General features: G+C 53.0%; 97 protein-coding genes, 6 tRNA genes and 2 pseudogenes (1 of these 105 running past the window's edge). 79 read left to right on the top strand and 26 right to left on the bottom strand.

Annotated features, from left to right (window positions below; all coding sequences use genetic code 11):
- From tolB to nadA, 6 genes are all read left to right on the top strand, one after another.
- Nucleotides 1-1,152, top strand: the 3' portion of a protein-coding gene (gene tolB / locus Q8W24_RS00525) for a Tol-Pal system beta propeller repeat protein TolB (protein ID WP_303433767.1). It extends 108 nt beyond the left edge of the window; 1,152 of the gene's 1,260 nt are visible here — the last part of the coding sequence; the start codon falls outside the window, past its left edge; it ends in the stop codon at nt 1,150-1,152.
- 28 nt (nt 1,153-1,180) lie between these two features.
- The gene (gene pal, locus Q8W24_RS00520) at nt 1,181-1,744 is read left to right on the top strand and encodes a peptidoglycan-associated lipoprotein Pal (RefSeq protein ID WP_303433765.1); all 564 of its coding nucleotides are present in this window, start codon (nt 1,181-1,183) and stop codon (nt 1,742-1,744) included.
- 8 nt (nt 1,745-1,752) lie between these two features.
- Nucleotides 1,753-2,520: a tol-pal system protein YbgF gene (gene ybgF / locus Q8W24_RS00515; protein WP_303433763.1), complete on the top strand. Its 768-nt coding sequence runs from the start codon at nt 1,753-1,755 to the stop codon at nt 2,518-2,520.
- A gap of 59 nt (nt 2,521-2,579) precedes the next feature.
- A tRNA-Lys gene (locus Q8W24_RS00510) sits at nt 2,580-2,655 on the top strand.
- A 154-nt stretch (nt 2,656-2,809) separates the two neighbouring features.
- Nucleotides 2,810-2,885: transfer RNA gene (locus Q8W24_RS00505), tRNA-Lys, on the top strand.
- 135 nt (nt 2,886-3,020) lie between these two features.
- Nucleotides 3,021-4,055, top strand: coding sequence for a quinolinate synthase NadA (nadA, locus tag Q8W24_RS00500; protein ID WP_305451380.1), 1,035 nt, complete (start codon nt 3,021-3,023; stop codon nt 4,053-4,055).
- A 13-nt stretch (nt 4,056-4,068) separates the two neighbouring features.
- Here the strand turns inward: nadA and Q8W24_RS00495 are convergent, their stop codons facing one another.
- Nucleotides 4,069-5,517: a M48 family metalloprotease gene (locus Q8W24_RS00495; protein WP_305413806.1), complete on the bottom strand. Its 1,449-nt coding sequence runs from the start codon at nt 5,515-5,517 to the stop codon at nt 4,069-4,071.
- A 157-nt stretch (nt 5,518-5,674) separates the two neighbouring features.
- Between Q8W24_RS00495 and Q8W24_RS00490 the strand changes: the two genes are divergently transcribed.
- The 7 genes from Q8W24_RS00490 to Q8W24_RS00460 all read left to right on the top strand — a co-directional run bounded on the left by Q8W24_RS00490 (nt 5,675) and on the right by Q8W24_RS00460 (nt 11,318).
- Nucleotides 5,675-5,923, top strand: a complete 249-nt coding sequence (locus tag Q8W24_RS00490; RefSeq protein WP_303433758.1) for a sulfurtransferase TusA family protein — start codon at nt 5,675-5,677, stop codon at nt 5,921-5,923.
- Complete coding sequence (locus Q8W24_RS00485; protein WP_303433756.1) at nt 5,920-6,978, top strand: AI-2E family transporter; 1,059 nt, start codon at nt 5,920-5,922, stop codon at nt 6,976-6,978. Before Q8W24_RS00490 ends, Q8W24_RS00485 begins: the two co-directional genes overlap by 4 nt.
- A gap of 228 nt (nt 6,979-7,206) precedes the next feature.
- The gene (dapA, locus tag Q8W24_RS00480; RefSeq protein WP_305474055.1) at nt 7,207-8,082 is read left to right on the top strand and encodes a 4-hydroxy-tetrahydrodipicolinate synthase; all 876 of its coding nucleotides are present in this window, start codon (nt 7,207-7,209) and stop codon (nt 8,080-8,082) included.
- A 4-nt stretch (nt 8,083-8,086) separates the two neighbouring features.
- Complete coding sequence (bamC, locus tag Q8W24_RS00475; RefSeq protein ID WP_305474053.1) at nt 8,087-8,746, top strand: outer membrane protein assembly factor BamC; 660 nt, start codon at nt 8,087-8,089, stop codon at nt 8,744-8,746.
- Entirely contained in the window at nt 8,743-9,501 is a 759-nt protein-coding gene (locus Q8W24_RS00470; RefSeq protein ID WP_305474051.1) for an MBL fold metallo-hydrolase, read from the top strand. The genes bamC and Q8W24_RS00470 overlap by 4 nt, the downstream gene beginning before the upstream one ends.
- 111 nt (nt 9,502-9,612) lie before the next feature.
- On the top strand, nt 9,613-10,323 hold the full coding sequence (gene purC / locus Q8W24_RS00465; RefSeq protein ID WP_303433749.1) for a phosphoribosylaminoimidazolesuccinocarboxamide synthase: 711 nt from the start codon (nt 9,613-9,615) through the stop codon (nt 10,321-10,323).
- A gap of 248 nt (nt 10,324-10,571) precedes the next feature.
- Entirely contained in the window at nt 10,572-11,318 is a 747-nt protein-coding gene (locus tag Q8W24_RS00460) for a TIGR04219 family outer membrane beta-barrel protein (RefSeq protein WP_305474049.1), read from the top strand.
- Between the two features lie 155 nt (nt 11,319-11,473).
- On the opposite strand, the gene cysN is transcribed toward Q8W24_RS00460, so the two are convergent.
- Nucleotides 11,474-13,081: a sulfate adenylyltransferase subunit CysN gene (cysN, locus tag Q8W24_RS00455; RefSeq protein WP_303433745.1), complete on the bottom strand. Its 1,608-nt coding sequence runs from the start codon at nt 13,079-13,081 to the stop codon at nt 11,474-11,476.
- On the bottom strand, nt 13,082-14,020 hold the full coding sequence (gene cysD, locus Q8W24_RS00450; RefSeq protein WP_303433847.1) for a sulfate adenylyltransferase subunit CysD: 939 nt from the start codon (nt 14,018-14,020) through the stop codon (nt 13,082-13,084).
- 239 nt (nt 14,021-14,259) lie between these two features.
- Here cysD and Q8W24_RS00445 point away from each other — a divergent pair, with 239 nt between their 5' ends.
- The gene (locus Q8W24_RS00445; protein ID WP_305451374.1) at nt 14,260-14,889 is read left to right on the top strand and encodes an alpha/beta hydrolase; all 630 of its coding nucleotides are present in this window, start codon (nt 14,260-14,262) and stop codon (nt 14,887-14,889) included.
- A gap of 138 nt (nt 14,890-15,027) precedes the next feature.
- A complete protein-coding gene (gene zapE / locus Q8W24_RS00440) occupies nt 15,028-16,143 on the top strand; it encodes a cell division protein ZapE (protein ID WP_303433741.1) in 1,116 nt (371 codons plus the stop codon).
- 97 nt (nt 16,144-16,240) lie between these two features.
- On the opposite strand, the gene Q8W24_RS00435 is transcribed toward zapE, so the two are convergent.
- Nucleotides 16,241-16,750: a TlpA disulfide reductase family protein gene (locus Q8W24_RS00435; protein ID WP_303433739.1), complete on the bottom strand. Its 510-nt coding sequence runs from the start codon at nt 16,748-16,750 to the stop codon at nt 16,241-16,243.
- 309 nt (nt 16,751-17,059) lie between these two features.
- Here Q8W24_RS00435 and Q8W24_RS00430 point away from each other — a divergent pair, with 309 nt between their 5' ends.
- Nucleotides 17,060-19,321: an OsmC domain/YcaO domain-containing protein gene (locus Q8W24_RS00430; protein ID WP_305474048.1), complete on the top strand. Its 2,262-nt coding sequence runs from the start codon at nt 17,060-17,062 to the stop codon at nt 19,319-19,321.
- Nucleotides 19,322-19,502: 181 nt separating this feature from the next.
- On the opposite strand, the gene Q8W24_RS00425 is transcribed toward Q8W24_RS00430, so the two are convergent.
- Nucleotides 19,503-20,315, bottom strand: coding sequence for a response regulator transcription factor (locus tag Q8W24_RS00425; protein ID WP_305413794.1), 813 nt, complete (start codon nt 20,313-20,315; stop codon nt 19,503-19,505).
- A 331-nt stretch (nt 20,316-20,646) separates the two neighbouring features.
- On the opposite strand from Q8W24_RS00425, the gene Q8W24_RS00420 reads away from it, so the two are divergent.
- Genes Q8W24_RS00420 through Q8W24_RS00410 form a run of 3 tightly spaced genes read left to right on the top strand, consistent with a single transcriptional unit; the run spans nt 20,647 to nt 25,042 of the window.
- A complete protein-coding gene (locus Q8W24_RS00420) occupies nt 20,647-23,037 on the top strand; it encodes a TonB-dependent receptor (RefSeq protein ID WP_303433733.1) in 2,391 nt (796 codons plus the stop codon).
- 57 nt (nt 23,038-23,094) lie between these two features.
- On the top strand, nt 23,095-24,366 hold the full coding sequence (locus Q8W24_RS00415) for a sensor histidine kinase (RefSeq protein ID WP_305474046.1): 1,272 nt from the start codon (nt 23,095-23,097) through the stop codon (nt 24,364-24,366).
- A 16-nt stretch (nt 24,367-24,382) separates the two neighbouring features.
- Entirely contained in the window at nt 24,383-25,042 is a 660-nt protein-coding gene (locus tag Q8W24_RS00410) for a response regulator transcription factor (RefSeq protein WP_305474045.1), read from the top strand.
- A gap of 88 nt (nt 25,043-25,130) precedes the next feature.
- Here Q8W24_RS00410 and Q8W24_RS00405 read toward each other — a convergent pair whose 3' ends face one another.
- On the bottom strand, nt 25,131-25,694 hold the full coding sequence (locus Q8W24_RS00405) for a DJ-1 family glyoxalase III (protein ID WP_303433728.1): 564 nt from the start codon (nt 25,692-25,694) through the stop codon (nt 25,131-25,133).
- Between the two features lie 207 nt (nt 25,695-25,901).
- On the opposite strand from Q8W24_RS00405, the gene Q8W24_RS00400 reads away from it, so the two are divergent.
- Nucleotides 25,902-27,914: a primary-amine oxidase gene (locus Q8W24_RS00400; RefSeq protein WP_305413785.1), complete on the top strand. Its 2,013-nt coding sequence runs from the start codon at nt 25,902-25,904 to the stop codon at nt 27,912-27,914.
- Nucleotides 27,915-28,025: 111 nt separating this feature from the next.
- Nucleotides 28,026-28,832 carry a cytochrome c oxidase assembly protein gene (locus tag Q8W24_RS00395; RefSeq protein WP_303433724.1) on the top strand — a complete coding sequence of 269 codons (807 nt, stop codon included), beginning with the start codon at nt 28,026-28,028 and terminating at the stop codon, nt 28,830-28,832.
- Here the strand turns inward: Q8W24_RS00395 and Q8W24_RS00390 are convergent.
- Nucleotides 28,810-29,832, bottom strand: a complete 1,023-nt coding sequence (locus Q8W24_RS00390; RefSeq protein WP_305474044.1) for a helix-turn-helix domain-containing protein — start codon at nt 29,830-29,832, stop codon at nt 28,810-28,812. The genes Q8W24_RS00395 and Q8W24_RS00390 overlap by 23 nt on opposite strands.
- Nucleotides 29,833-30,295: 463 nt before the next feature.
- Between Q8W24_RS00390 and thrS the strand changes: the two genes are divergently transcribed.
- From thrS to Q8W24_RS00310, 16 genes are all read left to right on the top strand, one after another.
- Nucleotides 30,296-32,227 (top strand): threonine--tRNA ligase, encoded by a 1,932-nt coding sequence (thrS, locus tag Q8W24_RS00385; protein WP_303433720.1) that lies wholly within the window; start codon nt 30,296-30,298, stop codon nt 32,225-32,227.
- Between the two features lie 2 nt (nt 32,228-32,229).
- Nucleotides 32,230-32,772: a translation initiation factor IF-3 gene (infC, locus tag Q8W24_RS00380; protein WP_303433845.1), complete on the top strand. Its 543-nt coding sequence runs from the start codon at nt 32,230-32,232 to the stop codon at nt 32,770-32,772.
- A gap of 168 nt (nt 32,773-32,940) precedes the next feature.
- Complete coding sequence (rpmI, locus tag Q8W24_RS00375; RefSeq protein ID WP_303433719.1) at nt 32,941-33,135, top strand: 50S ribosomal protein L35; 195 nt, start codon at nt 32,941-32,943, stop codon at nt 33,133-33,135.
- A gap of 16 nt (nt 33,136-33,151) precedes the next feature.
- A complete protein-coding gene (gene rplT / locus Q8W24_RS00370; RefSeq protein WP_303433717.1) occupies nt 33,152-33,505 on the top strand; it encodes a 50S ribosomal protein L20 in 354 nt (117 codons plus the stop codon).
- Between the two features lie 168 nt (nt 33,506-33,673).
- Nucleotides 33,674-34,678, top strand: coding sequence for a phenylalanine--tRNA ligase subunit alpha (pheS, locus tag Q8W24_RS00365; protein ID WP_303433715.1), 1,005 nt, complete (start codon nt 33,674-33,676; stop codon nt 34,676-34,678).
- A gap of 27 nt (nt 34,679-34,705) precedes the next feature.
- Nucleotides 34,706-37,093, top strand: coding sequence for a phenylalanine--tRNA ligase subunit beta (pheT, locus tag Q8W24_RS00360; RefSeq protein ID WP_305474042.1), 2,388 nt, complete (start codon nt 34,706-34,708; stop codon nt 37,091-37,093).
- Nucleotide 37,094: 1 nt separating this feature from the next.
- Nucleotides 37,095-37,400 (top strand): integration host factor subunit alpha, encoded by a 306-nt coding sequence (gene ihfA, locus Q8W24_RS00355; RefSeq protein WP_303433711.1) that lies wholly within the window; start codon nt 37,095-37,097, stop codon nt 37,398-37,400.
- Entirely contained in the window at nt 37,378-37,737 is a 360-nt protein-coding gene (locus Q8W24_RS00350) for a MerR family transcriptional regulator (RefSeq protein WP_303433709.1), read from the top strand. The genes ihfA and Q8W24_RS00350 overlap by 23 nt, the downstream gene beginning before the upstream one ends.
- Nucleotides 37,738-37,805: 68 nt before the next feature.
- A tRNA-Pro gene (locus Q8W24_RS00345) sits at nt 37,806-37,882 on the top strand.
- A 370-nt stretch (nt 37,883-38,252) separates the two neighbouring features.
- Nucleotides 38,253-38,867, top strand: a complete 615-nt coding sequence (locus Q8W24_RS00340; RefSeq protein ID WP_303433707.1) for a hypothetical protein — start codon at nt 38,253-38,255, stop codon at nt 38,865-38,867.
- A gap of 474 nt (nt 38,868-39,341) precedes the next feature.
- The gene (locus Q8W24_RS00335) at nt 39,342-41,117 is read left to right on the top strand and encodes a hypothetical protein (protein ID WP_305474040.1); all 1,776 of its coding nucleotides are present in this window, start codon (nt 39,342-39,344) and stop codon (nt 41,115-41,117) included.
- Between the two features lie 55 nt (nt 41,118-41,172).
- Nucleotides 41,173-47,007 (top strand): DUF5017 domain-containing protein, encoded by a 5,835-nt coding sequence (locus tag Q8W24_RS00330; RefSeq protein ID WP_305474038.1) that lies wholly within the window; start codon nt 41,173-41,175, stop codon nt 47,005-47,007.
- An 82-nt stretch (nt 47,008-47,089) separates the two neighbouring features.
- Nucleotides 47,090-47,503 carry a transposase gene (locus Q8W24_RS00325; protein ID WP_305474036.1) on the top strand — a complete coding sequence of 138 codons (414 nt, stop codon included), beginning with the start codon at nt 47,090-47,092 and terminating at the stop codon, nt 47,501-47,503.
- Between the two features lie 369 nt (nt 47,504-47,872).
- On the top strand, nt 47,873-48,355 hold the full coding sequence (locus Q8W24_RS00320) for a cupin domain-containing protein (RefSeq protein WP_305451365.1): 483 nt from the start codon (nt 47,873-47,875) through the stop codon (nt 48,353-48,355).
- Between the two features lie 91 nt (nt 48,356-48,446).
- The gene (locus Q8W24_RS00315) at nt 48,447-50,117 is read left to right on the top strand and encodes an ATP-dependent endonuclease (protein ID WP_305451364.1); all 1,671 of its coding nucleotides are present in this window, start codon (nt 48,447-48,449) and stop codon (nt 50,115-50,117) included.
- Nucleotides 50,118-50,203: 86 nt separating this feature from the next.
- Nucleotides 50,204-50,695: a hypothetical protein gene (locus tag Q8W24_RS00310; protein WP_305451363.1), complete on the top strand. Its 492-nt coding sequence runs from the start codon at nt 50,204-50,206 to the stop codon at nt 50,693-50,695.
- A gap of 78 nt (nt 50,696-50,773) precedes the next feature.
- On the opposite strand, the pseudogene Q8W24_RS00305 reads toward Q8W24_RS00310, so the two are convergent.
- Nucleotides 50,774-50,944, bottom strand: a pseudogene (locus tag Q8W24_RS00305) (IS256 family transposase); the annotation flags it as partial.
- Between the two features lie 5 nt (nt 50,945-50,949).
- Nucleotides 50,950-51,228, bottom strand: a pseudogene (locus Q8W24_RS00300) (integrase core domain-containing protein); the annotation flags it as partial.
- 161 nt (nt 51,229-51,389) lie between these two features.
- Here Q8W24_RS00300 and Q8W24_RS00295 point away from each other — a divergent pair.
- Entirely contained in the window at nt 51,390-51,893 is a 504-nt protein-coding gene (locus Q8W24_RS00295) for a GNAT family N-acetyltransferase (RefSeq protein ID WP_303434949.1), read from the top strand.
- A 100-nt stretch (nt 51,894-51,993) separates the two neighbouring features.
- Here the strand turns inward: Q8W24_RS00295 and Q8W24_RS00290 are convergent, their stop codons facing one another.
- Genes Q8W24_RS00290 through Q8W24_RS00280 form a run of 3 tightly spaced genes read right to left on the bottom strand, consistent with a single transcriptional unit; the run spans nt 51,994 to nt 56,756 of the window.
- The gene (locus tag Q8W24_RS00290; protein WP_305451362.1) at nt 51,994-54,483 is read right to left on the bottom strand and encodes a transglutaminase domain-containing protein; all 2,490 of its coding nucleotides are present in this window, start codon (nt 54,481-54,483) and stop codon (nt 51,994-51,996) included.
- Nucleotides 54,470-55,681, bottom strand: coding sequence for a DUF58 domain-containing protein (locus Q8W24_RS00285; protein WP_305474034.1), 1,212 nt, complete (start codon nt 55,679-55,681; stop codon nt 54,470-54,472). The genes Q8W24_RS00290 and Q8W24_RS00285 overlap by 14 nt, the downstream gene beginning before the upstream one ends.
- 1 nt (nt 55,682) lies before the next feature.
- Nucleotides 55,683-56,756 carry a MoxR family ATPase gene (locus tag Q8W24_RS00280; protein ID WP_305474033.1) on the bottom strand — a complete coding sequence of 358 codons (1,074 nt, stop codon included), beginning with the start codon at nt 56,754-56,756 and terminating at the stop codon, nt 55,683-55,685.
- Nucleotides 56,757-57,197: 441 nt separating this feature from the next.
- Here Q8W24_RS00280 and Q8W24_RS00275 point away from each other — a divergent pair, with 441 nt between their 5' ends.
- The 9 genes from Q8W24_RS00275 (at nt 57,198) to Q8W24_RS00235 (ending at nt 69,752) form a co-directional block, all read left to right on the top strand.
- Entirely contained in the window at nt 57,198-59,573 is a 2,376-nt protein-coding gene (locus Q8W24_RS00275; protein WP_305474032.1) for an ABC transporter substrate-binding protein, read from the top strand.
- Nucleotides 59,573-60,550: an ABC transporter permease gene (locus tag Q8W24_RS00270; RefSeq protein WP_303434663.1), complete on the top strand. Its 978-nt coding sequence runs from the start codon at nt 59,573-59,575 to the stop codon at nt 60,548-60,550. Before Q8W24_RS00275 ends, Q8W24_RS00270 begins: the two co-directional genes overlap by 1 nt.
- Complete coding sequence (locus Q8W24_RS00265) at nt 60,550-61,989, top strand: ABC transporter permease (protein ID WP_305474030.1); 1,440 nt, start codon at nt 60,550-60,552, stop codon at nt 61,987-61,989. The genes Q8W24_RS00270 and Q8W24_RS00265 overlap by 1 nt, the downstream gene beginning before the upstream one ends.
- A 5-nt stretch (nt 61,990-61,994) precedes the next feature.
- The gene (locus tag Q8W24_RS00260; RefSeq protein WP_305474028.1) at nt 61,995-63,623 is read left to right on the top strand and encodes an ABC transporter ATP-binding protein; all 1,629 of its coding nucleotides are present in this window, start codon (nt 61,995-61,997) and stop codon (nt 63,621-63,623) included.
- A gap of 102 nt (nt 63,624-63,725) precedes the next feature.
- Nucleotides 63,726-64,820, top strand: a complete 1,095-nt coding sequence (apbC, locus tag Q8W24_RS00255) for an iron-sulfur cluster carrier protein ApbC (RefSeq protein ID WP_303434660.1) — start codon at nt 63,726-63,728, stop codon at nt 64,818-64,820.
- A gap of 634 nt (nt 64,821-65,454) precedes the next feature.
- Nucleotides 65,455-66,615, top strand: coding sequence for a DUF2726 domain-containing protein (locus Q8W24_RS00250; RefSeq protein WP_305474025.1), 1,161 nt, complete (start codon nt 65,455-65,457; stop codon nt 66,613-66,615).
- 264 nt (nt 66,616-66,879) lie between these two features.
- The gene (locus Q8W24_RS00245) at nt 66,880-68,241 is read left to right on the top strand and encodes a DUF2726 domain-containing protein (RefSeq protein WP_303434658.1); all 1,362 of its coding nucleotides are present in this window, start codon (nt 66,880-66,882) and stop codon (nt 68,239-68,241) included.
- 280 nt (nt 68,242-68,521) lie between these two features.
- On the top strand, nt 68,522-68,980 hold the full coding sequence (locus Q8W24_RS00240) for a YbaN family protein (protein ID WP_305413754.1): 459 nt from the start codon (nt 68,522-68,524) through the stop codon (nt 68,978-68,980).
- A gap of 82 nt (nt 68,981-69,062) precedes the next feature.
- Complete coding sequence (locus tag Q8W24_RS00235; RefSeq protein ID WP_305474023.1) at nt 69,063-69,752, top strand: phosphatase PAP2 family protein; 690 nt, start codon at nt 69,063-69,065, stop codon at nt 69,750-69,752.
- A 28-nt stretch (nt 69,753-69,780) separates the two neighbouring features.
- On the opposite strand, the gene Q8W24_RS00230 is transcribed toward Q8W24_RS00235, so the two are convergent.
- Both Q8W24_RS00230 and topA read right to left on the bottom strand, forming a co-directional pair.
- Nucleotides 69,781-70,248: a ComEA family DNA-binding protein gene (locus Q8W24_RS00230; RefSeq protein WP_370693288.1), complete on the bottom strand. Its 468-nt coding sequence runs from the start codon at nt 70,246-70,248 to the stop codon at nt 69,781-69,783.
- A 115-nt stretch (nt 70,249-70,363) separates the two neighbouring features.
- Nucleotides 70,364-73,027 carry a type I DNA topoisomerase gene (gene topA / locus Q8W24_RS00225; RefSeq protein WP_303434655.1) on the bottom strand — a complete coding sequence of 888 codons (2,664 nt, stop codon included), beginning with the start codon at nt 73,025-73,027 and terminating at the stop codon, nt 70,364-70,366.
- Nucleotides 73,028-73,497: 470 nt separating this feature from the next.
- On the opposite strand from topA, the gene Q8W24_RS00220 reads away from it, so the two are divergent.
- Nucleotides 73,498-74,499: a hypothetical protein gene (locus Q8W24_RS00220; RefSeq protein WP_305451353.1), complete on the top strand. Its 1,002-nt coding sequence runs from the start codon at nt 73,498-73,500 to the stop codon at nt 74,497-74,499.
- Here the strand turns inward: Q8W24_RS00220 and Q8W24_RS00215 are convergent.
- Nucleotides 74,475-75,335, bottom strand: a complete 861-nt coding sequence (locus Q8W24_RS00215; protein WP_305474021.1) for a DUF1853 family protein — start codon at nt 75,333-75,335, stop codon at nt 74,475-74,477. The genes Q8W24_RS00220 and Q8W24_RS00215 overlap by 25 nt on opposite strands.
- 149 nt (nt 75,336-75,484) lie before the next feature.
- On the opposite strand from Q8W24_RS00215, the gene Q8W24_RS00210 reads away from it, so the two are divergent.
- The 10 genes from Q8W24_RS00210 to Q8W24_RS00165 all read left to right on the top strand — a co-directional run bounded on the left by Q8W24_RS00210 (nt 75,485) and on the right by Q8W24_RS00165 (nt 87,946).
- Entirely contained in the window at nt 75,485-76,369 is an 885-nt protein-coding gene (locus tag Q8W24_RS00210; protein ID WP_303434652.1) for an NAD(+) kinase, read from the top strand.
- Nucleotides 76,370-76,371: 2 nt separating this feature from the next.
- The gene (locus Q8W24_RS00205; protein ID WP_303434651.1) at nt 76,372-77,328 is read left to right on the top strand and encodes a metallophosphoesterase; all 957 of its coding nucleotides are present in this window, start codon (nt 76,372-76,374) and stop codon (nt 77,326-77,328) included.
- Nucleotides 77,328-78,173, top strand: coding sequence for a rhomboid family intramembrane serine protease (locus Q8W24_RS00200; protein WP_305474020.1), 846 nt, complete (start codon nt 77,328-77,330; stop codon nt 78,171-78,173). Before Q8W24_RS00205 ends, Q8W24_RS00200 begins: the two co-directional genes overlap by 1 nt.
- A 19-nt stretch (nt 78,174-78,192) precedes the next feature.
- A complete protein-coding gene (locus Q8W24_RS00195; protein ID WP_303434649.1) occupies nt 78,193-78,456 on the top strand; it encodes a YeaC family protein in 264 nt (87 codons plus the stop codon).
- Nucleotides 78,457-78,460: 4 nt separating this feature from the next.
- Nucleotides 78,461-79,312, top strand: coding sequence for a DUF2797 domain-containing protein (locus tag Q8W24_RS00190; RefSeq protein ID WP_305413747.1), 852 nt, complete (start codon nt 78,461-78,463; stop codon nt 79,310-79,312).
- Nucleotides 79,313-79,397: 85 nt separating this feature from the next.
- Complete coding sequence (gene pepN / locus Q8W24_RS00185; RefSeq protein ID WP_305474019.1) at nt 79,398-82,043, top strand: aminopeptidase N; 2,646 nt, start codon at nt 79,398-79,400, stop codon at nt 82,041-82,043.
- 49 nt (nt 82,044-82,092) lie between these two features.
- A complete protein-coding gene (locus Q8W24_RS00180; RefSeq protein WP_305474018.1) occupies nt 82,093-83,472 on the top strand; it encodes a DUF1329 domain-containing protein in 1,380 nt (459 codons plus the stop codon).
- 253 nt (nt 83,473-83,725) lie between these two features.
- Complete coding sequence (locus tag Q8W24_RS00175; protein WP_303434645.1) at nt 83,726-84,886, top strand: YCF48-related protein; 1,161 nt, start codon at nt 83,726-83,728, stop codon at nt 84,884-84,886.
- A gap of 2 nt (nt 84,887-84,888) precedes the next feature.
- Nucleotides 84,889-87,369, top strand: coding sequence for an RND family transporter (locus Q8W24_RS00170; RefSeq protein WP_305474016.1), 2,481 nt, complete (start codon nt 84,889-84,891; stop codon nt 87,367-87,369).
- A 190-nt stretch (nt 87,370-87,559) separates the two neighbouring features.
- A complete protein-coding gene (locus Q8W24_RS00165; protein ID WP_305474013.1) occupies nt 87,560-87,946 on the top strand; it encodes a carboxymuconolactone decarboxylase family protein in 387 nt (128 codons plus the stop codon).
- Between the two features lie 126 nt (nt 87,947-88,072).
- Here the strand turns inward: Q8W24_RS00165 and Q8W24_RS00160 are convergent, their stop codons facing one another.
- Together Q8W24_RS00160 and Q8W24_RS00155 are read right to left on the bottom strand one after the other, a co-directional pair.
- Nucleotides 88,073-88,297: a hypothetical protein gene (locus Q8W24_RS00160; protein ID WP_303434642.1), complete on the bottom strand. Its 225-nt coding sequence runs from the start codon at nt 88,295-88,297 to the stop codon at nt 88,073-88,075.
- A gap of 22 nt (nt 88,298-88,319) precedes the next feature.
- A complete protein-coding gene (locus Q8W24_RS00155) occupies nt 88,320-89,501 on the bottom strand; it encodes a Na/Pi symporter (RefSeq protein WP_303434641.1) in 1,182 nt (393 codons plus the stop codon).
- Between the two features lie 330 nt (nt 89,502-89,831).
- On the opposite strand from Q8W24_RS00155, the gene Q8W24_RS00150 reads away from it, so the two are divergent.
- Both Q8W24_RS00150 and Q8W24_RS00145 read left to right on the top strand, forming a co-directional pair.
- Nucleotides 89,832-90,704: a MoxR family ATPase gene (locus tag Q8W24_RS00150; RefSeq protein ID WP_303434640.1), complete on the top strand. Its 873-nt coding sequence runs from the start codon at nt 89,832-89,834 to the stop codon at nt 90,702-90,704.
- Between the two features lie 2 nt (nt 90,705-90,706).
- Entirely contained in the window at nt 90,707-91,885 is a 1,179-nt protein-coding gene (locus Q8W24_RS00145; RefSeq protein ID WP_303434639.1) for a VWA domain-containing protein, read from the top strand.
- Between the two features lie 169 nt (nt 91,886-92,054).
- Here Q8W24_RS00145 and Q8W24_RS00140 read toward each other — a convergent pair.
- The 3 genes from Q8W24_RS00140 to Q8W24_RS00130 form a co-directional block, all read right to left on the bottom strand.
- A tRNA-Leu gene (locus Q8W24_RS00140) sits at nt 92,055-92,140 on the bottom strand.
- A gap of 115 nt (nt 92,141-92,255) precedes the next feature.
- Nucleotides 92,256-92,341: transfer RNA gene (locus Q8W24_RS00135), tRNA-Leu, on the bottom strand.
- A gap of 36 nt (nt 92,342-92,377) precedes the next feature.
- Nucleotides 92,378-92,464 (bottom strand) — tRNA-Leu (locus tag Q8W24_RS00130).
- A 181-nt stretch (nt 92,465-92,645) separates the two neighbouring features.
- On the opposite strand from Q8W24_RS00130, the gene queA reads away from it, so the two are divergent.
- The 6 genes from queA (at nt 92,646) to Q8W24_RS00100 (ending at nt 99,249) form a co-directional block, all read left to right on the top strand.
- Nucleotides 92,646-93,749: a tRNA preQ1(34) S-adenosylmethionine ribosyltransferase-isomerase QueA gene (gene queA / locus Q8W24_RS00125; protein ID WP_303434635.1), complete on the top strand. Its 1,104-nt coding sequence runs from the start codon at nt 92,646-92,648 to the stop codon at nt 93,747-93,749.
- A gap of 29 nt (nt 93,750-93,778) precedes the next feature.
- A complete protein-coding gene (gene tgt / locus Q8W24_RS00120; protein WP_303434638.1) occupies nt 93,779-94,903 on the top strand; it encodes a tRNA guanosine(34) transglycosylase Tgt in 1,125 nt (374 codons plus the stop codon).
- 186 nt (nt 94,904-95,089) lie between these two features.
- Nucleotides 95,090-95,446 (top strand): preprotein translocase subunit YajC, encoded by a 357-nt coding sequence (yajC, locus tag Q8W24_RS00115; protein WP_303434634.1) that lies wholly within the window; start codon nt 95,090-95,092, stop codon nt 95,444-95,446.
- Between the two features lie 73 nt (nt 95,447-95,519).
- Nucleotides 95,520-97,379, top strand: a complete 1,860-nt coding sequence (gene secD / locus Q8W24_RS00110) for a protein translocase subunit SecD (RefSeq protein ID WP_303434633.1) — start codon at nt 95,520-95,522, stop codon at nt 97,377-97,379.
- The gene (gene secF, locus Q8W24_RS00105) at nt 97,379-98,293 is read left to right on the top strand and encodes a protein translocase subunit SecF (protein WP_305474011.1); all 915 of its coding nucleotides are present in this window, start codon (nt 97,379-97,381) and stop codon (nt 98,291-98,293) included. Before secD ends, secF begins: the two co-directional genes overlap by 1 nt.
- Before the next feature lie 122 nt (nt 98,294-98,415).
- Nucleotides 98,416-99,249 carry a 23S rRNA (adenine(2030)-N(6))-methyltransferase RlmJ gene (locus Q8W24_RS00100; RefSeq protein ID WP_305413733.1) on the top strand — a complete coding sequence of 278 codons (834 nt, stop codon included), beginning with the start codon at nt 98,416-98,418 and terminating at the stop codon, nt 99,247-99,249.
- A gap of 21 nt (nt 99,250-99,270) precedes the next feature.
- Here Q8W24_RS00100 and nhaR read toward each other — a convergent pair whose 3' ends face one another.
- Nucleotides 99,271-100,179, bottom strand: a complete 909-nt coding sequence (gene nhaR / locus Q8W24_RS00095; protein WP_303434630.1) for a transcriptional activator NhaR — start codon at nt 100,177-100,179, stop codon at nt 99,271-99,273.
- A 187-nt stretch (nt 100,180-100,366) separates the two neighbouring features.
- Here nhaR and Q8W24_RS00090 point away from each other — a divergent pair, with 187 nt between their 5' ends.
- Both Q8W24_RS00090 and pap read left to right on the top strand, forming a co-directional pair.
- Nucleotides 100,367-101,011, top strand: a complete 645-nt coding sequence (locus tag Q8W24_RS00090) for a Bax inhibitor-1/YccA family protein (protein ID WP_305474166.1) — start codon at nt 100,367-100,369, stop codon at nt 101,009-101,011.
- Nucleotides 101,012-101,297: 286 nt separating this feature from the next.
- Nucleotides 101,298-102,806 (top strand): polyphosphate:AMP phosphotransferase, encoded by a 1,509-nt coding sequence (pap, locus tag Q8W24_RS00085; protein ID WP_303434629.1) that lies wholly within the window; start codon nt 101,298-101,300, stop codon nt 102,804-102,806.
- A 24-nt stretch (nt 102,807-102,830) separates the two neighbouring features.
- On the opposite strand, the gene Q8W24_RS00080 is transcribed toward pap, so the two are convergent.
- A complete protein-coding gene (locus tag Q8W24_RS00080) occupies nt 102,831-102,983 on the bottom strand; it encodes a cell developmental protein SirA (protein WP_303434628.1) in 153 nt (50 codons plus the stop codon).
- Between the two features lie 56 nt (nt 102,984-103,039).
- Nucleotides 103,040-103,609 carry a hypothetical protein gene (locus Q8W24_RS00075; protein ID WP_305451345.1) on the bottom strand — a complete coding sequence of 190 codons (570 nt, stop codon included), beginning with the start codon at nt 103,607-103,609 and terminating at the stop codon, nt 103,040-103,042.
- A gap of 275 nt (nt 103,610-103,884) precedes the next feature.
- On the opposite strand from Q8W24_RS00075, the gene Q8W24_RS00070 reads away from it, so the two are divergent.
- The gene (locus Q8W24_RS00070) at nt 103,885-104,139 is read left to right on the top strand and encodes a YkgJ family cysteine cluster protein (protein WP_305413731.1); all 255 of its coding nucleotides are present in this window, start codon (nt 103,885-103,887) and stop codon (nt 104,137-104,139) included.
- Between the two features lie 23 nt (nt 104,140-104,162).
- On the top strand, nt 104,163-104,486 hold the full coding sequence (locus Q8W24_RS00065; protein ID WP_303434625.1) for an NGG1p interacting factor NIF3: 324 nt from the start codon (nt 104,163-104,165) through the stop codon (nt 104,484-104,486).
- 21 nt (nt 104,487-104,507) lie between these two features.
- On the opposite strand, the gene Q8W24_RS00060 is transcribed toward Q8W24_RS00065, so the two are convergent.
- Nucleotides 104,508-105,056, bottom strand: a complete 549-nt coding sequence (locus Q8W24_RS00060; RefSeq protein ID WP_303434624.1) for an NUDIX hydrolase — start codon at nt 105,054-105,056, stop codon at nt 104,508-104,510.
- Between the two features lie 355 nt (nt 105,057-105,411).
- On the opposite strand from Q8W24_RS00060, the gene Q8W24_RS00055 reads away from it, so the two are divergent.
- From Q8W24_RS00055 to purT, 3 genes are all read left to right on the top strand, one after another.
- Nucleotides 105,412-106,023: a CoA pyrophosphatase gene (locus tag Q8W24_RS00055; RefSeq protein WP_303434623.1), complete on the top strand. Its 612-nt coding sequence runs from the start codon at nt 105,412-105,414 to the stop codon at nt 106,021-106,023.
- A gap of 72 nt (nt 106,024-106,095) precedes the next feature.
- A complete protein-coding gene (locus Q8W24_RS00050) occupies nt 106,096-106,326 on the top strand; it encodes a DUF1289 domain-containing protein (RefSeq protein ID WP_305474009.1) in 231 nt (76 codons plus the stop codon).
- A 136-nt stretch (nt 106,327-106,462) separates the two neighbouring features.
- On the top strand, nt 106,463-107,686 hold the full coding sequence (purT, locus tag Q8W24_RS00045) for a formate-dependent phosphoribosylglycinamide formyltransferase (RefSeq protein WP_305474008.1): 1,224 nt from the start codon (nt 106,463-106,465) through the stop codon (nt 107,684-107,686).
- Between the two features lie 6 nt (nt 107,687-107,692).
- Here purT and Q8W24_RS00040 read toward each other — a convergent pair whose 3' ends face one another.
- A complete protein-coding gene (locus tag Q8W24_RS00040; RefSeq protein WP_305474007.1) occupies nt 107,693-107,923 on the bottom strand; it encodes a hypothetical protein in 231 nt (76 codons plus the stop codon).
- Nucleotides 107,924-107,936: 13 nt separating this feature from the next.
- On the opposite strand from Q8W24_RS00040, the gene Q8W24_RS00035 reads away from it, so the two are divergent.
- Complete coding sequence (locus Q8W24_RS00035) at nt 107,937-109,193, top strand: permease (RefSeq protein ID WP_305474006.1); 1,257 nt, start codon at nt 107,937-107,939, stop codon at nt 109,191-109,193.
- A gap of 33 nt (nt 109,194-109,226) precedes the next feature.
- On the opposite strand, the gene Q8W24_RS00030 is transcribed toward Q8W24_RS00035, so the two are convergent.
- The gene (locus Q8W24_RS00030; RefSeq protein ID WP_305413723.1) at nt 109,227-109,775 is read right to left on the bottom strand and encodes a YaeQ family protein; all 549 of its coding nucleotides are present in this window, start codon (nt 109,773-109,775) and stop codon (nt 109,227-109,229) included.
- A gap of 262 nt (nt 109,776-110,037) precedes the next feature.
- Here Q8W24_RS00030 and Q8W24_RS00025 point away from each other — a divergent pair, with 262 nt between their 5' ends.
- The 5 genes from Q8W24_RS00025 (at nt 110,038) to Q8W24_RS00005 (ending at nt 115,200) form a co-directional block, all read left to right on the top strand.
- A complete protein-coding gene (locus tag Q8W24_RS00025) occupies nt 110,038-110,295 on the top strand; it encodes a helix-turn-helix domain-containing protein (RefSeq protein ID WP_305474005.1) in 258 nt (85 codons plus the stop codon).
- 250 nt (nt 110,296-110,545) lie between these two features.
- A complete protein-coding gene (locus Q8W24_RS00020) occupies nt 110,546-111,154 on the top strand; it encodes a TMEM165/GDT1 family protein (protein ID WP_303434617.1) in 609 nt (202 codons plus the stop codon).
- A 215-nt stretch (nt 111,155-111,369) separates the two neighbouring features.
- Entirely contained in the window at nt 111,370-111,504 is a 135-nt protein-coding gene (locus Q8W24_RS00015) for a hypothetical protein (protein WP_370693287.1), read from the top strand.
- Nucleotides 111,505-111,820: 316 nt separating this feature from the next.
- Entirely contained in the window at nt 111,821-113,866 is a 2,046-nt protein-coding gene (locus Q8W24_RS00010; RefSeq protein ID WP_305474004.1) for an NADPH-dependent 2,4-dienoyl-CoA reductase, read from the top strand.
- 677 nt (nt 113,867-114,543) lie between these two features.
- Nucleotides 114,544-115,200 carry an MHYT domain-containing protein gene (locus tag Q8W24_RS00005; RefSeq protein WP_305413719.1) on the top strand — a complete coding sequence of 219 codons (657 nt, stop codon included), beginning with the start codon at nt 114,544-114,546 and terminating at the stop codon, nt 115,198-115,200.
- Nucleotides 115,201-115,343 lie beyond the last annotated feature (143 nt).

Here is a 115,343-nt window from a genome sequence, read left to right as displayed (position 1 = left end):
GAAGGTCAGCTGCCTGAAGATATCAGCGGTATTATTGCCAACGATTTGGGCAGCAGTGGTTATTTCAAGGTATTGCCGGTTGCGAATATGATCAGTCAGCCAACGGCCCTTGAAGCGGTTACTTATAGTGATTGGCGCAATTTGCGCCAGGATTTTGTCGTAATTGGCCGTATTTCGATCGATGATAGCGGATATGCTATGGAATTCCATGTTCTGGATGTTCATCAGAAAGTAGAGTTACTACGGCACCGGGTTAAAGGCAAAGCCAGTCAATTACGGGATATCGCCCATTACATCAGTGATTATGTTTTTGAAAAACTGACGGGTATTCCTGGAGTATTTTCAACCCGGCTTATTTATGTAACGACCAATCGTGAACGTACGCGCTTTAATTTGAATTATGCCGATGCCGATGGTGCCAGGGAACAGCTTGTATTTACTTCCAAGGACCCGATTATTTCCCCTGCCTGGGCACCGGATGGCAAGAAGGTAGCGTATGTGTCATTTGAAAGTGGCCGCAGTGCTATTTATTTTCAGGAGCTGGCGACTGGCAAGCGTGAGCTGGTGTTACAAATGGAAGGATCGACCAGTGCACCGGCATTTTCACCAGACGGTACGCGGTTGGCCTTTGTTCGGTCTTATTTGGGGAATCCGGATATTTATGTAATGGATCTTGCCAGTCGCAAAACTGAACGACTGACAAATCATTACGCTATTGACACTGAGCCACAGTGGATGATGGATAATCGTCATTTGGTATTTACTTCCAGCCGGGCGGGCGGGCCACAGATATATCAGTTGGATGTCAGTAGCAAAGCTGTCAAACGAATAACATATGAGGGTAGCTATAATGCCCGAGCCAGAGTCACGGATGATGGGCGCAAATTGATTTATGTGCACCGGGAAGGCAAGAACTTTCATATTGCCTCTCAGGACCTGCATTCGGGACAAGTTCATATTCTTACAACAGATACCGACCTTGATGAGTCACCGAGTGTTGCACCTAATGGAAGTATGGTAATTTATGCAGCCAGTGAAGCAGATCGCAGCATATTAGCCGCAGTCTCTGTGGATGGTGACGTCAAATTTCGATTGCCATCCAAATATGGCGATGTAAGGGAGCCAGCGTGGTCCCCGATTTTTAAAAACTAAAAACATCAAGTGGAGTGGGAAGACAGTTATGCAAATAAATGCATTGTATAAAGCCTTGGGGTTAACACTGGGAGCACTGCTGGTTGCTGCATGTTCAAGCACTGGTGAAATCAACGAAGGCGAATCTGAGACTGTAACTGAAGTTGAAGAAGTGGTTACCGAAGTTGAAGAAACGGTTGAAGACGCAAGCACGACTGCGGTTGATACCTCTGCAGTCAGTGGCGAGACTCTGGAATCCCGGATGACAGAAGCTGAAGCAGCGTTGCTTGAACAGACTGTCTTCTACTTTGACTTCGATCAGAGCTCAATCAAAAGCAGCAGCCTGGCTGCCCTGAAAGCACACGCCGCTTACCTGGCTGCAAACAGCTCGGCTAGCGTTGTTCTGGAAGGTCATGCCGATGAGCGTGGTACTGTAGAGTACAACCTGGCTTTGGGTGAGCGTCGCGGTATGGCTGTCCGTCGTTTCTTGCTGGCCAATGGTGCCAGTGCCAGTCAGCTGGAAGTTGTCAGCTTTGGTGAAGAACGTCCGGTTGCCATGGGTCACAGCGAATCCAGCTGGTCCAAAAACCGTCGCGTTGAAGTGAAATACTAGAGTCGTTAATGAAATCATTGTACTTCCTTTGTTCGCTGGCATTGTCTGCCAGCCTGCAAGCGGAAGAGTGGGTTTCGGTAGGAGCTGCCCCCGTGGTAACTCCTGCGTCATCGACTGCTTCCGTTAGTCAACCTGCTGTTACTTCTCCCTCTCCCAGTACGACCCAGTCCGGTGCCTCTCCAGAGTTGGTCAACGAGTTGTTGATGCAGGTTGAGCAAATGCAGCAGGAAATTGCTGAACTGCGTGGTCAGATTGAGCGGCAGAGTAACGAATTACGGCAACTCAAGCGGGACGGTGACAATCGCTATCTGGATCTGGATCGGCGTATTGTGTATCTGACGACAGAAGCCGATAAAAAACCGGTTGCTGTTGCTGCATCAGCAGAAGCCTCTGCGCAGGACGTGTATAACCAGGCAATGATGCTGGTGAGAGACAAAAAATTTGAACAGGCCAATCAGGCATTCGGACGCTTTGTTGAGCAATATCCCGAGGATGAGCTGGTGGCCAATGCCTGGTACTGGAACGGTGAAGTGTATCTGGTACGGGGTGAGTATCCGTCAGCATTGGAAAGTTTCCGCACGGTGATTGATGATTTTCCTGATCACAGCAAGGCGGCCGATGCGACTTACAAATATGCAGTGACCCTGCACAAATCCGGTGATACCGCGGCAGCTCAACACTGGTTGGAGACTATCCAGGAACGTTATGCAACGTCTTCTCCTGTAACGGTGCGTCAGGCTGAGGGTTATTTGGAAAAAATAACACCGGCACAATAAATTTTTATTAAAAAAGACTTGTCACTCCCCCAAAATTAAGTATTATATGCGCCTCCTTCGGGTCGTTAGCTCAGCTGGTAGAGCAGTTGGCTTTTAACCAATTGGTCGCTGGTTCGAATCCAGCACGACCCACCATTAAAATCTGGCGTTGGTTTGTAGTTACTCAAGTAATTACAGATCGAAATGAACAAAAATCTTTCGGAGATTTGTTCGGACGCAGATTTAAGGATGGGGTAACTTACTGAAAAGGTTGACAATTTATTCCTTGTCAGTAGAATACGAAGGTATCGGGTCGTTAGCTCAGCTGGTAGAGCAGTTGGCTTTTAACCAATTGGTCGCTGGTTCGAATCCAGCACGACCCACCAATTCCTAAAAAAGGGAGAAAGCATTGCTTTCTCCCTTTTTTATTTGCGATTCGCTTAAACGCAGTGGCCATTGCCTGCTTTTCTACTGTGTTACACTTGGCCCTGTTTGCATTTCGACTGGTATCCGAGAACCCTATGTCCCAGGCCGCTGAACAAGAACAACGACATATCGTCCAGGATTTCTGGGCAACTCCTGAAGCCCCACTGGACGCTGACCAGATTACTCACTACAAGGAACAGATTCGTACGCTGCTGCAGCGCGAAGATGCCGTCCTGGTAGCGCATTATTACACCGATCCTGCTATTCAGGCGCTGGCGGAAGAAACCGGCGGCTGTGTTGCCGATTCTCTTGAAATGGCTCGCTTTGGTGCCAATCATCCAGCCAGTACCCTGGTGGTGGCCGGGGTGCGTTTTATGGGTGAGACCGCCAAGGTACTCAGCCCGGAAAAACGGGTCTTGATGCCGACGCTGGAAGCGACCTGTTCACTGGATCTTGGTTGTCCGGTGGATGAATTTACTGAGTTTTGTGATCAGCACCCGGATCGTACCGTGGTGGTGTACGCCAATACCTCGGCGGCGGTGAAAGCCCGTGCCGATTGGGTGGTGACCTCCAGTATTGCGCTGGATGTGGTGAACTATTTACACGGCAAGGGTGAAAAACTGATCTGGGCACCTGATCGTCATCTTGGGGATTATGTGTGCCGGGAGACCGGTGCGGATATGATTCTCTGGGACAGCGAATGCATCGTCCATGATGAATTCAAGGCCAAGGGCTTGCAGGATTTGCGGCTGGTATATCCGGATGCCGCGATTCTGGTGCACCCGGAATCTCCTCAGTCCGTGGTTGAGCTGGCCGATGCGGTTGGCTCGACCAGTCAGTTGATCAAGGCGGCGGTAGAGTTGCCTAACCCTGTGCTGATTGTGGCTACTGACAAAGCCATTTTTTACAAAATGCAGCAAGCGGTACCCGACAAGTTACTGGTAGAGGCACCAACCTCCGGTAATGGCGCTACTTGCCGCAGTTGTGCCCACTGTCCCTGGATGGCGATGAACGGTCTGCGCAATATTGCCAGTGTGTTGGATAATGGCGATCAGGAAATATTTGTTGCCGAACCCCTGAGGGTCGGTGCGATTCGGAGTCTGCAACGAATGTTGGACTTTAAGATTTGATTGGCTGTTTGTTTTACCCTAATTGTTTTTGACTGGCGGCCATGCCTTTTAGCCGCTCTTTCAGCGCCTCCTGGCGCTGGAAATCTTTCTTTTTGGCCGCTTCTGCGATAGCCAGATCCATTTGCCGGCTGGCTTTGGTGTAATCCCCGTTCAAATACCAGTATTCAGCACTGGCCTGATACGTCAGTACCGTATGGCTCGCCTGGGCCGCCAGCTGGCTCAGTTGAAACCATAGCGCCGGGGTGGTTGGACGTTGCTCGGTCAGTGGTCGCAAACTGTTGACCGCTTCTTCTGCACGTCCGAGTGCGGCAAGCACATTGGCCCGGGTGCTGATCAATAAATAACTGCCGGGATGATAGGTCAGTGCCAGAGTCAGCATCTCCAGCGCTTTGGGGGCCTGGTTGGTGGCGGTTAGCGCCTTGGCCAACAGTGCCAGGGCAGCTGGGGACTGTTGGTAGCTTGCATCCAATTGGTTTAATTGCTGTAGGGCGGTTGCATTGTCCTGATGTTGCAAGGCGTATTCGGCCAGAGAGTAGCGGGCGGCATTCCGGGTCAGCGATGAATTATCGGTGGCTTCGGCTTCCGGAGTAAAAGTAGCCGCTACCTGTTTGTCGCTGAGCTGATAACGGATACGGGCGCGATTTTTCAGAATGGCAAAGTCAAAACTCAGGTGGCGCGGTTGGGAGGAATAACCTTCAGCTCGTGCGGCGGCATCGGATACCCGATTCAGTGTTAACGGGTGAGTCAGCAGAAATTCCGGTGGTTTTTTACCAAGGCGCCCGGCCGCCATCATCTGGTTAAACATGGATGGCATGGCTTGTGGATCGAAGCCGGATTCTGCCAGGGTGTTAATACCAATACGGTCTGCTTCCCGTTCCCAGTCGCGGCTATAGGCCAGTTGTGACTGGATGGATGCAGCCTGACTGGCCATTAATCCGGCAAAACCGGCATCGGCGTTATTGGTTGCAATCAGCAGAATAGAGGCCAGCAGGGTCGCAATGGCCATGGGTTGCTGCTGTTCTGCCCGTTCGACCTGGCGGGCAAAATGACGCTGACTCAAATGAGCCAATTCGTGAGCCAGTACGGCAGCAATTTCATCTTCGTCCCGGGTGTACAGTAATAGCCCCAGATTGATGCCTATTACACCGCCCGGTACTGCAAAGGCATTGAGTTCTTTTTTGTCGATAATGACAAAGTCAAAATCCTGCTGTGGCGCACCGCTGTGAGGAATCATCCGGAACACCAGGTTTTCGATAAACTCGATGGACAGCGGGTCGTCGATGGTGCGGGCATGTGCATGCAGCTGACGTAACCAGGCGCGGCCGAGTTCGTATTCCTCTTGCAGGGAAACAATCGATGAGGCTGCGTCTCCCAGTGCGGGCAAATCGTTGCTGGCGGCATGAATACTGGTGTTGAAAGCAAACAGCAAGGTAGTCGCAAGCAAGGCTTTTCGGAGTTTCAATCGGTGTGTCCCGGATCTTGATGTCAATGAAAAGTACATGGTCTGGCTGACTCACTGTTACAAGGTGCTGTGGTGCGCAAGATTATTGCTTAATGGCCCATGTGTCTGAGATCATCCAGATCTCTTTTGGTTCGCAGTGTGGCAAATGGCGGAATGTGTGTCTAACCCGAATGATTATACTCAACTACTCGATGTAACGGCATTGAGCTGTCCGCTCCCCTTGCTTAAAACCAAGCTGGCATTAAAAAGCCTGGCAGTGGGGGATGTCTTGCTGGTACGTGCCTGTGATGCCGGCTCGTGGCGTGATATACCACGCTATCTGGAATTGTCGGAACACCAACTTATGTCGGCTTCCCGGGAAGGAAATGAATATCACTACTGGATTGTCAAGGGAGTCAAACGATGATCAAGGTTTTCGGGCGCTGGATCGACCGCTATCTCTCTAATGAAGAAGCGTTATTGCTGTTGCTGCTGATCGGCACTTTTTTGCTGGTTATCGGTTTTATGGGCAATGTCCTGGCGCCATTCCTGACCGCGGTGGTGGTGGCCTATCTGTTACAGGGCAGTATGCAGTTCCTCAAACGGCGCGGGGTTGGGCATATGACGGCGACGGTGGCGGTGTTTCTTATGTTTGTCGGGGTGATGTTGACCCTGTTGCTGTTTATTCTGCCTGCCACCTGGGCGCAATTGTCACAGTTTTTTTATGAGCTGCCACGAATGGCCAGTAAAGGTCAGGCGCTGCTGATGTTGTTGCCAGAACAATACCCTGACCTGATTACCACGGTTCAGGTGCAGGAGTGGGTACATCAGGCGCGGGAAGAACTGGCATCGATGGGGCAATGGGCGCTGAGCTTTTCCCTTTCCGGCATTACCGTGCTGATGGCGATGCTGATTTATTGCGTTTTGGTACCTATTCTGGTGTTTTTTCTGTTGAAAGACGGGGACGATATTTTGTCCTGGTGTCTGAATTTTTTGCCACGTCAGCGTGCTTTGTTGAACGAAGTCTGGGTCGAAATGGATCTGCAAATCGCCAATTACATTCGCGGCAAGGTGGTCGAGATTGTTATTGTGGGTGGGGTTACCTACGTAGCCTTTTTGCTGTTAGGAGTAAATTACGCTGCTTTGCTGGCGATTGCGGTCGGATTGTCGGTGCTGGTGCCTTACATAGGTGCAGCGGTAGTCACAATCCCGATCGCTCTGGTGGGCTATATGCAGTGGGGCTGGAATAATGACTTTTTTTACCTGATGACGGTTTACGGCATTATTCAGGCACTGGATGGTAATGTGCTGGTGCCACTGTTGTTTTCAGAGGTGGTAAACCTTCACCCGGTAGCCATTATTGTTGCGGTACTGGTATTCGGGGGAGTGTGGGGGTTCTGGGGCGTGTTTTTTGCGATTCCACTGGCGACCTTGCTCAAGGCGGTGATCCAGTCCTGGCCTGGCCATACCGGTCATGATTGAGCGGTAATTGAGCGGTAATCGAGCGGTAGTTGAACAATGACTGGGTGGCAGTGGCAAAATGGCAGCCCGGGCGCGGATAATCAGCGTTTGCGCGGCGCTAATCACTCGCAAGCGGCTTGACTCTCTTGTCTCGATAACGTCGCACCAGTAGTATTACGCTCTTGTTTTTTGGATCCCTGCTTTTCCATCAAGATGGCAGGGGAAGTTCGTTTTGTGGAGTACAATTTCATGATCACAGGCAGTATTGTGGCACTGGTTACGCCAATGCATCCCGACGGCTCTCTCGATTGGGAAGCTCTTGATGGCCTGGTGGAATTCCACATCAAGCAGGGAACCGATGCGATTTTGCCTGTTGGAACAACAGGAGAATCAGCAACGCTGAGCACGACAGAGCATTGCGCTGTTATTGATCGGGTCGTCAAACTGGTTAACGGACGTCGTCCGGTTATTGCCGGCACCGGTGCCAACAGCACCACCGAAGCAATTGAGTTGACCCAGGAAGCCAAAAACCTCGGTGCCGATGCCTGCTTGCTGGTCACTCCTTATTACAACAAACCACCCCAGCGTGGCCTGATCAAGCACTATGAAACCATCGCGGTGGCGGTGGATGTGCCGCAGTGGCTGTATAACGTTCCTGGTCGTACTGGCTGTGATATGTTGCCGGAAACCGTGGCGGCTCTGGCGGATGTTGAGCAGATTGTGGCGATCAAGGAAGCGACCGGCGATATCGACCGGGCACGCAAGTTGATCGAACTGGTTGGTGATCGTATGGCGGTTTACTCCGGTGATGATCCAACGGCCCATGAGCTGATTCTGGCCGGAGGCAAAGGCAATATCTCAGTCACTGCCAATGTGGCGCCCAAATTGATGCACGACTTGTGCATGCTGGCTCTGGATGGCAAGGCGGAAGAAGCCCGGGCGTTGCAACAAACGCTGATGCCACTGCATGACGCCATGTTTTATGAAGCGAATCCGGTTCCGGTGAAATGGGCTCTGGCTCGCATGGGCCGTATGGAATCCGGTATCCGCTTACCGCTGGTCGAAATGGACCGTCGTTATGCACCCAAGGTTGAGTTGGCGATGACAGCTTTGGGGTTGATCTGATCTCATGAAGTATTTGCTGGTAGTGCTTGTGGTTGCTGTCAGTGGTTGCAGTACCATCTTTGGTGATCGTTTTCGCGATCGCGCTGATGATTATCTGACCACGACAGAGAATGACGAGGCAACAACCCCGGATGGACAGCCACTGGCGCGCCGGAATGCTTTACCTATTCCTGAATTGGCCGTGATTCCTGACCGGCCAAACAGTTTTGAGTTACCCGTACCACAAGCGTTGATAATCGATGACAACGACAGCTCGTCAGAGCAGGCCACGTCGTTGAATGAATATCGCTCGCTGGATCTTAATCCGCGTATCGAAAAAGACGGCTCCGGTAGTCAGATATTACGTCTGGATGGTCAGTTTGCTTACGCCTGGGCTGCGGTAACAGAAGCCATTGCTGCCTCTGATCTGAATATGACCGACCTCAATCGCAGTGTGGGTACTTATTATCTGGAAATCAGCCGCCCGCAACGGGATGACGAGCGTGGCTGGTGGGCAAGACTCTGGGGTTCCGAGCCAGAAGTGATTGCGGGCACCTATTTGTTGAAAATGAACCGGGCACGACACGGTGTGTATCTGTCCTTGTTGGAAGATGTCGATAAGCTGGCGGGAGACGATTACGCTTTATCGGTTCTGAATACGATCAAACAACAGCTGGAGAAGTGAGGTACATTTCTCTCGGCAGCGGTAGCAAGGGCAATGCAACACTGCTGGAACACCAGGGCAGAAGCCTGCTGATCGACTGTGGTTTCAGCCGCAAGACGTTGTTGCAGCGGATCGAATCGGCCCAGGCCGATGCGGGTCAGTTGGAAGCCGTACTGGTGACACACGAGCACGGCGATCATGCCAAAGGCGTGATGGCGGTGTGCGAGTTGCTGGATATTCCCTTGTACTGCTCTCAAGGAACGGCGATTCATATGGGTTGGATCGATCATCCTCGCTGGAAGCCACTCACGGGTGGAGACCTCGCTTCGGTAGCCGGTATGTCCGTTGCGGCGGTGACGGTTCCTCATGATGCCCGGGAGCCACTGCAATTTGTGGTGGAAGCAGCGGGTCTGAAAGTAGGCGTGTTGTCAGATCTTGGTAGTTTGACGCCGCATGTTGTCGCTGCTTATCAGGGATGCCATGGTTTGCAGCTGGAAGCAAATCACGATCCGGATATGCTGCGCAAAGGGCCATACCCACCAAGATTGCAGGCGCGTGTCGCCGGGCCTTACGGACACCTGAGTAACGCCCAGTGTGCGGAATTGATTCAACGTATCGACTGGCCTGGAGTGCAACACCTGACGGCAGGGCATATCAGTGAAAAAAACAATCACCCCGACCTGGTCGGGCAGGCACTGGCAGTTATACCAGGGCTAAGCGACAGGCCGGTGCGCCTGTTAGCGCAAAACCGGGTTGCTGACTGGTGTGAGTTTTAACGTCAGCAGGTTCATTCTATAGCCGTTTAATACGTTCATATTGTGAATTAGGATGCTATCTGCCGATGAGGCGGATACTTCATTATTTATTGTTTAATGGCGGAGATTCCCATGGAAAAACGCGAACTGCTTTACTCAGGTAAAGCCAAATCGGTATACAGCACAGATGATCAGGATCTGATGATACTGGAATTCCGCAACGATACGTCTGCTTTTGACGGCAAAAAAGTCGAGCAGCTGGATCGTAAAGGTATGGTGAACAACAAGTTTAATGCGTTCATTATGGCCAAACTGGAAGAAGCCGGTATTCCTACCCATTTTGAATCCTTGTTGTCGGATACCGACTCACTGGTCAAGCGGCTGGATATGATTCCGCTGGAATGCGTTGTACGCAACGTGTCTTCTGGCAGCCTGTGTCGTCGTTTGGGAGTTGATGAAGGTATCGAACTGGATCCTGTCACCTTCGAATTGTTCCTGAAAAACGATGCGCTGGGCGATCCCATGGTGAATGAATATCACGTTCGCTCTTTTGGCTGGGCCGAAGACGCTCACCTCGATCGTATGAAAGAGCTGACCTTTGCTGTCAACAAGGTCCTCAAAACCCTGTTTGATGACGGTGGCCTGATTCTGGTCGACTACAAACTGGAGTTTGGTTTGTATAAGGGTGAGGTTGTGCTGGGGGATGAGTTCTCGCCGGATGGCTGCCGTTTGTGGGACAAGGCGACGCGGGAAAAACTTGATAAAGACCGTTTTCGCCAGGGGTTGGGTGATGTGGTTGAAGGTTATGAGGAAGTTGGACGCCGTATCGGTATTACGTTTTGATACGTGACAGCATGATTGATTGATCAGAACAGGCCGTAGGGCCTGTTTTTGTATCCGGGTCTGTGACGAGCGGATTGACCAGTTTGGATTGTCGTGACAAAAGATAGCAAGCAATAAATAAATGGTATTGCCGTTTTGTCAGATGGTCGACACATAATATTGGCATTCTGCTGGTTTATGGGCAGACTGGCGTTATCAGGTTTGTTTGCACAATTATATTTTATCGAGATTGAAACGGGATGACACCAATGAAAAAGACCGTAATGGCCGCCGCACTGGTTGCACTGGCTCCCTTGTCAGCGCAGGCTGATCTTCTGTTTACCGTTGGCGCCAAGGCCAGTGTCTGGAATGCCGATCCTACTGGACAGATCGATTCTGACGTATCGGTTGAAGAAGATGGATTAAATATGGAAGAAGAAAATGGTCAACAGCTGACCGTTTTTTTTGAGCATCCAGTACCTTTTATTCCCAACGTTAAAATCAAGAGCACCAGTCTGGAAGTCAGTGGCAATGGTACGGTAGATATTACCTTTGCCGATGAAGCATTTGATGGCGACGTGAATAGCACGATTGATCTGACCCATACCGATCTGACCCTTTACTGGGGCTTGCCATTGCCGATCCCGTTTGTTGATATCAACTTCGGTGTTAGTGGCCGTCAGTTTGATGGTTACGCTGAAGTCAAGAGCGACAGCAATACTGAAACCGTGGATCTGGATCTGGTATTGCCGATGGTGTATGGCGAATTGAAAATTGATACGCCGTTTGGTTTGTACGCCAGTGCCGATATCAATTATGTGGGTTATGGCGATAACAAGCTGTCGGATATCAGTTATGGCGTTGGATACCTCTTGCCAATTCCTGTGGTCGATCTTGGTCTGGAAGCCGGTTACCGTCAAATGACGCTGGAAACCGATCCGGATGACATCGATATTGAAACCGATCTGGATGTGTCAGGTGTGTATTACGGACTGTCCTTGTCTATTGGTTTGTAAATCACGATGACCGTATGAATATGCATAACAGTAGCAGAGTCATTGGCTAGCCAATCGTAGCGCCTGACACAAAAAAAGCGGCTTGAAAGCCGCTTTTTTTGTGTGCCGTCCATTGGCCAACCAGCACCAATAGACAGGGTAGCCCGATCATGACATCAGATAATGCCTTGATCCTGCAGTGCCGCAATCAGAGTGTCGATGTTGTCGCCATCGGCAGCAATACTGATATCAGCACCGTCCGCACCACCGGCGACCAGAGCGACCAGACCAGCATCCTTTAACACCTGAGCGGTTTCGGCAGCGCCAATAGCCGCAAGACGACCCATTTCAAACAGGCGGCGATCAAGGCCATTAACCAGGGTTTCGGCATTGACTGCATTGATGGTGACAATCGCCGGTTTCTGATTAAAACGGCGGGCTTTTTCTTCTGCCGCAACGGCTTCGAAGCTACCTGAGCCGATGGCTTCACCCACAATCATACCGGCACCAATGGTCACATTGGTCAAACGGTCGATCACGATAAAGCAGCCAGTACCATGAACCTTGGCGTAAGCGTCAAAAGGAACGGCTTTGTCGAGGCTGACCTCGACCAGCGCGATTTCGTTGAGTTTTACCTCATCGGCTTCGCGCTTTTCCATGGTATTGATATCGACCAGATTATGGATCTTGCTGATGGTGCCAGCGCTGGCACCGGTAGCAAATTTCAGATCATACGGACGGCCTGGCACCATGGATTGCTCGGTCATCCAGACCAGATCAGCATTAAAGCGATTACCAACGATCGGCTGGTCATTCACCTTGACGATGACATCGCCACGGCTGATATCGATTTCGTCTTCCAGTGTCAGGGTGATGGATTGGCCGACAAAGGCTTTTTCCTGATCACCGTCCCAGGTGACAATACGGTCAACCTTGCTGGTTTTCTGCGAAGGTAATGCCATCACCGTGTCGCCCGGTTTGACCACGCCCGCAGAGATGGTGCCGCAGAAACCACGGAAATCGAGGTTCGGACGGTTGACGTATTGTACTGGCAAGCGGAAATTATCGATGTTTTTGTCAGCGGCAATTTCAACGGTTTCCAGAATTTCCATCAGCGTCTGGCCATCGTACCAGGGTGAACGGCTGGAGCGATCAACGACGTTGTCACCATCGAGGGCAGAAATAGGCACACACTGAATGTCACTGATATTCAGGTCTTTGGCGAAGGCCAGATAGTCGGTACGAATTTGTTCAAAGCGCTCCTGGTCAAAGTCCATCAAATCCATCTTGTTGACGGCAACAATGACGTGTTTGATACCCAGCAAGGAAGCAATAAAGCTGTGACGCCGGGTTTGGGTCTGAACCCCGTAACGGGCGTCGATCAGGATAATCGCCAGATCACAGGTCGATGCCCCTGTGGCCATATTTCGTGTGTACTGCTCGTGTCCGGGAGTATCAGCAATAATGAACTTGCGCTTGGCAGTACTGAAATAGCGGTAGGCAACATCGATGGTAATGCCTTGTTCACGCTCGGCAGCCAGACCATCAACCAGCAGCGCCAGGTCGGGACGGTCGCCCGTGGTACCCACTTTGGCACTGTCTTTGGTGACGGATGCCAGCTGATCTTCGTAGATCATCTTGGAATCGTACAGCAGGCGGCCGATCAGGGTGGATTTGCCATCATCAACGTTACCGCAGGTCAGGAAACGCATCATTTCCTTGTTTTCGTGTTGCTCCAGGTATTCCAGAATGTCGGAAGCAATCAAATCGGACTGGTGAGACATTTAGAAATACCCCTCTTGTTTTTTCTTTTCCATCGATCCGGATGAATCATGGTCAATGGCCCGGCCTTGACGTTCGGATGTCGTGGTCAGCAGCATTTCCTGAATGATTTCAGGCAGCGTGGTGGCTTCAGACTCTACCGCACCGGTCAGTGGGTAGCAGCCCAGCGTACGGAAACGCACGGATTTCATTTCTGGTACCTCGCCATCCTTTAATGGCATACGGTCATCGTCGACCATAATCAGCATACCGTCGCGCTCAACCACCGGACGCTTGGCGGCATAATACAGCGGCACAATGTCGATGTTTTCCAGATAGATGTATTGCCAGATATCCAGCTCGGTCCAGTTGGACAGAGGAAAAACCCGGATGCTTTCGCCTTTGTTGACCTTGCCGTTGTAAATATTCCACAGCTCGGGGCGCTGGTTTTTGGGGTCCCAGCGGTGCTTGCTGTCGCGGAAGGAGTAAACCCGTTCCTTGGCGCGGGATTTTTCTTCATCACGGCGGGCACCACCAAAGGCAGCATCAAAGCCATACTTGTCTAACGCTTGTTTTAGACCGGCGGTTTTCATCACGTCGGTATGCTTGGATGAGCCATGGGTAAAAGGACCAATTCCCTGGTCGACGCCGTCCTGATTAATATGAACCAGCAGATCCATACCAATATCTTTGGCTACCTTGTCCCGAAATTCGATCATTTCACGAAACTTCCAGGTGGTATCGACGTGTAATAGCGGGAAGGGCGGTTTGCCCGGATAAAAGGCTTTGCGAGCGAGGTGCAGCATGACCGCAGAGTCCTTGCCGATGGAATACATCATTACCGGGTTGTCGAACTCCGCCGCAACCTCACGGATAATATGAATGCTCTCCGCCTCCAGTTGCTTGAGGTGGGTGAGATGGTAGTCACTGATCATGGGACAATTATTCTCGGAAGTAGGGATGCTGATTCAGAGGCATCACGACCGCGTTGCAATCGTGTTGTCTAGGCTCTGATTGTTACGATTTGCAGGGACTATAACAAGGCTTGTGGTATATAAAAAGGCAGTATTAAGATCGTTTGGTTCTAATAATATGGTCTTGCTTATGCCCTAAATGCCGTATCAGGCTATGCTATCCTCATGGCCAATTATAGCCTTCCTGCCAGTCCCGGGAAGCGTCAACAAAACCAGCAGGAGCAGACATGGCGCAAGAGCAAGTAGTACAGATCAAAGGGCCAGCCGGGGTACTGGACGGCCGTACGATCCAGCAAGGTAACGTGGGAATGTTGATGTGCCACCCGCATCCGTTGTTTGATGGCACCATGGATAACAAGGTTGTGACCACCACGCTGAGAACGGCGCTGGGCTTGGGGATGTCGACCTTGCGCTTCAACTTCCGGGGTGTTGGTGAGAGTGATGGCGAACACGATCACGGTCGTGGTGAACAACAGGATGTGCTGGCGGCATTGGACTATGCCCGTGATACCTTGGGCTGGGAAACCATTCTGCTGGGTGGTTTCTCATTTGGTGCCGGAATGGCTTGTCTGGCTGCGGTAGACAGGCCGGAGCAAATTGCCGCCCTGTACCTGATGGCACCGGCAGTACATCATTTTGATGCCCCCAATACCTTGCCCCATGAATTTGAAACCTTTGTCTATATGGGAGATGCCGATGAAGTGGTGCCTTTTGATGAGGTAGAACACTGGACCAATCTGGTTGTTCCTGTACCCCATTGGCAGGTTTTTGCCGGTGGTGGCCACTTCTTCCATGGTCGTTTGGGAGAGCTGAAAAAGTCCCTGATTCGGGATATGGCCGCGTTTAAACCCGATTGAGCCGGCACGGAAGCGGTCAATTGGCAAATTTTCTGTCAAACCTACCCATCTTTCCCGGATTGCAGCCATTAGTCGGTTTGATGTTTTCGGCATGGTCGGATACATTTCGCCCCCCGATTCCTACGATGGAGTACGCCCGTGTCGACCCCTTGGGAGCTTTATCAAGCTGACCTTCAGCGAGATGACTTTTCTTATGATGCCGCCCAGGAAATGGCGGTCAAACATTTACAGCGCCTGTTTGACGATCTGGTGGCTGCCGAAGCACGACGGGCCAACAAAGGTTTTGTTGGCAAGCTGGGTAGCAAGTTCAGCCGCAAAAAGCCGGAACCGGTGCAAGGGCTGTACTTCTGGGGAGGCGTTGGTCGAGGGAAAACCTATCTGGTTGATACCTTCTACGAAGCGCTGCCGTTTGAACGCAAGATGCGGACTCACTTCCACCGCTTTATGCAGCGTGTGCATCAGGATCTGACCAAGCTGGCGGGCACCAAAAACCCGTTAACCGTCGTTGCTGATCGTATCGCTGAAGAAGCCGTGGTTATTTGTTTCGACGAATTTTTTGTCTCCGATATTGGTGACGCCATGATTCTGGGCAGCCTGATGCAAGAGCTGTTCGATCGTGGTGTGACGCTGGTATCGACTTCCAATATTGTGCCGGATGGTTTGTATAAAAACGGATTGCAACGCGACCGTTTTATTCCAGCCATCAAACTGCTGAACAAATACACCGATGTGGTCAACGTGGACAGCGGGGTGGATTATCGTTTGCGCACACTGGAGCAGGCCGAGCTATATCATTACCCGTTGGACGACAGCGCTGAAGCCAGCCTTCAGAAAAGTTTTGACAGCCTGGCACCGGATATGAGCCAGGTTGAATTTAACGTTGGCGTTGAGGTGCTTGGGCGGGAAATTCCGGCCAAGGCTGTCTGTAATGATGTTGGCTGGTTTGAATTTGACGCTTTGTGTGACGGCCCTCGTTCACAGAATGATTATATTGAGCTGGGCAAACAGTTCCACGCCTTGTTGATTTCCAATGTGCCGGTGATGAGCGTTAAAAATGACGACCTGGCCCGCCGTTTTATCAACCTGATTGATGAGTTTTACGATCGTGGCGTCAAGGTGATTATGTCTGCGGGTGCAGCGATTCCAGATATTTACGAAGGTGGCAAATTGGAATTTGAATTCCAGCGTACCACCTCCCGGATGCTGGAAATGCAATCCCATGAATACCTGACTCGAGAGTGCAAGATCGACTGAGCCGGTGCAACGGATACGGCGCCGGTTCGGACACGGATGGCGCCGGTTCCGACGGAACAGGGCAGAACCAGACCTGCCTCGGGTTATGGGTTATGGGTTATGGATTTGACTGCAACAGGGCATCAACATGCTGGCGAATCACTGCGATATCACCGTCGGCAAATCCCTGATGTACCCAGCGCACCATACCTTGCTGATCAATCAGATAGGAGGTCGGCATACCCACCAGGCCAAAGGTGTCGTAGCTGCTGCCAGAGGTATCCGAGACATTGGGGAAAGACACACCCAGTTCGTCCAGGAAGCGGCGACCCAATGCCGGGTCATCATCCAGGTTCACCCCCAATACCACAAACGCTTGGTCGCTGAGCTGCTGCTGTAAATGCGCCAGTTGCGGCAAGGACTTACGGCAGGGGCCGCACCAGGAAGCCCAGAAATCCAGATACACCACCTTGCCCCGAAAGTCACTCAGACGCTGATGAGAGCCATCCCGGGATAACGACGGCAGGTTAAAGTCGAACCCCGGTTCCCCGGCCTGTAACGCACTGGCGGACAGTGACCAGCACAGACTCATCAGGCTGGTGAGGCATAAGGCGGTAAAACGATTCATAAAAAAGCCCGTTCGGTTGGGTAGCAAACGGCTACGATACAGGGATTGGCCGGGGTTGGGCAAAACCCAGGCGGTGTCTTGGGTCAGCAGCCTGGCTCGATACGCAAGGCCAGGGCTTCAGGCAGGGGTTCTTACCGCTGCAGGGAATGACCATCTGTTGACAGGGTTGTTCACTTGCGGAATCGACACGGCCCAAGACGCCAGCTTCAAAATCTGGATAATACCTTCCCTTACATAGCTCTCGGCTTTGCTTGCACTGTTGCGCTTAACGCCGCCGCGTCACTCTCCAATTTTTAATCCGGTATCCCCATGGAAATCAAGGTCAACTTTCTCGATAACCTTCGCCTCGAAGGCAAGTTCGATGATTTTAACGTTATCTCGGATCAGCCCATTCGTTATAAAGGCGATGGTTCCGCACCGGGGCCGTTTGATTATTTTCTGGCGTCGTCGGCCATGTGTGCCGCGTATTTTGCCAAGATGTACTGTATTGCCCGGGATATACCGACCGAAAACCTGCGGCTGGTGCAAAACAATATTGTTGATCCGGAGAACCGCTATAAACAACTGCTGAAAATCCAGCTGGAATTACCGGAAGGTATTGCCGAAAAAGACCGCCAGGGAATATTGCGCTCCATGGAACGTTGCACCGTCAAACGGGCGATTCAGACCGGGATCGAGTTTGATATTGAAGTGGTCGATAACCTGGATGACGATACCCAGGCGCTGTTGCTGGCAGGCTCGGCGGTAGCGGGAGAAGACACACCGGCAGCCACCTATATTGCCGGTAAAGATCTGCCGCTGGAACAAACCATCGCCAAAATGACCGGCCTGCTGGCGGATCTGGGGATGAAAATCGAGATCGCCTCCTGGCGTAATATCGTGCCGAATGTCTGGTCGTTACATATTCGGGATGCGGCCTCACCGATGTGTTTTACCAATGGTAAAGGCGCCACCAAAGAGAGTGCCTTGGCATCGGCGTTGGGGGAATTTCTGGAGCGGCTGAACTGTAATTTTTTCTACAATGACCAGTTCTTTGGTACTGATATTGCTGACGCTGATTTTGTATTTTACCCCAATGAGCGCTGGTTCCAGCCTGGCCCTGATGATGCGCTGCCGCCTGAAATCCTGGATGAGCATTGCCTGTCAATTTATAACGCCGACGGCGAGTTATGCGCCTCGCACCTGTTCGATACCAATTCGCGGCTGGTGAACCATGGCGGCAACATTGACCGTGGTATTGTTTCCTTGCCTTTTACACGCCAGTCCGATGGTGAGACGGTGTATTTCCCTTCCAACCTGATCGAAAACCTGTTTCTCAGTAATGGCATGAGCGCCGGTAATACCCTGGCGGAAGCGCAGGTACAGTGTTTGTCGGAAATTTTCGAACGGGCAGTCAAACGTCAGATTCTGGAGCAAGAGCTGGCGTTGCCCGATGTGCCGGATGCGGTACTGGCACGTTACCCGGGTATTGTTGCAGGGATTAAAGGGCTGGAAGAGCAGGGCTTCCCTGTGCTGGTGAAGGATGCGTCTCTGGGGGGGTTGTATCCGGTGATGTGCGTCACGCTGATGAATCCACGGACCGGTGGTGTTTTTGCCTCATTCGGAGCGCATCCCAGTTTTGAAGTTGCCCTGGAGCGGTCGCTGACCGAGTTGTTGCAAGGGCGCAGCTTCGAAGGCCTGAACGACTTGCCGCAGCCAACCTTTGAAAGCAATGCGCTGACGGAGCCCAATAACTTTGTTGAACACTTTATTGATTCGACCGGGGTAGTGAGCTGGCGCTTCTTCAGTAGCAAAGCGGATGTGGAATTCAGCGAATGGGATTTCCGCGCCCCCTTGTCAGCCAACCCCAGCCCGGAAGAACGCCAGCAGGCCAGTCAGGCAGAAGCCGACAGCCTGTTTGCCATTCTCGCAGAGATGGGGCTGGAGGTTTATTGTGCTGAATACAACGACCTGGGAGTACCGGCTTGCCGAATCCTGGTGCCGGGATATTCCGAAGTGTACCCGGTGGATGATCTGATCTGGGACAACACTAACAAGGCACTGTTTTTCCGCGAAGATATACTCAACCTGCACCGTCTCAGTGAGCAACAGCTGGAGGCGCTGCTGGACGGACTGGAAGACAGCGAGCTGGATGACTACACCGATATCACCACTCTGATTGGCATTGAGTTTGACGATAATACCGTTTGGGGCCAGCTCACCATTCTGGAGCTGAAGTTCATGATTTGTCTGGCGCTTCAGCGTCTGGATGACGCCAAGGAGCAGGTTGAAACCCTGCTGCAATTTAACGACAACACAGTGGAACGTGGCTTGTTCTTTCAAGTCGTCAATGCCGTGCTGGAAGTTACCCTGGACGATGATATGGAACTGGACGATTACCGGCTTAATTTTGGTCGTATGTTTGGAGCTGAACGACTGGCCGCCGCCATCGGCATGGTGGATGGTTCCGTGCGCTTTTATGGCCTGACCCCGACCAGCCTGCAGCTGGACGGTCTCGACAAGCATTTGCGCCTGATCGACAGCTATAAAAAATTGCATAAGGCCCGGGCGGCCAAGGCAGCCTTGTCTTGATACCGGGTGTTAGTGGGCCGGTTTGGTGGGCCGGAATCGTTGAGAGTTGAGCTGTCTGCTCCAGTGATGGATCCGATGGCCTGACAGGGCTGGTCTGTAAAAAGACGATGATCGGGGCAAGCAATAAAAAACCGGGCGCTGCCCGGTTTTTTATTGTCAGTAATCAGGCGCACTCGCGAAGTTAGCGGCGCAGATACTGGTTAAAATCGACATTACTGGCAGCCAATACCGCCTGAATACGATTGTGTACACTGAGTTTACGCAAAATCGCCGAGACGTGCGCTTTGACGGTGGTTTCAGCAATCGACAGATTGTAGGCAATCTGCTTGTTGGATTCGCCACTGGCCATACGTTCCAATACCAGCAATTGGCGACGAGTCAGGCTGTTAAGCATTTCCGGAGGAATCAGGTTTTCATCCTGGATACGGCGCTGACGGGAACGGCCATCATCCGTGGCACGGATGACATCGGATGGCAGATACACCTGTCCAGCTAACACCTGTTCAAGTGCCTGGGTCATTTTTTCCCGTGGCAGTGACTTGATAATAAAGCCCACAGCGCCATAGGTCATGGCTTGCAGCACCACGCTTTTTTCTTCCTCGGCAGAGATGATAACCACCGGGATTGTCGGGGACTCGTTGCGTAACTGAATCAGGCCGTTCAAGCCGTTCATGCCAGGCATGTTCAGATCGAGCAGAATCAGGTCGAGGTCATCCTGGGTACCGGCCATCGCCGCGGCAGACTCAAGATTTTCTGCCTCGAGAATATCGGAATTGGGGTAGCGGTTACGAATGACATCGGCAATGGCTTCCCGGAACAGCGGGTGATCATCCGCAATCAGCAGCTTGTAAACAGGCGTGTCGTTTTCCGTCAGCGGGCTGGTCGGCAATTCTGCCGTAGTGATTGTATCAGTCATATCTGGCTGTGCGCTCTGGCTGGGGGAGTCATCACTGGCGCTTGAGGATGCGCTGTGGCCGGTCTGGAGTGTCAACATGATAGCTACACCTGTTTATTTATTTTTGTAATCTCTGCATTACACCCCGTGTTGCTACTGTCAGGTATCCTACCTTGGCGTTTTGTATGGGGGTCTAAAGTAGTAAAGTTAGTCGAAATCGCCTTCTTTGGCACCGTATTTTTGCTTTCTTTAGCATGGTTCTTGGTAAAAATTGTATATTTTATGAATCCAGGGCATTAATCGGGAAGATTTCCCTATCCTGTTTACCTAGTGCCAAAGCAGACGCGATCAGCAACGGCAGAGGCAGAGTCAGCAGACCGGCGGTCGTCCAGAATAGCTGCATCTAATAATAACGATAAGGCAGATGTGGATGGCATTTCTAAATTCTCCCTCTAACAGTGGTTCGACATGGACTGTCTTTGGCAGTCTGGCGGGGTGTCTGGTACCCCTGGCCGCCTGGGCAGAGGCTAGTCCGGTTACGGACGAAATCGTTGTCATAGCGCCAACTCCTGTAATGGGTACCGGTGTGCGGGAAAACCAACTGGTCAGCCCGGTACAAAGTCTGGGCAGTGATGACCTGGAGCGTATTCAGGCACAAAATATTGCTGAACATCTGCGCTATCAGCTGGGTTCGGTCAGCATTAACGAAGCGGTCAGCAACCCCTATCAACCGGATGTTCAATATCGTGGTTTTACGGCATCGCCGTTGCTGGGATTACCGCAAGGCGTATCCGTGTATATGAACGGTGTGCGTTTTAACGAGCCTTTTGGGGACACGGTAAACTGGGATCTGTTACCAACGGATGCCGTCAGTAATATGACGCTGTATTCTGGCTCCAATCCGCTGTTTGGCCAGAATACCCAGGGCGGCGCCATTGCGATGACCACCAAAAACGGCTTCAACACCGAATACAATGAGCTGGAGCTGGGGGCGGGTCAGTTTGGTTTTCGTCAAGCGCAGTTCCAGAGCGGTGGCAATGGCCAGTTGGGTAATCAAGACGTTGGCTATTACGTATTACTCAATCGTGAAGAAGAAGATGGCTGGCGTGATGCCTCTGGCAGCGATATTCGCCAGGCCATGTCGGTACTGAGCTGGCGCTCGCTGAACAGCTCGTTGAATCTGACAGTCTTGCTGGACGACAACGAAATGATCGGTAATGGTGCCGTGCCCCAGGCATTGATGGATATCGAAGGCCGCAGTGCTATTTATACCAACCCGGATATCACTCGCAACCGACTGAATTATTTTGCCCTGGATGGTGATCACTGGTTCTCGGATACCTTGCAGCTGGCCGGTAATATTTATCTGCGCCGTAACCTCACCACCACAGTAAATGGCGACGACTCGGATTACGAAGAATGCTTGCTTAATGGTGCTGAAACCCTGTGTGAAGAAGACGAAGACGGTGGCGATGAAGAGCCAGTCACCTTTGTGGGTTACGATGACGATGACACACTGGAAGCCATTGCTGCCGAGCTGGGGCTGGATATTGATGCCGACGACGTTGACGGTACTCTGAACACCTCCCGCACCGAACAAAACAGTCAGGGCTTCAGTCTGCAGTTGGCGTCTTCGGCACCAGTTGCCGGTCGGGACAATCTGTTTACCGCTGGTGTGACACTGGATCAGGCTGATATTCACTTTCGCTCACGTACCGGCTTTGCCATTCTCAATAACGATGAGCCAGGGGATGCCCGAGACGTCACAGCCATTGGCCTCTACGACAGTGAGTCTGAAGTCAGCCTGCAAACCGATACCCAGACCATGGGGGTGTTTTTTAGCAACACGCTGGCCGTGGATGACCAGCTCAGTGTGACCGTTGGTGCCCGATACAATCACGTCCATATCAAGATGCAGGATCAATTGGAATCCGGGCCGGGATCGCTGGATGGCGACCACACCTTTACCCGGGTCAATCCAATGCTGGGAGCAGCCTATGTCATGGATAATGGCTTGAACGTATACGCCAGCTACAGCGAATCATCACGAGCACCAAGCCCGGCCGAGCTCAGCTGTGCGGATGAAAATGATCCATGCAAACTGCCCAATGGTTTTGTGTCAGATCCACCGCTGGAGCAAGTGGTTACGCGTTCTGTGGAAGCGGGTCTGAAAGGCACTGCCAGCCGCAATATCCGCTGGACCGCCGGTGTTTTCCGCTCTACCAGCCACGATGATATTCTGTTTCAGCAGGCGGGTGGTTTGCCGTCTGAAGGGTATTTTGCCAATGTCGGGAAAACCCGTCGACTGGGAACCGAGCTGGGGATGACAGGCCACTGGAGCGATGTTCAGGTAGCCGTTTCTTATACCTGGATGCGAGCCACCTTTGAAACGCCGTTTGTATCGTTCAGCCCCAATAATCCGCAAGGTTCTGATCGACAGGTTGAAGCGGGCGACCAGATTCCCGGGCTGCCACAGCACAATCTGAAAATGGCGGCCGACTGGAACCTGTTGCCACAAGTGTCAGTGGGTGGCGATATTCAGTATCGCAGCAGCCAGTACTTCCGTGGTGATGAGGCCAATGAAAATGAGCAACTGGCTGGTTATACCCTGGTGAATGTCCGGGCCAGCTACGCGCCAACCGATGCCATTGAAATCTATGGTCGTGTCGTTAATGTATTCGATCGCGAATACGAAACCTTTGGTGTTTATGGTGAATCGGATGAAGTGCTGGATGAAGCCTATCCCGGATTTGAAGAAGACAGCTTTGTTGGCCCAGGTGCACCACGAACCGTCAAGGCAGGTATCAAAATCGGCTTCTGATCAGCCGATGCGATGGCCATTACGGCCATTGCCCCGGGGCACAACCGGGGCACGTGTATGAACGTCATGACCCGTATCCTGCTGATGGTCAACAGCGCCTTTGCACTGGCGCTGCTGGTCAGCCTGGCCACGTTGCTGGTGCAAGGGCGGGACGATGTGCTGCGCGAGCAGCAGGCGATGAAACCGGTAGTGGAAGCATTGATCCGTTCCGGTCAGCCGCAACAGATACTGGCACTGGTTGGTAGCAGTTTGCGGCATGTACGGGTCGCCGGTACCTATACCGAACGCCCGGACGAACACTCGGTGCCAGCCTGGTTTGAGGCCTTGTTCGATCACCCCGGGCGCGGTTATCAGCTGGCACTGACCGACAGTCACGGCCAAAAAGTGATCCTGATGTCGGATGATCGTGATGAAATCGAAGAAGTCTGGCATTCCTCCAGCTGGCTGTTCTGGTTGTTTTGTGGTTGTGCGCTGGTTTCCAACCTCGCTATTTATCTGGGGGTACGGGCCGGGTTGCGGCCTTTGGCGGATGTGCTGGCCGCTTTTGACCAGGTGCAGCAAGGGCACCTGAACGCCCGGCTCGGGCATTACAGTTTACGCGAAGCCAATAATCTGGCCTGGCATTTCAACGCCATGACAGAATCACTGGAAAGCGCCCGTAACGAAAACCGCTACCTGACCCGCACCCTGATGGAAATTCAGGAGCAAGAGCGCTCGGCGTTAGCCCGGGAATTACACGATGACCTTGGTCAGCAGCTAACGGGTGTTCGAGTGCATTCCTGCGTATTACCTTTCCAGTTGGACAAGCCAGCCCAGTTACTGGAAACCAGTGAGTGTATCCAGGCAGGCTGCGATGCCATCAATCTGGGTTTTCGTCGTATCATCAACAACCTGTATCCCGTGGTGCTGGAGCGGCTGGGTTTGCAGTCCGCCGTCGATGAGTTGTTACGCACGACCGGGCAAACGACAGGGCTGGATTGTGTGTTGTCGGGTGATACCTGGCCAGGCTGGAATGAAGAGGACGCCGCGCAGATCTATCGGCTGGTACAGGAAGCGGTTAACAATGCCGTGCGGCATGCGGCAGCGGATGAGATCCGGGTATCGTTAACCCTGGACAGCCAGAAAACCGTGACGCTGCAGATTCAGGATAACGGTAATGGTGCAACGGAGGCCGTGGCCGGGTTTGGTATGCGCTCCATGGCTGAGCGTGCCCGATTGCTGGGTGGTACCCTGACGGTCGACTTTGCCGCTGAGGGAACGAAGGTCAGCGCGCATCTGCCTTATCCACAAGATGCCGAGGACAAAGACCCTTGCCCGCAGGATACTTAACAAAGGAAGTGGCTGGATGGCTCTGACAATTTTACTGGCAGATGATCACGCCGTGGTACGGCAAGGTTATGGCTCCCTGTTGGCGGCCATGATTGATGAGGTGCAGTTTATCGAGGCGGGTTCGGGGACGGATGCCGCCTTGCTGTTTTTTCAGCATGCCCCCGATATTCTGATTCTGGATGTGAATATGGCAGATATGTCGGGCATCGAAGTGTGTCGCCAGTTGATAGGCGCCAAGCCGGATGCCCGTATTCTTATCTTCAGTATGTATGAAGAAGCAACGGTGATTCGGGAAGCATTAAACGCGGGTGCACTGGGGTACTTATCCAAGTCGAGCCCACCGGCAGTGATGTTGCAGGCGGTTACTCAGGTGGCTGCTGGACAGTCCTTTATGGAACCGAGATTTGAATCATTGTTGGCAGTGGGCTGTCGCTCTACCGAGCGCAAGCGTATGGCCGACCCGGCTAACTGTGGTGCTGCAGTGATTGACCCGCTGGCGTCGCTGGCAACCCGGGAACGTGAAATTGCCGAGCGACTCTTGGAAGGCAAAAACAATCAGGTTATTGCCACCGAGCTTGGCATCAGCGCCAAAACCGTTGCCAATCGCGCTACGGTGATCCGGCAGAAGTTTGGCGTTGGCAGCACCGCCGAGCTGATGCGCAAGATTCTGGGCTGACGGATCATTGCTGGGTGACGACAGATTGCCCCGCGTTAGCAAGAAAAGTCATCAGCCAGCAGGGCACAAGGTAACAGGACGTGAGGTATCAGCCTTGATACAGCATGGCAGCAGCGACATCGTCGCGCACCAGCTTGCCACACAATAACTCCACCAGAGTCAGTGCCAGGGGCAGGGCGGTTGCTGGCCCGCGGCTGGTGATCAGATTGCCATCCACGACCACGTCATCATCATGATTGATGCAGGCTCCTGCCTGGGTCAGCAGCGGATCAAAGCTGGGATAACCGGTCATAACCCGGCCTGCGGTAATACCGGCAGCACCCAATACCACCGCCGGTGCGGCACAAATCGCAGCGATCCACTTTCCGGCCCGGTTTTGTTGCTGCAAACGGTGTAACAACCCCAGCGACGTAGCCAGATTGGCAGCCCCCGGCATACCGCCCGGTATGGCAATCAGATCAAATGGGTGATCAATCGCCAGCTTGCCCAGTACGCAATCGGCTTCAATCACGGTGGCGCGAGCACAACGTACACTGCGTTCCGGGCCAGTCGACGCCAGTGTGACGGTGATTCCAGCTCGGCGCAGTACGTTTACCAGGGTAATGACTTCCAGTTCTTCGCTACCATTGGCAATAGCAATCAGGGCGTTCATGGCAGAGTCCTCATATTGAAATAGCAAGAGATACGATCAAGACAAACAAGTAACGGGCGCAGTGTGAGAGTTACGGGGGCAAATGTCATGGTTTGTCGGTGTTATCCGCTGGTTTTTTCTGACACGGGTTATTTTGCCACTTTGCGATAACGTCCCCGGTGCTTCTGCTTAGCATGGCTGTATTCACTGAATCACGAGGAATACATCATGAGCGAGACCTGTTGCGCATCCAAGGCATCTACCACGATACCAACCCCGGTTCACCCACTGGACCCCTTGACCCAGGACGAACTGGCACAGGCCGCGGCGATTCTGAAACAAACGCAGCAGCTTGGCGATAGCTGCCGGTTTCCGTATTTACAACTGGAAGAGCCGCCCAAAGCCGAAGTGCTGGCATTTGAAGCAGGAAAGGCCTTTTCCCGTCGTGTTTTTGCCACCGTGCTGGATAAAAGCAACGGTGCGATGTTTGAAGCCATGGTGGATCTGGTTGCAGAAACCGTCACCGACTGGCAGCAACTGGACCCTGAAGTGACCGGGCAAGCCCCGATCATGATCGAAGAATTCTTTACCTGTGTGGATATCGTCCAGAACGATGCTGACTGGCGCGCTGCGGTCAAACGTCGTGGCCTGACCGATGCCGATATTGAAAACATTCAGATTGATCCCTGGTCGTTCGGGTACTTTGGGGATGACCCCAAATACAAAGGCAAGCGCCTGATGCGTGGCGTGGCGTTTTATCGTGACCAGTTTACCGATAACGGCTATGCCCATCCGATTGAAGGTCTGGTAGCCATTATTGATTTGAACGAAGGCAAGGTTATCGAGCTGCTTGACGATGGCCGTGATACCCCGATTCCAAAAACCAAGCGTAACTACGACACCCCATCGTTGGGGGAGCCACGTAGCGATGTCAAACCGCTGCATATTGTGCAACCGGAAGGCGTGAGCTTTGAAGTGGATGGCTGGAAAGTTAACTGGCAAAACTGGGAATTCCGGGTCGGCTTTACGCCACGGGAAGGCCTGGTATTGCATCAATTAGGTTATAACGACAAGGGCGAAACCCGTCCCATCATCTACCGCGCCAGTGTCACGGACATGGCGGTACCTTATTCCGACACGGCGTTGAATCACTACTGGAAATGCGCCTTCGACGGCGGCGAGTATGGCCTGGGGCGACTGGCCAACCAGCTGGAGCTGGGCTGTGATTGCCTGGGTGCGATCCATTATTTTGATATTCCGGCGGTCGATGACAAGGGCGAACCCTTCACCATGAAGAACGCCGTATGTATGCATGAAGAAGATTACGGCACCTTGTGGAAGCATTACGAATTCCGTACCGATGTATTTGAAGTCCGCCGTTCACGTCGTCTGGTGATCAGCTTTTTCTGTACCGTTGGCAACTATGATTATGGTTTTTACTGGTATCTGTACCAGGATGGCACCATTGAAATGGAAACCAAACTGACCGGTATTATCCAGACGGCCGGTATGGTTCCTGGCACCAAACCGGCATGTGGTGGTGGCCTGGTGACTCCGGAAATTTATGGCCCTTCACACCAGCATTTCTTTAATGCCCGTTTGCATATGATGCTGGATGGGGAACAAAACTCGGTTCTGGAAACCAATTTCAGCGCCAAGCCTGCGGGGGAAGACAACCCTTGGGGGAATGCTTTCAATACCGACGTCACGACCTTGACCACCGAACAGCAAGCTGCCCGGGAAGCCAATGGCCAGAGCGGCCGCTTCTGGAAGGTGATCAACCCCAACAAAACCAATGCCGTGGGCAATCATCCTGGTTACAAACTGATGGCGGAGCATAACCCCGTCATGCTGGCCCAGGCCGACAGTTATATTGGTCAGCGTGCCGGTTTTGCCGCCAAACACGTATGGGTAACCCCTTACGAGCCATCGGAGCGTTACGGCACCGGCAACTACCCGAACCAGAACAAGGGGGATGGCTTGCCGGTGTATACCCAACAAGACCGGAATGTCGAAAATACCGATATTGTGTTGTGGCACACCTACGGCCATACCCATATCTGCAAGCCGGAAGATTTCCCGGTGATGCCGGTGGAATACGTTGGCTTCAAGCTCAAGCCCAACAATTTCTTCGACGCCAACCCGGCCATGGACCTGCCAGCCGGCAAGGATCATCGCAGTGTCGGCGTCGCCGATGACGACAGTGATGGTGGTGATGGTGGTGATTGCTGTGCCAGCTAGGACATGAGCATCGAAACGATCAATACATGATTGAGACGATGTCCTGACCGAAGGCCAGCCAACCGGGAAAGCGGCGGGTTGGCCTTTGCGCCAAATATGATGGAGAGCGCCATGTTTGCACTGAATAATCAGTTCTGGCTGGAGTGTGGGTTTATTTTGCTGGTTGTGGTCTGGATCGCCCGGCAATCCGGTGGCTGGAAGCAGCCCTTGTTCTGGTTCGCCGTAGCACTGTTTGTGGTGGCCATGAACCCTTGGCTGGACACCCTGGCACGTCATTCCATTTGGTTGCACAGCTGGCAAAGTGTGGTTGTCCACCATCTGGTTCCCATGCTTTGGCTGGCGGTTTTTGCCGAGGCTGGTCTCTCAGCCAAGCGTGCTGAGGAAGCGGACAGCAAAGGTGATTGCCAGCAGCATAAAGAAACATCACTGCCATTCTGGCTCGGATTGACTCTGGCGGGGCTGCTATCCTGGATCGGCATGTTGCCAGCCTGGCATCAACCTTTGATGGACAGTCCGGTGCTGTATGCCCTGGGAAAATGGGCCATGGCGCTGGGGGGTGTATGGCTGTGTCTGAATCCTCAGCGACTGCAACAGCATGCCTTGCCGGTTGCCCTGGTGATGTTGCTACCCTTGGTGGGGCTGGGTCTGGCGATGGTGCTTAACCCGTTGATGTATCGTATGACGACGGCAATCACGGCCTATCCCGAGGCTGCTCCGTTGCTGGCATGGCTACCCCTGGCACTGCCTGGCATTGTCGACCAATGGCTGGGAGGGGCCGTGTTACTGAGCGGCGCATTCAGTTATTGGTTAATGAGTCGGGTCGTGCATGGTCCTTTGTCAGATCCTTCGGGGTCTGGCTCAGAGCCGGTGAGCAGTGGAATCATGCCGCCGAAGACTACGGGCGTCCTGTGCGGGTAGCGCTGGGCGTTTCACCAAACAGACGTCGATATTCCTGCCCAAAATAGCCGCCATGGTAAAACCCGTAATTGGCGGCAACCGAACCAATCGGTAACTCACTGGATAATAATTCCCGCCGTGCCGCATTCAGTTTGACGGCGCGCAGATACTGCGCCGGAGAACAACCTGTCACCCGTTCAAAACTGTAATTCAGCGTCCGCCGAGGTACGTTCAGCGTCTTGCAGATATCCAGAATACTGTCGTCGGCACCTTGTTCCGAGAGTACATGCTGATGGCAGCTGCGCACCAGATAATGATGCTGGTTGCCCAAGGGGCGCATCGGCCGGTTATGGTCAGTCGACGGTATAAACAGATCCAGCGTCATACTGATCAGCTGGTGCTGGATGGCGCGCTCGAGTGCCGCCCGGCGCGTGGCCTTGCGTTCCTCCTGATGCGAGAGTTCGGACTCGTCCGGAAAGACAACCGTGTGCTCGTCGTCTTCGGATTGCAGTGCCAGCAGCTGGTTCAGCAAAGAGATTGCCTGGCTTTGCAGTCTGGCCAGATGGCGCGTATTTACGGGTACTTCGTAACTGCGTTGGGCCGACAGCAGCTGGTTCATATCCTCTTCTGTCAATAACGCGGTCAGTTCCTGTTGATCCAGTGAAATCACGATGTAGTCGGTATTGGCTGGGCCAACAAAAAAGAACTCATTCTGATAGGGCAGCAGGGTGACGCCGTCACTGGCGATATTACGCGCCTGATCCGAGGTTTTGGCATTATGGAGCGAGATCGGAATCAGGACACTGATCTTGCCTGTTGGAGTGTGGGTGTGCTGGGCCACCGACAGGTTCATGGTTTCCCGGAACAGCCGGACCGATGGCAGTTCGACATCCTGCAAGCGGCCATGGAAATGCCCTGGCACTACCTGGTCGTATTGCTGCGGCCAGGAAGAAAGTGAATGGGCGAAGGAATTGACTTCGTTACAAACCGTGTTTTCGATACGAGGCTGAACACTTGTCATGCCGCAACTGCCAATAAAAGAGTATCTGCTTCAAACAGCAAGAGCCACGCCACAAATACCGGCTGGTCTTGATCACCTTGATGGCTGCCAGAGGTGGCAGGAGAGCAAGAATAAGGTCGGAGTGGCTAGCATAATCCGGCCTTCTCATCATTTGATTGGGATGCGGCTAATTGTCACTGCTTGTCTGCCTGCAAAAGCGATGACAGTGGTTCGATTTTTAGTGTTGATACCCTTCGATGGCAGATGAAAGACAGTTCAGAGACCATTCAAAGACAGATATATGACTTTTCACTGGTTATTGTCGCTGCACTGTAATGTTACGGATACAGGATAATGCCCTGTCTGAGGGCGTGAGGGCCGCTGTCCGGTTTACAGCCCGCCAGTGTGGCGTTAGAGTACCCCGCCTGAATTTTGTGATCGCACGTGGCCTGTCGTAGGGGCCACCACTGACCAAGGAAATACTATGCCTGTTATTACCCTTCCCGATGGTTCTCAACGTACGTTCGAGCAACCGGTAACTCTGATGCAAGTGGCCGAAGATATTGGCCCGGGTCTGGCGAAGGCCACCGTTTGCGGCCGTATCAACGGCACGCTGGTGGATGCTTGTGAACTGATTACCGATGATGCGGATGTCACGCTGATTACCGGCCGGGATATGGAAGGTCTGGAAGTGATTCGTCACTCCTTTGCTCACCTGGTTGGCCATGCGGTCAAGCAACTGTACCCAACCGCCAAAATGGCGATTGGTCCAGTGATCGAGAACGGCTTCTATTACGACATCGATTATGAGCGTCCATTTACACCGGAAGACGTGGCAGCGATCGAAAAGCGTATCAAGGAGCTGGTCAAAAAAGACTATCCCGTGATCAAGGAAATGACACCTATCGAGCAGGCTCGGCAGGTGTTTGTTGAACGTGGCGAAGAGTACAAGGTTGAACTGGTTGATGGCCTGATTGAAAAAGGTGAAACCAGCGTAGGCCTCTACCACCACGAAGAATACATTGATATGTGTGTTGGCCCTCACGTGCCAAATACCCGAGTCATGCGCATCTTCAAGTTGCAGCGTGTGTCCGGTGCCTACTGGCGTGGCGATTCCAACAACAAACAGTTGCAGCGTATTTACGGTACCGCCTGGAACGACAAGAAGGCGATGAAAGAATATCTCGTGCGCCTGGAAGAAGCGGAAAAACGGGATCACCGTAAACTGGCCAAACAACTGGACTTGTTCCACCTGCAGGAAGAAGCACCGGGTATGGTGTTCTGGCATCCGAATGGCTGGACCATTTATCAGGTGCTGGAACAGTACATGCGCAAAGTGCAGAACGATGCCGGTTATCTGGAAATTAAAACCCCGCAAGTTGTTGACCGCACGCTGTGGGAAAAATCCGGGCACTGGGAACACTACGCCGACGCGATGTTTACCACTGAATCGGAAAAACGCACTTACGCGGTCAAGCCGATGAACTGCCCGTGTCATATCCAGGTCTTTAACCAGGGGCTGAAGAGCTATCGTGACCTGCCGCTGCGTCTGGCCGAATTTGGTTCCTGTCACCGCAACGAACCATCCGGTGCCTTGCACGGCATTATGCGTGTACGTGGTTTTACCCAGGATGACGCCCATATCTTTGTTACCGAAAGCCAGATTCGTCAGGAAGCGGCCGACTTTATCCGTCTGACGCTGGATGTTTACAAAGATTTCGGCTTTGACGTGGTTGAGATGAAGCTGTCGACCCGACCTGAAGGCCGTATCGGTGATGATACATTGTGGGATCAGGCAGAATCGGCATTGGAAGATGCCTTGAACGATGCCGGCCTGGACTGGGAACTGCAGCCTGGCGAAGGAGCCTTCTACGGACCGAAAATCGAATTCTCATTGCGGGATTGTATTGGTCGGGTTTGGCAGTGTGGTACCGTCCAGCTCGACTTTATGCTGCCAGAACGACTGGGCGCGCAATATGTCGATGAAGACAACGAACGCAAAACACCAGTGATGTTGCACCGGGCGATTCTTGGCTCGTTTGAGCGCTTTGTTGGTATTCTGATCGAGCACTATGCCGGTGCCATGCCACCCTGGTTGGCTCCGCAGCAGGTTGCCGTTCTGAATATTACCGATAATCAGGGTGAATATTGCCAGAATTTGGCAAAAACACTCAAATCAAGAGGCTATCGGGCGAATGCGGACTTGAGAAACGAGAAGATCGGCTTTAAAATTCGTGAGCACACTTTGCACAAGGTACCCTATCTGCTTGTGGTAGGGGATAAAGAAGTTGAAGCAAACACCGTAGCTGTGCGCACTCGTAAGGGAGATGATCTAGGCGTAATGACTATTGACGCATTCCAAGCCCTCCTCGATAGTGCTATAGAACAGCGCGGACGGTTTGGAATGGAGAACTGAATATCAGACGCGACAATAGAAGAGGCAGCCGCAACGACGATCGGGCTGCTATTAACGATCAGATACGTGCAACCGAAGTCCGACTGATCGGCGCCGATGGCAATCAGGTCGGGGTAGTTAGCATCCAGGAAGCTCTGCAAATAGCGGAAGAATCCGAGCTGGATCTTGTTCAGATCTCAGACGGTGACCCGATTGTTTGTAAAGTCATGGACTTTGGCAAGAAGCTTTACGAAGAGAAAAAGCAGAAAGCCGAAGCCAAGAAAAAACAGCACCAGGTTCAGATCAAGGAAATGAAATTCCGCCCTGGTACTGAAGAAGGGGATTACCAGATCAAGCTGCGTAACCTCACTCGATTCCTGGAAGGCGGCGACAAGGCGAAAGTCTCCCTGCGTTTCCGTGGCCGAGAAATGGCCCACCAGAATATCGGTATGGAGCTGATGAGACGCATCGAAGCTGATCTTGCTGAGATGGGTGTTGTTGAGCAACATCCCAAAATGGAAGGTCGCCAGATGGTTATGGTGATCGCACCAGGTAAGAAGAAGTAGTCCGGTTCTGCAAACGACATCCAGAAACCCCTGCGTTAGCCGGGGTTTCTGTTTTTCTACCGACTACTGAACAGATCCCGTCCGTGCCCAAGGGCCAGAGCGGGTGTAACGGCAGGTGTAGTACAGGGTCTTAGTTTCTGTGCGCGCCATTACTATTGGAGTACCAAAATGCCTAAAATCAAAACTAAGCGCGCGGCAGCCAAGCGTTTTAAAAAGACTGCAAACGGCTTCAAACACCGTAATGCATTCCGCAGCCACATCCTGACCAAAAAGAGCACCAAGCGTAAGCGTCATCTGCGCGGCATGAATCAAGTCAATGCCTCAGATAAAAAGCTTGTTATCCGCATGTTGCCTAACCTTTAAGTCCAGGAGATAGAATATGGCTCGCGTAAAACGTGGTGTAGTCGCTCGTCGTCGTCACAAAAAAATTCTGAAACTGGCCAAAGGTTATTACGGTGCACGTTCACGTGTATTCCGTGTTGCCAAACAAGCCGTGATCAAAGCTGGTCAGTATGCTTACCGTGACCGTCGTCAAAGGAAGCGTCAGTTCCGTCAACTGTGGATTGCTCGTATCAATGCGGGTGCTCGTCAGAACGGACTGTCTTACAGCAAATTCATCAACGGCCTGAAAAAAGCCTCTGTTGAAATTGACCGTAAAGTACTGGCCGACCTGGCAGTAAACGAGAAAGCAGCATTTGCAGCTCTGGTTGAGAAAGCCAAAGTTAGCCTGTAATTTCTCTGGGTTGCCTTGCCTGATGGATATAATCCAGACAGCAAGGTAATGCCAAATTCAGCTTCTGGCGATAACTTCTGTTATGGTTGGAAGCAACGAAAATAGGGGAATAGCCAAGGCGATTCCCCTATTTTTTTGTCCAAATTCAAGACAACGATGGAATCAGCGATGGAAAACCTTGAGGCCCTGACTCAGCAAGCCCTGGCCGCTGTATCCGATGCGCAGGATGTGGCCGCGCTGGATCAGGTTCGAGTTCAGTTTCTGGGTAAAAAAGGGGAAATTACTTCCCTGATGAAAAACCTGGGCAAAGTGTCTGCGGAAGATCGCCCCAAAATCGGTGCGGTGATCAATGAAGCCAAAAGCCAGGTTCAGGACGCGATCAACAGCCGCAAGCAAGCGCTGGAATCCGCAGCCCTGGAAGCCCGGCTGGCGGCAGAAAAAATCGACGTTACCCTGCCAGGTCGAGCGCAGCAGGAAGGCAGTCTGCATCCTGTGACCCGCACCCTGGAGCGTATCGAAACCTTCTTCCGTAATGCCGGATACCAGGTTGAAGAAGGGCCAGAAATTGAAGACGATTTCCATAATTTTGAAGCCTTGAACATTCCATCGCATCATCCGGCCCGTGCGATGCACGATACCTTCTACTTTGATGCGAACACCCTGTTGCGGACTCATACTTCACCGGTACAGATTCGCACCATGGAAGCCCGTCAGCCACCGGTACGGATTATTTGCCCTGGCCGGGTATACCGTTGTGACTACGATCAGACCCACTCACCGATGTTCCACCAGGTGGAAGGGTTGCTGGTCGACAAGGGCGTCAGCTTTGCTGACCTGAAGGGTACGATCCAGCAGTTTTTGAGCGTGTTTTTCGAAAAAGAACTGGTAGTTCGCCTGCGGCCTTCCTATTTTCCGTTTACTGAGCCATCTGCCGAAATCGACATCGAATGGGTTATCGAAACACCGGAAGGCACCAAGCGTCGCTGGCTCGAAGTGGGGGGCTGCGGCATGGTTCACCCGAACGTGTTCAAACACGTAGGGATTGACCCGGATGAGTACACTGGTTTTGCCTTTGGCATGGGGGTAGAGCGTCTGGCGATGTTGCGTTATGGCGTCAACGACCTGCGCTTGTTCTTCGAGAACGATCTGCGCTTCCTGCAGCAATTCCGTTAATTCAGGCTCATCGAAAAAGGTAAACACATGAAATTCAGCGAACAGTGGTTGCGCGAATGGGTGCAGCCTGAAGCAGACACCCAGCAACTGGTTGATCAGATCACGATGGCGGGCCTGGAAGTGGATGGCACTGAAGCCGTCGCCGGTGATTTCTCTGGCGTTGTGGTTGGCCAGGTTGTCACACGAGAACAACACCCGGATGCCGACAAGCTCAGCTTGTGCCAGGTGACCGACGGCAACGAGACTTTCCAGATTGTCTGTGGTGCTCCCAATGTACGCGAAGGGTTAAAAATCCCGTTCGCCAAGATTGGTGCCGTTTTGCCCGGCAACTTCAAAATCAAGAAAGCCAAATTACGCGGCGTCGAATCGTTCGGCATGTTGTGTGCCGAAGCCGAACTGGGCCTGTCAGAAAGTTCTGATGGCCTGATGGAGCTGCCAGCATCGGCTCCTGTCGGTGAAGATTTCCGTGTCTACATGAATCTGGACGACGTCGTTATTGATGTGGACCTGACCCCCAACCGGGGTGATTGTCTGAGCATTGCCGGCCTGGCACGTGAAACCGGCCTGCTGTTCAAGGCCGCAGTGCAGGGACCAGCGATCGAGCCGGTTGCCGCCGTGATTGACGCTGTACCTGTTATCGACGTGGTTGCGCCAGAAGCATGCCCTCGTTATGTGAGTCGCATCATCAAAGGGATCGATGTCAAAGCCGAAACTCCATTGTGGATGGTCGAGAAATTACGTCGTAGCGGTGTCCGTTCAATCGATCCAGTGGTCGACATTACCAACTTTATTCTGTTGGAACTGGGCCAGCCCATGCACGCCTTTGACTACTCCCGTATCGACGGTGGTATCCGTGTCCGCATGGCCGAACAAGGCGAAAAACTGACCCTGCTCGACGGCCAGGAAATAGAACCCGGTTCCGATACCCTGATGATTGCCGACCATAACAAACCGCTGGCCATGGCCGGTGTGATGGGCGGTGAGCATTCCGGCGTCAGTAACACAACGGTTGACCTGTTACTGGAAGCGGCATTTTTTAATCCGATCATTATCGCCGGTAAAGCCCGTGCCCATGGATTACACACAGACTCTTCCCATCGCTTTGAGCGTGGGGTGGACTACGACCTGGCTGTACAAGCCATGGAGCGTGCAACCCGGTTGATTCTGGATATCTGTGGCGGCCAGCCTGGCCCGGTCGTTGACATTGCAGCAGCAGAGCACCTGCCCAAAGCCGCTGAAATTCATCTGCGTAAAGCCCGCATCGAGCTGATTCTGGGCCTGACGTTTGAGGATGCAGAAGTAGAAGATATCCTTGCGCGCTTGGGCATGAGCGTGACACGCACTGATGACGGCTGGAAAGCCATCGCCCCCAGCTACCGTTTTGATATGGCCATTGAGCCTGACCTGATCGAAGAGCTGGCCCGGATCTACGGTTACAACCGCTTGCCTGTGCGTACACCGGAAGCCGCGATGCCTCTGGCTATCGTGCCAGAAAACCGCTACACCATCAGCGACGTTCGCCGCATGATGGTGGCACGGGGTTATCACGAAGCCATCACCTACAGCTTTGTTGATCCGGCGATGCAACAGGCGCTGGACCCTGATCTTGCCGGTCTGGCATTGTTGAACCCGATTTCTTCGGAAATGTCTGTCATGCGCACCAATCTGTGGGCCGGACTGGTACCGGCCGCAGGTTACAACCTCAAGCGCCAACAGCCACGAGTGCGTCTGTTTGAAACCGGCTTGCGGTTTGTGCCATCGGAAGATGGCCTGAAGCAGTTGCCAACACTGGCCATGCTGGCGACGGGCAATCGGTTGCAACAAAACTGGTCTGCCACAGAAACTCCCGTCGACTTCTTTGATGTCAAAGGGGACGTCGAAGCCCTGCTGGCAAGAACCGGCAGTCTGGATGAATTCCGCTTTGTGGCCGACAAGCACTCAGCCTTGCATCCGGGACAAACCGCCCGAATCGACAAGCTGATTGATGGTGAGTGGACGGAACTGGGCTGGATGGGGGCATTACACCCGGAAACCCAGAAACAGGTGGATATCAAGCAAACCCTGTTTGTGGTTCAGCTGGATATGAGCCTGTTGCTGCAAACCACCATTCCGGCTTTTGAAGAGTTATCCAAATACCCGGAAATGCGTCGGGACCTCGCCTTGGTGGTCGACAAGCATCTTGCCGTTGACGACGTACTGGAGCAGATTCGCAGCCAGGCCGGAGAGTACCTCGCCAAGCTTAATCTGTTTGATGTATACGAAGGTAAAGGCATTGATCCAGATAGAAAAAGCCTGGCTCTGGGCTTGACCTGGCAACATCCATCGCGCACTCTTACTGACCAAGAAGTGAACGATTCAGTGGATGCTGTTTTGTCACACTTGGAGCAAACACTTGGAGCAACGTTGCGGGGTTAGCATGACAGCCTTGACCAAAGCGGAACTGGCAGAAAAACTGTTCGAGGAACTTGGTCTCAACAAACGTGAGGCCAAGGACATGGTCGATCTCTTTTTTGATGAGATCCGCGATAGTCTGCGCCGAAACGAACAGGTCAAATTATCCGGTTTCGGTAATTTTGACCTGCGCGACAAAAGCCAAAGGCCAGGGCGTAACCCAAAAACCGGCGAGGAGATTCCGATCTCCGCTCGCCGCGTTGTTACCTTCAAACCCGGCCAGAAACTGAAGGTTCGAGTAGAAGCTTATGCTGGAACCCAGCCACAATAACGAATTGCCAGCCATTCCGGCAAAACGATACTTTGCCATCGGTGAAGTCAGCGATCTCTGCGACGTCAAACCACATGTGCTGCGCTACTGGGAGCAGGAATTCCCACAGCTTAGCCCGGTCAAGCGTCGCGGCAATCGTCGTTATTACCAGCGTCAGGATGTGATCCTGGTACGTGAAATTCGTGAACTGCTGTATGGCGAAGGCTACACCATTCAGGGGGCACGTCAGCGCCTGGAATACGGAGCAAGCGAGAATACCGCCGCCATGGATCAGGCATTGATAAAATCCATGATTATCGAGTTGAAGGAAATCGAGACTCTGCTCTCGGAATGGTAAAAAAACTTCCATCTATCAACTACTTGAGTATAATGCGTGCTTCTGGAACAGCCTCTGTTTCAGAGTGTCGGGGCGTAGCGCAGCCTGGTAGCGCACTTGCATGGGGTGCAAGGGGTCGAGTGTTCGAATCACTCCGTCCCGACCAATTTTTCCTTTAAAAATCAGTGGCTTATATTTTCGCTATTTTCCCAAACTAGCTGCTTCCTAATATTATTTCCTAATATACAGTTGTAGATCCATACAGGTTTTCCTTGGTCTGGATGCTGCACAATCACAATATAGACTCCGATTTACCGTGTTTATTGGTGGATTAAAGGCGCGCGGGATCTGCCCTGTCAATGATATGGTTTTCAAAGAGGTACTGTGCCCACCCATTGCAGCTCAAGGAACCTGGTAGAGTCTGTCGACACGGGGCTTTGTCAACGACTACGATCATTTCTTTTTCCTGTCAGCGTTCAAGTGTTATGGTTATTATCTGAATTCAGGATGTAAAAGGTACCAGGGAAGCTCACCTCATGCTTGCTGTAAAAATGAAACGTACTGTTAAGTCGATTGGTGCCATTATCGCAATCCTGATTACCTTCGGGGTTGCCGGATCTATATGGATTCCTTTTTGGGTTTTTTTGTTTCTTTCAAATCTGTTGGTCTGGGGTCTCTCCGATCTCGAGCCAAAGGTCTCCCTGGAGGATTATGAAGAAATTATTTCAACCAAGGTGAAATACTCATCCAGTTATTTATTCCTTCCAAGCGTGATTGATACTGAAGCAGAAGCCACGGCATTTTTTCATATTCCAGGTATCCTGCAGGGTAATGATGTACTCGGTTTGCGACAGCGTTTACCCAAAGAGAAAATTTCCCGGTTATTGAATGATCTGGAGCAAAGCGGTCGAATGGAAGTCAGTGATTTTGGCGATATTTCTGTATCAAATTGTTATCCGGATTATAGGATTGAAAAATCTTCAGAAGAAAATAGTCTGGGGAAGCTCAGCGAATTACCCGAAGGTTTCAGAATTTTTCTCTTTGATTCCGACCTCGAGGACATCCAGGAGAATTGGAATCATAATCTGATAGCATATACCGCTGTCTCATTGAGTAAGCGAGAAGTACTCTACTGTGTTGAACAATGGTAATAAAATAGAAAAATATTAATGCTTTTTTTGTCATGAGTTTAATTATAATAATATACTGATAAAAATGGCTATATTGATCTGATGATATTATTAATATGCGCTGGCGTTAAATCATTCTTCGGTTGACGGGCCATTGTCTGAATATATCCCATTATATAAATATTTGTGTATGATATTTATACTATGCGCACAGTTTGAACACTCCCTTTAAATACCCAACCCCACCCCAGAACCCAACTCAAAACCTTGGCATTTATGCTGACCTTCTTCAGTCTTCGATACCCTTTATCTCATTATATTATTAACAAGAAGAATAAAAATTTTAACCTGAGTGAAATATAAATCACACGAACCTTTCATCTTGCACCTTCACAGTGCACGTCCCGGTCAAGTTATGAAGGTTTGTGTGGCGCTTTGTCACGCAAGGTCAAACTATTCGTCTGTTGGCGACCGGTGAGCAGTAGGCGCAGCGGGATGGTTATGGTGTTGAGCAAGGTGTGGGGCAGAGGACAGCAGCAACAATTGCAGCAGCTGATATGCATGGTGATCGCCGGTGGGCCGTTGCTGGCGTCTGCCGAGACCATGCACAACCACGAAGCGGTGATTCCACCGCAGTGCTATACCCAAACAGAAGGCAAGTTCAACCCTTGTTATGTTTGCCACCAAAGCCATCCGCAAGGCACGCGCATTAACTATATGGATGATGGTGATATCCAGGGTGATTACAGCTTTTCTGAACTGGGAGAGACCAATCACTGGAGCAATCTGTTCAAACCCCGGCTGGCAGAAATCGCCAATGTGTCGGATGAATATATTCTTGATTATGTCCGCCAGGATAACTACAGCGCGCTGATGGCGACTCCAAATGCAGGGTATACGCCGGACTTAACGCATCTGGCTGATCCTCGGCTGGCATTTGATGGACAGGGGTTTGCCCGCGATGGCTCTGGCTGGGTAGCCTTTAATTACAAGCCGTTGCCGAGTACGTTTTGGCCGACCAATGGCAGTTTTGATGATGTGATGATCCGCTTGCCGCCAGTGTTCCGGCAGGATACCGGTGGTAATGACAGTCGATCGCTGTATTTACTGAATTTGTCCTTGCTGGAAATGACAATCAAGGATCTCGATAACATCTCGATCCCGGTAACGGATGAATCCCTGCTGGGGCTGGATCTGGATGGCGACAATACCCTGGGCATGGCGGTACGCATGCAGCGGCGTGAGCAATATCTGGGTGCTGCAGCCACGATCGATCTGGTACGTCAGCAATATCCGGTTGGCACCGAATTTATTCACACGGTTCGTTATCTGGATATCAGTCGCCATGGTGATATTGAGCCGTCGCGGCGCCTGAAAGAACTCCGTTACAGCCGCAAGTATCGCCAGCTGTCTGAAGTGGCGCTACGTTATGCGTTTAATCAGGAGCATCGGGAAAAAGCAGAAGAAAAACTGCCGCATTACTCCTGGGCGCAACCCGCGCCACAAGCAGGGATGAACAACAAATTGGGCTGGCAGATTCAGGGTTGGATCGAAAATGAATCTGGCGATCTGCGTCTGCAGAATTACGAAGAAAACGCATTTTGTATGGGCTGCCATACCACAACAGGCACTCATATTGACAGCACTCTGGCATTTCCACGCAAAGTGACCGGTGCTGCTGGCTGGGGTTATATCAACCTCAAAGGTATGAATGACGTTGCGAACTACGGTGATTCTCTCGGTGAGATAGCGAGCTATTTTGAGCGGGTCGGTGGTGGCGATGAGTTTCGTCAAAACGGTGAGATGATCGAGCGCTGGTTTAACGGCGATGGTTCGGTGAATAAAGCCGCCGTTGCAACGGCCGATGTGTATACCTTGTTAATCCCTTCTTCTGAACGTGCGCTGGCGCTTAACAAAGCCTATCAGCGCACCGTGTTGGAACAATCCTTTTATCTGGGCAGAGATGCCGTGTTGGGCGATCCCGTCAATGTGTTTGCGACGGTCGATCAGGACCATGTTCCGGTATTGCCAGCCAGTCGTCAGTATCACTACGACCTCCGGCTGCAATGGCCCGATCTCAGTCCGGCCATGGTGGCCGCAGATATTTCATCCCCCGACTCCCACCGTAATGAAAGCGCTGCAGATGCCAGCCAGGCCAGGCATGACGCTGGTGCTGCTCATGGTGGTGCATGGTCTTTTGCTGCCCTGGGGGTGTTGCTGACTTTGGCGGCGATGCTGCGGCGTCGTATCCGCCAGGTTGCCTGCGGCTGAGCCGCAGGTCAGGACGTTCAAACCCAACACACGTTAAAGAAACGAGGAAATCCCGATGACTCAAGCAACCGATGACGGTTTGCTGCTGTCCGGAACGCCTGCACTGACCAAACGGCTATTGCCGATGTCTGTGCTGGTTGCTTCTCTGGCACTGGCAAGTTGTGGCTCTGATGACGACAACAACAATAACGATAATGATAATGACGTCAGCGTGAATACGGCCCCCGAGCTGGTTCTGACGGCAGGTGATACGCTGGTCGAAGACAGTGTCTCGGCAGGTGCCGTGTTGGCAACCATCACCGCCACGGATGCCGATGGCGATACACTCAGCTACAGCCTCAGCGACAACACCTACGCCACCATTTCTGGTGATACTGTCCAGCTGAACAGCCAGGGGGTTAACGCTGTTAATGATGACAGCCTCAACCTTTCATCATTGTCTGTGACCGTGACTGTCTCGGATGGTGAGCTGTCGGCGACCGACTCCGCCACCGTGGCGATTACACGTATTGACGATACCGTGGCCGATAACACCGCCCCTGAATTGAGCGCCACGACCAATAGCCTGACCGAAGACAGCGTCAGCAGCACGACGGTTGTAGCGACATTTGATGCCACCGATGCCGAAGGTGACGAGCTGTTCTATCGTCTGGACGATAACAGCGATGGTTACTTCATGATTTCCGGTTCGACGGTTGTGTTGACCAGCGCCGGTGTGACGGCCATCAATGACGACAGCCTGAGCCTGACGGCATTGAGTGTCACGCTGGTGGTCAGCGACAACCAGTTGTCTGCCCAGCAAACGCTGACGATCAATGTGACGCGTGTTAACGATGCGCCAGTCCTGAGCGTTGACGCGGTTAGCAGCCTGACTGAAGACGATGTCACTACTGATACCCAAGTGGCAACAGTGGAAGCGTTAGACCCTGAGCAGGATACGTTGAGTGTTCATATCGAGGGTGTGAACATCAGCTATTTCACCCTGACAGGCAATCAGATCACCTTGTCTGAAGCAGGTGTTGAGGCGATCAACGATGATGATCTCAACCTGACGGAGCTGAGCGCCACGGTCACTGTCTCCGATGGTGTTAACAGCCTGGAAAAAACCTTCACGCTGGCGATTAACCGCGTTGATGATGCTGGCGAAACGGAAGAGCCGCGCGAAATCAAACTGTTTGAAGATGACTTCGAATCCGCTTCCACCGCCAAATGGACTGTGATCAACAGTATTGCTGGCAGCAACTCATGGCTCACCGAGAGCTATGCCGGAGACCTGTTTGCCGTCGCCAACTGCTACGGCAGCGCCGGTGAGTGTGATGCCTGGATGATGACACCGGCACTGGATGTGACCAACTTTGAAGATCTGCAAATGACCTTCAACAGTGCCTGGAACTATGGTACCGGTACAGATCAGATGTCGTTGATGGTTTCTACCGACTACGATGGGGATGTCAGCACCGCCACCTGGACGGATATTTCTGATCGGGCGACCTGGTCCCCGGGCAGCTTTGAGTTTGTCGAATCCGGTACGGTTGATCTGTCGGACTTTGTTGGCCAGCCAGTGTATGTGGCGTTCCACTATGCCCATCCGGTCAGCGATGCCAGCAAATGGGAAATTGATGATGTGTTGATCAAGGGTAATGGCACCGGAGACTTCCCGCTCGCGGCAGAAATCAGTGTCGCTGGCGATGAGTTCTACACCGAACGCAGTATCAAGTTTACGGGTGCTGCCGTGAACGGTGCCGGTGAACCGTACACCTATGCCTGGAACTTTGGTGATGGTGCCAGTGCAACCGATGCGGTCGCCAATCACACCTTTACCGAAGCGGGTCGCTACGAAGTGACATTGACCGTAAGCGATAACGACGGTGATACCGAGACCAGCAGCCTGTTTATCGATGTAGCGACCGGTTCTGTGTATACCGTACCGGAGAAAAGCGGTGACTTCCGTATTGCGACTTTTAATGCCGGCTTTGATCTGCAATCCGCTGTCGGCGAGCAGAACACTGCTTTCAGCGGCGGCGAGTACCGCAAAGCCCAGAAAGTGGCCGAAATCATCCAGCGAGCCAACCCGGATGTTCTGTTGCTGAACGAAATCGACGGTAACGACGATGGGGCCACAGTAAACACATTCAATGAGACATACCTGCAAGTCGCGCAAGCAGATGACGTGGATGCGGCGGTATACCCTTATGTGTATTACGGCGACAACGGCAACACCAACTACTGCAACACCGGTGCGCCGATTGAAGAAGGCATCGAAATCGACTTCAACAAGGACGGCGACAGCCTGGATCCGGAAGATCGTTACGGTTTTGGTAACTACAATGGCCAGTACTGCATGGCGATTTTCTCCAAGTACCCCATTGATGAAGCCAATATCCGCACCTTCCAGGAATTCAAATGGGCCGATATGCCAGACTATCTGGTGCCTTCCGCCGTGGACAGCGACGGTAATGTAACCGATGGCAACTGGTACACCGACGAAGAAATGACGGTATTCCGTCTGTCTTCCAAAACTCATATCGACCTGCCGGTCACCATTGATGGCACCACCGTTCACGTGTTGGCCTCGCATCCGACGCCTCCTACGTTTGATGGCAACGAAGACCGCAACGGCATGCGTAACTTCGATGAAATCCGGATGTGGGCTGATTACATCGACCCAGCCAGCAGCTACCTGTACGACGATGATGGCGTTAGCGTCACGCTGGCAGAAAACACCCGTTTTGTGATTCTGGGTGATGAAAACGCCTCCGCCAAAGAAGGCGACGCTTACACCAAGGACGGTGTCCGGGCGATTGAACAACTGACCTTGTCAGAGTTGGTTAACCCCAACCTGCACGAAGACAGCACCACCTTCCAGGCACCGACGTCCGTTGCCGGTACCGAAAATACCCCGGATAGCATTTACTCATCCACGCATACAGCCAGCTGGGCGATGCGGGCGGACTATGTACTGCCATCGGCCTTTGGTCTGGAAGTCGCGCAGGGAGGTGTCTTCTGGCCATCCAGCGCCGATAACCTGAACTACCTGATAGAAGCTATCGACAGCACCGATATTGCCAGCTCCGACCACCGCATGGTGTGGATGGATCTGACCCTTACCGACGGCACAACAGCCATTGGTGGCGGTGATACAGGTACTGGCAACAATGGTGTAGAGCTGGCCGCTGACCATTTTGACAGCCTGGATGGCTTCATCGTGCTGGATCAGGGTGCCGACAGCAATAACTGGTACGCCAGCAGCTACGGCGATCTGCAATACGCCAAAATCTCTTGTTACAACGGTGCAGAAAACTGTAACGACTGGCTGATCAAAAGCGTTGACCTGACCACTGCCAATACGCCAGTACTGACGTTTGACAGCCTGCGCAACAGCTATGGCCCGTCGGATGCTTCTGAAATCGCTTTGATGATCTCAACCGACTTTGATGGCACCGATACCACCACGGCAACCTGGGATGACCTGAGTGGCCAGGTAAACTGGGCAACACAACCATCGTCGGGTTATACCGATGCCATCAGCTCTGGTGATATCGACCTGTCAGCGTATGAAGGACAGACGGTATATATCGCCATCGTATACAGCAGTGATCCGGCCAATTCCGCGACCTGGGAAATTGCCAATTTCAAAGTGACTGGGCAGCTTGCCCCTTATGCCGAAGATGATTTCGCCAGCCTTGATGACGCTACCGTAATTAATGGTGGTGCCGACGGTAACGACTGGTACGCCAGCAGCTACGGTGATTTGCAATACGCCAAAATCTCTTGTTACAACGGTGCAGAAAACTGCAACGACTGGCTGATCAAAAGCGCTGATCTGACCAGTGCCAATGTGCCTGTGCTGACATTCGACAGCCTGCGTAACAGCTATGGCCCGTCGGATGCTTCTGAAATTGCTTTGATGATCTCAACCGACTTTGATGGTTCCGATACCGCCACAGCGACCTGGGATGACCTGAGTCACCTGGTGAACTGGGCAACACAACCATCGTCGGGTTATACCGATCCTATCAGCTCCGGTGAGATCGATCTGTCTGCGTATATTGGTCAGACGATTTATGTCGCGTTTGTTTACACCAGTGACCCGGCCAATTCCGCGACCTGGGAAATTGCCAATTTCCTGATTCAAGAAAAAACCAGCACGGTAGTTGATACCGACAGCAGCAACACAACGGGCACCACCGAGATCACAGAGACTGCCCCGTCCTATACGGCCCTGAACGCAGTGAACCAGCGGAGCGAAGGCACCTTGTCGTTTGAGGCTGTTGCAGCGCCGGTAGAAGGTTCTGCCGACTCGTACATTGCCATTGGCTCTACCGGCTTGAGTGTGAATGGCGCAGCGGTTGCCAACTCGGGCTACAAAACCCTGGTGAAGTCTGGCCAGCTGGTGGATGGCAACGTCTACGCCCAGGTACGTGACAGCGCTGGCTCCGACCTGTTTGTCTCCAACTACAACGAGTTTATGTCGATTCTGCCGATTGGCGACCGCATTTTTGCCGTCAGCCAGTTTGAGAATATTCCCGGTGGCATGAACCTGCTGGAACTGAGCCAGGACAGCATCACGGGCGAACTGACGCCGATGACCACCGAAGTGCTGGACTTCTCTGCCATTCATGGCGGCTACAACCACTGTGCTGCTGTTGTGACACCATGGAACACCCACCTGGCGTCAGAGGAGTATGAACCCAATGCCCGTGCCCGCTCGGCCGCAACCGGCTCGATCGACAGCTACTACGACTCCATTGCCGATTACCACACCGACCTGAGCCTGTTACAGGTCAACCCGTACTGGTACGGCTACCCGGTGGAAGTGGTGGTAAACGCTGAAGGAACCGATGTGCGGACCGACATCGTCAAACACTACTCCGTGGCCCGTGTGTCACTGGAAGTGCCTTATGTCATGCCGGATCGCAAAACCATGTATCTGACCGACGACCAGTCAACCGGTGGCGGTTTGTTTATGTACATTGCCGACGAAGCAGAAGACCTGAGTGCGGGTACCCTGTACGCCATGAAATGGAACCAGACCGATTCCGGTAGCGACGATAACGCCTTTATGGGCGCGGCGGACATCGAGTGGATCAGTCTCGGCCATGCCACCAACGCTGATATCTCAGAGCTGGTTAATGGTGACAACCCACTGTCGTTTGCCGATATCTTTGATGCCGTGGAACCGACCGGTGGTGCGTGTGCCCTGGGTTACAAAAGCATCAACTTCCTGGGTAGCCAGGAATGCCTGAGCCTGAAACCCGGAATGGAACAAGCGGCCTCACGACTGGAAACCCGTCGTTATGCTGCTTATCTTGATGCCACGGTTGAGTTTGCCAAAGAAGAAGGTTTTACCTACAACCCGCATAACCATAAAGCCTATATCGCCATTGCCAACGTCAGCAAAGGCATGCTGAATGGTTCCAGCGAGACCGGTGGACCGAACCACATGCAAGTGACTGCCAACCAGTGTGGTGGTATCTACGAACTGTCGATGGGCAGCAATGCCGAGATTGGTTCTGACTTTGTGATTGGCGCTGCCAAGGGAGAAGTCGCAGGCACAGCGGACGGTTATGCCTGTTCTGTTGACGGCTTGTCCGGCCCGGACAACGTCGCCTACGTAGGTTATAACACCCTGATTATCACCGAAGACACAGGCTTGCACGCCAACAACTTCGTCTGGTCTTACAATCTGGAAAGCAAGCAAGTGACCCGTATTTTCTCTGCTCCCAATGGCGCTGAAAACACCGGCCCTTACATGTTCAACCAGATTAACGGTTTTGCCTACATCACCAATGTTGTGCAGCATCCAGGTGATATCTCGGTTGACCCTAGCGCTGGTAATGAAGCTGAAATTGGCTACTTCGGGCCGATTCCCGTGGCCGTGGACGAATAATCCAGCGGCGACGTTATGCCATGGTGAGCGTATCGCTGTGGCGATCATGACCGGTTAATGCCAGTGGTGGTTGCACCTTGGCATGACATTAAAAACCGTGACCCTTGGGTCACGGTTTTTTTATTTCACCATGACTCCAGCACCGTGTAGTCGTTCAATGATTCCGGACACCAACGTAGGTGGTAATATCACCACCACCAAACTGGATGAGCGGGTTCCACACGATCACCCTTTACGATCCATCAAAACCCTGTTCGATCAGGCACTCACCCACATCGATTGGAAACTCAGCCTGATCTATTCCGAGCGTGGGCGGGAATCCATTCCTCCGGAGCGTTTATTGAGAGCTTTGCTGCTGCAAATCCTCTTCAGTATTCGCAGCGAACGGCAGCTGGTCGAGCAGATTCAGTACAACATGCTCTATCGCTGGTTTGTCGGCCTGAGTATTGATGAAGCCCCATCTCTTTGGGATGTCTCCGCTTTTGGTAACGAATAAAGAATCGAATCCAGTAAACACAGGTTTTCTCGGTTCGCAGGCTGTAGCCGCGGGTGCGCATAAAGCGGCGAATGTTATTGAGAAAGGGGCTGGAAGTCATGGATCACTCCTTGATCTGGAAGCCTTGCGCGCTTTCCCGGACGTTGTTATCGTTAAGGTATTGACACACGGAAAGTTGTTGCGCAGGTTTACAGATTAATGCGCAAGGCACAAAGGAGTTAATGCGCATGCTCGCTTTCACACAATGGACTGATCTGGAAATGGATTTTATTTCTTATTATTCAAGTAGTTACGGTGATTTCCCAGGAACCGGCTTGCCCAGAAACCGCGCATGCGCACTAATAAACTGTTATGACTCTGGAGAGTGTAATGGATAAATATCTAGTTACTAAGGAAGAAATAGAAGAGCTTGAAGGTATTTCGAAAACCCATTTTCTTAATGAGAATGCCAAAAGGATTAATAAGTCACTGGGTGATCTCACAGGTTTAACTGGTTTCGGCTTCCACATTATTGAAATTCAACCTGGCCACGAATCGACAGAGTTCCATAAACACTATCATGAAGATGAATGCGTTTATGTGCTTGAAGGTACAGCGGAAGCGCAGGTAGGCAACGAAATATATACAGTAAAGGCTGGTGATTTTATGGGTTATCGTGCTGGTGGTGAGGCTCACGCTCTGCGCAATAACGGCAATTGTCTTTTAAAATGCATCGTAATTGGTCAGCGTTTAGAGCATGACGTTGGTGACTATCCAAAGCTGAAAAAACGTATTTTCCGCCAAAAAAATATGCCATGGAACCTCGTGGACATTGAAAATATTAGTGAGCCAAATGCGGGTAAAAAGTCATAACAAAGCCATCAATTTGACCGCTTTACGCTGCGCTCCAAGCGGCAAATTATGGCGGCGTTAGTTGCCATGCGAAGTATTTAGAGAGCTATCAATGATCAAGAATATTAAATTGAAATTTGGGAGGGCTGAAGGTCTTCCACAAGAAACAGTCGAAGCAATGCCTATAACTGTTTTTGTCGGGCCTAATAACTCAGGAAAAAGCAAAATACTTTCTGAAATCCAGCAATTTTGCTCCAATGGGAGCAGAAATGTAAATAATCTAATAGTTGACTCCATAGAGCTAGAAGCAATCCCTGAAGAATTAATTGAGGGCAAGATAAGTAGCGTTACACTCAAGCCAAATCCTGGAGAGGCGCAGTATCCAAATCATATTTTTGTTGGCAAAAAAGGGCAGCGGCATCAAGTGAGTTCGAATGACTTTCTAAATGCATTTAAGAACCCAAATGTAAACCCATCCCGTATTTGTAGTTGGTATTTGTCATATAACACCCTGATTCTAAACGGTAGTAATAGAATTAAACTGATCAATCAGCAGGCAGGAGGAAACCTTCAGGAGCCAGCACAGTCAAGTTTTCAAGTTCTATTTCGTGATAACGATAAACGAAAAGAAGCCAGTAGAATTATTCATGATGCTTTTGGTGAGCATCTTGTGATAGATCCAACAAACCTAGGGAAGCTTAACTTACGCCTATCCAAAGATGCACCACAAGATGAAATGGAAGAGCGGGGTATACATGAAAAGGCTGTAGAGTTTCATAAAAAGGCCTTGCCGATTACTGAGGCCAGTGACGGCGTGAAAGCGTTTACTGGAATGATTACAGAGATGATAGCTGGTGACCCTTCAGTGTTATTAATGGACGAACCTGAAGCTTTTTTACACCCTTCACTTTCATTTAAGCTTGGCAAAGAAGTGGCTGGGATTATGTCTGAATCTCATAAACGACTCTTTGTTTCAACCCACAGCCCAAACTTTGTTATGGGGTGCATTCAATCTGGAGCCCCAGTTAATATTGTACGCCTTACGTATCGAAATCAATTAGCGACAGCGCGAATCCTACCAAATGAGGACATTCTCAAGCTCATGAGGAACCCTCTGTTACGATCAACAGGAGTGTTAAGCGGGTTATTCTATGAGTTTGTAGTTGTCACAGAATCTGATGCTGATCGGGCATTTTATCAGGAAATAAATGATCGGCTATTAAAGTATGCTAACAACAAAGGAATACCAAATTGTTTGTTTCTTCATGCTCAAAACAAGCAAACAGTTAAAACCATCACCAAACCACTTCGGGAACTGGGTATACCTGTAGCTGGAATAGTCGATATCGACATTCTTAAAGAAGGAGGTACTGTCTGGTCAAGCTTTCTTGATAGTGGGTCAATACCAGAAATTGAAAGAAATCCTCTAGCAAGCATGCGGCAAGCATTGAAAACCAAGCTTAATGAAACTGGCAAAGATATGAAGCGAGATGGAGGGATAGATATTCTCGATGGCACAGACAAGGAAGCGCTGCAAAATCTATTCGACAAGTTAGCTGATTATGGTTTGTTTGTAGTGCCAAATGGCGAGCTTGAATCATGGTTAAAGGGCCTTCAGGCTAGCGGGCATGGCCCCAACTGGCTTGTAGAGGTTTTCGAAAAAATGGGTGAAGATCCGAACACTCCAGAGTATGTAAAGCCTTCGGAAGATGATGTATGGGAGTTTCTTGAGAATATATCTAAGTGGTTTTTCAACCCGAGAAGAAAAGGTATCCCAAAATAGCAACTAACAAGCGCATGTTGTCGGACTGGTTTTCCGCTGCGCTCCAAACCAGCCGCAAATACGGGCGTTAAGTATCCAAGGAAAGTATGGGTGATAAATCTAGTAAGCCGTACAATGAACGTACGCTAGAAGAAAAAATTCATTCGAATTGGCATAAAACCATCGGGTTAATGAAACGAGGTGAGTTTTCCACTGTTATTATTCGAGCTGCAACGACTGTAGAGCTTGCTGCAAATTTGTTAGTGAAGCATGAATTTCAGCACAATCGAAAACTCCCTGAGCACTTCGTCGATAACCTGATGATGTGGGCAAATGGATTAATGGGTAAAGTAGATCGGTTATTGTTACCTATATACAAAAACACCGATTCTGAAAATGCATTAAAAGAAGTAAAGAAACGCTCCAAAGATATTAACGATGAAAGAAATAATGTTGTTCATCGAGGGCAATTCAAAGCGAAGAAAATAGCCGAAAAAGTATTAAAAGAGGCTGAGTTCATCGTAAATAAATTTGCTAAGCTTTCTGGCAGTCAGTTAACAGTCTCTTCGGTTATTACTGATAAGGAAAAGGATATCTAACAAGAAAATAAACAAGGACACGTAACAGTTGGCTACGTTTCGCTTCGAGGGTGTTCATAGTTCTGTGTCACCCATTACTTACAGATCCACGTAGCCGTCGATCCGTCCTTCGAAGTGGATGCTTAGCTGCGACAGCGTCAGGTTCCAGTTTTGCACCGGATGCGTCCACTTTTCGGATGCCTTCAACGTACCTGCGTACAGCAGCTTGAGCAACGCGTTTTCATTGGCGAAGCCACCTTTGGTCTTTGTAGTGGTCAACTAATCCCGGAGAGTATTTTAAAGTTTTCCTCAGCTGCAACGGGCGAAATGCCGTCGTTGAATGTATGGGGTCGCTGCCGGTTGTAGTCGTCCATCAGATAACCACCAACATCCTTCTTGGCCTCGGCTAGGTTGCGATAGCCTAGGGCCGGTATCCACTCGGATTTCAGACTTCGGAACAGTCTTTCCATCGGTGCGTTATCCCAGCAGTTGTCACGACGGCTCATGCTTTGGGTCATTCGATAACGCCATAGCCTCTGACGGAACTTACGACTGGCATTTTTATGTTTTTTTTATCGCTGTGGGCTTGTGTGGAGAGGAGGGTGGCTGCGGAACCGGTGAGGTATGAGAGCAGGTAAAGTGATTTTCCAGTGCCAGAATAATAGGAGAATAACCAATGTGATAATCTGCACGGCTTGTAAAAAGGAGTAAGACAATGACCCAAGCGCACGCCGTAATTGCAATCACCGCAGTTGATTATTCAAACCCTCGTCATGCAACTGACCTGGTTGAGCTGTTAAACGCCTACGCAACCGATCCCATGGGCGGCGCTGAGCCTCTGAGTGATACCTGTCGACAAACACTGGTGGCACGGTTGGCCGAGTTACCTCACGCACACAGCTGGATAGCCTATGTCGATGACCAGCCAGCCGGGCTGCTGAACGCTTTTGAGGGTTTCTCGACCTTCAAGGCACAACCCTTACTGAACGTACACGATCTGGCGGTAAATGCAGATTTCCGCGGTCTGGGATTAAGCCAGAAACTGCTGGCCGCAGCTGAGCAAACAGCCCGCGCACTGGGCTGCTGTAAAGTGACGCTGGAAGTATTATCCAATAACCAGATAGCGCAAAACGCCTACCTGAAATACGGCTTTGCCGGTTACGAACTCGACCCGCAAGCTGGCCATGCCTTGTTCTGGCAGAAAATGCTGGATCACTGATCTGTAGGGAAGCGTCTATATATGTCCCCTGTACTCCCAGGCCTGTAGCGAATGGATAACAGGCCAGTATGGAATAGTCAGTGAATACCGGCTCGGGTTATTACGCACGTGCCGTCAGTCTGTTCGCCAATTCAATCAGGCCGGGTTGCAGTGTTTCTGGTAACTGGATGGCGGTGCTGGTTTCCGGGTCGCCATACCAGCAGGTGTTGAGCAAGGCGACCAGTTGTTGCAAGGCGGCCGTTGGTTCTGGCTCGCTGGTGTCTGCGGCAGTGCCCTGATTGGCTCTGGCAAGCAGGTAGTCCTGCAGGGCCTGGCTCCATACTTCCAGCGGCTGGCCGGGAGAGCGTTGAATGCCACAGGCAGCGCTGAGTTGTTGCAGCTGGCGCTGGTAAAAGGTCAGTGCGGTTGCCGGATCTTTGGCGCGATAACGTTGCAGGCGCAAGGTTACCCAGCGTCCTACGAGAGTACGCCACCAGCGTTGGCGGCTGGGGTAGGCAACTGCGGCAACTATCGCCAGTACCAGCGCCAGTACCAGCCATAGGGGCCAGAGCCAGAATATGCCTCGCAGCAGGTAGCTCAAGGGCAAGATCAACAGCAGGTACAAGGCGTTCCAGAGGGTGGTCAGAATCTGGTCGAAAGAGAATGCCGAATCACCGGGCAGCGCGTGCTGCCGTTGGCTGAGGCTGTCGACGTAGTCGTTGATCTGGTCGGCACTGAGCGAGCTGGATGTGGTGCTGGGCAGTTGGTAAAACGCCGTGGGCTCAAAGGCTACCCAGCGCTGGTCGATCCAGGCTTCTGCCCAGGCGTGGCCATCGATGCCCCGTATTTCAAAATAGCCGGTGAGCGGGTTTTGCTGATTGGCGGAGAAGCCCGTCACCAGACGTGCCGGAATATCCAGTGTGCGTAACAGCACCACCATGGCGCTGGCAAAGTATTCGCAGTGGCCTTCACGACGCTCAAACAGAAAGGATGGCAGTGGGGTGATGCCTTGCGAGGTCAGCGCCGATTCAAAGCTGTAACGATAGTCGCTGCGCAGGTGCTGTTCCAGTGCCTGGGCCTGGGCGTAAGGGGTGTCGGCGTTGGCGGTTACGCTGCGGGCCAGCGCCGGAATCCGTTTGTCCAGGCTGTAGGGGAGCTGCAGGTCATTGTCGCGGGGTTTGGGGGCATGAGAGGCCGGGCGCTGGTCAAGCCATTGTTGTTGCGACAGCACCGTGTATTGGGTGCCGGGTTTGAGCGGTGCTGGCAAGAGCGGTTGGCCGAATGGGTCGGTGGCGATGACGGTAGCAGGCAACCACAGGGCGACAGGATCTCCGGCGGCAGGTAATTGGGCTGTCATGCCTTGTTTTATGGTGATTTGTTGTTGGAAGTTGCCGCGATTTTCCTGTTCACCGGGCAGTATCACCTTGCCCTGCTGATTGGTGTTGTGTTTATGGAAGGCGGTGGTTGATGAACTCCAGCGCAGTCCATCAAAATGGTCGAAGGTGCGTACTTTCAGGTAGCTGCCGTGAGGGGCTTTCATCAGGGCAATAACCTGGTTCAGGTCTGCGGCGGTGGTGCTTTGGTTGCCGTAGGGGTTGTCATTGAGGTTCATCTCATCACGAAAACCCCGGTAGTCGAACTGTGGGGCGCTGGGATCGAGTCCTTCCCATAACGGGATCGGGCCATCACTCTGCTGGTCGTCCTGCAGGTTCTGGGGATCGGTCGGGCTGGGTTGGCCGCTGCGTTTGGCCTGTGTTTGCCAGCTGGCGTTGTCGTAGAGGCTGTCGGCGCTGGCTAACTGGCCGCCGAGGTTGGCGGCGGGCAAGCGTGGCATAAACAGGTAAATGGCTCCGGCAATGGCAACCAGCAACAGTGCGGCTCCGGTCGCGGCAGCGGGTTGGAAAAAACGCTTATTGAAGCGTCTGGACGTTGCACCGGGTGTCGGGGTGTCCGCTTCGGCTGCCATAAGGAAGTGGGGTTGTTGGTCGTTGGCCGACGATGCCAGGCGGGTGACCTGGCTGGTGGTCATGGCCTGTATGCACCAGAGCATCGATAGGGTCATTACCACACAAAAGGCATATCCGACCATGATCAGTAAATAGCCACCGCTGGTGGACTCTGCTGCCCCAATCAGTAAAAAGGCAAAGCCGTTCATCAAGCCATAGAACAGCCGTGAGGTATCTGCGGATACCAGGTTAATGGCCAGTTGTGCCAATAACAGCAAGGCCATCAGTGCGGGCAGGATAGCAACGGTGAAGATCAGTCCAACAAAGGTAATCAGGCCGATGATGGCGAGGCTGTCGGAGACGGTCTTGGCCTTGCTTTTAGTGGATGCTTCCGCACCCAGAGTGGGTGCTGCATTGCGGGTCTGTTGGTTCTTTCCGGAGCGGTTGGCTGCCTCGGCCAGGCTGGCGGGCAGTTGGCCGAGGCCGAGGGTCAGCAAGCTGCTGACCAGCGCCAGTAATCCCATCCCCAGCCCTGGCCATGGTCCGAACAGGGTGATACCTGCTCCGGCAACGGCCAGTGCCAGTTGTGCCGAAAACCAGCCAATGGTGGTGCGTACCGAGCAAGCCAGATCGGTGCTGTGGGGACGACGTTCAGAATGCGCCATAACGGAATTGTCTCTCTAGCTTGCTGCTGGCATGAAGGTGAAGCTGGTAGTGGTTGGCTGAGGGTTGGCTCCAGCCTTCTTGCCAGGATTGCATTGGGTAAATAAAGCTCTGATCAGCAATAAGTATGTCGATATGGCCGCCATGAATATCGGGTAACACCGCCGGTTGGCTGAGGTTCCGCACGGTGATCAGGGTGGCGCTGTTGGGGTACTTCATCAGTGCCTGTTCTACGCGTGTGCCGTAAGGCTCATCGTCATCTGCCTGGGTCCAGGCCAGCGCCGATAAATAATCACTGCTGCCGCGATGGTGACCACCAATGGCGATATCGGTGGCGTGGTTGCCGTGGACCAGCAGCCGCATGGGTTGCTGCTGGTGTTTGGCCCATTCCATCAGCGAGGCTGCCAGCGATACGGCAAATTCAAAGGTGGAGAGTGGTGCTTCGCCGATGTCGTCAGCCCGATCGTTATCCAGTACCAGTAAAAAGTCTGGCTGGGCATGGCTGTTGTACTCTCGTACCAGTAATTGCTGGTGACGGGCCGACGCGGACCAGTGCACGTGTTTGAGCGAGTCGTGAGGCCGGTATTCGCGCAAGCCACAGTATTCTTCCTGAGCGTGGGGCTGGCTGGTGTGCTGATATTCAATCAGGGCGTTATCGTTACCGGCTCCGCCGGGCAAGGTCTGCACCGCCACGACCTGGGGGGCGACAATAATCTGACGTTCGGGAATCTCCAGTTGTCGATACTGACTGACAAAACCGAAGGGCCAGCAACAGCCAATCTCAACGCCTTGTATCGGAAATACACCACGATAAGGGCAATGACTATAGGTGCGCAGGCGATCGCCATCGGCCAGCATCGGGATTCTGTGGGTGACGGGCTGGTCGATATATTCCAGATCTTCCCGTAACAGCATCAGGTAGCGGGTTTTGGGGAGTTGGAACTGATACTCCAGTGTCACCTCGCCCCCGGCGCTGGCACTGTCGATCTGCCGTACGGATACCTGAATCTGCCGCAGTGCCAGCCAGGGTAATAACCAGGACACCAACAAGGTCGCCAGTACCAGTGCCAGCATGCCGTACAGCAGCGCCAGGCCCCGGTTCCAGGCAATAAGCAGGCTGGCCAGCGCCAGTAGCCATAAAAAATGCTGGGCGGTGAGGTGTTGTTGTAACCATCGGCCTGGGCCGTTGGATAAGGACATATCAGCGGCTCTCACTACCAGGGCGGGCTTTGACTCTGCCTCTGGGGGTGTTGGTGTCTTGGGTGGTTTTGCTCTCCGTTTCCCTGGTCTGGTCGGAGGATGATTCTGCGGCTGGTGCCTGGGTTTGGGGGGTGCTGGCAAAGTCTGGTACCGGTATTTGTGCCAGCAGGTCATCCCAGAATGCCTGACGTTGTTCCGCTTGGTTCATGCCGGGGTTGCGGAATATCAGCCGATGACTGAGCACCGGATCAACCAGCAGCTGCACGGTGTGGGGCGTGACCTGTTTTTTGCCGGTTAACAGTGTCATGGCTCGGGCTGCCCGCATCAGTGCCAGTGCTCCCCGGGGGCTGGCTCCCAGTTGCACCTTGGGATGTTCACGAGTGGCACGTACCAGCTGGTTGATGTAACCCAACAGTGCTTCGCTGAGGGGGATTTTTTCACAATGGGCTTGTAATGCTTGCAGCGCTTTGTCTGACATCACGGCCTCGAGTGTATCCAGTGGATGACCGCTCAGTTGTGCTTGCAGGATGCCCAGTTCCTGTTCTTCGCTGGGGTAGCCCAGTGAAATACGCATAAAAAAGCGGTCCAGCTGGGCTTCTGGCAGCGGGTAAGTCCCGCTGAACTCCACCGGGTTCTGGGTCGCAATCACCATAAAGACAGCCGGCAAGGCATGGATCTCACGATCGATACTGACGGTGCCTTCAGCCATGGCTTCGAGCAAGGCTGACTGGGTTCTGGGGGTGGCCCGGTTGATTTCGTCGACCAGCAGCAGGTTGGTGAAAATCGGCCCAGGTGACAAATGGAAGGATTGATCTTGCGGATTAAACACCGATACCCCAGTGATATCGGACGGCATAACGTCCGGCGTACACTGCAAACGCCGCATATCCACCTGTACCGATTTGGCCAGCGCCCGGGCCAGTGTGGTCTTCCCCAACCCCGGCACATCTTCAATCAGCAAGTGACCGCGGCACAGCAGAGTCGTAAGGGTGAACAGCAATGACTGCGGCTGACAATGGATGACTTTGGCGAGGTTTTTGTGTAGTTGCTGCAGGGAGAGGGCGGGGTTACTCACAGACAAATTCCTTGGATGGATAAGCGGTTGGATGTAAACACAGTCGACATGTCGTGATCCTGGCAAAGCCGGGTGTCTGACTGGGTGCTGGTCGGTGATCCGTGTTCATGAGCTGGACAACGTGGGCGCAGGGCATGGGGATAACCGGTAATGGGGTGGCTGCAGGCTTTTTTCTCATGACCTGGAAACATTTTGCCCCCTCTGTTGCCTGTTTATGCTGGCGCCCGGGCAGGAATACTAATCAAGCACGCCATGCGGCGCAAAGGCGGTACTGTGAGGCAGCGCAAGTAATGGTCAGTGAAGTGGCGGTTGAAGCCATTAATGGCCCCTGAATATTGATTGATCGACTGTTCAGACAGAATATCGAGCGCTTCAGGGGGGATACTTGCCTGTTTCTGATTTGATGGCACACTGTGGCAGGTTTTTTTCTAGCGGATGATTATGGCGATTTATCGGTTGAAGTCGGTGATGGGCAAGACGACCAGCGTACTGGATGCAATGGGATTATGGTCCCGGCATCGGCGCATTGCGGGAGCGATGATGCTGGCCGTCACCATGCTGGCCAGTCTGGCCGGTTGCTCTGACAGTGCCATTAACAGCCCCCATCCCGGAGGTGAAGACGCGGATGACATCGTACTGTATTCCAGTTTCTCCGAACGCCCGAAACACCTTGACCCGGCCCGCTCCTACAGCTCCGACGAAGGCCGCTTTATCGACCAGATCTATGATCCGCCGTTGCAATACCATTATCTGAAGCGCCCGTACCAACTGGAAGCCAATACCCTGACTGGCCTGCCTGAGATCGTGTACAGCAATGCCGATGGGGAGCCGGTTGCAGAAGATGCCGAGGATCTGGCGTTCAGTACCTATGTGTTTACCCTCAAGCCGGGTATTTATTATCAGCCGCACCCGGCGTTTGCCCGGAATGCCGATGGCACGCCGCGGTACCGGTTTGAGACGGCCGCCGACAGCGCCGGCTTTCTCGGGCTGGATGATTTTGATCAGCACGATAGCCGCGAACTGGTTGCCGCCGATTATATCTATCAGATCAAGCGGCTGGCTGACCCTGCCAATTTATCCCCGATTCGGGGATTGCTGGCGGAGTACATTGTCGGCATGGCCGATTTTGCCGATACCGTGACTGCTGCCCGGCAGCAACTGGCCGACAGTGACGAGCGTTATCAACAAACCGGCTGGCTGAATCTGGATAATTACCCGTTATCCGGCGTCGAGCAGCTGGGTGATTACCAGTTCAGCGTGCGCCTGAATGGCAAATACCCGCAGTTCAAATACTGGCTGGCGATGCACTTTTTTGCGCCGCTGCCAGCCTTGGTGGACGAGTTCTATCACCAGCCCGGACTGGCCGACCGCAATATTGTGCTGGACTGGTATCCGGTGGGTACCGGGCCATTCATGATGACCAAAAACGATCCTAACGAAGCCATTATCCTGCAGCGTAACCCCAATTACCGCGACGACTTTTATCCCGCCGAAGGTGAGCCCGGTGACGCCGTAGCCGGATTGCTGGATGCCGCCGGTGCTCGCTTGCCATTGATTGACAAGGCGGTGTACCGGCTGGAAAAAGAATCGATCCCGCTATGGACCAAATTCTTGCAGGGCTATTACGATCGCTCTGGCATTGCCAGCGACAGCTTTGACCAGGCAATCTCGATCGGTGCTGCGGGCATCCATCTGAGTCAGGAAATGCAGGATATGGGTATCAGGATGGAAATCGAAGTGGTGCCCGGTACCTATTATCTGGCCTTTAATATGCTGGACCCTGTGGTGGGTGGTTTGCCTTCGCCGGATACTGCTGGTGCTGACATGAATACGGCTCCTGATCCGCTGCAGCAGGAGCGGGCGCGTAAATTACGTCAGGCCATCGCTATTGCCTACAACCAGGAAGAGGCCATTTCCATTTTTGCCAATGGCCGTGGTGAAGTGGCACAAAGCCCGATTTCTCCCGGGATTTTTGGTTATCAGTCGGGGCCACAAGGGATGAATCCCTATGTTTTCGACTGGGACGCCAACGCTCGTTTGACTGGCTCCAAAACGGCTGGTGCACCGGTACGCAAATCACTGGATGAAGCCCGGCGTTTGCTGGCCGAAGCCGGTTATCCTGGCGGTCGTGATGCCGTTACCGGTGAGCCGCTGGTACTGAATCTGGATACCCCCAGTGGTGGGGGGAGTGCCAGTGCCATGCAAATCTGGATGATCAAGCAGTTCAAGAAACTGGGTATCCAGCTCAATATCCGCGGTACTGATTACAACCGCTTCAAGGAAAAAATGCGCTCGGGTAATGCCCAGTTGTTCCAGTGGGGCTGGATCGCCGATTACCCGGATGCGGAAAACTTCCTCTTCCTGTTATACAGCGCCAATGGCCAGGTAGTGACCGGCGGTGCCGGGGTGAACTCCAGCAACTATGCCAACGCCGATTACGACCGTTTGTTTGAAGCGATGAAACTGATGCCGGATTCTCCCGAGCGTATGACCATTATCAAGCAAATGCTGGCGATTTATCATCACGATGCGCCCTGGGCGTCAGGCTGGCATCCCCACTCCTATGTGCTGAACAATCCCTGGGTGAAGAACACCAAGGCTCACGGCATCAGTAAGGCGGTACTGAAATATTACGGCATTGATAATGCTGAACGGCAACAGGCCCGGGCAGAGCGTAACCGGCCGGTGTGGTGGCCGTTGATGCTGGTGGCGGCTTTGGTCGTGCTGTTAATGATCCCCGGTTATCGTGCTTATCAGCGGCGGCAACAGGCTCGAGTGATAACCGGATCGCGGGCGACTACCGGAGGGCAACACTGATGCTGGCTTATATTATCCGCCGTTTGCTGTATGCCGTGCCGATTCTGGTTGGGGTGAACGTACTGACCTTTGCGCTGTTTTTTGTGGTCAACTCTCCCGACCAGATGGCACTGGTGCAACTGGGCGACAAACATATTGATCCACAGGCGGTGGAGCAGTGGAAAGTACAACGGGGGTATGACAAACCGCTGTTTATAAACGATCGGGACGACAGTCAGGGATTGCTGACGGATACTATTTTCTTTGATAAATCGATGCGCCTGTTTGTGCTGGATTTTGGTAAATCCGACGAAGGCCGTGCCATTGGTGATGATATCCAGCAGCGTATGTGGCCCAGCCTGGCGGTGGCGTTGCCGACCTTTATTGTCGGGCTGACGGTGAATATTGCCTTTGCGCTGTTTGTAGTGATGTTTCGCGCCAGCCTGTTTGATACTGCAGCGATGGTGGCCTGTGTGGTGCTGATGTCGATTTCCGGGGTGTTTTACGTATTTGCCGGGCAGTACTTTTTTGCCAAAACCTGGAATCTGGTGCCGATCTCCGGTTATCTGGCGGGCATCGACGCTGTTCGTTTCCTGATATTACCGGTGATTATCGGGGTGATCAGTGGTATCGGCGGCGGTACGCGTTTGTACCGCACCCTGTTTCTGGAAGAAGCCAACAAGGATTATGTGCGTACTGCCCGAGCCAAGGGGGTGCCTGAACTGACCGTGTTGTTCCGGCATATTTTGCCCAACGGCCTGATTCCGATTCTGACCAGTGTGGTGGTGGTGATTCCGTCGCTGTTTATGGGCAGCCTGCTGACCGAGTCGTTTTTTGGTATCCCCGGCCTGGGCAGCTATACCCTGGATGCCATTCAGGCGCAGGATTTTGCCATTGTGCGCAGTATGGTATTTCTGGGATCGGTGCTTTATATCATCGGTCTGATTCTGACCGATATCTCCTATACCCTGGTTGATCCACGCGTGAGGTTGTCGTAATGCTGGCTGTTCAACCGGTTGTTTTGCTGAGTGATTTATTGATTTTTGCCCTGGTGGCTGTACTGATACTGTTTTTTGTGCAGTTGGCCAGAGACCCTCTGGCCAGAGGGCGCTGGCGTTCGGTGTTTGTATCCCGTATCGGGTCGGCGGCGTTTCTGGTGATTTTGTTTTATGTCCTGATGGCCTTGCTGGATTCATTACATTACCGCGAGCCATTACCCGCCATTGCTACGTCCGGGTCTGTTGCAGAGCCGGCTTCGGAAACCATGACCGAGCCAGTGGTGCACTACAGCCAGGAAGTCAAAAGTGTCCTGGATGCGGTGCTGGCAGGGTTACACGGACAGGATGAAACCACCTATTCCGAACCGTTTTCGATTTACTCGTTTGCCCGTGAAAACCAGACCTCGGACGACGGCAACGTCGTGCGGGCGTTTCCTCGGCTGGCCCATGCGGGCAGTCACTTGCAAGAGGGTGACAGTGTTGCGGCCGATGTATGGCAGCGCTCTCTCAAGTCTGTTCTGACGGGGGTGGCTATAATGGCTGCCCTGGTGATCCTGCATTGGCAATGGCGTTTACGCTGCACGGCACAGGGCTGTGGCCTAAAGAGTGACGACATGGGGGCTGTGCTGCCATGGAAAACAATTTATATCACCCTGGGAGTGCTGGTCGTAGGCGCTTGCTGGGTGCTGGAGCTGGGCCAGTATTACCATATTCTTGGCACCGACAAGGTCGGCCAGGATGTGTTGTATCAGGGATTGAAAGCCATTCGGACTGGGGTTCTGATTGGCACATTGGCTACCCTGTTGACCTTGCCGCTGGCGATTTTGCTGGGTATCTCGGCCGGTTATTTCCGCGGTTGGGTGGATGATCTGGTGCAGTATGTATACACCACCCTGAGTTCGATTCCGGGCATTTTGCTGATCGCGGCTTCGGTGCTGTTGATTGATGTGTATATCGAAACCCATCCCGAACAGTTCCAGCTCACCACGGAACGGGCAGATTTCAAGTTCCTGGCGTTGTGTTTCATTCTTGGCATGACCAGCTGGACCGGGCTGTGTCGCTTGTTGCGGGCCGAAACCCTGAAGGTCAGCCAGCTGGATTATGTGCAGGCGGCGCGGGCCTTCGGGGTGCGGCATGGCCGTATTATCGGCCGTCATATCCTGCCCAATGTGACCCATCTGATTCTGATTGCGTTGGTGCTCGACTTCAGCGGGTTTGTACTGGCCGAAGCGGTGCTGTCCTATATTGGGGTCGGGGTTGATCCGTCGATGGCCAGCTGGGGCAATATGATTAACGAAGCCCGGGCAGAATTGTCCCGTGAGCCAGTGGTGTGGTGGTCGGTGGCAGCCGCATTTGTGTTGATGTTTATTCTGGTTTTGGCCGCTAACCTGTTCGCCGACAAGGTTCGTGATGCATTTGACCCCCGGTCGGCAGGGTAGTGGCAATGTCATTGTTAACTGTACGTGATCTGACGATCGAATTACCTGCCTTGGTCAATGCCCGGCAAGCCCGGCGGCATCAGGGGCAGCCGCTGGTCAACGGGATTTCCTTTAGCATTGCCGCCGGTGAAATCCTGGCGCTGGTCGGGGAAAGTGGCTCCGGTAAATCGCTGACGGCACTGGCCATTTTACGATTGTTGCCCGATACCTTGAGTATCACCGGCGGTGTGATTGAGCTGGCTGGCGATAATCTGTTTGAACGGACCGAACGGCAGATGAATGCGGTTCGGGGTTATCGCGCAGCGATGATTTTTCAGGAGCCGCAAAGTGCGCTGAATCCGGTCCAAACCCTGTTGCAACAGATTGGTGAAGTACTGGTTTTACACAAGGGCCTGACCGGTGCGGCGCTAAAAACAGCGGTTATCAATCTGTTGGAAGAAGTTGGTATTCCTGACCCTCGCCAGCGTCTGAGCTGGTATCCGCATCAGTTGTCCGGCGGTCAGAAGCAGCGAGTAATGATCGCCATGGCTCTGGCCTGTGAGCCGGAGCTGCTGGTGGCGGATGAACCGACCACTGCACTGGATGTCACCATCCAGAAGCAGATTCTGGATTTGCTGAACCAGATCCGTCGCGCCCGGAAACTGGGGGTCTTGCTGATTACTCACGATATGGGTGTGGTGTCGGAAATGGCCGACCGGGTGGCGGTGATGCGCCATGGTGAGATTCTGGAATACCGTCCTGGTGATGAGTTCTTCGTGTCGCCGCAACACGAATACAGCCGCCAGCTGATTCACTCGTTGCCACGGCGAGACTTCCGTCAGCCATTGACCACCCCCGAGCCGTTGCTGACGGTGGAGGGGTTGAAGGTCTGGTTTCCACAGCGCCATGGTGTGCTGCAGCGGGTGGTAGGCCATACCCGCGCAGTGGATGGCGTATCATTCCAGATCCATAAAGGTGAAACCCTGGCACTGGTAGGAGAATCCGGTTCCGGCAAATCGACGGTAGGTCGGGCCATTCTGGCTCTGGAACCTCTGTATGCGGGGTGTATCACTTTCGACGGCCAGCGGATTGACCAGCTGAGCCAGGCTGAATTTCGTGCTTACCGCAAACGTATTCAAGTGATTTTCCAGGACCCGTTTTCTTCCATGAATCCGCGTATGACTATTCGTGAGATTCTTGCCGAAGGCATGATCAGTCTGGGCCTGGCCGATGACCATCAACAGCGTGAAGCCAAGCTGCAAACACTGTTGCTGCGGGTTGGTATGGCGGTGGAGCACCTCGACCGCTATCCCCATGAATTTTCCGGGGGCCAGCGTCAGCGAATCGCCATTGCCCGGGCGATTGCAGTCGAGCCTGATCTGATTATCTGTGATGAACCCACCAGTGCGCTGGATGTCAGTATCCGCGGTCAGGTATTGGCGTTGCTGCAGGAGCTGCAGCAAGAAATGGGGTTGAGCTATCTGTTTATTACCCACGACCTGTCGATTATTCCACATCTGGCTCATCGGGTGGCGGTGATGAGTCAGGGGGTCCTGGTTGAGCAAGGGGAGTGCGCCAGCGTGATGAACCAGCCTCAAGACTCTTATACTCAGGCACTGCTGGCAGCGGCACCGGTTATATGTACGGGTTTATAATCACGACCTTGTTTCTCGGTGTGATTGTCGCCATTTAGAGCACCAGAACGCATTTCTTTATTTTTTGCGGTGTAAACCGTTTGACCGATTCAGGAGTTTGTTGTGTCCCAACTGACCCAAGCCCAGGTAGAACAAGCCCTGGCGAGCTACATCGACCCATATTTGGAAATGGATCTGGTATCTGCCGGTGCCTTGCAGTCTGTCCAGATTAACGGCGGCAACGTTGCGGTGGTGCTGGAACTGGATTATCCGTCGGAATTTCTCAGCGGCGGTGTGACGCAACTGTTAACGACCGCACTGGAAAACCTCGATGGTTGTGATGACGCCAATGTCACATTGGGCTGGCATGTGGAAGCTCACAAGAGCCATGATGGTGGTGAATCCCTGGCCGCGGTAAAAAACATCGTCGCGATTTCATCCGGCAAAGGCGGTGTGGGGAAATCCACGACGGCAGTCAATCTGGCGATTGCCCTGGCTCAGGACGGTGCCAAAGTTGGTCTGCTGGATGCGGATATTTATGGCCCGAGCCAGGGCATCATGCTTGGTGTTGCCGATGGCACACGACCGGACACCATTGATAACAAGTGGTTTGTGCCAGTAGAAGCCCATGGTATCAAAACCATGTCGATGGCCTATCTGGTGACAGAGCAAACACCGATGGTGTGGCGTGGCCCTATGGTAGCGGGGGCATTGACCCAGATTCTGACCCAGACCCAATGGGGCGAACTGGATTATTTACTGATCGATATGCCACCGGGAACCGGTGATATCCAGCTTACCCTGAGCCAGAAATACCCGGTGTCGGGTTCGGTAATTGTTACGACTCCACAAGACATTGCCCTGGCCGATGCCAAAAAAGGCGTGGAAATGTTCCGTAAGGTGGGGATTCCGGTGCTGGGCATGATCGAAAACATGAGCATGCACATTTGCTCCAACTGTGGTCATGCAGAACATATCTTTGGCCAGGATGGCGCCGAACGTCTGGCGACGACCTACCACACCAAGGTGCTGGGTTCCTTGCCGCTGGCGACCTATATCCGGGAACAATCGGATGCTGGTGTGCCGGTGGTGGCCGCTGATGAGAGTTCGGAAGTGGCGATGATGTATCGTCATGCTGCCCGTCGTCTGGCGGTAGCACTGGCTCGTGGTGGTGAAGCAGCGGAAGCGATGCCGGAAATCAGTATCTCCGAAGATTAAGGTTCCAGAAAATATGATACCTGATACCTGATACCTGATACGTCAGGTGTCGGGTCATGATCGCAATAACGTCGTGCTCGCGGCGTTATATCAAACTCCCGATTGGCCATTTTGATAAGCCATATTTCCGTGGTACGGCATATATTGTCGTTACTGGCTGCTGTCTCACCAGTGTGAAAAAAGCAACCTTTTTCCAGACGATTGTACCTATCAGTTTATAGATACCGGATCGTACCAGTATCGTATGTCCCCCATTGTGGCTGAAGGGCTGGCTCACTTCCGGGTTAATAACTGATCACTCTTGATATAGGCGGGTTTGACTGCCGACGGCGATATGATAAAGAGCCTCCGGTTACTGTCTTCAAAGGCGTTGATTTCAGCCAGGTTTTTACTGTTTTTTGCAGGATTGGGATAACCGTAATAGTTCCCCATGTGTATTATATGCGCTGGTTTGGTGCTTTTTGAGGGTCTTTGTGCTACGCGGTGGTGATGGCATGGAGACCAGAGCACATTGGTATTATTGTTTTGGCGTTTGGGCTGTTTGGTCATAGGAACGTCACGCTCCGGGTATTTATTGACGGTAATTTTTTGTAGAGTCCGTTGCTAATGTACCGGGTGTTATATGGAGATACACATGGATTACCTGATTGTTGGTCTTGGAGGCGGCATTCTGCTTGCTGTGGGCGTGATTGTCTGGATGATTTCTTCCAGAAAAGGGTCAGCCAGTCATTTTTCTTATGCAGCCGCAGGGCCGGTTCTGTCATCTGTAGAGCTGGATTTTTATCGGGCTTTACAGTCTGCATACGACAATACGGCACTGATTTTATGTAAAGTCCGGGCCGCGGATATTATTCAGCCAGAAGAAGGGCTGAAGCAGGACGTAAGCCAGGCTCTGCTCGAACGTATTGCACCCAATGAGTTCGATTTTGTCTTGTGTGACCCAGACAATTTGTCTGTACGTTGTGTCATTCGGCTGGATCATGGTGAATCAGATAAAGAGCGGCGGCAAAATAACGAGCTGCTGGTCTCTGCTTGCCAGTCTGCTGCTGTCAACATGCGCTTGGTGGACGTTCAGCAATCCTTGTCGGTTGAGGAGCTGAGAGCGCTGGAAAGCCCGCTTCCTGAACAGACGGAAGTGGTTCCTGAGACGGCCGAGGCTGCCGATCCGGCGTTGGTTGGTAATACCGATCATGACCATACGGTAACCGAGCCTCAGAAGAGCGAGCAGGCGCCGCTGTCTCCGGTCTTGCCTGAAACCAATTTGATGCCAGAAGCTGCGGCTCCGCAACATGAAGAAGAAGATCCTTTCTCTTTGTCTTCCCTGATCTCTGATCCGGTACCAGAAGAAACCGGCTCGGACTTTGACAGCGATATTGCCTCATGGGGCAGTGAAGAAAGCTCAGGCAGTGTGTTGGCTTCCGGTATCGAGGATACACCCGCAGCGGCAGAATCTGCACCAGCAGCCCCGGAACCGGCAGTTGTAACACCGGCAGCAGAGGCGGTAGCGGCAGCACCATCTCCGGCGCCTGTGGTGCCACCCGCTGCAACACCAGAAGCTGTTGTTGAGGCAGACACTTCTCATCATCAGCACATACCACGGCCAGCTGCCAAGCCTCTGCATGCTGTTACCGAACCACATTGCCCCCGTTGCCATGCGCCTCTGGTGCAACACACGCCAAAATCCGGCAAATTGGTGGGTCAGTTGTTGTGGATCTGTAGCACCTTTCCGGAATGTCGTTATGCCGCGCCTTTTGATGCCCATGATGAACCACAGCTGAATCGCGGCACGGGCTGATCCGGCCGCCCCATGCACTGCTCTGGCGGGAATTTTACAGCGTAAAGAAAGCGACTCTTTTGGCAATCTCTTTGGCAATGTCGCGCAATCGTGCCATAGAGAGGAACAAATTGTGCTTTCTGCTATGATAATTAGCTATCTGTCTGTTCATTGACGGTCACTGTTATCGGGTATGCCTGGTTTGGCAAGATTGCAGTGATTCTGGTCTCTTGTTCTTTGGACAATCACTATCATTTCCGCTGTCAGTCATGAGGTTTCAGGATTATGGATGTACTCGAGATATTGGTGTTATTGATCGCTTTGGTACTCATTGCCTTGATTGTGGCAGTGGTGCTGGTATCGGTTCAGGCACTGGCATCCAGCAAACGCGCCAAGGCTTCCCAAGCCAAGCCCAGTCCAGCTGCAGAACCTGAGGCAACCGAGCCAGCTTCAATCGGATCGGTTATGGATCTTATCTCTCCACCTCCTGTGGGTCCGGTAACCACGTCCAACGATACTGCCGCGCCTGTGGATAAGGATGAGGATGAAATTCTGGATGAAGAGATCGAGCTTGATGTACCACCAACGATCGAAGAGCTGTTATCGAAAGCCGGCCCGGCCCCGGTGAATAACGAGCCTGCCGAGGTTGAGCCAAAAGCGGAGAGTCCTGCTCCTGCCAAACAGCCAGACCCCCGCAGCACTGAAGAGAAACGTCCCGCGGCTCCTGTTGCTCCGGTGGAACGAGCCACTATTCCGGAGGATACGCTGCGGCGACCACTGGAAGAAATCAAGCTGGCAACACCAGCCCGTCGTAACGATGATAACTACCCCTATATGGCTGGTGGCCCGCTGCTGACGCCGCTGGAACGTCTGTTTTATGGTGATCTCAAAACGTCGATTTCAGATAACACCGAGATTTTTTGTAAGGTTCGAGCATCCGATATTCTGAATCCCAGATCCGACCTGAGCCTTGAAGATTCTTATTTTGCTGCCGACCAGCTAGCGACCCAGCGCTTCGATTTTGTCTTGTGTGATGCCCGCGATTTTTCAGTGATTGGTGTTATCGAACTGGATGGTATGGGCGAGCGTGAAGGGCTGCGCAAGATTCAGCGCGAGATATTACGCAAGTCGGCAGAATCGGCTAATTTGCCGGTCTTGCTGGTGGATATGAAGCGTGGTTATACCATCAGGGAAATACGGGAACAGGTTAATTATTTGCTGCCCAGGGATAGCGGTGGTTATGAAGGAACAATTGAACATGAAGCGGTTGATGATACGCCTGATATCTATCAGGAGGAGGAAGAAATCACCGTGACACTGGCGGATAACGGCGTGTCTGAGGAGCCGGACAGCGCCCCTGATTCCAGTGTGGACAGCGGCGATGATGAGCAAGAGACAGCGGCGGTTACTGCTGCAACAGAAGCTGTTGCTGAGACTCCTGTGTCTCCTGTTGCTGCTTCCGGGAATGACACGTCGTCGGCTCCTGCGGCAGAGACAGAGACAGCACATAAAAATGTCTGTCCTCGTTGTCAGTCACCCCTGAAACTATCATTGGCGACAACGGGTGAATTTGCTGGCCAGTACTTCTGGATTTGTACCAAATTACCTGAATGCCCTTACGTTGCACCGATTTCGCCGCCGCAATAAACCGTCCGTAACACCTGTTATCAACCCCTGGCCACACCGGCGCCTTTGTCTTTCAGTCGTGAAGCAGTTCACCGTGACCTGAGAGACGACGGCCCGGCTTCCAGCAAGGTTATGCCCGACTCTATGGCCGTTATCGCTGGTGCTGGACTGGTTGTTTAATCTGATGTCAGCCGCCTCGGTCAACCAGGCTTGTACTGTTGTATTGCGGTGGTATGGATTCCGCCACATCATGATTACCACAACAATATCTTCGACTGTTTTGTATTACGAGGTTGAACTTATGCCTGTTCCTGAATCGTCAGAGCCGGGGCGTCGCCAGGTTGCCAATCCGGTATTACGTTGGTGCTTGCTGGCGGTGGGGTGGCTGGCTGTGGCGTTGGGAACTGTCGGGATCTTTCTGCCGGTGTTGCCGACCACACCTTTCTTGTTACTGGCTGCCGCCTGTTTTGTGCGCAGTTCGCCGGGTTTTTATCATTGGCTGGTCGGGCATCCGAAGCTGGGCAGTTATGTACTGTATTACCTCGACGGCAAGGGAATGCCCAAAAAAGCCAAGATTTATACCCTGTTGCTGATGTGGGCATCGCTGTTGTTGACGGCACTGGTTCTGGTGCCCTCTGTTTGGGTACAAATCACACTGTCGCTGACCGGCCTGGGAGTGAGTTGGTACATTCTTCGTTTACCCACTTTGACGCTGGTGACAGCGCCACACCAGGGTAGCAATCAATCAAGGTTGGAATAATACCTGGCAACGGGATTTGATGGCTTTTCCTGTGTGCTTGCCGCTATGCTTTGCGCCGCATTTATTGGTTGAGGGGTAACACGTGTTTTTTCTGAAACAGCATGCTGACTGGTTGCTTTTTGTGCTGCTGGTGCTGGTTTTTTTGCTTTGGCCAGAGCTGGATCTTGTGGTCAGCCATTGGTTTTACGATGACGCCTCGGCCAGCTGGCCATATCGGGACAATCCGGTGAATCTGGCCTTGTATGGCTTGTTCCGTTATCTGCCCTATGCCCTGGTGCCTTTGTTGATGATTGGGTTGGGGTTGACCTTCTGGTCTCGTGGCTTGCCCCGTAGCCAGAGGAAGGTCTGGTTGTTCCTGTTGCTGACCTTGCTGATTGGCCCCGGCATTCTGGTACACAATGTATTTAAAGAAGGTTTTGAGCGGCCACGGCCAAAGCAGGTAGTGGAATTTGGCGGCAAAAGTGGTTTCAGTCCTGCCTTTGTGATTGCGGATCAGTGCCATGGCAAATGCCGGTCGTTTGTTAGTGGTCACTCGGCGATGGGGTTCTGGCTGATGGTGTTTGCCTGGTGGAGCCGACGTAAAGTCTGGCTGTATATTGGGGTCGCGGTGGGAGTCAGTGTCAGTGTGGTGAGGATTACCCAGGGCGGGCATTTTCTCAGCGATACGATTTTTGCCGGATTTATTTGTTACTTCATCTATCGGTTGTTCAGCTATTGGTTGCTGGGGCATAGCCGGATTGGCTACCTGGAGTCAACACGGGGTACAGCTTGATCCCCGTTGTCAGTGGACGGTTTAGCCATCACTGGGTCGTTACCAGCCAGCGGTTCTTTTCAATGGTGGCACTGCCAATGCCTCGTACCTGAGCGAGGTCTTCGATGCTGTTGAACGGGCCATTTTCCTGGCGGTAACGCACGATGGCTTCGGCCTTGACGGTGCCTATACCTTGAAGGTGCGTCAGCGCATCGACGCTGGCGGTGTTGATATTGATTTTACTGGCCATGGCTGTGGTCGTCGTGGCTTCAACGGCACTGGGCGTGTTTCCAGAGCTATCGTTGACTGCGAGCAGGGCAGCCCCTTGTTTCTGTGGTTGTGGTGGTTGTGCGCCACTGAGGTCGGTAAGGCCGGGGATGCTGAAGGTCGTGGAGAAGGGGTTGCTACTGGCGTCACTGTAGGCGGCGGTGGCGGTGGCCAACAACAGGGCCATGAGCAGGGTTTGCAGGGTTCGCTGGAATAATGAAGTCGTCGGATCGGTTTTAAATGACATCATGTCGACATCTCCTTGATGGGGTGAGATGTCAAACTAGCAATCAACTATCCGGTTTTGAATCCGGCGAAACTCTTATCCGAAGAGCCGCCGGTTCAGTCTAAAGGGCGATTTATCGCTACTTGTCAGCGGCTTTTGTCGTCTTTTTGGGTGAGGCTTTTTTCTTGGTTTCTTCAACCCATTGTCCGTCTTTATACCAGGCTGACCAGCCGGTAGCCTTACCTTCAACTTCCGACATCACGTACTGTTCCTTGCTTTTGCGACTGTAGCGAATGACGGAAGGGTTGTTGTCCTTGTCGGTTCGCGGAGCATCCAGCAGGAAGTGGTACTTTTGTGGCAGTTCCGCCTGATGAGCTAATAACTCTTGTACTTGTGGCGGACGGGTTTCGCGGTTTTTCGGGAACTGGCTGGCAGCCAGGAACAGGCCCGATGCGCCGTCTCGCAATACATAGGTATCGTCGACTTTCAGGCACTTCAGTTCCGGCATGGGGACCGGGTCCATTTTCGGTGGCGCAGCTTCCCCGCTTTTGAGCAACTTGCGGGTGTTTTTACATTCGCTGTTGGTGCAGCCAAAGTATTTGCCAAAGCGGCCAGATTTGAGCTGCATTTCACTGCCGCATTTGTCGCATTCCAGTGTCGGGCCGTCGTATCCCTTGATCTTGAACTGGCCCGTTTCGACTTCAACGCCGACGCAATCCGGGTTGTTGCCGCAAATATGTACCTTGCGCTGTTCATCAAGCAGGTAGCTGTCCATGGCGTTGTCGCAGATCGGGCAGCGACGTTTTTCCATCAGGCGACGGCTTTCTGCTTCTTCGTCTTCATCGGCGGAGATGGCTTCTTCGCCGGGGATCAGGTTCAGCGTCTGGGTGCAGCGTTCCTTGGGCGGCAGTGAGTAGCCGGAGCAGCCGAGGAAGACACCCGTGGAGCCGGTGCGGATCTGCATATGGCGACCACAGGTCGGGCAGGGAATATCGGTATCGACCGGGGTATTCGGACGCATGCCACCGTCTTCACCGGCACTGTCCAGTTTTTTCTGGAAGCCGCCGTAAAAATTATCCAGTACTTCGGTCCAGTTGCTGTCGCCATCGGCAATATGGTCGAGCTTTTCTTCCATGCTGGCGGTAAAGCCAAAGTCCATCAGGTCATCGAAGTTTTCGACCAGACGACTGGTGACGATATCGCCCATTTTTTCAGCGTAAAAACGACGGCCCTTGAGGCTGACGTAACCACGTTCCTGAATGGTGGAAATAATCGAGGCGTAGGTGGATGGGCGACCAATACCACGTTTTTCGAGCTCTTTTACCAGGGCGGCTTCAGAGAAGCGCGGCGATGGTTTGGTGAAATGCTGCTTGGGTTCCAGCTCAATCAGATTGAGGTGATCACCTTCGGCCACATCGGGCAGCAAGACGTCATCGTCCTTGCCACCACCGGAGGTCAGTACGCGCAAATGGCCATCAAAGCGGATAACCCGGCCACGGGTTTTTAAATCGAAATCGCCAGCACTGGTGGTAATACTGGAGCTGGTGAATTTGGCATCGGCGGTTTGACAGGCAACAAAACGACGCCAGATCAGATCGTAAAGGCGCTGGGCATCCGGTTCCATGCTGCTGAGGTCGGCGGCCCGCAGGGTGACATCGGAAACCCGGATGGCTTCGTGCGCCTCTTGTGCACCTGCCTTGCTGCTGTAAATGCGTGGTTGGTCGGGCAGGTATTGCTCCCCTAACTTGTCCTGGATGTAGTCACGCACACTGGCGACAGCATCCTGACTCAGGTTGGTGGAGTCGGTACGCATATAGGTGATGTAACCGGCTTCGTACAGCCGTTGGGCCAGGGTCATGGTTTTCTTGACGCTGAAGCCCATGCGGGTGCTGGCCGCTTGTTGCAGGGTGGAGGTAATAAATGGCGCTGCCGGCCTGGAGCTGGTGGGCTTGTCTTCACGCTTGCTGACGGCAAAGGGCAATTTGCTCAGCTGGTCGATCAGGGCATGGGTATCGGCGGCATTGGTGGGGCGGAATTCCTTGCCTTGATAGCGAATCAGCTGCGCCCGTAACACTTCACCGCTGTCGGTACTGAGGTTGGCAAAGGCTTCCCAGAATTCTTCTGGAATAAAGGCGCGGATTTCCCGCTCGCGCTCGACAATCAGGCGCACGGCCACTGATTGCACGCGTCCGGCTGACAGGCCGCGGGCAATTTTGCTCCACAGCAGTGGCGACAGCATAAAGCCCACCACGCGATCGAGAAAGCGCCGCGCCTGTTGGGCATTGACGCGGTTCATGTTCAGGTCGGAGGGCTGTTCAAAGGCTTTTTGAATGGCTTTTTTGGTGATCTCGTTAAATACCACTCGACGATATTGCTCGTCTTGGCCGCCAATAATCTCACGAAGGTGCCAGGCGATGGCTTCTCCCTCGCGGTCCAAATCCGTCGCCAGATAAATCTGGTCGGCATCCTTGGCCAGGCGTTTGAGTTCGTCGACGACCTTTTCCTTGCCCGGCAAAATCTGGTAGTGGGCTTCCCAACCGTTTTCCGGGTCGATGCCCATGCGGTTGATCAGCTGTTCCTTGGCTTTGCGAGCCTTGTAGATCGCTTTTTTCTCCGGCGACATTTTGCGCGTCAGGGCGGCCTGTTTGGCACGCTCCTTCGGATCGCTTGTTGACGCGGAACCGGATGTAGGCAAATCGCGCACGTGGCCGACGCTGGACTTGACGATAAAGTCCTTACCCAAGTACTTATTGATGGTTTTCGCCTTGGCAGGCGATTCCACAATTACCAGCGATCTGCCCATATTCTCCGTTTTACCCTTAAATACGTGTTAACTCAGCCCAGTTGTGGCGACACTTTATAGGTAGACCCCTGGGTTTGGTCAAGCCTGAAGCAAGGAACTTCTGCACATTCTCTGCCATGAACAGTAAAAAACGAGGTCGTTTTTTACGCAAAATATCAATTTTGGCCAAGTATTTTTAAGTAACTTTTATGAATGATTCGGGGTATCCCCAGAGGGGGGATTTGTTGTTCTGGGTTGATGCTGCGGCTGTGCTGTCAGGCTTATGCTGCCTGACTTGTTGCCGGTTAGTGAGTGCTGGCCAAATACTGATTTCAGGGGCTGCTGACCAGCTTGCCAATTAAGCTATCCGACTCTGGCCAGAGCCTTCTTTAATAAGAGTATGATGGCGGCGACAAATTATTCACTGTGCTGTGGCGTTCAATACGGGTTGATTGACCTTTTGGGGTAACAGCCGATAAGGAATGACTGCTGTGTTTTCTTCTTTGACGGGTTTTGGGGCTGCCCAGAAGTTGCTGTCTTTGTGCCATGATCTGGAGGTGGAACGTTTTCCGCTTCAGGCTGATATCGATACATCCGGTGTGTCTGTGTTGCGGCTGGATCGTATCCATCCGGTGCTGTCGGGTAACAAGCTGTTCAAACTGTTGTGTCACTGGCAGCCCTGGCAGGGCAGTGGCCGTTCCGGTTGGGTAACGCCGGGAGGTGTCTGGTCAAATCATTTGCATGCGGTGGCATTTCTGGGGCAGTGGGCTGGGGTTCGTACAACCGGCCTGGTACGGGGTTATGACGATGTGCCGTTGACGGCAACCTTGCAGGATTGTGTCGATTGGGGCATGCAGCTGGTATTCCAGTCCAGAGTTGATTATCGCCAGCGCTATGACCCGGACTGGCAGCGCCACTGGTCGGCGGCGACTGACAGCTATTTTATCGGCGAGGGTGGGGCCTGGGCGGCATCGACAGAGATGGCGCTGTTGTCAGGGCTTGATGGCGATGACCAGCAAGATCCCGGGGCGCAGGCATTTGCGGCCTTGGCGGCTGTCTGTGCCGGATATGATCAGGTGTGGCTGGCAGCCGGCAGCGGGACAACAGCCGAGCGCTTGTTGCCAAGGCTGCCCGCTGATGTACATCTGGTGGCGGTGAATACCGTTGCCGATCATGGCGCTCTGGCGCAACGCTGGCAGCGGTTGTTTGCCGGTCGGTCATGGCAGATTGTTGCCAGCAGCATGCGCCGCTTCGGGGCGCAATCCGATGCGTTGCGAGGGCAAATCACCGCCTTTGACCGTCAGGGGTTACCGCTCGATCCGGTGTACGGCGCGCCCCTGGTCGACACCTGGTTACAGCATGCTGCGTTGTGGCAGGGGCAATCCGTTCTGCTGATTCATGGCGGCGGGTTGCAGGGCCGACGGGGGATCGGCCTGGATGTCGATGTGTCTGCTGAGGGCCAGGTCGATCAGGTCCGTCCGTTGGGCCAATGATCTGCAACAACCATCCAGCGTTGCTGCTCTGCCCAGTATGGCTGCTGTGGCCTGACCCGGGCCAGGCAGAGCGGGATATCCAGATAACGAAAATGGCACTGCAGCAATTGCACGATATCGGCTGCGCTGGCGGCCACCGGAGACAAGACCGGGCTGAGCCATTCATCGCGGGCCAGAATGACCCAATGGCCAGTGCGGATATGTTCTTGCAACTCACTGGCATGACACCAGCGACCTTGCCAGTGGTGAGGATTCACTTCCGCCGGTCGCTGGGCCGTGATGGCAGGATTGGCCGGGTAAAACAGGCAACCACGGAAGACGGCTTCCGACCGGCGCGGAGACCAGCCCCGTGTCGCCAGCAGTGGCTGTGCCTGTGGATGGCGGGCCAGAGGGAGTTGCTGTTCATAGGTGTGGCGCAATTTGTTCGCCAGTCGATCCCGGCGATTGGCACCGATCCAGTCATTGCCAATGCCAAGATAAAACTTTAGGGCCAGTTCAAGGTGCCATTGTTGCTGACCGTTATCGATCAGCAGATCAAGTTCACCGAGGGTACGATCGCGTCCGGCGATCTGGATATTGGCATCCCAGCGCCAGCCGCTGTGCTGTAGCCATTCGTGCCAGAGCGACTCAAACACCAGCCCGAGGCGGCTCTGTTCACTGCGACTGGTGTGGTGCCACTGGGTCGGGCAACCGGCCTGCTGACAGAGGGATTCCAGCCATGGTGGCCGGGATGGTGACCAGGGGCAGTCCAGTAATGAGGGCGATGTCAGCGCCCAGATCAAATCACGGGTGTGTTTGTCTGGCAGTTGGAAAAAGGCGTCTTCGGAGATTTGCATGCGTCAGGTCAACAAGCCTTTTGGTAGTTGCTGTGATATAAATCGCGCACTTCACTCTCCCGACACTGGCAGTATCCATTTGGCAGGATTGGGTGGCATCGCAGCGCCGGTTACAGGCTGCATCGATAACAACGACTTGGGTTAAGGTGATGGAAGAGTTTCGTAATATAGGCCTTATCGGCCGCTTGAACAGTAACAAGGTCATTGAAACCGTCAAGCGATTATCCCGCTTTCTGACCGATGAGGGATATTACGTCATTCTCGACGATCGCATTGCTGAGGTGATTCCGGGCCATAATATGCAGGTCAGCAAGGTCAATTTGCTGGGTGAAATCTGCGACCTGGTGATTGTGGTCGGAGGTGATGGCAGCTTGCTTGGGGCGGCTCGTGCTTTGGCCAAGTACCATATTCCGGTACTGGGTATTAACCGTGGCCGTCTTGGTTTTCTGACCGACATCAGCCCTGGCGACACCATGTGTGACGAAGTGCTTGCGGTTTTGCATGGCGAATACACCAGTGAACTGCGATTTTTGCTGGATGCAGAAGTCAAACGGGATGGTAATCCGATCGGTGGGGCTGCGGCCCTGAATGATGTGGTGTTACACCCGGGCAAGTCGGCTCGCATGATTGCTTTCGACCTGTATATCGAAGGACAGTACGTTTATAACCTGCGGTCAGACGGCTTGATTGTGTCCACTCCGACCGGTTCGACGGCGTATTCGTTATCCGGTGGCGGGCCGATCATGCATCCCAAACTGGATGCCCTGGTACTGGTACCGATGTTTCCACATACCTTGTCGAGTCGGCCTATAGTGGTGGATGGCAAAAGCGAAATCAAAATCCATATTGATGGCGATCTGGATATTTATCCAACGCTCAGCTGTGATGGTCAAACCCATCTTCCATGTGCGCCCGGTGATGTGATTACCATCCGGAAAAAAGCGCACAAGTTTAAATTGATTCACCCCAAAGGGCATAACTTCTACGAGATATGCCGCACCAAATTGGGCTGGAGCAGTAACCTTGGAGACTGAATATGCACCAGGGATATGATCTGATCGGGGATATACATGGCTGTGGCGATACCCTTGTTACCTTGCTGGAGCAAATGGGTTATCGCAAGCAGCATGGCGTTTATCGTCATAATACGCGCAAGGCCGTGTTTGTGGGTGATGTTGTGGATCGTGGCCCTCATATTCGACTGGCCTGTGAAGTCGTGCGGAATATGGTCGAGGCCGGTGAAGCAGAAATGCTGATGGGGAATCACGAGTACAACCTGATTACCTACTGTACCAAGGCCCCTGCCGGTATGCGGCAACCGTTTTTGCGTGAACACACACGCCGCAACAGCCATATTGTTGAAGCCACGATGGAGCAATTTGCCCACCATCCGCAAGAGCTGAACGATATGCTCGACTGGTTTCTGGAGCGGCCACTGTTTGCCGAATACGACCATTTTCGGGTTGTACACGCTTGCTGGGACAGCGATATGATCGCCGAATATATCGCCCGCTACGGTGGTAATCAGCTGGATCGCCAGCTGCTGCTGGAATCGGTTGATCCTGCCAGCTTCCTGCACAAGTTCCTTGACCGGATGCTGCGTGGCACCTCGCTGAAGCTGCCACAAGGCCGCTCCATGACCGCTACCGATGGCTTTGTACGGCAATTTTTCCGCACCAAGTTCTGGGAGCATGACCCCCAGCGCTACAGCGATGTCCTGTTTCAGCCCGATCCCTTACCAGAGGATTTACAGCATTCGCTGTTGAGTGAGGCAGAGAAACGCCAGCTGCTGTATTACAGCACGGAAGAAAAACCGCTGTTTTTTGGTCATTACTGGATGTCAGGTATTCCGTCACCCTTGAGTACCAATCTGGCGTGTATCGATTATAGTGCCGTGAAATATGGCCGCCTGGTGGCCTATCGCATGGATACTGAACATCAACTACAGCCCAATAAATTCACCTGGGTCAGAGTGGACAAGAACGAGCGCTGATGGAAGCTTTGCTGGTACTGGTGGCGGATGCGGCGGTTGATCTGTCGCCGCTCACACAACAATTATGGGCGCATCGTATCGCGCACCGGGTGATCATGGTGGAGGGTCAGCAACACCTGTACCTGGCCCATGAGGCTGATATTGCCCAGGTACGGAGCTGGGTCGAGCAGTGGCGGGAAGGCCAGCTGGGCAAACCAGAGGTCGAGACCGGTAAACCCAGGCCGCTGGTGGCGTTTATTCTGACCCTGGCGCAAGTACCGGTGACTCTGGCAATGAGCCTGGTACTGGTACTGATTTTTGGCTGGATGCACATTTCGACCGACTGGTTGGCCTGGGGGCAACCCGGAGATGGCCTGTGGCCGGAGCAGCGGATGCAGCTGGCCACCTATCTGGACATCGGCTTGCTGGCCTGGCTTAAACCGATACTGGTGCATTTTTCGCTGGTCCATTTGGTGTTTAACAGCATGTGGTGGTGGATTCTGGGGCGCAGTATCGAACAGCATGATGGCTCGCGCATGTTGCTACTGTTGACCCTGATCACCGGATTGGTGGGCAACCTGGTGCAGTGGTGGTATGGCGGCCCCGGTTTTGGTGGGCTGTCCGGTGTCACTCTGGGACTGCTGGGTTGGGTCGGCTGGCGGCAATATCAGCGCAAGCTGTCGTACTCCATCCCGGCCATGCTGCTGCCTGTGATGGTGGGCTGGCTGCTGCTGACCATGATGAGTGACAGCCTGCTACCGGGCCTGACCGGTATTGCTCATGGTGCGCACCTGGGTGGCTTGATCGCCGGCATGTTGCTGGCCACGGTGTGGCCGAGCAAGCGACCAGCTGCCCCCGATACGTAAATTGTTTGGAGATAAAACGATGACATTACAAGATCTGATCCAGTCGCTGACCCCGGCCGTCTATGAAAACCTCAAAAACGCCGTGGCGCTGGGCAAATGGCCCAACGGCACCGCGTTGCAGGAAGGCCAGCGCGAACTGTGTATGGAAGCCATTCTGCACTATGAAATTACCCATCAGGTACCGGCCGAACAACGGGTAGGTTATGTCGGTGGCGCCTGTGCCAGTGGCAACGTTGAGACCATTGGCCGTGATGATGACGTTCAGCCATTGACGCTGCAGTAAGCCCATGACCGACCGTTACCAGGGTGCGCTCAGCAAAATGGCCGCGACGGCTGCGGCTGATGGACAAGTGGCTTACCGCTTGTCACTGGGGCGTGACCAGATCGATATGAATGCCCTGATCGGCCAGCGTGTGGCATTGAGCTGGCAAGGTGCCATTCACTGTTGTGCCTGTGGCCGCAGCACCCGGAAAAGTTTCAGCCAGGGGTATTGTTATCCCTGTTTCAGCAAACTGGCCCAGTGCGACCGCTGCATGATGAGCCCGGAAACCTGTCATTTTCATCTGGGTACCTGCCGCGAGCCGGACTGGGCAGAACAGGTATGTTTTCAGCCTCATTATGTTTACCTGGCCAACTCGTCCGGCATCAAGGTCGGTATTACCCGTGCCGGTCAGCTGCCCACCCGCTGGCTGGATCAGGGGGCCGTACAGGGCATGGCCATTGCCAGAGTTGCCAGCCGTCGTGTGTCCGGAATGCTGGAAGACCTGCTGCGTCAACGGGTTGCCGACAAAACCAACTGGCGGACGATGCTGAAAGGCCAGAACCCGTTACTCGACCTGGGCGCCGCCCGGGATGACTTGCTGGCCGAGCTCGACGACCCGATTCGCGCACTGACCGACCAGTTGGGCGACGATGCCATTGAATGGTTACCCGCCAGTCGTACTGTGTCGCACAGTTTTCATTACCCTGTGCTGGAATACCCCACCAAGGTAACCAGCCACAACCTGGACAAGACACCAGAGCTGCAAGGGCGGCTACTTGGTATCAAGGGGCAGTATCTGATGCTGGATAGTGGCGTCATCAATCTGCGCAAATACACCAGTTATCAGGTCACTCTGACTCATATTGATGCGATCTGATTAATACGCCCGCCTGATCACAAGGCCTTTCATGATTCGATGGCCAGGGCGGCGGAGTGAACCGACTTCAGAAGGAAAAATATCCATGCGTGATGCCCAACCCCAAAGTATTTACCTGAAAGACTATTGTCAGCCGGAATACTGGATCAACCAGACGGAACTGACGTTTGAGCTGCAAGAGGATGCCACCGTTGTGACCGCGGTATTGACGCTCGAAGCCAACAACGCCGGCAATCAGTCCGGTGTGCTGGAATTACAGGGTCAACAGCTGGAGCTGCTGCAACTGACGCTGGATGGCACCACGCTAGCGGCGGATGCCTACACTGTGACCGACGATTCATTAACCATCACCGGTCTGGCACAACAGCACCAGCTGAGCATTGTGACGCGTATTGATCCGGCAGCGAATACCGCGCTGGAAGGTCTGTACCGCTCCGGTGGCATGTACTGTACCCAGTGTGAGGCGGAAGGGTTCCGCCGTATTACCTATTATCTGGATCGCCCGGATGTGATGTCGGTGTTCACCACCCATATTATTGCCGACGGCGAGCGTTACCCGGTAATGCTGTCGAACGGCAACTGTATCGCGGACGAAACCCTGGCCGACGGTCGCCGCCAGGTAAGCTGGCTTGACCCACACCGTAAACCGGCCTATCTGTTTGCGCTGGTGGCGGGAGATCTGCTGCACAAGGAAGACCATTTCACCACCATGAGTGGTCGCGATGTCACCCTGAGAATTTTTGTTGAACCACAGAATATCGACAAGACGGAATATGCGCTAGACGCACTCAAGCGTTCCATGCGCTGGGACGAAGAAGTCTATGGTCGTGAGTACGATCTGGATATCTTTATGATTGTGGCCGTGGATGACTTCAATATGGGCGCAATGGAAAACAAGGGCTTAAACGTCTTTAACTCCTCCTGTGTACTGGCCAACCCGGCTACTGCCACCGATGCCGCCTATCAACGTATCGAAGCCATTGTCGCCCATGAATACTTCCACAACTGGTCGGGCAACCGGGTAACCTGCCGCGACTGGTTCCAGCTCAGCCTGAAAGAAGGGTTTACTGTTTTCCGGGATGCCAGCTTCTCGGCGGATATGCACTCTGCCACAGTCAAGCGTATCGAAGATGCCCGTATGGTGCGTACGGTACAGTTTGCCGAAGACGGCGGCCCGATGGCGCATCCGGTACAACCGGATTCCTTTATTGAAATCGCTAACTTTTATACCGTAACCATCTATGAAAAAGGCGCAGAAGTGGTGGGTATGATCCACAAGATCCTCGGAGCCGACGGTTTCCGCAAAGGGTCGGATCTGTATTTCGAGCGACATGATGGTCAGGCTGTCACTATCCATGATTTTGTTGCTGCCATGGAAGATGCCAACGGTATTGATCTGACTTTATTCAAGCGTTGGTACAAGCAAGCGGGTACGCCAGTGGTCAGCGCGGAGGTTGACTATCGTGCCGACGAGCAGGCCTTGTACCTGACCTTGCGTCAGCAATGCCCGGACACCCCGGGACAAACCAACAAACAGCCGATGTGGATTCCGGTACAGCTGGGTCTGCTTGATGCCAATGGTCAGGATTTGCCGGTACAGGTGACCCCCTCGGTGAACGCCGCGGGTATGGAAACCTGGACTGCAGCCAGCCAGGTGCTGCACTTGACCGAAGCCGAGCAAACCTTTGTGTTCTCCGGGCTGGAGAGCCAGCCGGTACTGTCGTTATTCCGTGACTTCTCGGCACCGGTCAAGGTCGAGTTTGAACAAAGTGCGCAAGACTTGTTGTTCCGCCTGCAGCATGACAGTGATGGGTTCAACCGCTGGGACGCCGGTCAGCGTCTGATGCTGGGCTGGATCGACCAGGCCCGTCTGGATGAATTTGAACTGCCGGAGGACGCTCGTCAGGTGATGGCCGAACTGCTGTCTGACGATACTCTTGATCCAGCCATGGTCAGCTACCTGCTGACCTTGCCGTCAGAAGCCTATATTGCTGAGTTCAGCGATCAGGTTGACCCTCATGCGATTCACCTTGGCCGTCAACGGGTGCGTCTGGCGATGGCGATGGCGCTGAACGAACAGTTTGCTGCCTGCTATCAACGTCTGCTCAGTCATGCCGAATATCAGCCAGAACCACAACAAATGGCCGCCCGCACGCTGAAAAACCTGGCGCTGAGTTACTGGAGCGTAGCGTCCGATGCCGGAGTTCGTCAGGCATTGGCGCAGTTTGGCAGTAGCGACAATATGACCGATCAGATGGCGGCGTTGCAGGCCCTGATTTGCAGTGGTGATGACGAGCTGGCACAACAGAGCCTGGAAGCGTTCTACCAGCAATGGCAAAACGATGCGCTGGTGGTGAACCAGTGGTTATCGGTACAAGCCGGTTCTGCCGATCTTGGTACACTCAGTCGTATCCAGCAGTTGCTGGAGCACGAAGCCTTTGACTGGCGTAACCCGAACAAGATTCGCTCTGTGATTGGTGCTTTTGCCAATCAGGCGCTGTGTCACTTCCATGCTCAGGATGGCAGTGGTTATCGCTTGCTGGCGGATGCCGTTATTCGTCTGAATGCCACCAACCCCCAGATTGCCTCACGCTTGCTGACACCATTAACCAAATGGCGACGCTTGGTACCGGCACTGTCGGAACAGATGAAAGAACAGCTGGAACGGGTTGCGGCGCAACCAGACCTGTCCCGTGATGTGTATGAAATCGTGAGCAAAAGCCTGGCCTGACCCGCCAGGCGCTGCGTTGTTGTCTGAGTGATGCTGGAGGATGTCCTGTTTGTGGCGCTGGTGGTTATTAACATGGCCGTTATGGGGGTGGCTGACGCCGGGAGTCCAGGCGCTTGAGGTCAGTTATCCTGCGGATTATCTCGCTGCCGAGCTGGACGATGCCGCATTGGCCATGCGGCTGGAACGTGCCGGCAGCCTGTCGGATCAGTTAACCCCGCTGGGAGCCACTCGAGCCGGTAACGGCACCGATATCCCGGACTGGCGGGGAGGCTTGCGCATGCCACCGCTGGGTTATCAGCGGGCAGGGCAACCTCATATTGACCCTTTTGCCGGAGAATCCGCGTTGTTTCGGATCGCGGCAGGCAACCTGCCAGACTATCGTTCTTTTGTAACTCCGGGCCTGCAGGCTCTGTTGGAACGTTATCCCGACAGTTTTTATCTGCCGGTTTATCCTTCTCGCCGTACCGCGGCTGCACCGGATATGGTGTACGAACAAACCTACCAAAACGTTATTCGGACCGAAACCAGTCGGGATGGCCCCGGGTTTTATTATGCCTGGGGCGGCATTCCGTTCCCGATACCGGACAGTGGTGTGCAAGCCATCTGGAACCATGCCGCTCGCTGGCAAGGGGAGCAGCTCCAGGCGCAATGGCGTGAGATACAGGTATCTGGCCGGCAACGGCAAGCTATCCGTTGGCGGGTGCAAGAAAACTACCCGTATTACTGGCAGCGATCGCGTTGTTTCTTGCCTCTGTCACAGTGTGAACCGGACCGGCGTACTGGTCATACCGAACGCAAAAACATGACCTTGTTCCAGCGCCAGTGGAGCGCTATCGGAGCCGGGCTGTTACGGGTCACGGATCAATTGAAGGTAAAAGAAGGGCGAGAGTATGGTTATCGTCGTCAGCAAGGTGCCTGGCCGGATGGCTGGGACCCGACCCTGCGGGGGACAGAAGACATTACCTTGTTCAGTGGTTCATCGCAGTCATATCACTGGTTGCTGTTGGGTAAACGCGAGCTGTATATCCCTTACAACAATTACCGTTTTGAAACCCTGGGTGATGACACCTTGCTAGGGCCGGGGCATTTGGCCAGCTCCGCCCTGCGGTTTGAAAAACATCGTGTCTGGGTGGTGGACGGTACCTTGAAAAAAGGTGCCAGTAACCGTTATCGCAAACGGGTCTATTATATAGATGAAGACAGTTGGCAGATTGCTCTGGCGGATTTTTATGGGGCCGATGGCCAGTTACAACGGGTCGGGCTGGGGCTGCTGAAAAGTTTCTATGAGCTGCCGGGGGTACTGCCGGCGGCGACTGTGATTCATGACCTCTCGAGTGGCCGCTATAGCATCACCGGGTTGGAATCTGGTCAGGACGATGTCCGGCGATTTGATCTGCCGGTTGAGGCAATCAGGGTCGACGCCGACTGACTTGCCATCCGGGTGGATGAACCCGGCGAACGATCGCATTCGCGACTATTATTGTTGGCACTAGAGCCGCTACGCCAGGCATCAATCAGCCCGGATTCGGGCTGGTCTGGACTGTTATTGAATGCGCTACTGTATTGGCAAACTCTTCAAGGCATGCGATTATCCAAACATTAGGATATAGAGTTGTTCCTTTTGTTCACATAAAGAGCTGCTTGCCTGTCCCATCAACATCATAATAATAACGGAGTTCTTGATGCGTCTGATCAAGGCATATTGCTTTATGGTCACCCTGTCTCTGGTGACCACGACCGCATTGGCACAATGGGTCGATCCCTTGCAAACCCCCGCGCAAACCAGCGCAAAAGCCCATACCGCCTTACTGCTTGATATCACCCAGGCCGGTGAGCGGCTGGTGGCAGTGGGGGCTTTTGGTCATATCCTGTATTCCGATGATCAGGGAGCGAGCTGGCAACAGGCACAAGTGCCTGTCAGCGTGACCCTGACCGCTGTGAGTTTTGCCGATGCGCGCCATGGCTGGGCTGTCGGCCATGACGGCATTATATTGGCAACCGAGGATGGCGGCCTGAACTGGCGCAAGCAGCTGGATGGTTTTGTTGCCAACGACGCCATGGTTGAAGCCTCTGAGCGTTTGTTAAGTCAGGCGGAAGCAGCGCTGGCCAGCCTTGAAGAGACTGACGAGCGCGACGAAGAGGCACTCGAGGAAGCCGAAATCGTGCTGGAAACCGCCATGTTTGCGGTTGAAGATGCTGAGTACGATGTGTCGATTGGCTCAACCAAGCCGTTACTGGACGTGCTGTTTCTTGATGATAAGCATGGTCTGGCCGTCGGGGCTTACGGGATGGCGTTTGAAACCCATAACGGCGGTGACAGCTGGAGCGAATTTACCTCGCGCTTGCCATTAACAGAACGTTCCCACCTGAACAGCCTGACCCAGGCTGCGTATGGACAATTGTTTATTGTTGGCGAAATGGGATTGATCCTGACATCCACGGATAACGGTGACAGCTGGCAAGCACTGGAGTCCCCTTATGATGGCTCACTGTTTGGCATGATCAGCAGCGCGAATCAGCTGACCTTGATGGGGTTACGAGGCCATCTGTTTCAATCAACCGATGCCGGGGCACACTGGCGCGAATTAGCGCTAGATAATGAACAGACCCTGTTTCAGGGCCTGGCTATGGATAACGGTAGCCGGGTACTGGTCGGTAATTCAGGCACCGTGATATTACTGGATAATCAGGCTACTCAAATCATCAACCTGGCAGGCCGCAAGGGGGTTGCCGCATTGGCCGCCGTCGAAGAGGGGTTTGTGCTGGTGGGTGAAGTGGGTATACAGCGTATTAATCGTCGTGGTGAGCTGATCAGCGCTGCCCGAATTGTGGAGGCGCAGTAATCATGACCCAGAAACATCATTATTCGACCGAGCCGGAACACTTTATTCTGTCGCCAGAGACAGAGCCCTTGTTAGAGCGAGTGTTGTTTAACAATCGCTCGCTGGTGTTGATGGTACTGACACTGCTGACGCTGGTGTTTGCCTTTGGCCTGACCCAGATCAGGCTGGACTCCAGCATCGAAAAATACATTCCGCTGCAGCACCCCTATATCCAGAATTATCTGGTGCATAAAGATGATATGAAAAGCGGCATGGCCAATATCAAGATTGCCGTGGCCGCCGTCGAGGGCGATATTTTTGACGATGCCTATCTGCAAACGCTGAGTAAAATCAACGACGATGTCTTTTTTGTGACTGGTGTTGACCGCTCCGGCATGCAGTCGTTGTGGACCCCCAATACCCGCTGGACCGAAGTGACCGAAGAAGGCTTTCAGGGTGGCCCGGTGATTCCCGCCAATTATGACGGCAGTCCGGCCAGTATCGAACAAGTACGCCAGAATATTCTCAAATCAGGGCAAGTGGGCCGTCTGGTCGCCAACGATTTTGTGTCTACGGTGATCGATGTTCCGCTGCTGGAGCGTGACCCGGAAACGGGAGAAAAGCTTGGTTATCAGGCGCTGTCGCACCAGCTCGAAGAGCGGATTCGCGATCACTACCAGTCCGACAGCATTCGCATTTACATCACCGGCACGCCCAAAAAACTGGGTGACTTGCTTGATGGTGCCGTGTCCATTGGCTACTTCTTTCTGGCAGCGATGCTGATGACGGCAGTGTTGTTGTATCTGTATTCCCGTTGCCCCAAAGGCACGCTGGTGCCGATTGCCGCTTCGCTGATTGCGGTGGTATGGCAGCTGGGAGCACTGGCGCTGCTGGGGTTCAGTATCGACCTGTATTCGGTGCTGGTGCCGTTTCTGGTGTTCGCCATCGGTATCAGTCACGGCGTGCAGCTGATCAATGGCATTGCCATTCATTCCGGCCAGGGGCTGGACAAGATGTCGTCGGCACGTCAGGCCTTTCGCGGTTTGTATGTGCCGGGCATGTTGGCGCTGCTCAGTGATGCGATGGGTTTTCTGACCTTGCTGTTTATCGATATCGGCGTGATTCAGGAACTGGCCATTGCGGCCTCGGTCGGGGTTGCCATGATCATCGTGACCAACCTGGTACTGGTGCCGATTGTGATGTCGTACATTGGCATCAGTCCCGCCGGTATTGCCCAGGCGCAAAAGGCCGAAAAAGCCAATCCGGTGATCTGGCAATGGCTGGGTCGTTTTACCGATAAACGCTACGCCGTTACGGTGCTGTCGCTGGCCGTGGTGCTGGGTGCGTTTGGCGTGTATTACAGCCAGGATCTGGAAATTGGCGACCTGGACAAGGGCGCGCCGGAACTGCGGGCAGACTCGCGCTACAACCTCGATAACGACTTTATGGTAGCCAGCTATTCCACCAGTTCGGACGTGATGGTGGTGATGGCCGAAACCCCGATCGAAATGTGTAACACCTTCAAGGTGATGGATGTGCTCGACCGGTTTATGTGGCGTATGGAAAACGTTCCCGGCGTACAGTCTGCCTTGTCGCTGGTCACGGTCTCCAAGCTGGTGACCAAGGCGATGAATGAAGGCAACCTTAACTGGTACGCCCTGTCGCGCAACCAAACCATTCTGAATACCTCCATCCAGCGGGCACCGGGTGGGCTGCTGAATGCCGACTGCTCCATGGCTCCGGTGATTATCTATCTGAACGACCACAAGGCGGAGACGTTACAAACCGTGGTGGATGCGGTGGAAGCCTTCAAGTCAGAATACGACGATCAGGTGGACGAGATGTACTTCGGCATGCGGGCCGACGCCATTCAGGATGCCATTGCCGAAGGCAAGATAGATGCAGTGCCAATGCGCCTGCAGCTGGCCTCCGGTAATGCCGGGATCGAAGCCGCCACCAACCAGGTGATCGCCGATGCGCAAGACACCATGCTGATTTTTGTGTATGTGGTGGTGTTTAGTTTGTGTCTGCTGACATTCCGCTCGTTGACTGCGGTCGCCTGTATCCTGCTGCCATTGGCGCTGACTTCGATACTGGGGCAAGCATTGATGACCTGGCTGGGAATTGGCGTCAAGGTCGCCACGTTGCCGGTGATTGCTCTGGGAGTAGGGATTGGCGTTGACTATGGCATCTATATTTACAACCGACTGGAGGCGTTGCTGATTTCTGGCCTGTCGCTGAAGGATGCCTATCTGGAAACCCTGCGTTCTACCGGCAAGGCGGTCAGCTTTACCGGCGTGACGCTGGCGATCGGTGTGGCTACCTGGATGCTGTCACCGATCAAATTCCAGGCTGATATGGGCATCCTGCTGACCTTTATGTTCCTCTGGAACATGCTCGGTGCTCTGGTATTGCTACCTGCACTGGCCAGCATGTTACTTAACCCGGAAAAAATCCGGGAGCGGCACCAGCGCGTTCACCAAAGCGTACCACCTGCGGTGTAGGGTGCTCGTTATGTCTGCCTGACCTCACTCGGGTTGCCCGCTAGGGCGATCCGTGGCCACCTGCTCCGGTGCGGCATGGTGTGAGGTCTGATCTTCTGATCTTCTGGCCTTATTGTTCTGGGAATCTTCTTTCCTGATAATCTGACGCTCTGATACTTATCACCGTTTTACGACTGGCAGGAGAATGTTTATGTCGGAACAGAGCAAAGCGAATGGTCTCAAGGTACGGACCGAAGTTATGGGGGCAGATTTTGTCCAGCGGGCGCAGCAAAATACCACAGCGCTGACGGAGCCTTTGCAGGATTGGATTAACGAACATGCCTGGGGGTCAACCTGGCAGCATGATGGTTTGCCGCGTAATGTACGTTCGCTGGTTACGATCGCCATGCTCACGGCGTTAAAGTCGCCGGCTGAGTTAAAAGGCCATATTCGTGGGGCGTTGAATAACGGCTGTACGCCGCAGGAAATTCGTGAAGTGTTGCTGCACAGCTTGCCATATTGCGGAGCGCCAGCGACTCAGGAAGCCTTCAGGGCGGCGGCAGAGGTATTGGATCTGTCGGCCTTTGAAAACGACTGACACGTCTGTCAGCGGCCACTGGCCACTATATGAGAGCCAGGCAGCGGATGATGGCTGTGTTGACTGGTTGGGCGTGAGTGGGGACACCCCTGGGCGCTGCCTGAAAGGGCAGCGCTTACCAATGGCTCAGGGTTTCTTTCCCAGCAGGGTACGAAACTCTTGCACCACGACAGGCCAGAAAGCGCGCAAGCTGTCGTATTCGTGATCCACTGCTTGCAGATACTCATCAAGATGATCAACGGCTTCGTGCTGTTCTGCCAATTCCACTGCAGCAAGGCGGGTTTTTAGCTCCGCCAGACGCAGTTCCATTTTTTCAATTTTACGCTGTAATTCTTGTTTGTTTTCGCTCATAGCCAACTCTTTTAAATGCCGATTAAATACCCAGTAACTGGCAGCCACCAATCAGCACCAGAGGTGTTACAAAAAATATTCCCAAAATATAGACACCAACATAGATTTTGTTGGCAGAGGCAGCAATGGACAAGTGTTCCGCAGCCCACAATGGAATGTTACGCAATAAGGGAATACCGTAAATCAGTATAACAGCGGAAACATTATAAAGCAGATGAACCAAGGCAATTTGCAGCGCAAAAATAGCATTGACTCCAGTAATAGCGGTCGCTGCCAGCAGAGCAGTAATACAGGTACCAATATTGGCACCGAGAGTAAACGGGTAGATTTGGCGCAGGCTGAAAACACCACTGCCGGCCAGCGGCACAATCAGGCTGGTGGTGGTTGAGCTGGATTGCACCAGAATGGTCATCAGGGTGCCGGAAGCAATACCGGATACCGGGCCACGACCAACAGCAGAGTGTAAAATCGCCTTGGCCTTACCAACCAGCAAGGAGCGCAACAGTTTGCCAATCAGGGTGATCACCACAAAAATGGTCGCAATACCCAGAACCACCATCAGGATGCCAGAGGCGGTATCAGGTGCCAGGGAGGTCAGTTGTTGCTGGATAAAGGTCACCGGAGGTTTGACCAGCGGTTTGACGAAGTTAAAGCCATGCATCGACAGGGAGTCGGCTCCAACCATCAGGGAAGCGAGAAACCCTCCCATCTTTTCCAGCACTCCAAACATGATTTCCAGTGGCAGGAATATCACGACCGACACCAGATTGAAAAAATCGTGCACGGTGGCAGCGGCAAAGGCGCGGCGGAATTCATCACCCTTGCGGACATGACCCAGGCTTACGATGGTGTTGGTGATTGTTGTACCAATATTGGCGCCCATCACCATGGGAATAGCGATGCTGACTGGCAAGCCGCCGGCAACCAGGCCAACGATAATAGACGTGACGGTACTGGATGACTGAATCAAGGCGGTTGCAATGGTACCAACGATCAGGCCGGTCAGCGGGTTGCTGGCAAAATCGAACAGTTCTTTGGCGTGCTCTCCGGCCGCCAGTTTGAAGCCACCTCCAATAATGGAGACAGAAACTAGCAATAAATAAACAAGACCGGCAATTTTAAGCCAGTTCAGCCAGTGGCTGCTCGGAGAGAGCTGGCTGTTGCTCAGCTCAGGTGATGACGCGTTTGCAGTCGTATCGTTCATACAGAGATGGCTCATCCGGTTGGTTTTATGCGGGTACAAACAAATCGAGGATACTCCCCGACAATTATGACATTTTTATGACAGCGTCATCGTTGGACATTAAGCACAATCATAGTGATAGGGTGATCTGGCCCTATTGCAGGTAACGGTTTTTTGCTTTGTGATGTTTTAACCATATGAAATTGTTCTGAAAACTATTCAGGCCAGTACTTGTTGGATGCTGATCAGGGGTATTCACAGCAGGGTTGATAATTTTCATGAGTGATAGCGAGACTTTTTAATAGAGGCAGGTGTTTTATACTGCGATGTCTGAAACCCCGGAGAGTTCGCATGACTGATGTACATTCTAGTCCCACGAGTAGCCGCTTTAAAGGGACAAGCGACTATATTGCTACCCCACAGCTGCAAATGGCGGTCAACGCCGCGATCACACTGCAAAAACCCTTGCTGCTTAAAGGTGAGCCGGGCACCGGCAAAACCATGCTGGCGGAGCAGTTGGCTGATGCCCTGGGCACCGAACTGATTCAATGGCACATCAAAAGCACTACCCGGGCGCATCAGGGCCTGTATGAATACGATGCGGTGTCGCGGCTACGGGATTCCCAACTGGGTTCCGATCAGGTGCACGATATTCGGAACTACATCGTCAAGGGCAAGCTCTGGGAAGCTTTTGCCGCCGACAAGCCGGTGGTGTTACTGATTGACGAAATCGACAAGGCCGATATCGAATTCCCCAACGACCTGCTGCTGGAACTCGATAAAATGGAATTTTTTGTTTACGAAACCCAGGAAAAAATCGTTGCCAAACACCGGCCGATTATTCTGATTACCAGTAATAACGAAAAAGAACTGCCCGATGCTTTTTTGCGGCGTTGTTTCTTCCACTATATCGACTTCCCTGATCGCGACACCATGCAGCGTATCGTCGATGTGCATTTTGACAACATCAAACAGGAGCTGGTACAGACGGCACTGGATGTATTCTTCGACCTGCGTCAGGTGCCAGGCTTGAAGAAAAAGCCGTCAACCTCTGAAATGATCGACTGGCTTAAACTCCTGCTGGCCGACGACATTGGTCTGGATGCCCTGCAAAACAAACAGGGAACTCAGGCAATCCCACCGCTACACGGCGCGCTGGTGAAAAATGAACAAGACGTACAACTGTTAGAAAAACTCGCCTTTATGAGCCGCCGCCGGAGCTGATTGTGCTGATTGATTTTTTCCAGACCGTTCGTGCCGCCGGTGTTCCGGCTTCGGTGCGGGAATACCTTGATCTGTTGCGGGCGTTGCAGCAAGGGCTGGTGTTTGCCGATGCTGACGAGTTCTATGCATTGGCCCGGCTTTGTCTGGTCAAAGACGAAAAATACTACGATCGTTTTGACCGTGCCTTTGCTTCCTATTTCAGTGGCCTGGAATCCTTCTCTGGAGCACTGGAGGAACTGGACTTGCCCGATGACTGGCTGCGCAAGGAGCTGGAGCGGGTGATGACCGAAGCCCAGAAAGCCGAAGTGCAGGGGCTGGGCAGCCTCGATAAAATCCTTGAGGCCCTGCGGGAGCGACTGGAAAATCAGACCAAACGTCATCAGGGCGGCAGCAAGAACATCGGCACCGGTGGTACCTCGGCCTTTGGTGCATTCGGCTATAACCCTGAAGGCATACGTATCGAGCAGGGCGAAAGCCGCCATCGCAAAGCCGTTAAAGTGTGGGAAGAACGCAACTACCGCAATCTCGACGACAGCATTGAACTCGGCATTCGTAATATCAAAGTGGCTCTGCGTCGTTTACGCCAGTTCGCCCGCCAGGGAGCCGCTGACCAGCTTGACCTAGACGACACCATTCGTTCGACAGCCCAGAATGCCGGTTATCTGGATCTGAAACTGGTGCCCGAACGTCATAACGCCGTCAAGGTGCTGCTCTTTTTTGATGTCGGCGGTTCCATGGATGAACACATTCGTGCGTGCGAAGAACTGTTCTCTGCAGCCCGTGCTGAGTTCAAGCATATGGAGGGGTTCTATTTTCATAACTGCGTGTACGAATCCGTCTGGCGTAACAATAACCGTCGCCATCAGGAACGTATCAGCACCTGGGATGTACTGCATAAATACGGCAGTGATTACAAGGTTATCTTTGTTGGTGATGCCAGCATGGCCCCTTACGAAGTAACCCATGTGGGCGGTAGCGTCGAACACTACAATGACGAAGCCGGTGCGGTCTGGCTGCAACGTATTACTCAGCGGTTTCCCCATGTCGTTTGGCTGAATCCAACGCCACAACGATGGTGGGGGCCTTATGGCTCACTCGGAATGATTCAGCAGCTGATGGAAAATCGAATGTATCCGCTGACGGTTGAAGGTATTACCGCCGCCATCAAAGAGCTGACTTGAGTCCGTTGCCTGGGGTCATTAATGGTATTGTGTCGGCGTTTATTGTCGAGGAGTGATGTGTGACAGGCGTGGGGGTAGCCAGGCGTAGATAAACACTGGAAAACAGACAATAAAAAACAAGGACAATACGTAAGAAGAAAATCAAGACAGTCCGGATTCGGACAAAGGATGGTGCCCAGGGGGAGACTCGAACTCCCACGAGCATAGCTCACTGCGACCTGAACACAGCGTGTCTACCAATTCCACCACCTGGGCATTTTTATTGACTGGTTATGTCCAGTCCCGGAGTTACTGTTCCGGCCAGTGTTTCCTGCATCTTGCTGCACCGTTATTTTTACAGGGTAACGACAGGGTCATTACTGAAAAATAATGGTGCCCAGGGGGAGACTCGAACTCCCACGAGCATAGCTCACTGCGACCTGAACACAGCGTGTCTACCAATTCCACCACCTGGGCTTGGATTTTGCAATCCGCTGACAACTACAATCATTCTGGTACCAGAGGCCGGACTCGAACCGGCACACCCGCTAGGGCGGGGGATTTTGAATCCCCTGCGTCTACCAATTTCGCCACTCTGGCTTAGTCGTTGTCAGTGGCCGCGTATATTACAGTCGAAAATTTTTCTGTCAAATATTATTTTAAGTTATTTCTTAACTTAGCCGGACTTGTTGGGTAACCTTGAGGTCATTATTGCCCGAACGAAAGTGCATGATAGCGTGCAGCGGCGGGCAATCCCTCTTTCTTGCAATCGATAGACATCATGAAAACCAGCGATTTCAGTTTTGAACTCCCGGACGAGCTGATTGCTCGTTATCCGACCGAGCAACGCAGTGGATCCCGCTTGCTGATGCTTGATGGTGTCAGTGGTCAGACCACCGATGCCTGTTTTACCGACCTGTTGGAGCAGGTGGAAGCGGGGGATCTACTGGTCTTTAACAATACCCAGGTGATTCCGGCGCGGCTTTTTGGTGAAAAAAGCTCGGGCGGTAAAGTCGAAGTGCTTGTCGAGCGTCTGCTCGAAGGTACAAACGTGCTGGCCCATGTCCGGGCATCACGTTCCCCCAAACCTGGCCAGACGCTGTTGATTGCCGGGTGCGTTGTGGAGGTAATCGGCCGGGAAGCCAATCTGTTCCATCTGCACTTTGTTACCGACGAGACCTTGTTGGCATTACTGGAACGGGCCGGGCATATTCCGTTACCCCATTATATGGAGCGGGAAGACAATGATTTTGACCGCCAGCGTTACCAGACCGTGTATGCCGAAAAGCCTGGAGCGGTAGCGGCTCCGACGGCCGGGTTACATTTTGATGAGCCAATGCTGGCCGCCTTGCGTGAGAAAGGCGTGCAGTTGGCGTTTGTTACGCTGCATGTCGGGGCGGGTACTTTTCAGCCGGTCAAGGTAGATAATGTACTGGAACACCAGATGCACGCCGAGTACATCGAAGTTGATGAGCATGTCGTGGCAGCGGTGAAGGCGACGCGAGCAGCTGGCAAGCGAGTGATTGCAGTCGGTACGACTTCGGTGCGCAGTCTGGAAAGTGCCAGCCAAAGCGGAGAAATAGCGCCGTTTTATGGCGATAGCCGGATCTTTATCTATCCTGGTTATCAGTTCCGTTCGGTGGATGCAATCGTCACCAATTTTCACTTGCCAGAATCCACACTTATTATGCTGGTATCGGCGTTTGCCGGACAGCAACACACACTCGACGCCTATCGGCATGCCGTGACTGCCGGTTATCGTTTTTACAGCTATGGTGATGCCATGTTTCTGTCGCGACCATTCGTGGCGGCTCAGAATACATCGCAAGCGATCGCTGCTACCCATTTTCCCGCTGATTCTATTGCCCCACAGGAGTCTGAATGACATCCGAGACCCCAGCGCGCCAGTGCGCCATGAGCTTTACCCTGCACGCCTCCGATGAGCACAGTCACGCCCGCCGTGGCACCGTGTCATTTCCTCGGGGGGATATCCAGACTCCAGCGTTTATGCCGGTTGGCACTTATGGCTCGGTCAAGGGGCTGAATCCAGATCAGGTCGAAGACCTCGGTGCCGAAATTATTCTGGGTAATACGTTTCACTTGATGTTGCGTCCCGGCACGGAAGTGATCAAGCAGCATGGCGGTCTGCATGGTTTTATGGGCTGGAAAAAACCGATCCTGACGGACTCCGGCGGTTTTCAGGTATTCAGCCTCGGCGATATGCGCAAAATCACGGAAGAAGGTGTGACCTTCCAGTCGCCGGTGAATGGCGATCGCGTCTTGATGACACCGGAAAGCTCGATGGCAGTGCAGCGTGATCTTGGCTCCGACATTGTGATGATTTTTGACGAATGCACGCCGTACCCTGCCACGGAACAGGAAGCTGCGGATTCCATGCGGTTGTCATTACGTTGGGCAAAACGCTCCAAGGCAGCCCATGGTGATAATCCGTCGGCCCTGTTTGGCATTATTCAGGGCGGCATGTACGAATCGTTGCGGGATGAATCCTTGCAAGGCTTGCTCGACATTGATTTCGACGGTTATGCCATTGGTGGCCTGAGTGTCGGGGAACCCAAACCCGATATGATGCGGGTGCTGGCCCATGTTGCCCCCAAAATGCCACAGGACAAACCACGCTATTTGATGGGCGTTGGCAAGCCGGAAGACCTGGTCGAAGGGGTGCGTCGCGGTGTGGATATGTTTGATTGCGTGATGCCAACCCGTAATGCCCGTAATGGCCATCTGTTTACGTCGTTTGGTGTGGTGAAATTGCGGAACGCTGCCAATCGTAATGATACCGGTCCGATTGATCCGGAATGCCAGTGCTACACCTGTCGGAATTATAGCCGCGCTTATCTGTATCACCTTGATAAATGTAGGGAAATACAAGGGGCTACGTTAAACAGTATTCATAATCTTCATTATTACCAGACATTGATGGACGGTTTGCGCCGCTCCCTCGAAGAAGGTACATTTGCGGCCTTTGTTGATGATTTCTACGCCAAACGTGGTGGCACAACGCCAGCGCTGGAAAAATAATCCTGGTGGTCAGACTTGTGGTGTACGGCTTTTAGCCCCATATCGCAAACTGGCTGACCGGTTTGGATACTGGCGGGTATCTTCATGCGCAGGCTCAGGATTTGTCAGCCCGGAATTGCGCACATCATAAAAATCATGTCGCTTTACCCTGTTGGGAGCGTCGGTTGTTTTTGGAGAATGTATTTCATGAAAGCTTTGTTTGCTGTGATGGCGTTGACCTTTTCCGGGTTTGCGATGGCAGAAGGTGCGGAAGCACCAATGGGTATTACTGGTCAGCTGGTGTTCCTGGGTGGTTTCCTGCTGATTTTCTACTTCTTGCTATGGCGTCCACAAAGCAAGCGTCAGAAAGAACACAAAAACCTGATTACCAACCTGACCAAGGGCGATGAAGTGGTTATGGCTGGTGGCATGCTGGGTAAAGTAACCAAGGTCACAGAAGATTTTGTGGTCATGGAAGTGGCGAACGGCATTGAATTGCCGGTACAAAAAGTAGCCGTCACCATGGTGCTGCCAAAAGGCACGATCAAAGACGTTTTGGGCTGATCTTTCCTGATGCTGTCAGTGGTGGTGTTACAACTGCTGGCACATCCGAATCGAGTTTTCATAAGGGCAGATTATGCTCAATAAGTATCCCCTCTGGAAAAACTTGCTGATACTGGTGGTATTGGCGCTTGCGGCGGTTTATGCCGCACCTAACCTGTATCCGCCGGACCCGGCTGTACAGGTCACACCTACCCGTGCCGGTGCCGAAATGTCCGCCAGCCTGATGTCCCGAGTCCGTACTATCCTGGCAGACAACAGTGTTGATGTACTGGGCGATGAAGTGAATGGCAGCAGTGCGTTGTTCCGGATTGGCAGTTCGGGTCAGCAGTTGGCTGCCAAGGACCTGGTACAACGGGAACTGGGTGATGACTATATCGTGGCGCTGAACCTGGCTCCGACAACCCCTGACTGGTTGCTGTCGCTGGGGGCTGGCCCGATGACACTGGGGCTGGATCTGAGTGGTGGTGTGCATTTCCTGATGGAAGTGGACATGGATGACTACCTGGCGAGCCGTGTAAAAAATTATCGTGAAGAATTACGCACCCGTTTGCGCGAAGAGGGGATCAAGTATCGCCGGGTGCTGGTGAATGGCGACAAGCTGGTACTGCAGTTTGTGGATGTCGCTGTTCGGGATGAGGCAAACAGCTTTCTGATTCGTGAGTACCCGGAATTCTGGCGCGAAGAAATCAAAGTTGCTGATCAGTATGGTCTGGAACTGACCATCAGCGAACAGAAAATCAAGGAAATGGAAGATTACGCCCTCAAGCAAAACCTGACCACATTACGTAATCGGGTGAATGAGCTGGGGGTTGCCGAGCCACTGGTACAACGTCAGGGTCGTAACCGTATTGTGGTGGAGTTGCCGGGTGTTCAGGATACTGCCGAAGCGAAGAAAATTCTTGGCAAGGCTGCCAACCTGGAGTTCCGTCTTGAAGCCGATCCGGGTGCCAACCGGTTTACAACAGAAGAATATTTGTTCCGCACGGATCAGTTCCGTACTGCGCGTTTGGAAAAGACCGTGATTGCCACGGGTGATCATGTGACCAATGCACAGTCATCCTTTGATGAAAACGGCTTCCCGCAAGTGAATATCGACCTGGACTCCAAGGGTGGCGCGATCATGACCCAGGTGACCCGCAAGTCGATCAAGCGTCGTATGGCCGTGCTGTTTGTTGAGCGCAAGCCACAAACCAGTTATGAAATGGTCGATGGTGTCGAAATGACAAAAACCATTCAGGTGGTCGAGAAATCAATTATTTCTCTGGCAACCATTCAGAGCACGCTGGGTTCCAGTTTCCGGATTACCGGCCTGGAGTCTGCCGAAGCCTCTGAACTGGCCTTGCTGTTACGGGCAGGGGCACTGGCGGCACCGATGTACTTCGTTGAAGAACGCACGGTTGGCCCAAGCCTGGGTAAAGAAAATATCGAGATGGGTGTTAACTCGGTCATTCTTGGCCTGGCTATGGTGCTGGTACTGATGGTGGTGTACTACCGGGCGTTTGGCATGATTGCCAATGTGGCGCTGATGGCAAACGTAGTTGTATTGATTGCCATGATGAGCATTGTCGGTGCGACGCTGACCTTGCCGGGGATTGCCGGTATCGTCTTGACGGTGGGTATGGCGGTGGATGCCAATGTGCTGATTTTCTCTCGTATTCGTGAAGAATTACGGGCTGGACGATCACCGCAGCAAGCCATTCATGAAGGCTATAACCGGGCTTTTGTAACAATTCTTGATGCCAACCTGACCACGCTGATTGTGGCGGTCATTCTGTTTGCCGCAGGCACCGGGCCGGTGAAAGGTTTTGCCGTAACCCTGTCGTTCGGGATCATCACATCCATGTTTACCGCTATCATGCTGACGCGGGCACTGGCCAACGCTATTTATGGTGGCCGCCGTCTTGAGTCCCTGTCTATCGGAGGTAAGGTCTGATGAAAAAATCCTTCGATTTTATGCGCTTGCGTATGGGAGCCATGGTGCTGTCCAGCTTGTTGCTGGTGGTATCGATTGGTTCATTGGCAGTACAGGGCTTGAACTTTGGCCTGGATTTTACCGGCGGTACCTTGCTGGAAGTCCAGTATGCAACGCCTCAGCCGCTGGATGATATTTCCGCGGCACTGGATGAGGCCGGCTACAGTGGTGTGACGGTGCAGAACTTTGGTTCTGAGACCGACATTCTGGTGCGGATGTCAGAAGCCTTCCGGGACAATCTCGGTAACGAGGTGCTGGATATACTGCAGGCTTCCGCAGAGGGTAATTCCCTGACCCTGAAGCGCAGTGAGTTTGTGGGGGCTAATGTCGGTGAAGAATTGCGTGATCAGGGCGGGCTGGCATTACTGCTGGCTCTGACGGTTGTAATGATTTACGTTGCGGCCCGCTTTCAGTTCAAATTCTCGGTGGGGGCAGTATTTGCCCTGTTCCATGATGTGATGATCATTCTGGGGCTGTTCTCGCTGTTCCAGTGGGAGTTTGACCTGACGGTACTGGCAGCAGTGCTGGCGGTGATTGGTTATTCCTTGAACGATACCATTGTGGTGGCTGACCGGATTCGGGAAAATTTCCGCATTCTGCGCCGCAGTGATGCTCTGGGTATCATGAACGAATCCCTGAACCAGACGCTGGACCGGACGCTGATGACATCGATCACGACGGCATTGGTACTGCTGGCGTTGCTGGTAGTCGGGGGTGAGCTGATCCATAACTTTGCCCTGGCACTGATGATCGGTGTGTTGGTGGGTACTTATTCGTCGATCTATGTCGCGGTGAATATTCTGGTGTTGATGAAACTCAGCCGTGAAGATCTGATTCCACCGGAAACAGAAGAAGAGGTCGACGACCGTCCTTGATCGGGGTCTGATCTGCTAAATGCCGCGGTTTCTTATGGAGGCCGCGGCATTCTTGTTTTATGACTATGGCGTTTGCTTGTAACGTAGCAGGACGCAGTGATTGTTAACCAACCGGAGTGTTTATGCTCAGTTATCGCCATTCGTTTCATGCGGGTAATTTTGCCGATGTACTCAAACATCTGATTCAGGTTGAAGTGCTGGAGTATCTGCAGCGCAAGGACAAGCCGTTTGTTTATATCGATACCCATGCAGCGGCTGGTGTTTATTTGCTGGAATCAGTCGAAGCGATAAAAAATGAAGAATATCGCACTGGAATTGGCCGCTTGGCGGCAGCCGACTGGCCTGAGCTGGGTGCTTATCTGGACGCGGTCGGTCAGTGCCAGCAAGCCGCAGAAGAACCTGTCTATCCGGGTTCTCCCTGGTTTGGGCAGCATTATTTACGGCCGCAGGACCGGGCATTCCTGTATGAACTACATCCTCAGGATCTGGCTATTCTGGAACAAATGATGCGACGGGATCGCCGTGTTCAGGTACGGGGAGAAGACGGATTCGCAGGGTTGATCGCACTGTTACCGACCCATATCAAGCGCGGTCTGGTATTGATGGACCCGCCGTATGAAATCAAAACCGATTATCACACTGTGGTTGAGACCCTGGTCGCAGCGTACCGCCGCATGGCAACGGCAACCTATGCGTTGTGGTATCCGGTTGTGGAACGGCACCGTATCGACCAGTTGGAACGGGCATTCCAGTCTTCGAGGATACGTAATATCCAGTTGTTTGAACTGGGCATTGCGGCGGATACCGAGGAGCGGGGCATGACCGCGTCCGGCATGATTCTGATCAACCCGCCTTATACTCTGAAAGCACGGATGGAAGCGCTGTTGCCACGCCTGGCCCACACTCTGGGCGGTGAGACAGGAAACTGGCGGGCGGAAGTTCTGGTAGCAGAGTAGAGTATTGATTATTCTGGTATCTCAGCCGATTTCACCGAGCGGTGTTTGCCGGGTGATGGCAGCGACCGCCTGATGACTGATACGGCGTTCTGCTGAAATTGCATAAAACTCCTGCATCAGTTCTTTGACTGTGCCGACGCAGCGCACCTGGTATTTGGCGCAAATTTCTTCGCGAATGACATCGGGCGCAAAAAAGTAGCCATGACCCTGGCTACCAAAGGCTTTTAACAGTGCCGAGTCGTCAAATTCTCCGGCAATTCTGACGGCGATACCGGTATGGTTAAACCAGCTCAACAGGTCGGTACGTAAGCCGGAAGCGGTGTCGGTGGGTAGCAGAACCGGGGCTTCGTTCAGCATATCGGGAAAAGTCCGTTTACCTTGCTGCTGTTGTACCAGCTCCGGGGTGGCGAAGCAGGCTAGCCGGCTGCGACCGAGCAGGTGGTTAAAGCAGCGGATGTTCATACCCGGAGGAATTGGGCTGTCGGCCAATATCAAATCCAGCCGGTGTACCGCCAATTCTCCCAATAGCGACGACATTTGTTCTTCATGGCAGACAATCCGCATGGTGCCGGGCAACAACATGGCCGGGCTCAGCAGCCGGTGAGCGATGGATTTGGGTAACGCATCGACAATACCCACTCGAAATTCGGAAGGCCGTTCGGTGATGCCAAGATTCATCACCTCTTGTAACTCATCCCCGAGCTGGAATATTTGTCGGCTGTAATCCAGTGCCACCCGACCGGCGTCGGTCAATTCCAGGCCACGGCCAGACTTGGCAAACAGGGCGACGCCGAGGTCATCTTCCAGTATTTTTAACTGGCCGCTGATGGTTTGAGGAGTGACGCTCAGCCGTATCGCTGCCAGCTGAATGCTGCCTTCCGTCGCAACACTATGAAAGTACTGTAAATGCTTGTAGTTTATGCGGTGCATAGATCGAAAAAACCGAGCAATGAGTAAAAGATAATTCGAATATTATTTTTTATTGCTGCTCCGTACAATGCTTTCTACAATGAAAACCGCTCCAAACACGCTCTAACTAGTATTCATCAGGAGAAACTGTATGAGTCGTCCAGATTATTACACCAAACCATCGCGAGCTGACGCTACCGCTGTACCGATGGAAGATTTTCAGGATCAGGCTGCTGGCCGCAAGGTTCTGCGTAATACCTATATGCTGCTGTCCATGACGCTGTTGTTCAGTGCGGCGGTGGCGGGTACCTCCATGTCGATGGGCTGGCCACACCCTGGCTTTATTCTGACGCTGGCTGGTTATTTTGGTTTGCTGTTCCTGGTACACAAAACCAAGGAAAGCGCGGTCGGTATCTTGTCTGTGTTCGCCCTGACCGGGTTTATGGGTTACACCCTGGGACCTATTCTGTCGATGTACGCCAGCATTCCTGGTGGTAGCGGCATTATCATGAGTGCACTGGGTACAACCGGTCTGATTTTCTTTGGTATGTCTGGCTGGGTGCTGTCGACTGGTAAAGACCTGTCCGGTTGGGGTAAAACCCTGATGGTCGGTATTATCATGGCGTTTGTGCTGGCATTGGGTGCTTTTCTGTTTGAGTTACCGGCCTTGTCACTGGCGGTCTCTGGAATGTTTGTCATTCTGATGAGCGGCCTGATTGCTTACGAAACCAGTAATATTCTGCATGGTGGTGAAACCAACTACATCATGGCAACCGTTTCTTTGTATGTCTCTTTGTACAACTTGTTCGTCAGCCTGCTGCAAATCTTTGGTGTGTTGGGTTCTGACGAATAAGCTTCACGTCTTCTGTGCTCAGGAAGAAGATTGCCTCGGTTGGATTTGGCCCAACCGGGGCTTTTTTATGCCTGGCTGTCTCGTTCTGCGGTCGTTCTGTTCTGCCTTGTAATGATTTCTTCGCGCTGAAAATATCACTGTAACCAGCGCCAACCCGGGTTCATCGTCGTTATCGGCTGCTGATGCTGATCATTGCAGTTCTGCTGAATGCTGCAAAAATAAGACATTGTGCTTGCCTGGATTGCGCGCACACTATTCGCTCGATAGACACTGGAATGGAGAGACTATGTTTGAGGTTGCAGAACTGGGGCAGGCACTGTCTCGTGAGGAATTTGATAAACGGGTTCCGGAATTACGCACCCAGTTACTGGAAATGCAGCGGACACTGAGCCAGGCCGATTTTCCGGTTATTGTGCTGGTCTCCGGCAGTGATGGTGCCGGCAAGGGGGTGTTGGTCAATCGTCTGAACGAATGGCTGGATCCTCGTTATCTGCGCACGCTGGCATTTGATGATAAAACCCAGGATGAGCGCGAACGTCCGGATTACTGGCGCTTCTGGCAGGCTCTGCCGCAGAAGGGTCGTATCGGGCTGTATATCGGCTCCTGGTACAGCGACCCGATTGCCTTGCGGGTCGACAAGACTCTGAACGACATTGAGCTGGATGGTTATCTGGCGCACATTCGCATCTTTGAGCGTATGTTGGTTGAGGATGGCGCACTGGTTATCAAGCTCTGGCTGCATTTGTCGAAAGACCAGCAGCAATTGCGCTTGCAGCAACTGGCATCGGACCCGGCAACGGCCTGGCGTGTTACTGAAAAAGACAAGCTTCACCTGGCCCTGTATGACGACTTTCGCTCAACGGCAGAACATACCCTGCGCCAGACCAGCACCGCCGAAGCCCCCTGGGTGGTGATTGAAAGCGCGGACCCCAACTATCGCGATATCACGGTGGCCAACCATTTGCTGGAGCGGATACAGCAGCATCTGACGTTACATGCCCATAGCGATGCCGCCCAGGACGACGAAAACAGCGAGACTGTGGCACTGATTCACCGTCAGAAAACCCTGCTGGGGAATCTGGATATGGATCAGTCACTCGACAAAAGCACCTATCGTCAGAAGCTGGAGCACTGGCAAGGCAAGTTGTCGTTACTGGCACGGCGAGCCTATGAGCAGCAGGTCTCCATGGTGATTGTGCTGGAAGGATGGGATGCCGCAGGCAAGGGCGGTCTGATTCGCCGTATTGTCCCCGCGCTGGATGCCCGTAATTATCAGATCATACCGATTGCGGCTCCAACGGATGAAGAAAATGCCCATCATTATCTCTGGCGATTCTGGCGTCATATTCCCCGTGATGGACGAGTAACCATGTACGATCGCAGCTGGTATGGGCGAGTACTGGTTGAACGGGTAGAGGGCCTGGCCAGCCGATCTGAATGGTTGCGGGCCTACAGTGAGATCAATGATTTTGAATCACAGCTGGTTGAGCACGGAACGGTCGTGGTGAAATTCTGGCTGCATATCGATGCGGACGAACAGCTCAAGCGTTTCAAGGAACGCGAAACCATCAGCTACAAGCGTCACAAGATTACTGACGAAGACTACCGTAACCGGGAGCGCTGGGTTGATTATGAGCAGGCAGTAAATGATATGGTGGAGCGCACCAGTACCGAGGTTGCACCATGGCACCTGATTGAAGCCAACAGCAAACGTTTTGCCAGAATCAAGGCACTGAAAATACTGTGTCAGCAGCTGGAACAGCGACTGGGTGTCAAAGGCAAAGGCAAAGAGTAAGTATTGGATGGAATCAGAGGCTCGCTAGCGATTCTCTGACTCCAGAATTTCCAGTAACCGGCGAGTAATGGCCTCAAACAACTGGGCCTGCTCATTATCGGAATCAGCCGTCAGGCTGTACATCAGGCTTTCAATTTCGGAGCGGGACATATAGCGGACGGTGACAGGGTTGGTCATAACATTCCCAAATGGCAAGCGCCTGGGGTCAAGCGCTTCAAGTAAACGGATCTGAATTAAAAGCGATAGCTGATCAGGGCACTGGTCAGCCAGACGTTCGGGCGTTGCCCGGAAGCGCCTGTGCGTCGATTCTGGTTGCGATAATCCTGGTCGTCACGGAAAGTACCGGCAATATCGAGCGTGACAGCCCCGAGCTGATAGCCGGTACCGATTTGCCAGCCCCAACCATTAAATACACCGGTTCGGCGGCCGTTGTTACCCTGCAAGGCAATCTTTTCACGGTGCCAGGCCGGGCCGGTATAAAGACGAAAGCCGGGTTGGGACAAACCCCACCCCCACATTAATTGGGTCTCAAAGCCGGTAACATCCTTGCCATCCTGATGTATGCGGTAGACTAAAAAACGTGTGGCGGTGTGATCCGACTGGGGGTATTCAGCAAACAGCGACATGCCTGTATCGCCAGCATCCGTGAAGTAATCCGCCCCAGGATCAATATCCAGCGTAGTGGCTGCCAGACCAACCCGAAAGTTGGTGTGGTCGTCCTTACTGCTGTCTGCTGCAAAGGCCAGTTGACTGGAAGCCAGCAGCGCTAGCGTACAAACCGGGCGAAAAGCAATAGCCTTCATGGATTGACGTCCTGGATACATAAATAGTGCCGGAAGGCTAAACCACAGGGCGCTGGATGGCAAGGGTATGAAACGGCCATGCCGGGTGTTGCTGCCGCGCTTTGTTGCGTTGTGTGAATTGCCTCGACTTCTGGTATGGGAGTCAGTGTGGCGTATCGTTTCCGGATGGTATGAGCTTGCGTGGCCTGGTTGAGTGGCCTGGTTGAGTGGCCTGGTTGAGTGGCCTGGTAATGTGTTGGTTTGATTGTTGATCGTTGTTGATAGGAGCATGGTATTTGGAATGTCGACTTGGTTGTGGAGCTTGCTGTATCGCACCGTCGATCAGTGCGCCGATCCCCGGTATGCCTGATGGCAAACGGGCAGGGGAACGTTGTATTCAGCTGGCAGATGATAATCTCTGTCGTATCTTTGCTTCACCGGAACGGCCGCAGGTGTGCGAGCAGTTTCAGGCGGAAGCCGATTTTTGTGGCGACAGCCGTGAACAGGCACTCATCATCTTGACGGGGTTGGAGCAACTGACCGATAGCTGAGTTGAAACCGACAGGAGAAGTATATGTACAAAGTGGGGTTTTACGTGCCAGTCAGCCATCTGGCATCGGTGAAGCAAGCGGTCTTTGCCGCTGGTGGTGGCCAGTTGGGGGAATACAGCCAATGTTGCTGGCAAGTGCTGGGAACCGGGCAATTTTGTCCGTCCACTGCGGCTAACCCTTATCTCGGCCAGTCCGGGCAGCTGACCCGGGTTGATGAATACCGGGTTGAACTGGTCTCTGCCGACGATTCTGTCCGGGCGGTGCTGGCAGCCTTGCGGCTGGCACACCCGTACGAAGAGCCGGCATTTGATCTGGTCAGGCTGGTGGATGAGTCTGAATTACCCTGATTCTTGCGCCAAGGTGCCGGATTACTCCGGCTCGCTGCTCAGCCGGTTGCGGCTGATATTGAAAATGTGTGGTTGAGCTGGATGTGGATTGTCGAGATAGCGTCGTAATGTCTGTTCGACGGTAGCGAATGCCAGCGACTGCCAGGGAATATCTTCGGGAGCGAACAGGGCAACTTCCAGACTTTCCGGGCCGGATGAAAACTCGGGCGTAGGTAAATCTGCCAGAAAAAACAGATGCACCTGACTGATATGGGTGACGGAAATCATGCTGAACAGCGACGTGATATTGACCTTGGCGTAGGCTTCTTCCCAGGTTTCCCGCAAGGCTGCCTGCTCGGTACCTTCGTCGTTTTCCATAAAACCACCGGGCAAGGTCCAGTAGCCCAACCGGGGTTCAATAGCGCGTTTGCAGAGCAAAATCTTGCCTTGATACACAGGTAATGTGCCAGCGACAATCCGGGGGTTGCTGTAGAATATGGTATCGCAAACGCTGCATACATCGCGTTCATGGTTGTCCCCTTCGGGGATGCGTCGCTCGATGATATTGGCGCACTCGCTGCAGTATTTCATCCCGTCCTCATTGTGATTTGCCGATGCTCTGGTGATGGTCTGGCCGGTCAATCAGACACTTGTCATGAGTATACCTTGTTCATTCCTGCCCGGCTGCGGAAACCGCGCATCCCGCTGCGGTGGTTGTCTGGTATCTCTGCCCGGTATCTCTGCCGCAGTAAAGGAGCGGGATACTGAGTGATCAGGTGCCCATCGGTTTGGACTGACGTCTAGTTGATTTTTTAAAAAATGACTATATTTACTCATCATAGGGAATGTTTTGGCATATAATCTGCTTTAGCCGGTTGTCCGGTGCTGGAATAATTTCTGGCTCTTTTTTTGGCGATTACAAGATCGCCCTACTAAACTGTTAAACATGAATCAATACGACCTTTTTTTACGATTATCCCAGGAGTGGCAGGACCATGAACCCCGACACTTCTCCCGTGCCGGTCTGCGTGAAGCAGCGGTTCTGGTTGCTGTTACCGATCACCCCCATCAGCCATCATTATTATTAACCCGTCGTGCACAGGGCATGCCAACCCATCAGGGTGAAGTGGCTTTTCCTGGAGGCAAACGGGATGAGGTAGATACTGATCTGATCGCGACGGCACTGCGTGAAGCTCACGAAGAAGTCGGGCTGGCTCCAGAGCATGTCAAAGTGGTGGGTATACTGGATCAGGTAGTCTCCAAGTTCGGCTTTCTGGTGACACCGGTATTGGCCGTTATCCCACATGATGTGGCATTGACAGCCGACCCTCGTGAGCTGGATTGCTTGTTCCATGTGCCGCTGACCTTTTTTAATCAACCGCCCTCTGATTATTTTCATCGTGAAGGGATCCGTATGCCTACCTGGATGTATGAGCGTTTCCAGATCTGGGGGCTGACGGCCTATATCACCGCTGAAATGATGAATCGTTATTTCTCCTCGAACATCGCTTTGGGGAGCGTGGCGCCCGCCACCGCAGAAGATCCTGAAGACGTGTAATTCAATCGTCTTGTTCTGATCTGGCCCAGCAGGTAGCATTCACGTTTTGCTGACTGCTGCTGGAGGCCGTACTTGTCTACGGATACGACGCCATCTGCCGGAACTGATTTACCGGTCAAATCCCCTTGTGTGCACGTGTGTGTGCTGGATAACCAGGACATTTGTCAGGGCTGTTATCGTACCGGACTGGAAATCAGTCACTGGGGACGAATGACCAATCCTGAAAAGCGTGATGTGCTGGCCCTGTGTCGACAGCGAGAGCAAGCATCCGGCAACGTATTTGTTATCACGCCCCCTTCCTGAGTCTTTTGCATACGGCACCTGATGTGTCGATTTTATTCATTGTTGTTTGGTTTGTTTTTTATTGCCATGAGTGACGGCTGCTGTGGCAGCTCTCTTGCTGGCCTGTTTGCCTGATAATCTGCTAGAGAATCTGATTATGTCTGATGTGACTGCTGCCCTGAATCCACCGGTTATCGGTACTCCTTTTTCTGCGACAGCAACCCGGGTGCTGTTGTGTGGCTCGGGCGAGCTCGGCAAGGAAGTGGTGATTGAACTGCAGCGCCTGGGTTGTGAAGTGATTGCCGTTGATCGTTACGCCAATGCGCCGGCGATGCAGGTTGCAGATCGCTGTCATGTGATCAATATGCTTGATGGTCAGGCCTTGCGTGCGGTGATCCAGCAGGAGCAACCGGCTCTGATCGTGCCGGAAATCGAAGCCATTGCAACGGCAACCCTGGCCGAACTGGAAAGCGAAGGTTTTCACGTAGTGCCGACGGCGCGGGCAACCCAGCTGACCATGAACCGGGAAGGTATCCGTTGTCTGGCGGCAGAAACCTTGGGAGTGCCCACATCAAGTTATCGTTTTGCTGCCTCAGAAAGTGAATTTTACGCCGCGGTGGAAACGATCGGTTTACCCTGTCTGATCAAGCCCATCATGAGCTCCTCAGGTAAAGGACAAAGTTTTGTCCGCACGGCCGACGAGCTGGCTGCGGCCTGGCGTTATGCCCAGGAAGGTGGGCGTGCCGGGCAGGGCAAGGTGATTGTTGAAGGCTTTGTCGATTTTGACTTTGAAATCACCTTGTTAACTATCCGTCATAGTGATGGTACAGGCGGTACATTGACCAGTTTCTGTGAGCCGATTGGGCATCGCCAGCAAGACGGCGACTATCAGGAATCCTGGCAGCCACAGCAAATGACCGCTGCCGCGTTACAACAGGCGCAAGCCATTGCGACCACGGTGACCAGTGAGCTGGGTGGTTGGGGGCTGTATGGCGTTGAATTGTTTGTGAAAGGTGACGAGGTGATTTTCAGTGAGGTCTCACCACGCCCACACGATACCGGGCTGGTAACGCTGATTTCACAAGACCTGTCAGAGTTTGCCTTGCACGCTCGGGCGATTCTCGGATTGCCGATTCCGTCGATTCGCCAGTTCGGGCCGTCGGCATCAGCAGTAGTGCTGGTGGAGGGGCAGTCAGGTACGATGCAATACGGCAACCTGTTTACCGCCATGATGGAAGCCGATACCCAGCTGCGTCTGTTTGGCAAACCGGAAGTACAGGGCAAGCGACGTCTCGGTGTGGCGTTGGCTCGGGCTGAGTCAGAGGAACAAGCTCGCAACAAGGCCAAACGCAGCGCTGATGCGGTCGTGGTCAGTTTGTAGTTATTGTCAGTTGTTGGTTGTTGGTTGTTGGTTGTTGGTTGTTGGTGGCTGGCCAGTGGCCAGCCACATCAGAATCAAAGCACCGCGGCAATTATCGATTTGCCGCTGCTCTGGCGGAACTTGTATGTTCTGTTCAAATCCATTCCCTTGCTGTATCCCCGACGAAAGTATTGTGTTCAGGCTAACTTTTTCGGCACTATACAGGCTGCGAATAATAGTCATTTGAATATATGGCATGGTGGAGTCGACAATGAGTGAATCCGGGCGCTGTTGCGGTAGCAGTGACAGTAGCAAGTCATCTTGTTTAAGTGAATCGGGTATAGCCAATACCGAACCTGCTGCCGTATCGGCAGGCAGTTGCTGTGGTGGTGCCCCGGCAGTGGCGGCTGGCCCTGTTGTGTTTGTACCTGCGGCGGCTGCAACAGCGGCCAGGGCCACATCTTCCAGTTGTTGTGGCGGCGGTGATGAATCGACTGATGGCGCCGATTGTTGTGCCCCGAGTGCCTCGTTTGACTGGGTCTTGTGGGGCAGCGGCCTGTTTGTCGTTGCCGGTTATCTGGGCTGGTTGTCACTGGGCGATGTCGGATTAATCTGGGTATCCACCCTGATGCACACCTCGTTCGAAATGGTCAACGCCATGTGGTGGGGGATTATTTCGGCATCTGTCTTTGTTGGTCTGCTCGGGCGGATTCCGCGTGAGCTGGTGATGTCGGTACTGGGACAGGCGGGGACGCAGCAGGGTATTTTTCGCGCCACTCTGGCCGGGCTGATGCTCGATCTCTGTAATCACGGCATTTTGATGATTGGTATGAAGTTGTATGAGCGCGGCGCCAGTATTGGTCAGGTAATGGCATTTTTGATTGCCAGCCCATGGAACTCATTAACCCTGACGCTCATTCTGGTTGGCCTGATCGGCCTGCAGTGGACATTAATCTTTATCGCCGCGTCGTTAGTGATTGCCTGGATCAGCGGGCTGATATTTGATCGGCTGGTCGTGAAGGGGGTGTTACCTGCCAATCCCCACCATCAAGAGCCACAGCCAGTAAATGCCAAAGCCATATTGAAGCAGGTCTGGCGCGATGAAGACTGGAGCTTGCCAGGCCTGGCAGCCATGTTCTGGCAAGGATTAAAAGAATCGCGGTCGGTGTTGCGCTGGGTATTTCTGGGCGTGGTGCTGGTTGCGCTGGTGCGGGCCTTTGTGCCGGAAGAAAGCTTTAATACCTGGTTTGGCGCAACGGCTGCCGGGATGTTTATGACCTTGCTGGCGGCCACCGTGATTGAAGTGTGCTCGGAAGGCTCCAGCCCAATCGCTGCCGATCTGGTGACACGTGCTGCAGCACCAGGTAACAGTTTTACCTTTCTGATGGCGGGTGCTGCAACGGATTACACCGAGATCATGTCGCTTAAAGACACGACACGGAGCTGGAAGATCGCGCTGTTTTTGCCGTTGATCACGGTGCCGCAGGTACTGTTGATCGGCTGGTTGATGAACAGCGTTGGTAGCTAGTGGGGACATCCATTCCCGCGATGCGCTGGCCAGTCAGCTATCGTGCGGATGTAATCGCTGTGGTTGTATTTCGATACTGCCCTGGTCGTTACCGAGCCACAGAGTAGCGTCCTGGATACTGGCTTGCAGGCGCATGGTGCGGTCGTAGAGTGAAGTCAGTTGTGCGATAGCATCGGCATCGAGGTTGTAAACGCTGAGGTTGTCAAAGCGGGCGCAGCTATTTTTGAGGCTGTCCCACCAGGGCAGAGCGGTACGACCATGGTATTCATAAATACGCACTTGCTGGGCTTTCTGGCAGGCTTTACGGATGCGTTTTTCGTCTGGCTGTCCCAATTCAATCCAGAGCAGGGTTTGATCACTGTAGTCTTTTTCCCACAGTTCCGGTTCGTCATCAGTGCTGAGTCCACGGGTAAATTCCAGCGTATCGCTGGCATTCAAAGCAAATACCGCAATGCGGGTCATTAAACGGGTCAGTGTCTCAGAAGGGTGCTGCGCCACGGTCAGGTTGTACGTCTGATAATGGTGGCGATCCATATCGGATACAGCCAGCTCGATTTTACAAATGGTTGCCTTGATGGCCATGGAGGTTCCAGCAGCTGAATATCGGGCCGTGAGTTTACCTTGGCGTTTGTTCAATAGCACGATTTGTACTGCGCTCTGCGATTTTCTGGAGAATCTTCAGGTTTCAGCTATACCTACATTATATGAATCAGACAGACGAACAGAGAAACCTGCTGGTTTCCTGATGTATTCGGCTGTATTTAACCGTGATTGCCATGGGCGGTGAGCCAGGGCATTACAGAGATTAAGGGCGCGTTTTGTTATGAACTTTCAAGAGTTGGATATGCCGGACCTGTTGGCCGAAGTGGGTGTGCGGGTGCGGGCAGCCAGGTTGATGATCAACCTCAGTCAGGAGCAATTAGCGCGTGAAGCAAGGGTCAGCCGTTCGACGATCAAACGACTGGAAGGCGGCACCGACAGTGTCAGCTTATCCAACTTGCTGGCGGTACTGAAAACCCTCGATTGCATAGATATGTTTGTTAATGCGTTGCCAGAGCCAGAGCACTCTCGCCAGCGTGCATCCCGCACCATGGGCTACTAAGCCGGACTCGCCCATATTTTTGACAATATCGGCCTTCCGCGTTAGATTGCAGCCCTCTCTTGGGGGAGTAGTCTGACGGGCGTTAGTTGTTTGTTACAAACAATCACGTTCGTATCCTGTGTCAACATACTTGAGCCTCATGCTCATGGCACCGGAAGTACACTGTGCTGGACAAGACCTGAGACGAATACTGGTTCCATGGGTGGCTGCCAGGATTTGTCTTTGGTGTCTTGCCGCCCGGTAACGTTAGATGATCACAACGCCTGAGTCGTTTTTCTTTTCCGAGCTGTTTTCCTCGGCTTTTTTATCCTCTTCTGTCGCGGTTGCACTGGCTGAAATCGGCGATAAAACCCAACTGCTGACGCTGTTTCTGACACTCAAATTCCGTAATAAATGGGCCATTGTACTGGCGATTATTCTGGCGACTCTGGTAAATCATGGCTTGTCGGCCTGGTTTGGGAGTTGGCTGGGGGACGGCCTGGCAATATGGCTAAGCAATGGCTGGGTCGACGGTCTGTTGTCTGGCAGTTTTGTGGTGATGGGATTGTGGATTCTGGTACCCGACAAAGACGATGAAGATGAATCCCGCTTTCTGGCCCTGGGTGCATTTGTTGCTACGCTGATACTGTTTTCGCTGGCAGAGCTGGGGGATAAAACCCAGATCGCGACGGTATTACTCGCAGCGGAATGGCAACAACCCTTACCGGTGACACTCGGAACCACACTGGGTATGTTGATCGCCAATGTGCCTGTGATTTGGTTTGGTCAGGCCTTGTTGCAGCGGTTGCCAATGAATACTGTTCGTTATGTGACGGCCATTTTCTTTATTGTGGCGGGGCTGTGGGTTCTGGTTCGTTAGGGGAAACGTAAGCAGCTCCTGCGCTCGGCGTGGTACCCGATGGGTGAGCGCAACCCGATATCCGCTATACTTGCGCGCATCTGCACATCCGAGTCGGCCTGCGCCCATGACCGGGCCTCCCCACAAACCACATAATCCCCACGACCGCTTCTTCCGCAGCGCCATGGAAAACCACGCCGTGGCGCTGGACTTTATGCTTTATTACCCCGGAGCCGGTGTTGCAAGCGCTGGATACCGACTTACTGGCCCTGCCGCACGACAGCTATATCGACACCGAACTGGCCGAAAGCCTCTCTGATCTGGTGTATCACTGCCAACTGGCGGATTGTTTCAGCGCCCCATTGCCCTGATCGACAGTAACCAGTTGTCCGACGACCAATCCAAGCAATAACAATGGGTTGACATCGTCGCCTGCGTCCTGGAGCTGGGGCGTTACGAAGCTCAAAAAGCCACCGAACTGAATATGCTGAGAGTGGGTGGCTCTGCATAACCTCATAATTCCTCCATCTAACCCCTGATGATGATGGCCACCTGCTTGATGTCATAAGTCTATTGGTATTAAGAGATTAATGTTCCATTGGGTTTCTTATTTGCTCTGTCTGGTTATTGTTTGCTGGCTGCCAGCCACTACACTGAAGGTAACGATAATAATCAGAGCATGCATCCATGAGCCGCTATCCTCATCTTTTTCAGCCCCTTGATCTTGGTTTTACACAACTTAAAAACCGGGTAGTGATGGGGTCCATGCACACGGGTCTGGAAGACCGGCCCTGGCACTTCTCTGAGTTGGCAGCGTATTTTGAAGAGCGGGCCAAAGGCGGCGTTGGGCTGATTGTGACCGGTGGTTTTGCTCCTAACCGGGCGGGTGATTTGTTGCCGTTTGGTTCCAAGTTGATCAGTTCCTGGCAGGTGCCGTTTCACCGCAAGGTAACGGCGGCGGTGCATCGGCATAATGGCAAGATTCTGATGCAAATCCTCCATGCCGGGCGTTATGGCTATACGCCATTCAGTGTGGCTCCCAGTGCCATTCAGTCGCCGATTACTCCTTTTAAACCGCGTGAACTGAGCGCCAGCCAGATCCGTACCACGATCAAACACTTTGGTCGGGCGGCCAGTCTGGCTCAGCAAGCGGGTTATGACGGCGTCGAAGTGATGGGGTCGGAAGGTTATTTTATTACCCAGATGCTGAATCAGCGTACCAACCAGCGTACGGATGAGTGGGGCGGTAGTTATCACAACCGCATGCGCTTTGCGCTGGAAGTGATCCGTGAAATCCGGGCGCAGGCCGGGGACCATTTTATTGTGATGTTCCGGCTGTCGATGCTGGATCTGGTGGATGGTGGCTCTACTGCAGAAGAGATTATCGAATTGGCTCTCGAGTTGGAGAAAGCAGGGGTGAACCTGCTTAATACCGGGATTGGCTGGCATGAAGCCCGGGTACCGACCATTGTAACGTCGGTGCCTCGGGGGGCTTTTGTCGAGGCGACTGCGCAGGTCAAGCAGGCGGTATCGATTCCGGTGGTGGCGTCCAACCGTATCAATATGCCAGCCACGGCAGAGGCCATTGTGGCGCAAGGTCAGGCGGATATGGTGGCCATGGCGCGACCGTTTCTGGCGGACCCGGAATGGGTTATTAAAGCCGAGCAGGGCCGTGAAGATGAGATCAATACCTGTATTGCCTGTAATCAGGCGTGTCTGGATCATACCTTTGCCAATAAACGCGCCAGCTGTTTGGTGAATCCACGGGCTTGTCATGAAACGGAACTGGTTTGGCAACTTGCCACGACGGTGAAGCGGGTGGCGGTTGTTGGGGCCGGCCCGGCGGGATTGGCGTGTGCGGTGGTGGCGGCCCAGCGTGGCCATCAAGTAACGCTGTTTGAAGGGCGGGACTTTATCGGCGGGCAGTTTAATCTGGCATCGCGTATTCCGGGTAAAGAAGAATTTCAGGAAACCATTCGTTATTACCAGACCATGATTACCAAACTGGGCATTGATTTGCGTCTTTCGACACGTGTCAGTGCCGACGGGTTACGTCAGTCCGGTTTTGATGAAGTGGTGGTGGCCACTGGTGTTGAACCTCGTCTGCCTCAGGTTGATGGTATCGACCATGCCAGTGTGATGACGTACCAGCAGTTGTTGAGTAATGCAGTAACAGTTGGCGCTCGGGTGGCCATTATGGGAGCCGGGGGAATTGGTTTTGATGTGGCTGAATATCTGACTCAGGAAGGAGAGTCAACGACATTAAATGCCGAACACTGGCGCTCGGAGTGGGGAGTGGATGTTCGCAGTCAGGTGCGGGGTGGTCTGGTGACTCCTGATGTTGAAGTGTCACCGCGTCAGGTCTACCTGCTGCAACGCAAGTCATCCGCGCTGGGCAAGGGACTGAACAAAACCACGGGCTGGGTACACCGGGCGACGATGAAAATGAAGCAGGTCGAAATGATTGCCGGGGTGCAGTACGACCGTATTGACGATCAGGGGTTGCATATCCGCATTGTGAAGGGAGAGGAGACCGAAGAATGTGTGTTGGAAGTGGATCATGTTGTGGTGTGTACCGGGCAGGAATCGGTGAATCAGCTTTACCATGATTTGCAAGCCCTGTTGGTGGATGGTTCCTGCGGTGTTCATCTGGTGGGCGGGGCTGAGTTTGCCGGTGAGCTGGATGCCAAGCGGGCAATCCGTACGGCGAGTATTCTGGCGGCTTCGCTTTAGGGGATATCTATTTAATCCTGCACGGCTCGCTTGGGGTAGCCGAAGCGTGCCATTTCACAGCGTTATTGTTTATTCGGATGTTGTCGTGGGCGGCCGATTGGTTTTCTGTTTTTCGGAATGATTGATTTTTATATTGATATAACACTTATTAAATGATTTTTAACCAGGTTGGTTTAATGCATTCCTGTTGTTGTTGTGGATTATTGATGGTTTCTCATCATGTATTGTTTTTGTATAGGTTTTATTTTTAACTAATTATTGTAAGCCATTATTTGTTAATTATCTGTAACGTTTTGTTAATTTACAATAAAGTCAATAGAAAACTCTTGGATTTTGCGGATATTTCACGTCATTGAAGTTGATTTGTATCAAAAATAGACTATATTGCCAGCTATCCATCAGATGATTATGATCTTTTGCTTGTTTGTACTCCTTGTTCAGACTTTATGCAGAAGTTATTCATTGATGATAATTCTATCAATTTAAATGCGGCCAGAGGATGGTTTGGCTGTGTTTTTCCACATTTTTATATGGGATCAGTGTGCGCTGGAAAATGCGTACGCGTATCTGCTTTTGAGGTGATATTAATGGCTTCTGAATACAACTGGGCAATGGTTTTGCTCTCGTTCTGCATTTCTGTATTGGGATCATATACAGCATTAAGACTTGTGCAGGGCATGATTACATCACAAAAGGAAAGCGTGCTGTTCTGGGTGGTGGGAGCGGCTCTTGCTTTGGGTGGTGGTGGTGTTTGGGCGATGCATTTTGTTGGCATGTTGGCTTTCGACACCGATGCCAATTATGGGTATGAGCTGGGTATGACGCTGGTATCCCTGCTATTGGCTGTTGTTGTTGTTGGTCTGGGGTTGCTTATTGTCGGGCGTAATCCGGACAGTTTGCCTCGATTGCTGGGTGCCGGGTTGGTTACCGGGTTGGGTGTCGCTTCAATGCATTACACCGGTATGGAAGCGATGGTTATGCCAGGTGACATGATTTATGACCCTGCCTTGGTGGGTGCCTCGGTTCTGATTGCGGTTGGGGCTGCGATTTGCGCATTCTGGCTGTCGTTTAATATCCATACCTTTATGATGAGAAGCATCAGTTCCATCATTATGGCGGTGGCTGTCTGTGGCATGCACTACACCGGTATGGCGGCGATGCACATCAGTTATATTGCGACCCCTGCGAGTGAATTGTCACTCTTGAAGTATCAGGCGACGCTGAACCCTGGTGTGTTGGCGGTATTGATCGCTGTTGTTGTGGTGGCGATGTTGTTGGCGTTGCTGGTCGGCACCATGGATAGTTTGCAGAAGCAAGAGCGTCGGGTGGCGTAATTTTCCTCGGCTTATGGATATATTTACCGTGCATGCTGGTGGTGTGCACGGTGAGTGCTTTTCTGTTCTCTTCCTCTCTTCCTCTCTTCCTCTCTTCCTCTCTTCCTCTCTTCCTCTCTTCCTCTCTTCCTCTCTTCCTCTCT

The organism is Oceanobacter sp. 4_MG-2023 (assembly GCF_030689165.1).
GTDB lineage: Bacteria > Pseudomonadota > Gammaproteobacteria > Pseudomonadales > Oceanobacteraceae > Oceanobacter.
This window is presented reverse-complemented; position numbering and strand designations above follow the sequence as displayed.

Bases quoted from the DNA above. Each gene is read 5' to 3' on its own strand.
- Q8W24_RS00160 (WP_303434642.1), bottom strand. From the start codon at position 88,297: ATGAGCGAAAACAAACAAGAATTACAGCGTAAAATTGAAAAAATGGAA.
- Q8W24_RS00150 (WP_303434640.1), top strand. From the start codon at position 89,832: ATGACTGATGTACATTCTAGTCCCACGAGTAGCCGCTTTAAAGGGACA.
- Q8W24_RS00005 (WP_305413719.1), top strand. From the start codon at position 114,544: ATGATTACATCACAAAAGGAAAGCGTGCTGTTCTGGGTGGTGGGAGCG.
- Q8W24_RS00335 (WP_305474040.1), top strand. From the start codon at position 39,342: ATGGTTATGGTGTTGAGCAAGGTGTGGGGCAGAGGACAGCAGCAACAA.
- Q8W24_RS00190 (WP_305413747.1), top strand. From the start codon at position 78,461: ATGACCGACCGTTACCAGGGTGCGCTCAGCAAAATGGCCGCGACGGCT.
- Q8W24_RS00060 (WP_303434624.1), bottom strand. From the start codon at position 105,056: ATGAAATACTGCAGCGAGTGCGCCAATATCATCGAGCGACGCATCCCC.
- Q8W24_RS00025 (WP_305474005.1), top strand. From the start codon at position 110,038: ATGCCGGACCTGTTGGCCGAAGTGGGTGTGCGGGTGCGGGCAGCCAGG.
- Q8W24_RS00275 (WP_305474032.1), top strand. From the start codon at position 57,198: ATGGCGATTTATCGGTTGAAGTCGGTGATGGGCAAGACGACCAGCGTA.
- Q8W24_RS00230 (WP_370693288.1), bottom strand. From the start codon at position 70,248: ATGATGTCATTTAAAACCGATCCGACGACTTCATTATTCCAGCGAACC.
- Q8W24_RS00290 (WP_305451362.1), bottom strand. From the start codon at position 54,483: ATGGCGCATTCTGAACGTCGTCCCCACAGCACCGATCTGGCTTGCTCG.
- Q8W24_RS00080 (WP_303434628.1), bottom strand. From the start codon at position 102,983: ATGACCAACCCTGTCACCGTCCGCTATATGTCCCGCTCCGAAATTGAA.
- Q8W24_RS00435 (WP_303433739.1), bottom strand. From the start codon at position 16,750: ATGAATCGTTTTACCGCCTTATGCCTCACCAGCCTGATGAGTCTGTGC.
- Q8W24_RS00410 (WP_305474045.1), top strand. From the start codon at position 24,383: ATGGCTCTGACAATTTTACTGGCAGATGATCACGCCGTGGTACGGCAA.
- Q8W24_RS00390 (WP_305474044.1), bottom strand. From the start codon at position 29,832: ATGACAAGTGTTCAGCCTCGTATCGAAAACACGGTTTGTAACGAAGTC.
- nhaR (WP_303434630.1), bottom strand. From the start codon at position 100,179: ATGCACCGCATAAACTACAAGCATTTACAGTACTTTCATAGTGTTGCG.
- pal (WP_303433765.1), top strand. From the start codon at position 1,181: ATGCAAATAAATGCATTGTATAAAGCCTTGGGGTTAACACTGGGAGCA.
- Q8W24_RS00030 (WP_305413723.1), bottom strand. From the start codon at position 109,775: ATGGCCATCAAGGCAACCATTTGTAAAATCGAGCTGGCTGTATCCGAT.
- topA (WP_303434655.1), bottom strand. From the start codon at position 73,027: ATGGGCAGATCGCTGGTAATTGTGGAATCGCCTGCCAAGGCGAAAACC.
- purC (WP_303433749.1), top strand. From the start codon at position 9,613: ATGGAAAAACGCGAACTGCTTTACTCAGGTAAAGCCAAATCGGTATAC.
- Q8W24_RS00075 (WP_305451345.1), bottom strand. From the start codon at position 103,609: ATGAAGGCTATTGCTTTTCGCCCGGTTTGTACGCTAGCGCTGCTGGCT.
- Q8W24_RS00240 (WP_305413754.1), top strand. From the start codon at position 68,522: ATGCCTGTTCCTGAATCGTCAGAGCCGGGGCGTCGCCAGGTTGCCAAT.
- dapA (WP_305474055.1), top strand. From the start codon at position 7,207: ATGATCACAGGCAGTATTGTGGCACTGGTTACGCCAATGCATCCCGAC.
- rpmI (WP_303433719.1), top strand. From the start codon at position 32,941: ATGCCTAAAATCAAAACTAAGCGCGCGGCAGCCAAGCGTTTTAAAAAG.
- Q8W24_RS00195 (WP_303434649.1), top strand. From the start codon at position 78,193: ATGACATTACAAGATCTGATCCAGTCGCTGACCCCGGCCGTCTATGAA.
- Q8W24_RS00100 (WP_305413733.1), top strand. From the start codon at position 98,416: ATGCTCAGTTATCGCCATTCGTTTCATGCGGGTAATTTTGCCGATGTA.
- Q8W24_RS00210 (WP_303434652.1), top strand. From the start codon at position 75,485: ATGGAAGAGTTTCGTAATATAGGCCTTATCGGCCGCTTGAACAGTAAC.
- pepN (WP_305474019.1), top strand. From the start codon at position 79,398: ATGCGTGATGCCCAACCCCAAAGTATTTACCTGAAAGACTATTGTCAG.
- Q8W24_RS00485 (WP_303433756.1), top strand. From the start codon at position 5,920: ATGATCAAGGTTTTCGGGCGCTGGATCGACCGCTATCTCTCTAATGAA.
- Q8W24_RS00420 (WP_303433733.1), top strand. From the start codon at position 20,647: ATGGCATTTCTAAATTCTCCCTCTAACAGTGGTTCGACATGGACTGTC.
- Q8W24_RS00065 (WP_303434625.1), top strand. From the start codon at position 104,163: ATGTACAAAGTGGGGTTTTACGTGCCAGTCAGCCATCTGGCATCGGTG.
- Q8W24_RS00090 (WP_305474166.1), top strand. From the start codon at position 100,367: ATGGAAGATTTTCAGGATCAGGCTGCTGGCCGCAAGGTTCTGCGTAAT.
- Q8W24_RS00270 (WP_303434663.1), top strand. From the start codon at position 59,573: ATGCTGGCTTATATTATCCGCCGTTTGCTGTATGCCGTGCCGATTCTG.
- Q8W24_RS00215 (WP_305474021.1), bottom strand. From the start codon at position 75,335: ATGCAAATCTCCGAAGACGCCTTTTTCCAACTGCCAGACAAACACACC.
- Q8W24_RS00260 (WP_305474028.1), top strand. From the start codon at position 61,995: ATGTCATTGTTAACTGTACGTGATCTGACGATCGAATTACCTGCCTTG.
- Q8W24_RS00445 (WP_305451374.1), top strand. From the start codon at position 14,260: ATGGCGCAAGAGCAAGTAGTACAGATCAAAGGGCCAGCCGGGGTACTG.
- Q8W24_RS00285 (WP_305474034.1), bottom strand. From the start codon at position 55,681: ATGTCCTTATCCAACGGCCCAGGCCGATGGTTACAACAACACCTCACC.
- Q8W24_RS00245 (WP_303434658.1), top strand. From the start codon at position 66,880: ATGGATGTACTCGAGATATTGGTGTTATTGATCGCTTTGGTACTCATT.
- purT (WP_305474008.1), top strand. From the start codon at position 106,463: ATGTCTGATGTGACTGCTGCCCTGAATCCACCGGTTATCGGTACTCCT.
- Q8W24_RS00415 (WP_305474046.1), top strand. From the start codon at position 23,095: ATGAACGTCATGACCCGTATCCTGCTGATGGTCAACAGCGCCTTTGCA.
- Q8W24_RS00310 (WP_305451363.1), top strand. From the start codon at position 50,204: ATGGGTGATAAATCTAGTAAGCCGTACAATGAACGTACGCTAGAAGAA.
- ybgF (WP_303433763.1), top strand. From the start codon at position 1,753: ATGAAATCATTGTACTTCCTTTGTTCGCTGGCATTGTCTGCCAGCCTG.
- Q8W24_RS00315 (WP_305451364.1), top strand. From the start codon at position 48,447: ATGATCAAGAATATTAAATTGAAATTTGGGAGGGCTGAAGGTCTTCCA.
- nadA (WP_305451380.1), top strand. From the start codon at position 3,021: ATGTCCCAGGCCGCTGAACAAGAACAACGACATATCGTCCAGGATTTC.
- Q8W24_RS00325 (WP_305474036.1), top strand. From the start codon at position 47,090: ATGACATTAAAAACCGTGACCCTTGGGTCACGGTTTTTTTATTTCACC.
- secF (WP_305474011.1), top strand. From the start codon at position 97,379: ATGAAAAAATCCTTCGATTTTATGCGCTTGCGTATGGGAGCCATGGTG.
- Q8W24_RS00040 (WP_305474007.1), bottom strand. From the start codon at position 107,923: ATGCCATATATTCAAATGACTATTATTCGCAGCCTGTATAGTGCCGAA.
- Q8W24_RS00205 (WP_303434651.1), top strand. From the start codon at position 76,372: ATGCACCAGGGATATGATCTGATCGGGGATATACATGGCTGTGGCGAT.
- Q8W24_RS00020 (WP_303434617.1), top strand. From the start codon at position 110,546: ATGATCACAACGCCTGAGTCGTTTTTCTTTTCCGAGCTGTTTTCCTCG.
- pap (WP_303434629.1), top strand. From the start codon at position 101,298: ATGTTTGAGGTTGCAGAACTGGGGCAGGCACTGTCTCGTGAGGAATTT.
- Q8W24_RS00430 (WP_305474048.1), top strand. From the start codon at position 17,060: ATGGAAATCAAGGTCAACTTTCTCGATAACCTTCGCCTCGAAGGCAAG.
- Q8W24_RS00340 (WP_303433707.1), top strand. From the start codon at position 38,253: ATGCTTGCTGTAAAAATGAAACGTACTGTTAAGTCGATTGGTGCCATT.
- thrS (WP_303433720.1), top strand. From the start codon at position 30,296: ATGCCTGTTATTACCCTTCCCGATGGTTCTCAACGTACGTTCGAGCAA.
- Q8W24_RS00405 (WP_303433728.1), bottom strand. From the start codon at position 25,694: ATGAACGCCCTGATTGCTATTGCCAATGGTAGCGAAGAACTGGAAGTC.
- Q8W24_RS00320 (WP_305451365.1), top strand. From the start codon at position 47,873: ATGGATAAATATCTAGTTACTAAGGAAGAAATAGAAGAGCTTGAAGGT.
- tgt (WP_303434638.1), top strand. From the start codon at position 93,779: ATGAGCTTTACCCTGCACGCCTCCGATGAGCACAGTCACGCCCGCCGT.
- Q8W24_RS00175 (WP_303434645.1), top strand. From the start codon at position 83,726: ATGCGTCTGATCAAGGCATATTGCTTTATGGTCACCCTGTCTCTGGTG.
- Q8W24_RS00165 (WP_305474013.1), top strand. From the start codon at position 87,560: ATGTCGGAACAGAGCAAAGCGAATGGTCTCAAGGTACGGACCGAAGTT.
- Q8W24_RS00350 (WP_303433709.1), top strand. From the start codon at position 37,378: ATGCTGGAACCCAGCCACAATAACGAATTGCCAGCCATTCCGGCAAAA.
- Q8W24_RS00295 (WP_303434949.1), top strand. From the start codon at position 51,390: ATGACCCAAGCGCACGCCGTAATTGCAATCACCGCAGTTGATTATTCA.
- Q8W24_RS00400 (WP_305413785.1), top strand. From the start codon at position 25,902: ATGAGCGAGACCTGTTGCGCATCCAAGGCATCTACCACGATACCAACC.
- pheS (WP_303433715.1), top strand. From the start codon at position 33,674: ATGGAAAACCTTGAGGCCCTGACTCAGCAAGCCCTGGCCGCTGTATCC.
- rplT (WP_303433717.1), top strand. From the start codon at position 33,152: ATGGCTCGCGTAAAACGTGGTGTAGTCGCTCGTCGTCGTCACAAAAAA.
- bamC (WP_305474053.1), top strand. From the start codon at position 8,087: ATGAAGTATTTGCTGGTAGTGCTTGTGGTTGCTGTCAGTGGTTGCAGT.
- Q8W24_RS00010 (WP_305474004.1), top strand. From the start codon at position 111,821: ATGAGCCGCTATCCTCATCTTTTTCAGCCCCTTGATCTTGGTTTTACA.
- Q8W24_RS00460 (WP_305474049.1), top strand. From the start codon at position 10,572: ATGAAAAAGACCGTAATGGCCGCCGCACTGGTTGCACTGGCTCCCTTG.
- Q8W24_RS00155 (WP_303434641.1), bottom strand. From the start codon at position 89,501: ATGAACGATACGACTGCAAACGCGTCATCACCTGAGCTGAGCAACAGC.
- secD (WP_303434633.1), top strand. From the start codon at position 95,520: ATGCTCAATAAGTATCCCCTCTGGAAAAACTTGCTGATACTGGTGGTA.
- Q8W24_RS00055 (WP_303434623.1), top strand. From the start codon at position 105,412: ATGAATCAATACGACCTTTTTTTACGATTATCCCAGGAGTGGCAGGAC.
- Q8W24_RS00265 (WP_305474030.1), top strand. From the start codon at position 60,550: ATGCTGGCTGTTCAACCGGTTGTTTTGCTGAGTGATTTATTGATTTTT.
- Q8W24_RS00425 (WP_305413794.1), bottom strand. From the start codon at position 20,315: ATGTTGACACTCCAGACCGGCCACAGCGCATCCTCAAGCGCCAGTGAT.
- yajC (WP_303434634.1), top strand. From the start codon at position 95,090: ATGAAAGCTTTGTTTGCTGTGATGGCGTTGACCTTTTCCGGGTTTGCG.
- Q8W24_RS00200 (WP_305474020.1), top strand. From the start codon at position 77,328: ATGGAAGCTTTGCTGGTACTGGTGGCGGATGCGGCGGTTGATCTGTCG.
- Q8W24_RS00395 (WP_303433724.1), top strand. From the start codon at position 28,026: ATGTTTGCACTGAATAATCAGTTCTGGCTGGAGTGTGGGTTTATTTTG.
- Q8W24_RS00330 (WP_305474038.1), top strand. From the start codon at position 41,173: ATGACTCAAGCAACCGATGACGGTTTGCTGCTGTCCGGAACGCCTGCA.
- Q8W24_RS00250 (WP_305474025.1), top strand. From the start codon at position 65,455: ATGGATTACCTGATTGTTGGTCTTGGAGGCGGCATTCTGCTTGCTGTG.
- Q8W24_RS00170 (WP_305474016.1), top strand. From the start codon at position 84,889: ATGACCCAGAAACATCATTATTCGACCGAGCCGGAACACTTTATTCTG.
- pheT (WP_305474042.1), top strand. From the start codon at position 34,706: ATGAAATTCAGCGAACAGTGGTTGCGCGAATGGGTGCAGCCTGAAGCA.
- ihfA (WP_303433711.1), top strand. From the start codon at position 37,095: ATGACAGCCTTGACCAAAGCGGAACTGGCAGAAAAACTGTTCGAGGAA.
- queA (WP_303434635.1), top strand. From the start codon at position 92,646: ATGAAAACCAGCGATTTCAGTTTTGAACTCCCGGACGAGCTGATTGCT.
- Q8W24_RS00035 (WP_305474006.1), top strand. From the start codon at position 107,937: ATGAGTGAATCCGGGCGCTGTTGCGGTAGCAGTGACAGTAGCAAGTCA.
- cysN (WP_303433745.1), bottom strand. From the start codon at position 13,081: ATGTCTCACCAGTCCGATTTGATTGCTTCCGACATTCTGGAATACCTG.